This window comes from Serratia sp. CY82433 (assembly GCF_052166535.1).
Taxonomy (GTDB): domain Bacteria; phylum Pseudomonadota; class Gammaproteobacteria; order Enterobacterales; family Enterobacteriaceae; genus Serratia; species Serratia sarumanii.
Map to the genome: position 1 here is coordinate 397,859 of NZ_JBJNOR010000002.1, position 111,026 is coordinate 508,884.

A 111,026-nucleotide genomic window follows, 5' to 3' on the forward strand; every position below is an offset into this window, starting at 1 on the left:
GCACTTCATCAAGGATGAAAACGGCAAGCCGCAGGTGCCGTTCAAGACCGTCTACATGACCGGCCTGATCCGCGACGACGAAGGCCAGAAGATGTCCAAGTCGAAAGGCAACGTGATCGATCCGCTGGATATGGTCGACGGCATCTCGCTGGAAGATCTGCTGGAAAAACGCACCGGCAACATGATGCAGCCGCAGCTGGCGGAGAAAATCCGCAAGCGCACCGAGAAGCAGTTCCCGAACGGCATCGAGCCGCACGGCACCGACGCCCTGCGCTTCACCCTGGCGGCGCTGGCCTCGACCGGCCGCGACATCAACTGGGACATGAAGCGCCTGGAAGGCTACCGCAACTTCTGTAACAAGCTGTGGAACGCCAGCCGCTTCGTGCTGATGAACACCGAAGCGCACGACTGCGGCTTCAACGGCGGCGAGAAAGTGCTGTCGCTGGCGGATCGCTGGATCCTGGCCGAATTCAACCGCACGGTGAAAGCCTACCGCGAAGCGCTGGACACCTACCGCTTCGATCTGGCGGCCAACATCCTGTACGAATTCACCTGGAACCAGTTCTGCGACTGGTATCTGGAGCTGACCAAGCCGGTGGTGAGCAACGGCAGCGAAGCGGAACAGCGCGGCACCCGCCACACGCTGATCACCGTGCTGGAAGCGCTGCTGCGCCTGGCGCACCCGATCATTCCGTTCATCACCGAAACCATCTGGCAGCGCGTGAAGCCGCTGACCGGCACGACCGCAGACACCATCATGCTGCAGCCGTTCCCGGCCTACGACGCCGCGCTGGAAGACGAGCAGGCGCTGAACGATCTGGAGTGGATCAAGCAAACCATCATCGCCGTGCGCAACATCCGCGCCGAGATGAACATCGCGCCAAGCAAAGCGCTCGACGTGCTGCTGCGCAACTGCAGCGCCGACGCCCAGCGCCGCGTGCAGGAGAACCAAAGCTTTATCGCCCGTCTGGCGCGCCTGGAATCCATCGCGCTGCTGCCGGCCGGTGAGAAAGGCCCGGTCTCCGTCACCAAGCTGGTGGACGGCGCCGAGCTGCTGATCCCGATGGCCGGTTTCATCGACAAGGACGCCGAGATCGCGCGTCTGGCGAAAGAGATGGGCAAGCTGGATGCGGAAATCGCCGCGATCGAAGGCAAGCTGGCGAACGAAGGCTTCGTGGCGCGCGCGCCGGAAGCGGTGGTCGCCAAAGAACGCGATCGTCTGGCGGCCTGCAAAGAAGGCAAAGTGAAGCTGCAGGAACAGCAGGCGACCATCGCCGCGCTGTAATCCACCGGCTCACGCCAACGCCTGAAAAACAGCGGGTCTTCCCCGCTGTTTTTTTATCGCCGTTGCATCCGGGCCGGGTTAGGTGTTATTACAAGATATTACTGCTGCAGGGACGCCGCCGGGAAATCATCCCCGGCGCGTTTCGTGCTGCGATAAAAACGAAAAACGAACGTGGTCTCTTTCAATGGCGAGTGTAAACATGACAACAGCAACCCCGGCGCGCCTGCTGGTGCGCCCCATCACGGCGGAAGACAATCCCGCCATTGCTCACGTCATTCGCGAAGTCTCCGCCGAGCACGGCCTGACGGCGGATAAAGGCTATACCGTCTCCGATCCCAATCTGGACGCCCTGTATCAGCTCTACAGCCTGCCGCGCAGCGCTTACTGGGTGATCGAGGTAGACGGCCAGGTCGCCGGCGGCGGCGGCATCGCGCCGCTGCAGGGCGGCGCAGACGATATATGCGAATTGCAGAAGATGTATTTCCTGCCGGTGTTGCGCGGCAAGGGATTGGCGAAACGCCTGGCGCTGCAGGCGCTGGATTTCGCCCGCCGGCACGGCTTCCGCTGTTGTTACCTCGAGACCACCGCCAGCCTGACGCAGGCCGTTGCGCTGTACGAACATCTGGGCTTCGAACACATCGACCACGCGATGGGCGCTACCGGCCACGTCGATTGCGAAGTCACCATGCTGAAAACGCTGTAATCGCCCCCGCCTTCCCATCAGGGCGCAGCTTGCTGCGCCTTTTTTATTAATATCGCAATCAATCAGTAAAACTCGCTATAACGCCGTATTTCAAGCAGATAAACTGACGTTAAAAACCACGATGTAAATTTAATGTGAAGTTCGTTAATAAATTAACGATCGCAAATTGACCGCTTTTTCCCCCGCGTTACTCTGCCAGTATCCCAATCGCGCACGGAGAGCTGTCATGTCGGAAAATACCTTTGATTACATCATCGTCGGCGCCGGTTCCGCCGGCTGCGTGCTGGCGGCGCAACTGATCCGCCGCACCCAGGCGCGGGTGCTGCTGCTGGAAGCCGGCGGCGACGACAATAACCTGTTCATCAAGATGCCGGCCGGCGTGGCCAAGATCATCGCCAAAAAGAGCTGGCCCTACGAGACGGAGCCGGAACCGCACGCCAACAACCGCCGCATGCAGATCGCGCAGGGCAAGGTGCTGGGCGGCAGCAGTTCGGTCAACGGCATGATCTACCTGCGCGGCCAGCCGCAGGACTACGACGACTGGGCCGAGCGCTATGGCTGCGCCGGCTGGAGCTACCGGGAGGTGCTGCCCTATTTCAAACGCGCCGAGGGCAACGAAAGCCTGTCGGACGACTACCACGGCGCTGACGGGCTGCTGCCGGTCAGCGAAAACCGCTACCGCCACCCGCTCAGCATGGCGTTTATCCGCGCCGGCCAGGAGCTGAACCTGCCCTATCGCAACGACTTCAACGGCGACAGCCAGCACGGCGTCGGTTTCTACCAAACCACCACCCACAACGGCGAACGCGCCAGCACCGCCCGCACCTACCTGAAGGCGGTGCGCGACGAACGGCGGCTGGTGGTGAAACTGAACGCGCTGGCGCACCGGCTGACCTTCGAGGGCAACGTCGCCACCGGCGTGGTCTACAGCCAGAACGGCGGCGCGGAAGTGACCGCGCGCGCCACCAAAGAGGTGATCGTCAGCGCCGGCGCGGTCGGTTCGCCGAAGCTGCTGATGCTGTCCGGCATCGGCCCGCGCGACCACCTGCAGCAGCTGGGCATCGAGGTGCGGGCGGATCTGCCGGTGGGTAAAAACTTCCACGACCATCTGCACATGTCGATCAACGTCAGCACCCGCGAGCCGATCAGCCTGTTCGGCGCCGATCGCGGCCTGCAGGCGCTGAGCCACGGCGCGCAGTGGCTGGCGTTTCGCAGCGGCGTGCTCTCGTCCAACGTGCTGGAAGGCGCCGCCTTCACCGACAGCCAGGGCGACGGCCGGCCGGACGTGCAGATCCACTTCCTGCCGCTGCTGGACAGCTGGGACGACGTGCCCGGCGAACCGCTGCCGAACATTCACGGCTTCACGCTCAAGGTCGGCTACCTGCAGCCGAAGGCGCGCGGCGAAGTGCTGCTGCGCAGCAGCAACCCGCACGATCCGGTCAAGCTGCACGCCAACTACCTCGGCCACCCGGACGATCTGGCCGGCAGCGTGCGCGCGGTGAAGTTCGGCCTGGGCTTCCTGCAAACCGCGGCGCTGAAGCCGCTGATCAAGGATCTGCTGATGCCGCAGCCGGAGTGGACGCGTGATGAGGCGCAGCTGGAAGAGTTCGTGCGCAACTTCTGCAAGACGGTATATCACCCGGTAGGCAGCTGCCGCATGGGGCCGTCGCCGCAGGACGCGGTGACCGATCCGCAACTGCGGGTGCACGGATTTGAGCAGTTGCGGGTGATCGACTGCTCGGTGATGCCGCAGCTCACCAGCGGCAACACCAATGCGCCGACCATCATGCTGGCGGAAAAGGCGGTGGATCTGTTGCTGGGCGCGCCGCAGTAAGGGCGCGCCTCAACGTCAGGCGGCGGCGGGCACGCCGCTGTGGAAACGCAGCTCGCTGTCCGGCGACAGGATCAGTTCAGCTTCGAGGCGGCCGAAATGCGCCACCCGTTCGCTGATGTCGCCGCCGGCGATCTGTTCCGCCAGCGTCAGGTAGTCCTGATAATGGCGCGCTTCGGAGCGCAGCAGCGAGACGTAAAAGCGGTTCAGCTCGTCGTCCAGGTGCGGCGCCAGTTTGGCGAAGCGTTCGCAGGATCGCGCTTCGATGTAAGCGCCGCAGATCAGTTTGTCGATCAGCGTCGCCGGATCGTGAGTGCGGATCTCGCGGATCATCCCCTTGGCGTAGCGGCTGGCGGTGATCTTGCGATACGGGATCCCGCGCGCCTGCATGATCTCCAGCACCTGCGAGAAGTGATGCAGCTCTTCCTTGATCAACAGCACCATGCGATCCGCCAGATCCTGGCCGTAGGCCGAGCCGTTTTTCGGCAGGATCTTGCGGGTGAACTGGCCCTGGCGAAACAGCGTGTCCGGCGCGCCCTGCGCTTCGTGCAGAAACGCCTCGTAAGGGCGCAGCAGCGCCAACAGCGCGTCGCCGCTCTCTTTGTCCGCCACGTAGCGGCGGATCAGCCACATGCCGGTCTGCGCGGCTTTCAGCTCGCATACCAGGTGGTCAGTCAGCAACAGCTGCAGGTTTTCCGGACGGCGCGCGGCGTCGATCCAGGCGTCGGGCGTTTCACAGTGCAGGAAGCTTAAAATCGGGGCTAACAGGGATTGGTATGTCATGGCGTTTATCAGGGGCCGGCGAGAACCGGCCCACAGGCATTAATCGGAAAGGGATTAGTGGCGTTTACCGTCGTCGTCTTCGTCGATGTAGTCGCCGTCTTCGTCATCCTCACCGTCTTCACCGTTCGGATCTTCGAAGTAGGTGCCCCAGCCGTCGTAATTGACGCCGCAGCGTTCCGCCAGCGCCACCAGCTGTTCTACCTGAGCGTCGATCAGCTCTGCGTTCAGGCCGACTTCGCTGATCACGTCGCAGCACATCACCATCGAACCGTCTTCCACTTCCAGCTCTTCGGCGTCGGTCACTTCGTAGCCCAGCTTGAAGGCTTCAACGGCGGCCTGCTCCAGAACCTCAAATTTCTCGGCGGACAGATGGTGCTCGATGGTGTAGAGCGCGTTCGGATCGCTGCCGTCTTCCAGCAGTTCTTCGATGATCAGGCGGGTCTCTTCACGTTGTTCTTCCAGCAATTCGCGGTTTGCCATGCCTATATCCTCAAGTCAAATGGCCTTCATTCCTTCTATTTTCACACACCGCCGACGTTGCTTCCACGATAAACGTGAAAGATTTCCTCGCCGGGGTTGAATTTGAATATTCATACATATAAAGTGAATTTTAATTCAATTAAGCAATCAGGGAATCGGACTATGAGCACCGGCAATGCGTTCTACCAACGTCACTTTCTGAGGTTAATGGATTTCACCCCCGCCGAGCTGCAGGCGCTGCTGAAACTGGCGGCCGATCTGAAGCAGGCCAAGAAGCAGGGGCAGGAACAACGCCGGCTGCAGGGCAAAAACATTGCGCTCATCTTCGAAAAAGACTCGACCCGCACGCGATGCTCTTTCGAAGTTGCCGCATTCGATCAGGGCGCGCAGGTCACTTACCTCGGCCCGAGCGGCAGCCAGATAGGCCATAAGGAGTCGATGAAAGACACCGCCCGGGTGCTGGGCCGCCTGTACGACGGTATTCAGTATCGCGGCTACGGCCAGGCGCTGGTGGAAACCCTGGCGCAGCACGCCGGCGTGCCGGTGTGGAACGGCCTGACCGACGAGTTCCACCCTACCCAATTACTGGCGGATCTGCTCACCGTGCAGGAGCACCTGCCGGGCAAGGCGCTGAGTGAAGTGAAGCTGGCGTACGTCGGCGACGCGCGCAACAACATGGGCAACACGCTGCTGGAAGCCGCCGCGCTGGCGGGCATGGATCTGCGGCTGGTGGCGCCGAAGGCCTGCTGGCCGCAGCCGGAGCTGGTGGCCGAGTGCCAGGCGCTGGCGCAGCAAACCGGCGCGAAACTCACCCTGACCGAAGACATCGCCGAAGGGGTGCAAGACGCCGACTTCCTCTACACCGACGTGTGGGTGTCGATGGGCGAGCCGAAAGAGACCTGGCAGGAACGTATCGCGCTGCTGCGGCCGTATCAGGTCAACATGGCGATGCTGAAGCTGACCGGCAACCCGAACGTGAAGTTCCTGCACTGCCTGCCGGCGTTCCACGACGATCAAACCACGCTCGGCAAGCAGATGGCGCAGCAGTACGATCTGCACGGCGGCATGGAAGTGACCGACGAAGTGTTCGAGTCGGCGCACAGCGTGGTGTTCGATCAGGCGGAAAACCGGCTGCACACCATCAAGGCGGTGCTGGTCGCCACCCTGAGCGAAACCCTCTGACCGCCCTCCCCTCCGCCCTGGCGCCCCCGGCCAGGGCGGCTAATATATTCCAGGAATATCAAATAGCGGATTGACCTTTGCTCACCGCCGGCAAAGGCTCTACCGTGACAGGCCGACGGCGCCCGCGCCGTAAAAACCAACGATAACAAACCGTTCTCAGCGTCGCCCTGCGGCGCCTTCAGGGGATACACACCGATGAAAGCCAAACTCTTGCCGCTGTTCCTGCTCGCCGCCCTGCCCGCCGCCGCGTTAGCCGCCACGCCGCCGAATACGCTGGTGGTGGTGCAATCGCTGGATGACATCGTCAGCCTCGATCCGGCGGAAGCCAACGAACTCTCCAGCATCCAGACGGTGCCCAGCCTGTATCAGCGGCTGGTGCAGGCGGATCGCGACGATCCGGCCAAGGTAGCGCCGGTGCTGGCGGAAAGCTGGCAGAGCGATGCGGCGGCCAAAACGCTGACGGTGAAACTGCGGCCGCAGGCGGCGTTCGCCTCCGGCAACCCGCTGACCGCCGACGACGTGATCTTTTCCTACAGCCGCGCGGTCAAGATGAACAAGTCGCCGGCGTTCATCCTCAACGTGCTCGGCTGGCAGCCGGACAACATCGACGCGCAGTTGAAGAAGATCGACGAACATACCGTGCAGCTGCGCTGGACGGCGGACGTCAGCCCGGCGGTGGCGCTGAATATTCTTTCGACGCCGATCGCCTCGATCGTCGACAGCAAGGCGGCGCTGGCCAACGTCAAAGACGGCGACTTCGGCAACGCCTGGCTGAAAATGCACTCCGCCGGCAGCGGCCCGTTCAAGATGCGCGTCTATCAGCCGCATCAGGCGATCGTGCTGGACGCCAACCCCACCACGCCGGGCGACAAGCCGCAGCTGAAAAACATCATCATTAAAAACGTGCCGGATCCGGCCACCCGCCGCCTGCTGATCCAGCAGGGCGACGCCGATATCGCCCGCGAACTGGGCGCCGATCAGACCGACACGCTGAAAAACCAGCCGGGCGTCAAGGTGCTGGAGATCCCGTCCGCCGAACAAAACTACCTGGTGTTCAACACCGGCAACGGCGCCAATCCGCTGCTGAACAACCCGGCCTTCTGGGAAGCGGCGCGCTATCTGGTGGATTATCAGGGCATCACGAAGGATCTGCTGAAGGGCCAATACTTCGTGCACCAGAGCTTCCTGCCGGTCGGGCTGCCGGGCGCGCTGGAGACCAACCCGTTCAGCTACGATCCGGCCAAGGCGAAAGCCATCCTGGCCAAGGCAGGCATCACCCACGCCGCCTTTACGCTGGACGTGGAGAACAAGCCACCGTTCATCACCATCGCGCAGGCGCTGCAGGGCAGCTTCGCCGCCGCCGGCGTGAAGGTCGAGCTGCTGCCGGCTGCGGGCAGCCAGGTTTACTCCCGCGTGCGCGCCAGGCAGCATCAGGCGGCGATCCGCCTGTGGATCCCGGATTATTTCGACGCCCACTCCAACGCCAGCGCCTTCGCCTACAACGACGGCAAAAGCAGCACGGTGGCCGGGCTGAACGGCTGGCAGATCCCGCAGTTGAACCAGCAGACGCTGGCGGCGCTGGCCGAAGCCGATCCGGCCAAGCGCCGCGCGCTGTATACCGCCATGCAGCAGGAACTGCAGCGCAGTTCGCCGTACGTGTTTATCGATCAGGCCAAAACCGAAGTGGTGCTGCGCGACAACGTCAAAGGCTACCAGCAGGGGCTGAACGCCGACATGGTCTACTACGATCGCGTCAGCAAATAGCCGGCGGGCGCCCATCGCCGGCCAATCGATTGCGGGGCGGCAAAAAACGGCGTTTTAACGCTTGCAGTGGCGAAAAGCGCGAGTATAATGCGCCACAATTTGCCAGGAGAAAGCATGAAAAACGACGTTTGTTTTGTTAGCCGCAATCGACAAAACCGACTGCCTATCGGCGGCCAGCTGCCGTTGTTTCTCCTGTTGCTAAACCGATCGTTTCAAGCCCCTCATTGAGGGGCTTTTTTTTGCCTTGAGAATATCCCAAAGTCCCGCGCCACGGGCACGCGTCGAGGAGGAGTGAAAAATGGCCAACCCGCTGTATCACAAACACATCATCTCTATTAACGATCTCAGCCGCGAGGATCTGGAGCTGGTGCTGCGCACCGCCGCCGGTCTGAAAGCCAACCCGCAGCCGGAACTGTTGAAACACAAGGTGATCGCCAGCTGCTTCTTCGAAGCCTCGACCCGTACCCGCCTGTCGTTCGAAACCTCGATGCACCGCCTCGGCGCCTCGGTAGTCGGTTTCGCCGACGGCAGCAACACCTCGCTCGGCAAGAAAGGCGAAACCCTGGCCGACACCATCTCGGTGATCAGCACCTACGTGGACGCCATCGTGATGCGCCATCCGCAGGAAGGCGCGGCGCGCATGGCCGCTGAATTCTCCGGCAATGTGCCGGTGCTCAACGCCGGCGACGGCGCCAACCAGCACCCGACCCAGACCCTGCTGGATCTGTTCACCATCCAGGAAACCCAAGAGCGCCTGAGCAACCTCAGCATCGCCATGGTCGGCGACCTGAAGTACGGCCGCACCGTGCATTCGCTCACCCAGGCGCTGGCCAAGTTCGAAGGCAACCGCTTCTACTTCATCGCCCCGGACGCGCTGGCGATGCCGGCCTATATCCTGAAAATGCTGGAAGAGAAAGGCATCGAGTACAGCCTGCACAGCAGCATTGAAGAAGTGGTGCCGGAGCTGGATATTCTCTACATGACCCGGGTCCAGAAAGAGCGCCTCGATCCTTCCGAGTACGCCAACGTGAAAGCGCAGTTCGTGCTGCGCGCCGCGGATCTGGCCGGCGCGCGCGCCAACCTCAAGGTGCTGCACCCGCTGCCGCGCATCGACGAGATCGCCACCGACGTGGATAAAACGCCGCATGCCTACTACTTCCAACAGGCGGGCAACGGCATCTTCGCCCGCCAGGCGCTGCTGGCGCTGGTGCTCAACGCAGATTTGGCTCTTTAAGGGGGAACCGCCATGACTCACGACAACAAACTGCAGGTCGAAGCGATCAAATGCGGCACGGTGATCGACCACATTCCGGCGCAGATCGGTTTCAAACTGCTGACGCTGTTCAAGCTGACCGCCACCGACCAGCGCATCACCATCGGCCTGAACCTGCCCTCCAACGCGCTGGGCCGCAAGGATCTGATCAAGATCGAGAATACCTTCCTGACCGAGCAGCAGGCCAACCAGCTGGCGATGTACGCGCCGAAGGCCACGGTAAACCGCATCGACAACTACGAAGTGGTGCGCAAGCTGACCCTCAGCCTGCCGGATCACATCGACGGGGTGCTGACCTGCCCGAACAGCAACTGCATCAGCCGCAGCGAGCCGGTGGCGTCGAGCTTCAGCGTGAAGCCGCGCGACGGCGAAGTGCACCTGAAGTGCCGCTATTGCGAGAAAGAGTTCGAGCATCAGGTGGTGTTGCAGGCCGACTGAATTCTGCCCTTTTAACGGGAGCGGCGCTGTTAATCTGCGCGCCACTCCCTATAATGGGTGCCTGAAAATAACTCTACCCACGTTGCTACCCACCGAATTTCAAGCTGCGGCCGACCGCGCAGCGGCGTGAAAGACAACGGGTCTATCAGGAGAAAACATGTCACGTAATATCAGCACTGAACTCGCCCCGGCAGCCATTGGTCCTTACGTGCAGGGCGTTGATCTGGGCAGCATGATCATCACTTCCGGCCAGATCCCGGTCGATCCGAAAACCGGCGCCGTCGCCGACGACGTGGCCGCTCAGGCGCGCCAGTCGCTGGAAAACGTCAAAGCGATCGTCGAAGCCGCCGGCCTGATCGTTGCCGACATCGTGAAAACCACCGTGTTCGTGAAAGATCTGAACGACTTCGCCACCGTTAACGCCGCGTACGAAGCCTTCTTCACCGAGCACAGCGCGCCGTTCCCGGCCCGCTCCTGCGTGGAAGTGGCGCGTCTGCCGAAAGACGTGAAGATCGAAATCGAAGCCATCGCCGTGCGTCGTTAATCGACACGCACGCGAATGACGGTCAGCTTCGGCTGGCCGTTTTTATTGGTAAGAATTTTATTAATCCAATTAATTTATAGCGATAGCGTAATACCGCTCACATTTACAATCCCACAATAAAAACACGCCTATAATTATTTCTCACCCGGCCGGGTCATTGCTGTTTCATTTCGTTCACTCCGTGAATAATGACAGGAGATAACCATGGCACCTAGCGTATTGGATTATTTTATCCAACAAGCTTCCCGTTATCCGGAAAAAACCGCCGTCGTCGGCGATAATAAACATCTGACCTACCGTCAATTGGATGAAGCCAGCAGCGCACTGTGCACGCGCCTGAAACAGGAAGGGGTTCGGCCCGGCGATGCCGTGCCGCTGGTCGCGCAGCGCACGGTGGAATTGCCGATCGGCATGATGGCGATCGCCAAGGCCGGAGCCTGTTATATTCCCATTGACGCCCGCTATCCCGAACGGCGCATTCGCAATATTATCGAACAAAGTGGCTCGCCGATAATCCTCTTCAGCAACCATGACGCTCGTGTAAATATCGACAACCTCCCGCGCAAAGTCCTTTCCATTGATAATATTTCCCTGACTAAAGTTTCCATAACTGTATTTTCCCCTCCGCCCTCCGATGCGCTTGCCTATATTATTTTCACCTCCGGCACCACCGGCGCGCCCAAAGGCGTCATGATCGAACACCGTTCGCTGTTAAACCTGCTCCTCTGGCATAACCAACGTTTCGCGATGGATGAACACAGCCGTTCCACGCTGATTGCCGGCGTCGGTTTTGACGTGGCGCAATGGGAAATCTGGGTGCCGCTGATCTGCGGTGGCACCCTGTATCTGCCGCACGAGGAGACCCGCCTGCAGCCGGACGCATTGCTGGCCTTCTTCGCCCGGCATCGCCTCACCCACGCCTTTGTCCCTACGGTATTGGTGCCGGAGGTCATCGGCGCGCCGCAGCCCGCCGGGCTGGCGCTGAAATACCTGTTCACCGCCGGTGAAAAGCTGAATCCGCTCGAGCTGCGCGGCATCGACTATGCAGTGGTGGATTACTACGGCCCGACGGAGGCCACCATCTTCGCCACCTGCAACCGCGTGCGCTGCGCGACGCAAAACCCGCTGTCCACGATTGGCCGGCCCATCGCCGATACGCAGGTATTCATCCTCGACGAGCGCCTGCGGCCGGTAACCGACGGCGAATCTGGCGAGCTCTGCATCAGCGGCCTCTGCCTGGCGCGCGGCTACCTGAACGCCCCGCAGCTGACCGCCGAGCGTTTTGTCACTTCGCCGCACGTCGGCGGCCAGCGCTTGTACCGCAGCGGCGATCGGGCGCGCCGCTTGCCTGACGGCCGCATTCAGTACCTGGGGCGCCTCGACGCCCAGGTCAAAATCCGCGGCAATCGCGTGGAACTCGGTGAAATCGGCAGCCTGATGACGCAGGTCTCCGGCGTAAAAACCGCCATCGCCCTCGTCAATCAAACGGACAATCCGAGCGACAAGCGGATCCTGGCGTTTTTGACCGGTGAAGATCCCGGCGGCGATCTCATTGCACGGGTTAAACGGCAGCTTCAGGATCAGCTGCCCGCCTACTCTCTGCCCGCCGAGTACCGGCATCTGGATCGGTTGCCGATCAACGCCAACGGTAAAATCGACCAGGCGGCGCTGTTGGCCCTGGCGCCCGAGGCTCAGCCGGCCCCTGCTGAACCGCTCGACGGCCACCAGCGGATCGTCGCCGATCTGTGGCGCAGGCTGCTGAAAATCGATCATATCCGCGCCGACGATGATTTCTTCGCGCTGGGCGGGCATTCGCTGCTGGCGGCAAACCTGGCAAACCAACTGGGTAAAGCGTTCGCGGTCAAAACCTATGTGCGTGATATCTATGCATACCCGAACCTGAAGACGCTGGCGCAGGCGATGGCGCAACGCCAGGGACAAGAACAAACGTCTGAACCTCAAGACGGCGAGCCGGCACGCGCCTTGCTGGATGACGTGTATTTGCCGTCGGATCTCGTCATCGATCCGACGTTCGATACGCGGCAAATCAGCGCGCCGCGCGCCATTTTGCTGACCGGCGCCACCGGCTTCGTCGGCGCGCACCTGTTGGCCGATCTGCTGCGCACCACCGACGCCGAGCTGTACTGTCTGGTGCGCGACGGAGCCAAACTGCCGCCGAGACAGCGGCTGGAGGCGGTGCTGCAGCGCTACCGGATCGCGTTGAGCGCCGGGCAGCGCGCACGCCTCCATATCCTGCCCGGCGACGTGGCGGAACACCATTTCTCGCTGGCCCCGGCGGCTTACCGGGTGTTAAGTCAGGATATCGATCTGATTTACCATTCGGCCAGCGCGGTGAATTTTATCCAGCCTTACGCCTACATGAAGCGCGACAACGTACAGGGCCTGCGGGAAATCATTCGTTTCGCAGCGCATAGCCGCACCAAGCCGCTGATGCTGCTGTCGACCATCTCCGTTTACAGCTGGGGGCATCTGCACACCGGTAAGCGGGTGATGCGGGAAAGCGACGATATCGATCAAAACCTGCCGGCGGTCAGCCGCGATATCGGCTACGTGCGCAGCAAATGGGTGATGGAGAAGATCGCCGATCTGGCGGCGAAGCAAGGCCTGCCGCTGATGACCTTCCGCCTGGGCTACGCCACCTGCCACAGCCGCACCGGCGTCAACGCCGATTACCAATGGTGGGGGCGGCTGGTGAGAACCTGCATCAGCAGCGGCACGGTGCCGGATTTACGGGATCTGCGCGAAGGGTTGACCACCGTGGATTACATGACCCGGGCCATCGCCCACGTCTCTCGCAACCCGCAGGCGCTGGGGCAGAAATTCAACCTGATCCATCAAGGTGACAATAATCTGACGCTGCGTGAGTTTTTCAGCCTGCTGGAGCGCGAGTTCGGTTATCGCTTTCATCCTCTGCCCTTCGCAAAGTGGCGAGCCCAATGGGAAAACGACAGCGACGCGCCGCTGTACCCGCTGCTCAGCCTGTTCAAGGATCCTATGGTGGACGAGCTATCGACGGTGGAGCTCTATCAAGACACCTATCGGTGGGACTGCCGCAACCTGCAACGCTTCCTGCAGGGCAGCGGCATCGATGAGCCGCGCTTCACCCGCCAGCTGCTGCTGAATTACCTGCAGCACGCCATCGGGTATGCGCCGCTGTCGCTTCGGGCGTAACAAAACCGGGGCTCAGCTGGCCGAGCCCCGTCACCCTCACTCCATTTTAAGCCCCCGCAGCAGCGCCTCCAGCGGGTACACCGCCGCAATCACCACCTCGTCGCGCGTCTGCGCCGCCGCATCCAGCTGGCGCTGCGCTTGTTCGGCCTCGGCCCGGCTCAGCGGTTTGGCCTGCTGATGGCGATCCAGCAGCGTTAAGCCCAGCGTGGCCAAAGCATCGACGTCCTGCGCCACCGGCGCCAGATCGCGCAGCGTGCGGTTGCCCGCGATCGCCGTCTGCAATGCCGCGCCGTTCGCCTGCCAGCGCTGCAGCCGTTCGCGCAGCGCCTGCGCCGCCGCCTTATCGCGCTTATCCTTCAACAAGGCCGCGACCTGTGCCTGCATGTCGCGCACCGCGCCGCTCTCCGGCGGTAGCGCATCGGCAAAGCGGTTCAGCGGTTCGAACTGGTGATAGTTGCTGGCCTGGAACTTCAGGTGCTGGCGGGTGTAATACTGTGCCGGCTCCACCGCCTCGGCCAGGATCTGCAGCGGCACGATCTGCACGCTGTTGCTCAATCGGGTGAATTCGCGCGCCGTTTCCACATGCTGCTGCAGGCCGACCGACACCACCGACCAGGCGTCGATCGCCGCCAGCCGCCGGTACATGTTGTTTTCGTCGGTGACGTCCTGCGCCGACCACAGCCGCTCCGCCACCGCGAAGGCGCGCGGCCACAGCTTGAGATCGAGAAGCGGCGCGCGCACGTTTTCCGCCCACAGCGCCGCTTCACCGCCGAGAATGTTGGCCTGCCCCTTCTCGTCCGGCACCACCGGCATCTTGCCCGCCGGCACCGCCGCCAGCTTGTCGCCGCGGGTGGGGTAACGCACGTTGCCGACCAACGTATAGCCGCTGAGCTTGTCCTGCTGCAGCGTGAACACCGGCCGCGTGTCACCCATCCAGGTATCGACGCGGAACGTCACCTGCTGCGGCGTGCGCCAGACGATGTCGTGCACCGCGCGGCGCGATTTGCCGTTGAAATCGATAAAGCCGCGCCAGCCCTGCTTGCCCTCGATCAGCGTGAAGCTGCCCTCCACCGCGCTGCCCTTCAGACGCGGCATGCTGAAACGCCAGCTTTGCGCCTGCTCGCCGGGCTGCACCGCCGTCTCGACCCCCAGCGGCTGCGGCAGAATTTCATTGCGGTAGTGATAGGCGGTGCTTTGCGGCTGATCGAGGTAGAAACCGGTGGAAAGAATGCCCTGATAGCCGTCCTGCGCGCTGGCGCCCAGCGAGTCTTGCCCCTGCCAGGACTGAATGACGATCGAGCGCGGCAGCGACGGATGATAGATCTCGTCCCAGCCGACCATCTGCCGCTGGTGCTTCTCGAGGATCTTTTCCAGCTTCTGGTTGAAGTAGGCCTGCAGCGCATGGGTATCCGCCAGCCCGTTCTTCTGCATAAACGCCTGAATCGACGGCGACGCCCGCCACTGGCTGGCGTCCACCTCATCGCCGCCGATGTGCAGATAAGGATCGGGGAAGATCGCCGCCAGCTCGCCGACGATCGTGTCGACAAACTGATACACCTCGTCGCGGGTCGGATCGAGCGTCGGCTTATGCACGCCCCACTCGCGCTCCATCCGATACGGCCCCGGCGCGCTCATCAGGTCGGGATAGGCCACCGCAATGCTGGAGGCATGCCCCGGCATGTCGATCTCCGGCACCACGCGAATGCCGCGCGCCGTGGCGTAAGCCACCACCTGCCGCATCTGCTCGCGGGTGTAGAACTGGCCGTCGCTGGCCTGCTGTTGCAGCTTGGGATAATGATCGGAGGCAAAGCGCCAGCCCTGATCGTCGGTCAGGTGCCAGTGGAACACGTTAAGCTTGGCCGCCGCCATGCCGTCGAGCTGGCGCAGAATGTCCGGCAGCGGCAGGAAATGACGCGCCGAATCCAGCAGCACGCCGCGCCACGGAAAACGCGGCACGTCGCGGATATCCACCAGCGGCAGGAAGGTATTTTGCCCGTCGGTCTGCAGCAGCTGCAGTAGGGTCTCCATGCCGCGCAGCGCGCCGAAACGCGTGTTGGCGGTCAGCGTGGCGCCCTGCGGCGTGACCGCCAGCCGGTAACTCTCATCGCTGCCCGGCAGCGGCTGCGCCGCCACCCGGTCCTTGATCACCACCTTGATCGCCGCGCCGTTCGCTTCTTCCATCGGCGCCAGCGTCCAGCCGGTCTGCAGTTCGATGCGCTGGCGCCAGCGCGGCAGCGCGTCGCCCAGATCGTCGCCCTGCAGCGTCAGAGACAAACGGTGATCCAGCACCAGCTTGCCCGCCGGTTGCGTCACTTCCACCTGCTGCGGCCAGGGCATCAGCGGCAGATCGCCGGCCGGCTGCGCCAGCGCGCCGCAAGAAAACCATAACGATGAAGCCAGTAGCGTATAACGGAAAGGTCTGTGCATCGGAAATTCCTCAGAGGAAAAAAACAAAATATCCCCAATGAATTTCAAACCACCGCCAGGCGATAAACAACAACGCGGTGGCTTGAAAGGCGCAGGGGAAAACAGCCAACGCTGTAGATAAAGACTCAGCCCAGAACAGATGTCCAACCGTTGCGGTGAAAAAGCGGACGGGATCACAGTTGCCCCCTCCCGGCCGGAGGGGGCGAGCGGGTTATTGCCAGCCGTAGCGGCGCACGAACCAGCCTTTCACGCACTGGGTCAGCACCATGTAACCGACGAGGATCAGCACCAGCCACGGGAAGTAGCCGAGCGGCAGCGCCTGCAGCTGCAGGAAGCCGGCCAGCGGCGAGAACACCAGGCCGATGCCGGTGGCGATCACCGCCAGCGTCATGATGCACAGCGGCCAGGACGGGCGGCTCTGGATAAACGGAATTTTGCGCGTGCGGATCATGTGGACGATCAGCGTTTGCGACAGCAGCCCTTCCACGAACCAGCCGGACTGGAACAGCGTCTGCATTTCCGGCGTATTGGCCTTGAATACCCACCACATCAGGCTGAAGGTCAGCACGTCGAAGATCGAGCTGATCGGCCCGAAGAACACCATAAACCGCCCCAGATCGGCGGAGTTCCAGCGCTGCGGCTGGGTGATCTGATCGTCGTCGACGTTATCGAACGGGATGGCGATCTGCGAGATGTCGTACATCAGGTTCTGAATCAGCAGGTGCAGCGGCAGCATCGGCAGAAACGGCAGGAAGGCGCTGGCGATCAGCACGCTGAACACGTTACCGAAGTTGGAGCTGGCGGTCATCTTGATGTATTTCAGCATGTTGGCGAAGGTACGGCGCCCTTCGATCACCCCCTGCTCCAGCACCATCAGGCTTTTTTCCAGCAGGATAATGTCCGCCGCCTCCTTGGCGATGTCCACCGCTGAATCGACGGAGATGCCGATATCGGCCGCGCGCAGCGCCGGCGCATCGTTGATGCCGTCGCCCATAAAGCCCACCACGTGCCCCTGGCGGCGCAGCAGTTTGACGATGCGCTCCTTGTGCAGCGGCGTCAGCTTGGCGAACACCGTGGTGCGCGCCGCCGCCTGCGCCAGCTGCTCGTCGTCCATCTGTTCGATCTCGCTGCCGCGCAGCAGACTATCGGCCTCCAGCCCGACGTCCCGGCACACTTTGGCGGCCACCAGCTCGTTGTCGCCGGTGAGGATTTTCACCGTGACGCCGTTCTGTTTCAGCGCCGCCAGCGCCGGCGCGGTGCTCTCCTTCGGCGGATCGAGGAAGGCGACGTAGCCCTCGAGGATCAGATCCGACTCATCCGCCACGCCGTATTCATGGGTTTGCGCCGGCAGGATCTTGTTGGCCACTGCCACCACCCGCAGCCCCTGCTGGTTGAGATCGTCGGTGATGCGGCGAATGCGCGCCAGCAGCGCCTCGCTCAGTGGGATCACCTCGTCTTCGTGGCGCACGTGGCTGCAAATCGCCAGCATCTCTTCCAGCGCGCCCTTGCACACCAGCTCGTGATACTCGTTGTCCTTGGCCACCACCACCGACATGCGGCGGCGCACGAAATCGAACGGGATCTCATCTACCTTGCGGTAGTTTTGCAACGCCGCCGGCTGCCGATTCTGCTCCGCGCAGCTCAGCACCGCCACGTCGAGCAGGTTTTTCAGCCCGGTCTGGTAGAAGCTGTTCAGCCAGGCGTAGCGCAGCACCCGCTCGCTGCCGGCGCCGAACGCATCGGTGTGGCGTTCCAGCACGATCTTGTCCTGGGTCAGGGTGCCGGTCTTGTCGGTGCACAGAATATCCATGGCGCCGAAGTTCTGGATGGCGTCCAGGCGTTTGACGATCACCTTCTGGCGCGACAGCTTCACCGCCCCTTTGGCCAGCGTTGAGGTGACGATCATCGGCAGCATTTCCGGCGTCAGCCCGACCGCCACCGACAGCGCGAACAACGCCGCTTCCCACCAGTCGCCCTTGGTGTAGCCGTTGATCAGCAGCACGATCGGCGTCATCACCAGCATAAAGCGGATCAGCAGCCAGCTGACCTTGCTGATGCCGCTCTGGAAGGCGTTCGGCTGCTGCTCCTGGCTGGTGACGCGCTGCGCCAGCTGGCCGAAATAGGTGCCGCCGCCGGTGCCGATCACCATCGCCAGCGCGGTGCCGCTGACCACGTTGGTGCCCATGAAGCACAGGTTCTGGCAGTCGAGCGGATCGGCCGCCAGCGCCTGCGGCGCCGCGGATTTTTCCACCGGCAGCGATTCACCGGTCAGCGCCGCCTGGCTGATGAACAGATCCTTGGCCGACAGCAGGCGCAGATCCGCCGGGATCATGTCCCCGGCCGCCAGCTTGACGATATCGCCCGGCACCAATTGCGCGATCGGCAGCTCCACGTGTTCGCTCTTGCCGGTGAGCGCATCGCTGCGGATCACCGTGGCGGTGTTGCTCACCATCGCTTTCAGCGCATCGGCCGCCCGGTTGGAGCGCGCCTCCTGGATGAAGTTCAGCAGCGTGGAGATCAGCACCATCAGCGCGATCACCAGCGCGCCGGTGAGATCCTCTGTGGCGTACGAGATCATGCCGAGCGCGGTCAGCAGCAGGTTGAACGGGTTGCGGTAGCAGTGCCAGAGGTGTTGCCACCAGGCCTCTTTCTGCTGATCGTCGATGACGTTCTCGCCGCAGCGCCGGCGCACCTGCTCCGCCTCATGGGCGGTGATGCCTTCCGGGTGGCTGTGGAAACGCTCAAACAGCTGCATCGTCTCTGCGGCGGCGCATTCCAGCCGCTGTTGCGCCAGGCCGGCCGGCATATCGTGCGCAGCGCCGCCGACGCCGTCCAGCAGGCTGTCGCGGCGCACCAAGCGGCGCGGAAGGCCGCGGGCGAACAGGCCCAGCAGCTGACGGGGGAGTTTTTTCAGTTTCATGGTTCGCACCTCGTCGCCCGGTGCCTCACGGCAGCGGGTAAACGGGGATCGTCATCGGCCGGGCGGATGGCGGGTGCGCCAAAAAGCCTCTGCCAACGCAGATCCTTATTCTTTTTTCAGCAGCAGGAGCGAACGACGAAGCGCGCGCCACCGGTTACCGTGATGTACTTCACCGGTAAAACAGCAGCGCCAGGCGGAAAGGTTTTACCGGTGAACCGAGTGAGTGTCTAAAGCGGTCGGGTCGGGGTCCATATGGGGAATCACCTCCGGTAAAGGGAAAAACAGAGCGGCAGGAGCGGCCGTTCAGCGCAGTGCAACAATCCCGTATTGCCTCAAGATCCGCGTGGGAAAATGAGCTATGCTGACGGGCATTGTCTTACAGGCCATTATGTTACGCCTGTCCACCTCAACGAAAAGTAAACCATGCAAAACCGGCTGACCATCAAGGACATCGCACGCCTGAGCGGCGTAGGCAAATCCACCGTCTCACGGGTGCTGAACAACGAAGGCAGCGTGAGCCCGCAGACCCGCGAACGGGTGGAAGCGGTGATCCGTCAGCAAGGGTTTACCCCCTCCAAGTCGGCGCGCGCCATGCGCGGCCAGAGCGACAAAGTGGTGGGCATCATCGTTTCCCGTCTCGATTCGCCGTCGGAAAACCAGGCGGTGCGCACCATGCTGCCGCTGCTGTATCAGCAGGGTTTCGATCCTATCGTGATGGAGAGCCAGTTCGAAACCCGCCTGGTGCAGGAACACCTGCACGTGCTGCGCCAGCGCAACGTCGACGGCGTGATCCTGTTCGGCTTTACCGGGCTGACCGCGGCGATGCTCAAACCGTGGCAGGAAAAAATGGTGGTGATGGTGCGCGAATACGACGGCTTTTCGTCCGTCTGCTACGACGACGCCGGCGCGGTGAACCTGCTGATGGATCGCCTGTATCGGCAAGGGCACCGGCACATCGGCTATCTGGGGGTGCAGCTCAGCGACGCCACCACCGGCCAGCGCCGCTACCAGGCCTATCTCGACGCCTGCGAGCGCCTCAAGCTCACGCCGCGCGCCACGCTGGGCGAGCTGAGCTACCAGAGCGGTTTCCAACACGCCGCCGAGGTGATCGACCCGCACACCAGCGCGCTGATCTGCGCCTCCGACAGCATCGCCCTGGGGGCGATCAAATACCTGCAGCAGCAGCCGACGCACGCCATCCAGGTGTGCGCCATCGGCAACACCCCGCTGCTCAGCTTCCTGTTCCCCGACACCCTGTCGGTGGAGTTCGGCTACGGCAGCGCCGGCCTGCTGGCGGCGCAACAGCTGCTGGCGCAGCTCAACGGTGAACAGGGGATCCGCCGCCTGGTGGTGCCCAGCAAACTTTCCTGATTAAAAGACGACCATTTTTTGTCATTTTGTGATCCTCGCCCCAAACCGGGAACGTTCCCATTCCATAAAAAAATCCGAGTGACTAAGCTTTGATCATTACTCAGCCAACACCTCTGCAGGTATCCCATAATGAGCAAAGTAAAACAGCAGGATATTGATCGCCTGATTGTTTTGGTCGGCGGCCGCGAAAACATCGCCACCGTCAGCCATTGCATTACCCGGTTGCGTTTCGTCCTCAACGACCCCAGCAAGGCCAGCCCCAAGGAAATCGAAGAGCTGCCGATGGTCAAAGGCTGCTTCACCAACGCCGGGCAGTTCCAGGTGGTGATCGGCACCGACGTCGGCGACTACTATCAGGCGCTGATCGCCAGCACCGGCGTCAACGAGGCCGACAAAGAACAGGCCAAGGTGGCCGCGCGTCAGAACATGACCTGGACCGAGCGCACCATCTCCCACTTCGCCGAGATCTTCTTCCCGCTGCTGCCGGCGCTGATCAGCGGCGGTCTGATCCTCGGCTTCCGCAACGTGATCGGCGATATCCCGATGTCCGGCGGCCAAACGCTGGCGCAGATGCACCCGGCGTGGAAAACCATTTACGACTTCCTGTGGCTGCTCGGTGAAGCGATCTTCATGTTCCTGCCGGTGGCCATCTGCTGGTCGACGGTGAAAAAGATGGGCGGCACGCCGGTGCTCGGCATCGTGCTGGGCGTCACCCTGGTGTCGCCGCAGCTGATGAACTCCTACCTGCTCGGCCAGCAAACGCCGGAAGTGTGGAACTTCGGCTGGTTCGTGATCCAGAAAGTCGGCTATCAGGCGCAGGTGATCCCGTCGATCCTGGCGGGCATGGCGCTGGGCTGGATCGAAACCCGGCTGAAAAAGATCGTCCCCGACTACCTCTATCTGGTGGTGGTGCCGGTGGTTTCGCTGCTGCTGGCGGTGTTCCTGGCGCACGCGCTGATCGGGCCGTTCGGCCGCATGATCGGCGACGGGGTTGCCTGGGCGGTGAAAGCGGTGATGACCGGCAGCTTCGCCCCGGTGGGCGCCGCGCTGTTCGGCTTCCTGTATGCGCCGCTGGTGATCACCGGCGTGCACCAGACCACGCTGGCCATCGACATGCAGATGATCCAGAGCATGGGCGGCACCCCGGTGTGGCCGCTGATTGCGCTGTCCAACATCGCGCAGGCCTCGGCGGTGCTCGGCATCATCATCATCAGCCGCAAGGCCAACGAGCGTGAAATCTCGGTACCGGCGGCGATCTCCGCCTATCTCGGCGTGACCGAACCGGCGATGTACGGCATCAACCTCAAATACCGTTTCCCGATGCTGTGCGCGATGATCGGCTCCGCGATCGCGGGCCTGATCTGCGGCCTGGACGGCGTGATGGCCAACGGCATCGGCGTCGGCGGCCTGCCGGGCATCCTGTCTATCAAGCCGCAGTTCTGGCTGATTTACTCGCTGGCGATTCTGGTGGCGATCGTCATCCCGCTGGTGCTGACCATCATGGTCTACAAACGCAAGGCCGCCCGCGGCGAGCTGCCGGTTTAATTGACGCAAAATACGCAACATGAATGTAGGGGCTGGAAATACCCTATAGCTTTCGAGCTGCAGCTAGGCGGCAAGGGTGCAAATCCCCAGGAGCTTACTCAAGTAAGTGACTGGGGTGCAGCGCCAGCAGCCAACAACGCTGCAGTTTGAAAGATGAAGGGTACGGGCCCGTTGTCACGATTCAAAGGTATACAGCTATGAGCAACCCAACCCCCTGGTGGCAGAACGGCGTCATCTACCAAATTTATCCGAAGAGTTTTCAAGACAGCACCGGCAACGGCTACGGCGATTTGGCCGGCGTGACCCGGCGGCTGGACTATCTGCAGGAGCTGGGCGTCGACGCCATCTGGCTGACGCCGGTCTATGTATCGCCGCAGGTGGACAACGGCTATGACGTGGCGGACTACTGCGCCATCGATCCGGCTTACGGCACCATGGCGGACTTCGAGCAGCTGGTCGCCGCCGCCCACCGGCGCGGCATCCGCATCGTGATGGACATGGTGTTCAACCACACCTCGACCGAGCATCCGTGGTTCAAGGCCGCGCAGGATCGCCACAGCCCGTATCGCCAGTTCTACGTCTGGCGCGACGGCGAAGGGGATACGCCGCCGAACAACTGGCGCTCCAAGTTCGGCGGCAACGCCTGGCAGTGGCACGCCGACAGCGGCCAGTACTATCTGCACTTGTTCGCCGTCGAGCAGGCGGATCTCAACTGGGAACACCCGCCGGTGCGCGAAGAGCTGAAGAAAGTGTGTCAGTTCTGGGCGGACAAAGGCGTCGACGGCCTGCGCCTCGACGTGATCAACCTGGTGTCCAAGCAGCAGGACTTCCCGTCCGACAGCCAGGGCGACGGCCGCCGCTTCTACACCGACGGCCCGCGCATTCACGAGTTCCTGCAGGAAATGAGCCGCGACGTGTTTCAGCCGCGCGGCCTGATGACGGTGGGCGAGATGTCTTCCACCACGCTTGAGCATTGCCAGCAGTACGCGGCGCAGAGCGGCGAAGAGCTGTCGATGACCTTCAACTTCCACCACCTGAAGGTAGACTACGCCGGCGGTGAAAAATGGACGCGGGCGGCGCCGGATTATGTGGAGTTAAAGCAGATCTTCCGCCACTGGCAGCAGGGGATGCATAACCGCGCCTGGAACGCGCTGTTCTGGTGCAACCACGATCAGCCGCGCATCGTATCGCGCTTCGGCGATGAAGGCGCACTGCGGGTGCCGGCCGCCAAAATGCTGGCGATGGTGCTGCACGGCATGCAGGGCACGCCTTATATCTATCAGGGTGAAGAGATCGGCATGACCAACCCCGGCTTCCGCGCCATCGAGCAGTACCGCGACGTGGAAAGCCTGAACATGTATGCCGAACTGAGCGCCCAGGGCCGCGGCGACGCCGAACTGCTGGCGATCCTGGCGGACAAATCGCGCGACAACGGCCGCACGCCGATGCAGTGGAGCGCCGCGCCGCACGCCGGTTTCACCACCGGCACGCCGTGGATCGGCTGCGCCGAGAACTACCCGCAGATCAACGCCGACGCGGCGCTGGCCGACCTCGACTCGGTGTTTTACGCCTACCGCCAGCTGATCACCCTGCGCAAGCAGTATCCGCTGCTGACCCACGGCGACTATCAGGATCTGGCGCCGGATCACCCGGCGCTATGGTGCTATCAGCGCAGCTGGAACGGCCAGCGCCTGCTGGTGGTAGCCAACCTGAGCCGCGAGCCGCTGGCCTGGGCGGCGGAAGGCGTGGAAGCCTCCGCTCAGTGGCGCCCGCTGATGAGCAACTACAGCGACTCGGCGGACCAGCCGCAGGCGCTGACGCTGCGGCCGTTCGAAGCGGTGTGGTGGCTGCTCGAAGACTGACCCCGCAGGGCGCAGCGATGAACTGCGCCCTACAATGTCCCCATCAGCGCCACCACCCCGGCGGCCTCTTGCGCCAACTGCTCATCGCTCATGTCGCTCACGCCCTGCACCAGATGCGGCGGCAGATAATCCATGCCGGTCAGGTTAGCCAGCGCGTGGAACGGCAGCAGCAGATCCTGCACCGGATAGCGGTTGTAGCCTGCCGGCGTGTAGGCCTGCGCGTTGCCACCGGTGCTCACCACCAGCTGCAGCGGCTTGCCGTGCAGTTTGGTGCCCTCGCTGCCGTAGGCGAAACCATAGGTTAATACCGCGTCCTGCCATTCGCGCAGGATCGCCGGCGAGCTGTACCAGAAAAACGGGAACATCATTACCACCGCATCGTGGCTTGCCAGCAGTGCCTGTTCGCGCGCTACGTCGATGCGGTAATCCGGGTAAGCGCGGATCAGCTCGTGCACGGTCACGTTAGGCAGCGGGCGCACGGCCTCGATCAGCGCCTGGTTGATGCGCGACTCGTCGGGGGTGCGGTGGGCGGTTAACACTAAAATGCGTGACATAAATGATTCCTTGAACGTAAAGAAGATGAGGCATTTTTCCATTTCTGCCGCTTCGGGTGTAGGCTGTTCAAGGTCACTTCAATTTCAACCGAAAGTATCAACCACTATGTCGCTGCCCTTTGACGTGCACCGCCTGCTGCCGGCCTTCCTCGCCGCCGCGCAGGCGCAAAATTTCTCCGCCGCCGCCCGCCAGCTGGGCGTCACGCCGGCGGCGGTCAGCAAAAATATCCGCGCGCTGGAAGAGAAGCTGGCGCTGCGGCTGTTTCAGCGCAACACCCACAACGTGCTGCTGACCGACGAGGGCAAAGCGCTGCTGGCGCAGGTGGCGCCGCTGTGGCAGGCGTTGGCGGCGACGCTGGAAAGCGCCGGCGGCGAGCGGCAGGCGCCGGCCGGGGTGGTGCGCGTCACGATGATCCCCGGCTTTGGCCGCCAGATGCTGATGCCGGTGATCCCGCAATTTCTGGCGCGCTACCCGCAGATCGATCTCGATCTGTCGCTGGACGCCCGGGTGGTGAATCTGGTGGGCGAAGGCTTCGACGTCGGCATCGGCAGCCGGGTCGATCCCGACAGCCGGCTGGTGGCGCGCCCGCTCTACCCGATGCATATGGTGCTGGCAGCGTCGCCCGACTATCTGGCGCGGCGCGGTGAACCGCAAACGCCGCACGACCTGCTGCGGCACGACTGCCTGCTGCACCGCAACCCCAGCAACGGCCGCCACGTCAAATGGCAGCTGCGCCATCAGGGTGAAACGCTGGCGCTGGATCTGAACGGCCGATTGGTGGTGAGCCGCCCGGAGATGCTGCTGGATGCGGCGCTGGCCGGGCTGGGCATCGTCAACCTGGCGCGCTGGTACCTCGAAAAGCACTTTGAGCAGGGCACGCTGCGGCCGGTGCTGGCGGAGTGCTGGCCGCGCCCGGTGCAGCTGTGGCTCTATTACGCCTCGGCGGATCTACCGCCGCGGGTGCGCGTCTGGGTCGACTTTCTGCTGGAACATTTTCGCGATCGGCCAGTGAGCGATTGACGACTGTTCAGCTTGCGCACGCTCTTCCGATTTCCTTGTTCTACATCAAAAGAATCTCGCCAATATCTATATATAGTGCATTAAGAATTGCGAACACCTATATATAGTAGTTATCCACAAAATCATCCACACGCCGCCACAGCCCTTGCGCGCTGCGGCTTTGCCCTGTGGATAAGCGAAATTTGACGGTTGCTCGCCACGCCAGGCGGGTATGAACGCTCCCTCGGGGAACAAGGAGTACAACGTGAAACCAGTAGTGATTAAGCGGGACGGTTGCCAGGTACCTTTTGACGAAGCGCGCATCGCGCAGGCCATCGAGCGCGCCGCGCTGGCGGTGGGCGTGGTCGACGCCGACTACTGCGCCACCGTCGCCCGCGTGGTCGCTCAGCGCATGGAGCAGCAGCCGCGCGTCGATATCCACGAGATCCAGCAGGCGGTGGAAAACCAGTTGATGGCCGGCGAGTACAAACAGCTGGCGCGCGCCTATATCGAATACCGCCACGATCGCGACGTGGCGCGCGAGCTGCGCGGCCGCCTGAACCAGGAAATTCGCGGCCTGGTCGAGCAGAGTAACCGCGCGCTGCTGAACGAAAACGCCAACAAGGACAGCAAGGTGATCCCCACCCAGCGCGACCTGCTGGCGGGCATCGTCGCCAAACACTACGCCAAGCAGCACATCCTGCCACGCGACGTGGTGCTGGCCCATGAACGCGGCGAAATTCACTACCACGATCTCGACTACTCGCCGTTCTTCCCGATGTTCAACTGCATGCTGATCGATCTGAAAGGCATGCTGACCAACGGCTTCAAGATGGGTAACGCCGAGATCGAGCCGCCGAAGTCGATCTCCACCGCCACCGCCGTGACCGCGCAGATCATTGCCCAGGTCGCCAGCCATATCTATGGCGGCACCACCATCAACCGCATCGATGAAATCCTGGCGCCGTTCGTCGACGAGAGCTTCCGCAAACACCTGCAGGTGGCGGAAGAGTGGCAGATCCCAGACGCCAAAGGCTATGCCATGGCGCGCACCGAGAAAGAGTGTTACGACGCCTTCCAGTCGCTGGAGTACGAGGTCAACACCCTGCACACCGCCAATGGCCAGACGCCGTTCGTCACCTTCGGCTTCGGCCTCGGCACCAGCTGGGAGTCGCGCCTGATCCAGCGCTCGATCCTGAAAAACCGCATCGCCGGGCTGGGCAAAAACCGCAAGACCGCCGTGTTCCCCAAACTGGTGTTCGCCATCCGCGACGGCCTCAACCACCAGTACGGCGATCCGAACTACGACATCAAACAGCTGGCGCTGGAGTGCGCCAGCAAGCGCATGTACCCGGATATCCTCAACTACGATCAGGTGGTGAAGGTGACCGGCTCGTTCAAAACGCCGATGGGCTGCCGCAGCTTCCTCGGCACCTACGAGCAGGACGGCGAGCTGGTGCACGACGGCCGCAACAACATCGGCGTCATCAGCCTCAATCTGCCGCGCATCGCGCTAGAGGCGATGGGCGATGAGTCGCGCTTCTGGGCGCTGCTGGATCAGCGCCTGCAGCTGGCGAAAAAGGCCCTGATGACGCGCATCGCCCGGCTGGAAGGCATCAAGGCGCGGGTGGCGCCAATCTTGTACATGGAAGGCGCCTGCGGCGTGCGGCTCAAGGCCGACGACAACATCGCCGATATCTTCAAGAACGGCCGCGCTTCAATTTCGCTGGGCTATATCGGCCTGCACGAGACCATCAACGCGCTGTTCGGCGGCGAAAATCACGTGTATGACGACGAGGCGCTGCGCGCCAAAGCGGTGGCGATCGTCGCACGGCTGCGCGCCGCCGTCGACGCCTGGAAAGACGAGACCGGCTACGGCTTCAGCCTCTACAGCACGCCGAGCGAGAACCTGTGCGATCGCTTCTGCCGGCTGGACACCGCCGATTTCGGCGTGGTGCCGGGCGTCACCGACAAGGGCTATTACACCAACAGCTTCCACCTCGACGTGGAGAAGAAGGTCAATCCGTACGACAAGCTGGACTTCGAAGCGCCCTACCCGCCGTTGGCCAGCGGCGGCTTCATCTGCTACGGCGAATACCCGAACCTGCAGCACAACCTGAAGGCGCTGGAAGACGTGTGGGACTACAGCTACAGCCGGGTGCCTTACTACGGCACCAACACGCCGATCGACGAGTGCTACGAATGCGGCTTCACCGGTGAATTCTCCTGCACCAGCAAAGGCTTCACCTGCCCGAAATGCGGCAACCACGACTCGGCCAAGGTCTCGGTCACCCGCCGGGTGTGCGGCTATCTCGGCAGCCCCGATGCCCGGCCGTTCAACGCCGGCAAACAGGAAGAGGTGAAACGCCGGGTGAAACACCTCGGCAACGGGCAGCTCGGCTGAGAAACGCCGTGCAACCTAGGCAGAAGCCTGTTCATCAGGCGTGATTGTCGCAGCCAGTTTGCCTTCGGCCAGCGCGCACCAACCGCAGCGTACACGCAGTACGTGAGGATTGGGAGCACTGCCCGGAGGCAAAATGGCCAGTAAAATAGCCTGATGGGAAGGCCTCACATGAATTATCACCAGTACTACCCGATTGACGTCGTCAACGGCCCCGGCACCCGCTGCACGCTGTTTGTCGCCGGCTGCGTGCACCAGTGCCCCGGCTGCTACAACAAAAGCACCTGGCGGCTCAACTCCGGCCAGCCGTTTACCCCGGCGTTGGAAGACCGCATCATCGCCGATCTGAACGATACGCGCGTGCCACGTCAGGGGCTGTCGCTCTCAGGCGGCGATCCGCTGCACCCGGCCAACATCTCGAGCATCTTGCAGTTGGTGAAACGGGTGCGCGCCGAGTGCCCCGGCAAGGATATCTGGCTATGGACCGGCTACCGGCTGGCGGAGCTGGACGCGCAGCAAATGCAGATAGTGGACAGAATCAATGTGCTGATCGACGGCAAGTTCGTGCAGGATTTGAAAGACCCGGTGCTGATCTGGCGCGGCAGCAGCAACCAGGTGGTGCATAGGTTGCGATGACAACGCTAATTTGGAAATTTCTCACGCTGGTGGGCAATCGAGAAAACCTTAATAACATCATCGACGATGATATACACCAGCAACAGGGAGGCCTTGTTAATGAGCAGCTTACGTGCCTTCCCATACCAAGGCTTACCTAACTCAGGATGATCCAGCAGGCGCTTTACCGCTTTATCTATCTCGTTATCAGCCTGCACTGCCGCCTGTGGATTGAAAATATAAAGAAACTCAAAAATACGTTCCCTGTCCCGTAGCGCTGCATTATCCCATTCGATACGCATAACGATCCCTATTTTCGGTCGTATTTCGCTCTAATTTTTGCCTTAAAGGCATCCATGCTTTCTTCTACTTCTTGTTGGCTAAGGTAAACAGCATTACCCTCATGCAGACGGGAAAAAGCTGCATCTACCTTATCTTTCAACCAGTTTTCGTGTTCCTCTGCGGCCCGTTGCTCATCAGCCATTTGCTCCGCCAAGCGGCGACAGGCTTCACTTAATGTCGTTCCTTTAGCCTCGGCGGCCTTTTGCGCCAAACGCTTGGTTTCATTTTCGATGCGAAACTGGATGCGACTTTCCATCTTTGCTCCTCCTGCAATCGCACGATGGCGACACTAAATCTTGAACAGACACGTTAGCACATTTGTGACAACAACATCGAGATGAAAGGTCGTTTTTTGAACATTTTACACCAACCCCATCCCCACCACGCCGGTCACCGCGCCGCACAGCGCCACCAGCGCCGCCGTTAGGCACAGCGCGCGGGCGGAGAAGGCTTTGTTGAGCATCAGCAGCGAAGGCAGGCTGACCGCCGGCAGGGTCATCAGTAGCGCCAGCGCCGGGCCGGCGCCCATGCCCGCCAGCATCATGGTCTGCACGATCGGGATTTCCGCCGCGGTGGGGATAACGAACAGGCAGCCGACGATCGCCAGACCGATGATCCACAGCAGGCTATTGTCGACGGCGCCGTCGGCGTGCGGGAACAGCCAGACCCGCGCCGCCCCCAGCGCCAGCACCGCCAGCACGTAGATCGGGATGGTCGACCAAAACAGCGCCCACAGCGCTTTGCCCCAGCGGGCGAGGAACGGCCGTTCTTCGCTCTGCGCCGTCATCAGCGGCGGCTGCGGCGCGGCAGGCTGTGGATCGTTGGCGGTCACGCGCTGCACCAGCCAGGCGATGCCCAGCACCATCACCACGCCCGCCACCAGGCGGATGGCGGCGAACGGCCAACCGAGCACAAATCCCATAAACACCAGCGTCGCCGAGTTCAATACCGGGTTGGCGAGCCAAAAGGCCAGCGCGGCGCCGCTGGATACCGACTGGCGGCGCATGCCGGCGGCAACCGGTGCGGCGCAACAGGTGCACATCATGCCCGGCAGCGCGATCAGCGCCCCCAGCACGGTGCCGGAAAAACGCCGGTGGCCGAGCATACGCGCCAGCCAGTCGCGCGGGATCAGCACCTGCACCAGCGAACCTAACAGCACCCCGAGCAGCGCCGCCTTCCATACCGCGGTGAAGTAGACCAACGCATACTGCCAGGCCGCCAGCCAGGGGCTCGCGGCGCCGTCGGCCAGGATCGATTTGCCGATCGAGTGGCTGTCCGCCGCCACAAAGGCCTTGCCGTAGTAAGGCTGCCATTTGATGTAGTAGAGGCCGACGGCCACCACCAGCAGAAACAGGATCGGTTTCCACAGCGGCCAGGCGCGTGGGGCGGGTTCAGGGGCGTTCAGAGATTGCGGCATGGTCGCGGCCAGAGTCAGTCAACAGTGGCGCCAGCATAGCGCGCCGCCGCCGCCCGTGCACGCCCGGGCTGTCCAAAATAGTTCATCTGTTCGCCACCGACGCGTAACGCGATTGTCATCTGCGCCCGGCACCATGATGCCAACTTGAAAACCACAGGGTAGACGCACGATGAAACGCACCGCTTTCGCCTTCATCGCACAGCCATCGGTATGACGAGGTTTTTATTATGATGGAGTTATCTAGACATCCGACCACTTACCCCACCCGCTATCAGCAGATCGCCGCGCAGCTGGAACAGGAGCTGCGCACGCAATACCGCTGCGGCGACTACCTGCCTTCGGAACAGCAGCTGGCCGAACGTTACCAGGTCAATCGCCACACCCTGCGCCGCGCGGTGGATCAGCTGGTAGAGCGCGGCTGGCTGCAGCGCCGCCACGGCGTCGGCATTCTGGTGCTGATGCGGCCTTACGACTACCCGCTGCACGCCAATACCCGCTTCAGCCAGAACCTGTTCGAGCAGGGTAGCCACCCCACCAGTGAGCGCTTACTCGCCGTCTTGCGCCCGTGCAATGGGCATATCGCCAGCGCGCTCTCGCGTGAAGAAGGCGAAATGGTGATCCACCTGCGCACCCTGCGCCGGGTCAACGGCGTGCCGATGAGCGTGATCGACCACTATCTGCCCGATCTGGACTGGTGGCCGGCGCTGCAGCAGTTCCACAGCGGTTCGCTGCACCAGTTTATCGAACAGCACCTCCAGCAGGCGCTGACCCGCCGCCAGACGCGCATCAGCGCGCGCCGCGCGCAGGCCAAAGAGAGCCGGCTGCTGGAGATCGCCACCCACGCGCCGCTGCTGTGCGTGCGCACCCTTAACGTCCGCAGCGGCGGCGAAGACGTGGCGGAATACTCCGTCAGCCTGGCCCGCGCCGACATGATTGAACTGACGATGGAGCACTGAATGCAAGCCTTAGAGTCGAGACAACGCTGGATGTTGGTGCTGGCGCACAGCCGGCCCGAGCAGCTGCGCAGCCACTGGCAGGCGCTAAACCTCAGCCCGGGTTACCGCAGCATCCGCGCGCCAGAGATCGGCCTGGCCCAGCTGCAGGGGCGCATGGGCGCCACCGGCCGCCGCTTCGTGCTCGGGGACATGACGGTCACCCGCGCGGTGGTGCAGCTGGACAACGGCGGCTACGGCTACAGCTATATCGCCGGGCGCGACAAGGCGCATGCCGAGCTGTGCGCGCTGGCCGATGCGCTGCTGCAACAGCCGGAACACGGCGAACGCCTGCAACAACAGCTGATCGCCCCGCTGGCTGCGCTGCAGCACGAGCAGCGCCAGCTGCGCGCCCGGGCGATCGCCGCCAGCCGGGTGGACTTCTTTACGCTGGTGCGAGGGGATTAAGCCATGAGTTTATTGACCGGTTTTGAGCAACCGATAGACCAATCGCAGCACGCTTTCCGTTTGATTCTTAAAGCCTTGAGCGAACCGGGCCACCGGGTGACGCTGCCGAACGGCCCGGCCTGGGCGCCGCTGAACGCCGCCAGCACCGCCGCGCTGCTGACGCTGGCCGATCAGGAAACGCCGCTGCAACTGTGCGCTGCGCTTAAAAGTGAGCAAGTGCTAACAAACATTCGTTTTCACAGCGGTGCGCCGCTGGCCGCCACGGCGCAGGAGGTCTGTTTTGCCCTGTTCGATGAGCAGCTGCAGGCCGCCGATCTGCAGGCGTTGCCGCACGGCACGGAAATCTCGCCGGAATTCGGCGCCACGGTGGTGGTGCAGCTTGCTGAGCTGGAGAACGGCGCCGCGCTGCGCCTGACCGGCCCCGGCATCGAGAGCCAACGCCTGATTGCGCCGCGCCTGCCGCTGGCGCTGCTGGATTACCTGGTCAACCGCCCGCAGCGCTTCCCGCTGGGGCTGGATATTTTGCTGACCTGCGGCGATCGCCTGCTGGCGATCCCGCGGACCACCCGCGTGGAGGTGTGCTGATGTACGTAGCGGTAAAAGGGGGCGAAAAAGCCATTGAGGCCGCCCATCAGCTGCAGGAACAGCTGCGGCGCGGCGACGACGCGCTGCCGGCTCTCGGCGCGGAACAAATCGAACAGCAGCTGGGGCTGGCGGTGGATCGGGTGATGACCGAAGGCGGTATCTACGATCGCGAGCTGGCGGCGCTGGCCATCAAACAGGCCAGCGGCGATCTGGTGGAGGCGATCTTCCTGCTGCGCGCCTACCGCACCACCCTGCCGCGCCTCGCGGTCAGCGAGCCGCTGGCCAGCGAAAACATGCGGCTGGAGCGGCGCATCTCGGCGGTTTACAAGGACTTGCCCGGCGGGCAGGTGCTGGGGCCGACCTACGACTACACCCACCGGCTGCTGGACTTCGCGCTGCTGGCGGAAGGCGAGGCGCCGCGCGCGCCGCAGGCCGACGAACCGCTGCCGGACAACTGTAGCCACGTATTCGATCTGCTGTGCCGCCAGCAGCTGGCGCGGGAGGAACAGGACGACGGCAGCGCGCCGGACGACATCACCCGCAATCCGCCGGTTTACCCCTGCTCGCGCTCGGCGCGCCTGCAGCAGCTGGTGCGCGGCGACGAAGGTTTTCTGCTGGCGCTCGGCTACGCCACCCAGCGCGGCTACGGCCGCAACCACCCGTTCGCCGGCGAGATCCGCACCGGCCACGTTTCGGTGGAGATCGTGCCTGAAGAGCTCGGTTTCGCCATCGATATCGGCGAAATCCTGCTGACCGAGTGCGAAATGATCAACGGCTTCGTCGATCCAAAGGACCACCCGCCGCACTTCACCCGCGGTTACGGGCTGGTGTTCGGCCGCGCCGAACGCAAGGCGATGGCGATGGCGCTGGTAGATCGCGCATTGCAAAGCCCCGACTACGGCGAAGGCGTCGCCGGCCCGGCGCAGGACGAAGAGTTCGTGCTGGCCCACGCCGACAACGTCGAGGCCGCCGGCTTCGTCTCCCATCTCAAGCTGCCGCACTACGTCGACTTCCAGGCCGAACTGGAGCTGCTCAAGCGGCTGCGACAGGAATACAGCGAGCGTCAGGAGGCCCGCGATGAGTGAAGTATTGACCGGCTATAACCTCGGCTATCTGGACGAGCAGACCAAGCGCATGATCCGCCGCGCCATCCTCAAAGCGGTGGCGATCCCCGGCTATCAGGTGCCGTTCGGCGGCCGCGAGATGCCGATGCCCTACGGCTGGGGCACCGGCGGCATTCAGCTCACCGCCAGCGTTATCGGCCGCGCCGACGTGCTGAAGGTGATCGACCAGGGCGCCGACGACACCACCAACGCGGTGTCGATCCGCCGCTTCTTCCAGCGCGTCGCCGGGGTGGAAACCACCGAACGCACGCCGGAGGCCACGCTGATCCAAACCCGTCACCGCATTCCGGAAACGGCGCTGCGCGAAGACCAGATCCTGATCTATCAGGTGCCGATCCCGGAGCCGCTGCGCTTTATCGAACCGCGCGAAACCGAGACCCGCAAGATGCACGCGCTGGAGGAGTACGGCGTGATGCAGGTGAAGCTGTATGAAGACATCGCGCGCTACGGCCATATCGCCACCACGTACGCCTACCCGGTGAAGGTTAACGATCGCTACGTGATGGATCCTTCGCCGATCCCGAAATTCGACAACCCGAAAATGCACATGATGCCGGCGCTGCAGCTGTTCGGCGCCGGGCGCGAGAAACGCATCTACGCCCTGCCGCCGTTCACCAAGGTGGAGAGCCTGGACTTCGACGACCACCCGTTCAGCGTGCAGCAGTGGGACGAACCCTGCGCGCTGTGCGGTTCGCGCCACAGCTACCTGGACGAGGTGGTGCTCGACGATCGGGGCAACCGCATGTTCGTCTGTTCGGACACCGACTACTGCCGGCAGCAGTTGGCGCAATCTTCGCAAGAGGCGCAGCACTGATGACTTCCACCCCTTTGAGCACCACTCCGCTGCTGTCGGTGAACCGGCTCACCCACCTGTACGCCCCCGGCAAGGGCTTCAGCGACGTGTCGTTCGACATCTACCCCGGTGAAGTGCTGGGCATCGTCGGCGAATCCGGCTCCGGCAAAACCACGCTGCTGAAGTCGATCTCGGCGCGGCTGGCGCCGCAGCGCGGGCAGATCCTTTACCGCCCGCAGGCGGGCCAGGAACAGGAGCTGTACGCCATGGCGGAGAGCGATCGCCGCCGCCTGCTGCGCACCGACTGGGGCGTGGTGCACCAGCACCCGCTCGACGGGCTGCGACCGCAGGTCTCCGCCGGCGGCAACATCGGCGAGCGGCTGATGGCCATCGGCCAGCGCCACTATGGCGACATTCGCCGCCAGGCCGGTCAGTGGCTGGAAGACGTCGAAATCCCGCTGTCGCGCCTCGACGATCTGCCGACCACCTTCTCCGGCGGCATGCAGCAGCGGCTGCAGATCGCCCGCAACCTGGTCACCCACCCCAAGCTGGTGTTTATGGATGAGCCGACCGGCGGGCTGGACGTGTCGGTACAGGCGCGCCTGCTCGATCTGCTGCGCAACCTGGTGGTGGAAATGCAGCTGGCGGCGGTGATCGTTACCCACGATCTCGGCGTGGCGCGGCTGCTGGCCCACCGCCTGCTGGTGATGAAACAGGGCGAAGTGGTGGAGAGCGGCCTGACCGACCGGGTGCTGGACGACCCGCACCATCCTTATACCCAGCTGCTGGTTTCTTCGGTGCTGTCGTAACCCAAGGCGATAACAGATGACTATGCAAATCCGAGTTGAACATCTCAGTAAAACCTTTGTGCTGCATCAGCAGTACGGCACCCGGCTGCCGGTGCTGCACGACGCCAACCTGACGGTCGGCAGCGGCGAATGCGTGGTGCTGCACGGCCACTCCGGCAGCGGCAAATCCACCCTGCTGCGCTCGCTGTATGCCAACTACCTGCCGGACAGCGGCCATATCTGGATCAACCACCAGGGCGACTGGCTGGACATGGTCAGCGCCGATGCGCGCCAAATTCTGGCGGTGCGCCGCCATACGCTGGGCTGGGTCAGCCAGTTCCTGCGGGTGATCCCGCGCATCAGCGCGCTGGAGGTGGTGATGCAGCCGCTGCTGGAACAGGGCGTCGAACGCGCCGAGTGCCGTGAACGCGCCGAGGCGCTGCTCGCTGCGCTCAACGTGCCGCAGCGCCTGTGGCCGCTGGCGCCGTCCACCTTCTCCGGCGGCGAGCAGCAACGGGTGAACATCGCGCGCGGCTTTATCGTCGATTACCCCATTCTGCTGCTGGACGAACCGACCGCCTCGCTCGACAGCCGCAACAGCGCGGCGGTGGTGCAGCTTATCGAACGCGCCAAGGCGCGCGGCGCGGCGATCGTCGGCATTTTTCACGATGAAGGCGTCCGCCGACAGGTCGCCGACCGGCTTTATGACATGCAGGCGCCGCAGGCGCTGGAGGCCCTCTGATGATCGTCAATAACGTTAAGCTGGTGCTGGATGACCAGGTGGTGCAAGGCTCGCTGGAGATGCAGGACGGCGTGATCCGCAGCTTCACCGACGGCCCGAGCCGGCTGCCGCAGGCACTGGACGGCGACGGCGGCTGGCTGCTGCCGGGGCTGATCGAGCTGCATACCGACAACCTGGACAAGTTCTTCACCCCGCGCCCGAACGTCGACTGGCCGGCCCATTCGGCGATGAGCAGCCACGACGCGCTGATGGTGGCCAACGGCATCACCACGGTGCTGGACGCGGTGGCGATCGGCGACGTGCGCGACGGCGGCCACCGGCTGGAAAACCTGCAGAAGATGATCGACGCGGTGATCCACAGCCAGCGCGCCGGGGTCAACCGCGCCGAGCACCGGCTGCACCTGCGCTGCGAGCTGCCGCACGAGAGCACGCTGCCGCTGTTCGAACAGCTGATGGACAAGCCGGGCGTGTCGCTGGTGTCGCTGATGGACCATTCGCCGGGCCAGCGCCAGTTCGCCTCGCGCGAAAAGTACCGCGAATATTATCAGGGCAAATACCACCTCAACGATCAACAGATGAGCGAGTACGAGGAGCAGCAGGTCGCCCTGTCCGCCCGCTGGGCCGCGCCGAACCGCGAGGCGATCGCCGCCCACTGCCGCGCACGCCGCATCTCGCTGGCCAGCCATGACGATGCCACCGCCGCGCACGTGGCCGAGTCCTGCGCGCTGGGCAGCGCCATTGCCGAGTTCCCCACCACCGAGGCGGCCGCCCGCGCCTCGCACCAGCAGGGCCTGCAGGTGCTGATGGGCGCGCCGAACATCGTGCGCGGCGGTTCTCACTCCGGCAACGTGGCGGCGCACCACCTGGCGGCGCTGGGGGTGCTGGATATTCTCTCTTCTGATTATTACCCGGCCAGCCTGCTGGACGCGGCGTTTCGCCTCGCGGCGGACGAACGCAACGCTTACGACCTGCCCCAGGCGGTGCGCATGATCACCCGCAACCCGGCGCGGGCGCTGGATCTGCAGGATCGCGGCACCCTCGCCGAAGGACTGCGGGCGGATCTGGTGCTGGCGCGGCCGCACGGCGAGCACGTTTACGTGCAGAACGTGTGGCGCCAGGGCAGGCAGGTGTTCTGATGGCGCGGCTCATCTACCTGATGGGGCCCTCCGGCGCAGGCAAGGACAGCCTGCTGGCTGCGCTGCGGGCCGACGCCGACCGCGCGCCGCTGGTGGCGCACCGTTACATCACCCGGCCGGCGGACGCCGGCTGCGAGAATCATATCGCGCTGAGCGAACCGGAATTTCTGCGCCGCCGCGCCAAGGGGCTGTTCGCGCTCGACTGGCAGGCCCACCAGCAGCGCTATGCGTTCGGGATCGAGGTGGATCTTTGGCTGCTGCAGGGGATCGACGTGGCGGTCAACGGTTCGCGCGCCCACCTGCCGCAGGCGCAGCAGCGCTATGGCGCGCAGCTGCTGCCGGTGTGCCTGCAGGTCAGCACCGGGATCCTGCGCCGGCGCCTGCAGGATCGCGGGCGAGAAAGCGCCGAACAGATCGAGCAGCGGCTGGCGCGGGCGGCAGAATATCAGCAGAGTCTGCCCGCCGGCTGCCGGCTGCTGCACAACGACGGCCCACTCGACGACACTTTGGCGGCGCTGCTGGCGCTGCTGCCTACCGCCACCCGACAAGCTCAGGACGCGACGCCATGAACGACTTTGCCCAGCCGAAAATCGGCGACAACGTGACCCTTAACCGCACCCGGCTCGGCCAATATGTGCATCTGGCCGACGATGCGATCCTGGAAGAGGTGGAGATGGGGGACTACTCCTACACCGCCGGGCACAACCAGATCTTTTACGCCACCATCGGCAAGTTCGTCTCCATCGCCTCCTATGCGCGCATCAATCCCGGCAACCACCCGACCTACCAGCGCATCGCGCAGCACCACTTTACCTACCGCGCCTCTGAATACGGGCTGGGGGAAGACGACGCGGCGTTCTTCGACTGGCGGCGCGAGCACCACGTCACCGTCGGCCACGACGTGTGGATCGGCCATAACGCCATCCTGATGCCGGGCGTCAGCGTCGGTAACGGCGCGGTGATCGGCAGCGCGGCGGTGGTCACCAAGGACGTGGAGCCTTACAGCATCGTCGCCGGCGTGGCGGCCAAGAAGATCGGCATGCGCTTTGACGACGCGCTGATAGAACGCATCGAACGCAGCCAGTGGTGGCACTGGGATCACGCCACGCTGCAGGCGCGGCTGGCGGATTTTCGCGACATCAACCGCTTTGCCCAGAAGTACCTTTAACGGAGGGGAGCGATGCAACTGACCTTTCTCGGCACCGGCGGCGCGCAGCAGGTGCCGGTGTTCGGCTGCGACTGCCCTATCTGCCAACGGGCGCGGCGCGAGCCGGCATTTCGGCGGCGAGCGTGCAGCGCCATGCTTAACTATCAGGGAGAAACGACCTTATTGGATGCGGGATTACCGGCTTTGGAGCGGCGATTTTCGGCGGGGCAAATTCAACGTTTTTTACTGACACATTACCACATGGATCACGTTCAGGGGTTATTTCCTTTGCGTTGGGGGTGCGGAAATTCTATTCCGGTGTATGGCCCGCCGGATGAACAGGGCTGCGACGATCTGTTCAAACACCCCGGCATTCTGGCGTTTCAGCCGCCGCTGGCGCCCTTTGCCACCGTCGAGCTGGGCGGCATGCGCATCACCCCGCTGCCGCTGCAACACTCCAAGCTGACCCACGGCTATCTGATCCAGGCGGCGGGCGCTGCGCTGGCCTACCTGACCGACACCGTCGGCCTGCCGCCGGCCACCGCCGACTATCTGCAAAACGTGGCGCTGGATCTGCTGGTGCTCGATTGCAGCCTGCCGCCACAGCCGCAGGCGCCGCGCAACCACAACGACCTGACCCGCGCGCAGGAGACGCAGCGGCTGCTGCAGCCCAAACGCACGCTGCTGACGCACATCAGCCATCATCTCGATCGGTGGCTGCTGGACAACGAACTGCCCGCCGGGCTGGAGCTGGCGTTCGATCACCTCAGCGTCAGCCTCGGTAGCAGTGCAGCCGATCCGACTCCAGCACCCTGACCCCTTCGCCCGGCGTGAACGCCTGCTGCAGCAGCGTTTGCGCCACGTCTTTGGCGGAGACGGCGCGCCATTTGCCGGGCAGCAGCCTGAACAGCGGCAGCGTGAGGCGCTCCATCAGGCGCGGCGCAGGGCGATCCCCCACCAGCATGGAAGGCCGCACCAGCGTCAGGCGCGGCCAGTGCTGTTCGCGCAGCGCCTGCTCCATCTCGCCTTTGGTGCGGTTATACAGGAAGGTGGAATCCGCGTTGGCGCCCAACGCGCTTACCACCAGACAGTGCTGCGCCCCCAAGCGGCGGCCGGTCAGCGCGCTCTCCACCACCAGTTGATAATCGACGTAGCGGAAGGCATCGGCGCTACCCGCCGCCCGGCGGGTGGTGCCCAGGCAGCAGAACACCAGATCGACCGGCTGCTGCAGGCTACTCAGCAGCTCGAACAGCGCATCGCCGACCGGGTTGGTCAGCTTGCCGTGCGGCGGCAGCGGCGTGCGCGTCGGCGCCACGATGGACGTTATCTGCGGATCGCTTTGCAACAGCTGCAACAACTCGCGCCCCACCAACCCGGTTGCGCCGACTAACAGTGCTCGCGCCATGCAATCTCCCGTTGTAATCAATACGTCAACTTAAAGTATAGACCGCGCCCAATGCAGCTTCTTGCCGAAGCCGAGGGTGTTGTCGGTCATCTTCACCTCGTGCAGATCCAGCCGCCAAACCGAGGCCTTCATCGCCCTGGCGATCGGGAAGCGCTTGCAGTAACGCGCGCGCGCCGCCTCGGCTTCTTCGCCGCTCAGCAGCACCGCCTCGGCGCGGTACTGCACGCCGCGGATCAGCGCGATGCTTTTCGGCTTCGGCGCGATGGTGCCAACCACCCGGCCGTTGTTCAGCATCAGCCCGCCGTGGCGGGTGTGCGGTTCGGTCATCAGCCACAGCGCCATCGCCGCGGCATCGAACACGTAAAAACAGTTGGCGCACCACATGTCGAGGCCGTCGCCGGCGCACAGCGTCAAGACGTGTTGTTTGCCGATGAAATCCGCAATCTGCTGCCGTTGTTCTGGGGTATTCAAGGTTACTCGCCTCCCTGTTCACTCACTTCATCTTACCCTGCGTTGTTGAGGCGAGTCACAAATAACGATAATCATCAAAAACCCAAATTGAATATAAAAACACAATAAATGCATTTTTATTAACTTAGGCCAGGAAAAGATTTATAACATAAAAAATACAAGACGGATTTATTTGATCGTTATGCAACCGCTTATTCGACCGGTTCTTTTATTCCCATCCTGACGACACGCAAATTTAGCGCACCCGCCCGGAGTCGATTAGCAATTCGTTTACAAGCCCGTTGGCCCACCTGAACGCTGTTTATGCAATTCATTGCATAACAGGTGAATAGTTATTTATAAACACCGGCATTTATGTGACTTTCATCACGATTTTTAGCCAACCTTGCGTTAAAATAGCGCCATCTTTTCACTCAGCAAGGTGGATTAGAAAATGGAAAACAATAACCGCAAAATGGCGCATATCAGGCGCACAACCCATATTATGATGATGGCTCATCGCAGCTGCTTTAGCTTCGCATTCTTCAACTACAGATAACCCTCTCCCCTCGCTCTTACGCCGTTGATAAGAGTGTCATTGCGTTTTTATTTATTCTCCGCACGCCGGTGATAATATCGCTTTCTCGCTAACCGGGAAGGACACGCAATTCATTCTTAATTTCGGCCAAGCGCATCCAAGCTAAATAAAACAACGAACACAGTTAATGCCTTTCGGCATCGCTGGGTTCTCGCACACCTTTATTTTCGTGAAGGCGTTAGCGGCAAATGGAATTATTTGCCGACGGACTGCCTTTGCCTGAAGAATGAGAAAAATGAAAAAATTAAAAATTGCCGCCAACACCCAAACCCTCGGCTGCTTTGAAACTGAACGCGACATCGTCGATGTGCATCACAGCGATTTCAATGACGTCGCCGCCATCGTGCTGTCGGTAGACGACGTCACGCACGGCATGGTGGCGCGCATTGAAGAGCACGGCCTGAACATTCCGCTGTTCGTCGCCGTCTGCTGCGAAGAAGAGTTGGATAACGCCGTATTGCCGGCGCTGCACGGCGTGTTTGAGCTGTGCGGCAAGAATACCCAGTTCTACGGCAAACAGCTGGAGGCCGCCGCCGCCAAATATGAGAGCGAGCTGCTGCCGCCGTTCTTCAACACGCTGACGCAATACGTAGAAATGGGCAACGCCACCTTCGCCTGCCCCGGCCACCAGGGCGGCGAGTTCTTCCGCAAACACCCGGCGGGCCGCCAGTTCTTCGACTTCTACGGCGAAACGCTTTTCCGCTCCGACATGTGCAACGCCGACGTCAAACTGGGCGATCTGTTGATCCACGAAGGCGCGCCTTGCGCCGCGCAGCAGCACGCCGCCAAGGTGTTCAACGCCGACAAGACTTACTTCGTGCTCAACGGCACCTCGGCCTCGAACAAGGTGGCGACCAACGCCCTGCTGACGCGCGGCGACCTGGTGCTGTTCGACCGCAACAACCATAAATCCAACCACCACGGCGCGTTGATCCAGGCCGGTGCCACGCCGGTGTATCTGGAGACCGCCCGCAACCCGTTCGGCTTTATCGGCGGCATCGACACGCACTGCTTCGACGAACGCTACCTGCGCCAACAGATCCGCGAAGTGGCGCCGGAACGCGCCAACGAAGCCCGCCCGTTCCGCCTGGCGATCATCCAACTCGGCACCTACGACGGCACCATCTACAACGCCCGCCAGGTGGTCGACAAGATTGGCCACCTGTGCGATTACATCCTGTTCGACTCCGCCTGGGTGGGCTATGAGCAGTTCATTCCGATGATGAAAGACTGCTCGCCGCTGCTGCTGGAGCTGAACGAAAACGATCCCGGCATCATCGTCACCCAGTCGGTGCACAAACAGCAGGCCGGTTTCTCGCAAACCTCGCAGATCCACAAAAAAGATAAGCACATCAAGGGCCAGAGCCGCTACTGCAACCACAAGCGCTTCAACAACGCCTTCATGCTGCACGCCTCTACCAGCCCGTTCTATCCGCTGTTCGCCGCGCTGGACGTCAACGCCAAGATGCACGAGGGCAAGAGCGGCCAGCGTCTGTGGCAGGAGTGCGTGCGCGTGGGGATCGAAGCGCGCAAAATGCTGCTGGACACCTGTACGATGATCAAACCGTTCGTGCCGGATCAGATCGACGGCAAGCCGTGGCAGGCCTATGACACCGCGGCGATGGCCAACGATCTGCGCTTCTTCAACTTCGTGCCCGGCGAGAAATGGCACGCCTTTGAGGGCTATGCCGAATCGCAGTACTTTGTCGATCCGTGCAAACTGCTGCTCACCACGCCGGGCATCGATACCGCCACCGGCAGCTACAGCGAGTTCGGCATCCCGGCGACCATTCTGGCCAACTACCTGCGTGAAAACGGCATCGTGCCGGAAAAATGCGATCTCAACTCGATCCTGTTCCTGCTGACGCCGGCGGAAGACATCGCCAAGATGCAGCATCTGGTGGCCCTGATCGCCCGCTTCGAGCAGCACATCGAGCAAAACTCCCTGCTCAGCGAGGTGCTGCCTGCGGTCTATAAAAACCACCAGCAGCGCTACAAAAACTACACCATCCGCCAGCTGTGCCAGGAAATGCACGACCTTTACGTCAGCTACGACGTTAAAGAACTGCAAAAAGAGATGTTCCGCAAAAGTTATTTCCCGCGCGTGGTGATGAATCCGCAGGACGCCAATACCGAGTTCGTGCGCGGCAATGTGGAATTGGTCTCGCTGGCTAAAGCCGAGGGCCGCATCGCCGCCGAAGGCGCCCTGCCTTACCCGCCGGGCGTGCTGTGCGTGGTGCCCGGTGAAATTTGGGGCGGCGCCGCGCAGCGTTATTTCCTGGCACTGGAAGAAGGCATCAATTTATTGCCGGGATTCGCGCCGGAATTGCAGGGCGTTTATATCCAACAGGATGAGGACGGCTGGAACCGCGCTTACGGCTACGTCATGAAAAATTAATCACCTTACGGGGCGGCGATGATTCTCGCCGCCCGGATCGCATCCTAAAAGAGAAAATGATCATGAGTAAGTCCAATAATAAAATGGGGGTCGTGCAATTAACGATCCTGACCGCCGTGAATATGATGGGTTCCGGCATAATTATGCTGCCAACCAAGCTGGCCGAAGTGGGCACGATTTCGATCGTTTCCTGGCTGGTGACCGCCGTCGGCTCGATGGCGCTGGCCTACGCCTTCGCCAAATGCGGTATGTTCAGCCGTAAATCCGGCGGCATGGGCGGCTACGCCGAATACGCCTTCGGCAAATCGGGCAACTTTATGGCGAACTACACCTACGGCGTTTCGCTGCTGATCGCCAACATCGCCATCGCCATTTCCGCCGTCGGCTACGGCACCGAGCTGTTCGACACCACCCTCAGCCCGCTCGGGATCTGTATCGCCACCATCGGCGTGCTGTGGCTGGCGACCGTCGCCAACTTCGGCGGCGCGCGCATCACCGGCAAAATCAGCGGCATCACCGTCTGGGGCGTAATCATTCCGGTGGTGGGCATCTCGGTCATCGGCTGGTACTGGTTCAGCGGCAGCGCCTACGTCGCCGCCTGGAACCCGCATCAGGTGCCGACCTTCGAAGCCATCGGCGCCTCCATCTCAATGACCCTGTGGGCGTTCCTGGGGCTGGAATCCGCCTGTGCCAATACCGACGTGGTGGAAAATCCGGAGCGCAACGTGCCGATCGCCGTACTGGGCGGCACCCTCAGCGCGGCGGTGATCTATATCATTTCAACCAACGTGATCGCCGGCATCGTGCCGAACATGGATCTGGCCAACTCTACCGCCCCGTTCGGGCTGGCGTTCTCCCACATGTTCAACCCGACGGTCGGCAAGATCATCATGGCGTTGATGGTCATGTCCTGCGTCGGCTCGCTGCTCGGCTGGCAGTTCACCATCGCTCAGGTGTTCAAATCCTCCGCCGACAGCGGCTTCTTCCCGAAAATCTTCTCCAAGCTGAGCAAGGCCGACGCGCCGGTTAAAGGCATGTTGACCATCGTCGTCATCCAGAGCGGCCTGTCGCTGATGACTATCAGCCCGTCGCTGAACAAGCAGTTCAACGTGCTGGTGAACCTGGCGGTGGTGACCAACATCATCCCTTACATCCTGTCGATGGCGGCGCTGGTCATTATTCAAAAAGTGGCGAAGGTGCCGGACAACAAGGCGCGCATCGCCAATATCATCGCCGGCATCGGCGCGCTGTACAGCTTCTACGCGCTCTACAGCTCCGGTGAGGAAGCGATGATGTGGGGCGCCATCGCCACCTTCCTCGGCTGGACGCTGTACGGCATCGTCTCGCCGCGCTTCGAGCTGGCGGGAAAAAAGGGGTAAAGCGGTAGGGCACCGGCGGCCGGGGATGGGATTGTGATGGCGAACATGCCATCATACGCCGACCCTGGCCACCAAAGCGGCGTACGATGACCGACACCTCCCCCACTCCCTGGCACCTCTACATGCTGCGTTTACCGAGCGGCATGCTGTATACCGGCATCACCACCGACGTGGCGCGCCGCCTGGCGCAGCATCAAGCCGGCAAAGGCGCCAAGGCGCTGCGCGGAAAAGGGGAGCTGACGCTGGCATTTCACTGCCAGGTGGGGGATCGCTCAACGGCGCTGAAGCTGGAATACCGCGTCAAACAGCTGAGCAAAATACAAAAAGAGCGGCTGGTGAATCACCCGCCGCTGTCGTTGGAGTATCTATTGCCGGTCGTTAAAAGCGATTAAACGGCGCCGAAAAAGCCACTTCGCCGCTGACGCCATTCAGGGCGTCTTCCGCCAGCGGATACACCTGGAACGCACTTTCCGTGTCCGGCCAGCGGCAGTTCAGGCCATAGGCGGCGGCCGGTTTAAAACCGAAGCGGCCGTAGTAGGCCGGATCGCCCAGCACCACCACCGCGGCGTAGCTGAATTCGTTCAACGAATCCAAACCTTCGTACACCAGCTTTTCAGCCAGCCCCTGGCGGCGCAGGCTTTCATCTACCGCCAGCGGCGCCAGCGCCACCCATTGGCGATCTTCGCCGGCCACGTCCACCGGGCTGAACGCGGCGTAACCCACCACCCCGCCTTCGTCGTCAGTGGCGACCACGCCCAGCGTCAGCAGGCCGTCTTCGCGCAGCTGCTGCACCAGATCGGCTTCGTCGTCGCGGCCAAAGGCGCGGCGCAGCAAGGCGTCTATGCCCGCCGCGTCTACCGGGATCTCTACGCGGATCAGCATGATACCGCCACACGGGAAGCCGACGCCGTGCCCTCCTGCAACCCTGCTTCGACAAAATCAGCCAACTGCAACAGCCCCATGCGCAGCGGCGCAGGCATGCTTTCCAGCTCGATGGCGTCCATCAAATTTTTCACATACAGGCCCAATTCGGTATCCCCTTCAATCTGCAGCCGACGCTGAAAGAACAGCGTATCCGGATCTTGCTTGCGCGCCGCGATCAGGATCAGATCGTTGGCGTCGCCGCTGAAACTGACGTCCGCTTCGGCGTGCTGGCTGACCACCAGTTTGTCGTTTTCTACCGTCATAAACCATTGTAGCGCCAGATCGCGAACTTCGATCTTCAGCCAGCGCGATTCGAGAAATTCCAGATCGCCATCCGCCAACGCCTGGCGGAACTGCCAGCTCAGCACCTGTTGCAGCAGTTGGCGCTGCAGGGCGAACGGCGTGAATTTCAGCGGGATGCGCAGCAGCGACGGCCCCTGGCGCACAAGGCGTGCTCGTAGTTGTTCCAACACGGTCATCCACTCCTTTCAATACGGACTTCCGCTATTTTGCCACACTGGCGCGCGGCTTCAGCGGTCTACATCAACAAATAGTGCATTTCACCGCCATGTTTATCAATACGCCATAAGCTGCCCCAAATCAAAACCTGTGTACGCCCCTTTGCCTAAAATGGCCTCCCCGATTCGCGTTTGCCGGCGGAACACCGCCGTCGGCAACCTTTAAAGACAGCGTGCGCCCGGCCGGGTGCACGGCTAAGCCAGGATAAATCTATGGAGCTGCTTTGTCCCGCCGGCAACCTGCCGGCCCTGAAGGCCGCGGTGGATAACGGCGCCGACGCCGTTTACATCGGCCTGAAAGACGATACCAACGCGCGCCACTTCGCCGGCCTCAACTTCACCGAGAAAAAGCTGCAGGAAGCGGTCGATTACGTGCATCGCCACGGCCGCAAGCTGCATATCGCCATCAACACCTTCGCCCATCCCGACGGCTACGCCCGCTGGCAGCGCGCGGTGGATATGGCGGCCCAGCTGGGCGCCGACGCGCTGATTCTGGCGGATCTGGCGATGCTGGAATACGCCGCCCAGCGCTACCCGCAGCTGGAGCGCCACGTTTCGGTGCAGGCCTCCGCCACCAACGAGGAGGCGATCCGTTTCTACCAGCGCAACTTCGAGGTGGGCCGGGTGGTGCTGCCGCGCGTGCTGTCGATGCATCAGGTGAAACAGCTGGCGCGCACCAGCCCGGTGCCGCTGGAAGTGTTCGCCTTCGGCAGCCTGTGCATCATGGCCGAGGGGCGCTGCTATCTCTCTTCCTACCTGACCGGCGAATCGCCGAACACCGTCGGCGCCTGTTCGCCGGCACGGTTCGTGCGCTGGCAGCAAACCCCGCAGGGCATGGAGTCGCGCCTGAACGACGTGCTGATCGACCGCTACCAGGATCATGAAAACGCCGGCTACCCGACGCTGTGCAAGGGCCGCTATCTGGTGGACGACGTGCGCTACCACGCGCTGGAAGAGCCCACCAGCCTCAATACGCTGGAGCTGCTGCCGGAGCTGCTGGCCGCCAACATCGCCTCGGTGAAGATCGAAGGCCGCCAGCGCAGCCCGGCTTACGTCAGCCAGGTGGCGCGCGTCTGGCGCCAGGCGATCGATCGCTGCCAGGCCGATCCGGCCGCCTACCGCGCCGACGCCGCCTGGATGGAGACGCTGGGCGCGATGTCCGAGGGCACCCAGACCACGCTGGGCGCCTATCACCGCAAATGGCAGTAGCCGGAGGAAACATGAAATACGCACTGGGGCCGGTGCTCTACTACTGGCCGAAAAACGACATCGCGGCGTTCTATCAGCAGGCGGCAGAGAGCAGCGCCGACATCATTTACCTCGGTGAGAGCGTCTGCACCAAGCGGCGCGAGATGAAGGTCGGCGATTGGCTGGCGCTGGCGCGCGAAATCGCCCGCAGCGGCAAGCAGGTGGTGATCTCTACGCTGGCGCTGCTGCAGGCGCCGTCCGAGCTGAATGAGCTGAAACGCTATGTGGAGAACGGCGAGTTCCTGTTTGAAGCCAACGATCTGGGCGCGGTGAACATGGCGGCGGAACGCGGCTTGCCGTTCGTCGCCGGCCACGCGCTGAACTGCTACAACGCCTATACCCTGCGCCTGCTGCGCCGCCAGGGCATGATGCGCTGGTGCATGCCGGTCGAGCTGTCGCGCGACTGGCTGGCCAACCTGCTGACGCAGTGCGACGAGCTGGGCTTCCGCCATGATTTCGAGGTGGAGGTGCTGAGCTACGGCCACCTGCCGCTGGCCTATTCGGCGCGCTGCTTCACCGCCCGCTCGGAGAACCGCGGCAAGGACGAATGCGAAACCTGCTGCATCAAGTATCCGCAGGGCCGCATGATGCGCTCGCAGGAACAGCAGCAGGTGTTCGTGCTCAACGGCATTCAGACCATGAGCGGCTACTGCTACAACCTCGGCAACGAGCTGCCGAGCATGCAGGGGCTGGTGGACATCGTACGGCTATCGCCGCAGGGCGCCGAGACGCTGGCGCAAATCGATGCCTTCCGCGCCAACGAACGCGGCGAAAAGCCCTTGGCTTTGACCGATCACGCCGACTGCAACGGCTACTGGCGCCGCGTGGCGGGGTTGGAGTTGGTGTCTTAGCGAGGACAGTGCCGGCGGCGCTCTGTCGCCGGCATTGTTTATTTATCAAGATGAATACGGTTATTTCCGCCGTGGAACCAATGGAATAAACTTACACACATCAGGCAGCAGCTTCTGATACCAAAATAAGTAAAAACCGCGATGACCGCATCTACCAAATGTTCTCCGTATGAAATAATACTTAGCGAGGAGAGCGAGACAAGTAACATGCTCAACGTTAGCGCCATCATATTACAAAGCGGGTCTAAAATACGTCTATTGGCCATAACCCACCCTCTATTGTTGAAACGGTAAAAGCGATGTTCTCATCACCATCGACACTGCCCATTAACGCTATTGGCGTTTTTATTGCCACCCAAGGCACCACCGTTATTCTTATATTCCCTGCGGGGCTGTTATCGGCGCAAGAGACCGCCCCCATCAAGCCACCGGCAACCGCCAATCAGTTTCATCTCATCAGAAGTAAGCTCTCTTATTGTTGACATATTTATATTATCCTTTAAATAACACGTTATAGATAAAACTAACGCCAACCATTAATTCCCTAAACCGGTCGACAATGACAATTACCAAAGTCAATATAAGAAATTAAATCAAAATAACAATAGACATCCCGCTAAATAAACAACCTTAAACATATCGATAATACGAAATAATAAAGGCGCCGAATATGGCGCCTTTATTGGTTCCCTACGCCCGCCGCTTCCTGAACATCCCGCGTAGCGCCACACTGTTGCGCAAGAAGCCGACGCCGAAGCCCAGCAGGGTGTAGACCACGCCGAGCACCAGCATCATCATCACGTCGCCCCACACTTCGTTCAGCGACAGCCCCATCTGGTTGACGCCGGCGATCGCCTTGGTGCCCCAGGTGGAGGGAATGCTGTAGGAGATGGCGCGCACCCAGGCCGGCATCGACTGCAGCGGCCAGATGGTGCCGGACAGGTAGAAGATCGGCGTGGTGATGAACGCCAGCGTCAGGTAGATCATCTCGACGCTGCGCAGGCACTCGGTCACCAGCTTGCCCAGCCCCAGCACCGCCAGCAGGAACGGGAAGGTCAGCAGCAGCAGTTCGGCGATGTTCGCCGTCTGCCGATAGCCCAATACCCACGGCCACAGCACGAACAGCACGATCGACAGGAACAGCCAGATCGGCAGCAGCGCCGTCAGCCCGCCGAGGTGCGCCGCCAGCGGCGCCTTGCCGCCGGGCATGCTCTTCATGGCGATGTTGACGCGGATACAGGCGATCAGCAGCGAGTGCTGCAACAGCATCACCAGCAGGCCGGGAAAGATGATCGCCGCGAAGCTGATGCCGGGGTTAAACACGTCCAGCGTTTGCCCCAGTATCGGCGTCAGCAGTATCTGCGCCTGCCGTTCGCTGAAGCCGCTGCGCAGCAGCAGCCCGTTGTTGTACTCCGTCAGCAGCTGCTGGTAGGCCGCCACCACGTCCTGTTGGATCTGGCCGTTGGCCAGGCGGTTGGTGGCGTCGCCGTACACCGGCACCACGATGTTCTGCCCGCTGAGGATCTTCTTCTCCAGATCCACCGGCATGATGATCACCGCAAACAGCTTGCGCCAGCTGAGATCGCGCTGCGCCTGCTCCAGGCTGTCGTAGGTTTCGATCGCTATCTTGGAGGTGGCGTCCAGTTGGCGGATCAGCTGCCGGCTGGCGGTGCTGTGATCCTGATCGACCACCCCCACCGGCAGATCCCACACCGTGCGGTTGGCGTACACCATGCTCATGATGCACAGCGACAGGATCAGCATCAGCCATACCGGCCGCTCCAGCATGCCGAGCAGCACCTTAACGAAGGTTTGCCAATAGAGCTTCATCCGGCGTTCCCCTCTTTTGCCAGCCGCGCCGGCAGGCGATTGCGCACCAGCAGCGCGGCCACCAGCGGGTAGACCGCCAGCAGCGCACACACGCTGAAAATGGCGCTGGCGTGCACCTGCCGCAGGAACACGTCGAACATCGCGTACAGCGCGTGGGTCAGCGGCTCGATGTTGGAAATGATGCGCGCCGGCAGCGGCATCGACAGCTCAGGCACCGCCATGCCGGAGAAAGTCATCGCGATACTGACCAAAATACCGATCAGGCTGTAGGCGGTGATGGTGCTGCCGGTAAAGGTGTACAGCAGCAGGCCGATGCTCTGCGCCGCCATCACGTAAAACAGGCCGATCATCAGCATAAACAGCGGGTTGCCGCTGACGCGGGCGTCAAAGATGCCCACCAGCGCCGCGATCTCCACCATCAGCAGGGTGGTGAAACACAGCGTGTACGGCGCCAGCTTGCCGAGCAGCGCCAGGCTGAACGGCTTGGCCTGCAGCAGCGACTTGCTGCGCGCCAGCACGTAGATCATGCAGGTCACCGCGAACAGCTGCAGCAAATGGATGGTGGCGGCGAACTGCTGGTAATAGATATAGCTGCCGCTGGCGTTGAACAGGCTGCCGTAAGAGAGCGTCACATCCGCCAGCGGTGGCAGCGATTTGCCCATCTCGGTGGCGATGATGCTGCGGGTGCTGGCGTTGATTTCATTCATCAGGCCGCCAAAGTCCTGGGTGGAGTACAGCCCGGCGCCGTAGAACAGCGCGTTGTAGTACATCACCACGCTAGGCTGTTTGCCCGACAGCGCGTTGGCCTCGAAGTCCGGCGGAATGTACAGCAACGCGTAATCCTGCGCGCTGCGCAGGCGGCTCAGCGACTCCGGCAGCCCGCCGCCGTAGGCCTCGACGTGGGCGTGCGACCCGGCGTCCAGCCGCCGGGTCAGCGACTTGGACAGCGGGCTGTGATCGCTGTCCACCACCGAGACCGGCAGATCGAGCAGCGTGCCTTCGGAGAAGTTGCTGCTGATCAGCCCAAACAGGATCAGCGGAAAGATCCAGCTCAGCCAGTGCACCACCGGGCTGCGAAAGGCGACGCGACACTCTTTGTCGAACGCGTGACTGAAGCAGCGCCAGCCGGCCCTTACTCTTTCCATTGCCATAAGGTGCTCATCCCCGGACGCAGGCCGTCCACCGGCTGTGACGGATACAGGCGCACTTCGAAGGTTTTCAGGTCGAAGTCGCCGGTGGCGCGGGTGGCGCGTTTGGTGGCGTAATCCCCCAGCGGCGCGATGTAGCGTACCTCGGTGTCGATCATTTTGTCCTTCAGCGCCGGCACCCGCAGCTTGACCTTGTCGCCTTTGCGCACGTGGGCCAGGATGTCTTCGCGCAGGTTAAACACGAAGTAGGCGTCCGGCACCCGGATCAGCGTCACCAGTGGGCTGCCGGCGTTCAGCAGCTCGCCCACTTCGGCCGGGATCGGCCCCACTTCGCCGTCCACCGGCGCTTTCACCTGCAGATCGTCGCTCTGCGCCTGGATCTGCAGCAGGTTCTCTTCCGCCGCCCGCAGCGCCGCCGCGTATTGTTGCCGCAGCTCGACGCGGTCGCCGTTGATGCCTTCGTCCAGGTTGGCCTTGGCCGCCTGCACCTGCTGGAAGGCGGTGTCGCGCGCCCGGCGCGAAGCGTCCAGCTCGGACTTCGAAATATAGCCCTTGCCGGCCACGCTCAGGTTGCGGTTGTAGTCGTTTTGCGCATTGCGGTACTGCGCTTCGGCCTGCGCCAGATTGGCGCGCAGGTTGCGGATGCTCTCTTCACGGGTGCCGTGCAACGACTGATCGAGCTGCGCCTTGGCCTCGTCGCGCGTGGCCTGCGCGGAACGCAGCTGCGCCATCAGTTCGGGGCTGTCGAGCTGGATAATCAGCTGGCCGCTTTTCACGTCGTCACCGCGTTCGATCAGGCGTTCAACCACCCGGCCTTTCGCCTTGGAAGCGACGATCACTTCGGGAGCGTCCACTTCACCCTGCAGTAACAGATCCTGATTATGCGCGCGGAACAGGATCGCCAATGCGATCGCCACCATCATCAGCAACAGGGTAAACAGCGTCTTTTTTTTCATTATGTCGGCTCCCGGAACGGTAAGCGGCGGGCGGGGATCATCATTTCCATGTATTAAATTGCTCCAAAAAACACCATTGCTCTCATGAGGATATCACAAGCACATATCTCCTCTTTTATAACTATAAATTGGATTATGCTTTTAACACTAAAAAGCATCATTTTCGGCTTTTTGGTATGCAGATTCCTGCAATCGCCCTTTAAGCGATCCACTCTCTGATGGACGATGTCATGACTGAAAACATTGCGGTACCGCTGTCGGTACTGGATTTATCGCCAATCCCGCAAGGGGCCAAAGCGCGCGACGCTTTCCACTGTTCGCTGGATTTGGCGCAGCACGCCGAACGCTGGGGCTACCGGCGCTACTGGCTGGCCGAGCACCACAACATGACCGGCATCGGCAGCGCCGCCACCTCGGTGCTGCTGGGCTATCTGGCCGCCGGCACCCAGAGCATTCGCCTCGGCTCCGGCGGCGTGATGCTGCCGAACCATGCGCCGCTGGTGATCGCCGAGCAGTTCGGCACGCTGGAGTCGCTCTATCCCGGCCGCATCGATCTGGGGCTGGGCCGCGCGCCCGGCACCGATCAGCGCACCATGATGGCGCTGCGCCGCCACCTGTCCGGCGATGTGGATACCTTCCCGCGCGACGTGCAGGAGCTGCAAAACTACTTCTGCGACGCGCAGCCCGGCCAACCGGTGCAGGCAGTGCCGGGCCAGGGGCTGCACGTGCCGCTCTGGCTGCTCGGCTCCAGCCTCTACAGCGCGCAGTTGGCGGCGCAGCTTGGCCTGCCGTTCGCCTTCGCCTCGCACTTCGCCCCGGATATGCTGTTCCAGGCGCTGCAGCTGTACCGCGAAAACTTCAAACCGTCCAAACAGCTGGCGCAACCGCACGCCATGGTGTGCGTCAACGTGATCGCCGCCGACAGCGATAGCGATGCGCGCTTCCTGTTCAGCTCGATGCAGCAGCAATTCATCAACCTGCGCCGCGGATCGCCCGGCCCGCTGCCACCGCCGGTGGATAACATCCACGCGCTGTGGACCGCCGGTGAGCAATACGGCGTCGAGCAGGCGCTGCGGATGTCGATCGTCGGCGATGAAAAAACCGTGCGCCACGGGCTGCAAACGCTGCTGCGTGAAACCGATGCCGACGAGATCATGGTCAACGGCCAGATCTTCGATCACCAGGCGCGGCTGCGTTCGTTCGAGATTGTTGCCGGAGTGAAAGGCGACGTCGTGAAGGGATAAAAAGCGAAAAGGCGGTGGGGAACCCCACCGCCTCGGCGTTAACGCTGGATCAGATAGCGGATGGTCGGCCCGTCCTGCTGGATATCCAGCACCTTGTAGCCGTGGTTGCGCGCATCGAGCGGGATGTTGTTGATCGACTGCGGGCAATCGCTGATCACCTCCAGGATTTCCCCCGGCTTCAGCTGCGGCATCGCCTCCAGCGTCGCCACCGCCGGGTACGGGCAAGGCTCGCCCAGCATGTCCAGCCGGTAGTCCGGCACTATCGTCGTCTCTTTCATGGCAGGCTCCTCAAATTCACCACCTGCGCCTCAGGCCGGGCGCGGAAAAAGCGTTTCTCCCACCACAGCATGGCGGCGAAGGCCAGCGCCAGCAGCAGGTAGGTCACCAGCAGGCCGCCGATCGGGCCGAAGGTGTCGAGCAGGTTGATCTTGTCGTAGTCGGTCGCCAGCGCCGGCGCCAGATCGTCCCAGTAATAGGCCAGCAGCGTGGCGCCGATGATGTTGCCCAGCCCCACCCACCAGTAGTGCACCTGCCCTTCCACCGCGCGGTACATCCAGCCGGTCTCGCAACCGCCGGCCAGCACGATGCCGAAGCCGAACAGCAGGCCGCCCAGCACCGCATTCGGGCCGGCCCACATGATTTTCGGCGCCACGCCGAGCTGCACATAGCTGAAGATGCCGATGGCGCTCACCGCCATGCCGATGATGATGGCTTTCGCCATGTGGGTGCGGCCAGTGATCCACAGATCGCGGAACGCCGAGGTGAAGCAGATCTGCGCGCGTTCGATCAGCAGACCGAAGCCGATACCGAACAGCATGGCGATGCCGAGCTTAGGCGCATCGAACAGCGTCCACAGCGACCAGGCCACCGCCAGGCCGAAGACCGCCATGCCCAGCCGGAAGCGGCGGCGCGCCTGCTCAGGCTTCTGCGTCAGCGGCGCGGCGGCCTTCACCTTTTGCAATTTGACCGGAATGCGGAACATCGGCAGCAGCGTGAATTTGGCGCCGAAGTACGAACCTGCGGCGGTCGCCAGCGCGAAGAACCAGGCGTGCAGCGAAAACTGCGGAATGCCGGTGAAGAATGCCGCCAGGTTGCAACCCATCGCCAGGCGCGCGCCGAAGCCGGCGATAATGCCGCCCAGCAGCGCCTGCACGATGCGAATGCGGTGCTGCGGCTGGCGCAGCTTGATGTTGTTGGCCCACAGCGCGGCGGCGATGCAGCCGGCGAACATGCCGATGATCATGCGCCCGTCGATGCGCTCCAGCGGCGTGCCCTGCAGGCCGATAACCTTGAAATAGCCCCACTGCTCGGGGTGCAGGCCGAACCACTGCAGCACATGGCCGCCCCAGCGGGTGAACTCGCCGGTCACCGCCCAGAAGGTGCCGGTCATGCCGAAATAGTAGGTAGAAAGGATCCCGGCGGCGATCACCGCCGGCAGCGGCGCCCAAAAGCGCACCAGGTATTGAGATTTGAACTGCTGCCAACTCATGGCATCTCCCGTGCATATCATCCGTAAGAAAAAACCTTATGAATGATACGCCATTCAGGGACGTTTGACGGCAACTTTCAGGCATAAAAAAACCAGCCCGCAGACTGGTTTTTCAGAGCATTTCACCGCGAGCGATGAATCAGCGATTACGCGTCGCCGAAACGACGACGTGGTGCTGCCGGTGCGCCGTCATCACGGCGTGGCGCCGGTTTGCCGTCACGGTTGTAGTTACCGCCACGACGCTCGCCGCCGTTGCCGCCTTCACGACGTTCGCCGAAGGAACGACGTGGGCCGCCTTCGCGACGTTCGCCGTTGAACGGACGCCCGTTGCCGCGACGCTCGCCGCCGTTGCCACCGTCACGACGCTCGCGGCGTTCGAACGGCTGTGCATCGCCCAGCAGCTGCATGTTCATCGGCTTGTTCAGGATGCGGGTGCGAGTGAAGTGATTCAGGATCTCGCCCGGCATGCCTTTTGGCAGCTCGATGGTGGAGTGGGACGCGAACAGCTTGATGTTACCGATGTAACGGCTGCTGATGTCGCCTTCGTTAGCGATAGCGCCAACGATGTGACGGACTTCTACGCCATCGTCACGGCCCACTTCGATGCGGTACAGCTGCATTTCGCCAACGTCACGACGTTCGCGACGCGGACGATCGCCGTCACGGCTGTCGCGGCGATCGCCACGGTCACCGCGACGATCGTCACGGTCGTTGAACTCGCGGCGCTGACGCGGCTTGAAGACCGGATCCGGCGGCAGGATCAGAGGACGTTCGCCCTGTGCCATTTTCAGCAGCGCTGCGGCCAGGGTTTCCATATCCAGCTCTTCTTCCGGCTGCAGTTTGGTCAGCAGTGCGCGGTACAGATCCAGATCGCTGCTTTCCAGCTGCTGCTGAACTTTTGCGGCGAACTTGGCCAGACGGCGCTCGCCCAGCAGTTCCGCGTTCGGCAGTTCCACTTCCGGGATGGTCAGCTTCATGGTGCGTTCGATGTTGCGCAGCAGGCGGCGTTCGCGGTTTTCCACGAACAGCAGCGCGCGGCCGGCACGGCCCGCACGACCGGTACGGCCGATACGGTGAACGTAAGACTCGGAGTCCATCGGGATGTCGTAGTTGACAACCAGGCTGATGCGCTCAACGTCCAGGCCGCGGGCCGCAACGTCGGTCGCGATCAGGATATCCAGACGACCATCTTTCAGGCGCTCCAGGGTCTGCTCACGCAGCGCCTGGTTCATGTCGCCGTTCAGCGCGGCGCTGCTGTAACCGCTGCGCTCCAGCGCTTCGGCCACTTCCAGGGTCGCGTTCTTGGTACGGACGAAGATGATCGCTGCGTCAAAGTCTTCGGCTTCCAGGAAACGCACCAGCGCTTCGTTTTTACGCATGCCGTACACCGACCAGTAGCTCTGGCTGATGTCCGGACGGGTGGTCACGCTGGACTGGATGCGCACTTCCTGCGGCTCTTTCATAAAGCGGCGGGTGATGCGACGGATCGCTTCCGGCATGGTGGCGGAGAACAGCGCGGTCTGATGTTCAGCCGGGATCTCAGCCATGATGGTTTCTACGTCTTCGATAAAGCCCATGCGCAGCATTTCGTCGGCTTCATCCAGCACCAGACCGCTCAGGTTAGAGAGGTTCAGGGTGCCGCGTTTCAGGTGGTCCAGCAGGCGGCCTGGGGTACCCACAACGATTTGCGGGCCCTGGCGCAGAGCGCGCAGCTGCACGTCGTAACGCTGGCCGCCGTATAGGGCTACCACGTTGACGCCGTTCATGTGTTTGGAGAAATCGGTCATCGCTTCGGCAACCTGAACCGCCAGTTCGCGGGTCGGTGCCAGCACCAGGATCTGAGGTGCTTTCAGGTCTGCCTGCAGGTTGTGCAGCAGTGGCAGCGAGAACGCTGCAGTTTTACCACTACCGGTCTGTGCCATGCCCAGCACGTCGCGGCCGTTCAACAGGTGAGGAATACACTCAGCCTGGATCGGAGATGGTTTTTCATAGCCCAGATCGTTCAGGGCGGAAATGATTGGAGCAGACAGCCCCAGATCAGCAAAAGAGGTTTCAAACTCAGTCGTCATGTACACGTGCCTCATTAATAATGGCAGCCAGTCTACATAACTCGTCGAGAAAATTTTCAGTCATTTTCATTGAAAAGTGTGAACCGGCTCAAATTAGATTATAAAACGAACAAAAAAGCCCTCGCCCGTGAAGGCGATAACTTTGGTTAAAAACCAATGTTCATCAGGCTGATAGGTGTTCGTCAGCTATTGCTGGTCCGATTCCGATAGGTCGTCTTGCTCTTGGCCCAAAAGCGCCAATTCCAACAATGCATAGCGGTGCTCAACGAAGTTGTGAACGTTGTTAGCCACCGTCAGTTTGAACAGCGCCGAAGCGGTGTCCTTGTCCCCCAGACTCAGGTAGTGTTTACCCAAATAGAAGTCAGTTTCACTGAGATGCTCAGCGAGCGAAGTGTTATCCGTTGCATCTGCCTTGAGGCGTTCCATCAGCGTTTTTTCGCTGATCTTGCCCAGGTAGAATTCGACAATATTCCATCCCCATTGCCCTCTGTCCGCTTTGTCATAGCGCTGCTGAAGCGCTACCTCGGCCTTCTTGGGATCGATTTCTCGCTCCACCAGATACAGCCATAACGAACGGAAGGGATCGTTTGGGTCGTCTTGATAAAACGCCTGCAGATCATCCTGCGCCAACGGGAAGCGGCCGCCATAATACAGTGCGATGCCCCGGTTTAAACGCGCGTAATTGTAAGTTGGATCAAGCTCTAGTACAGAATCAAACGCTTCATAGGCAGCATCAAAATTGCCTGCCTGCGTTAAGTAAATGCCCAGGTAGTTGAAAACTTCCGGCATGTCGGGACGTATCGCCAGCGCCTGCGAGAAATCATTGCGCGCTAATGCACGTAACCCGAGGCTATCATACAGCACACCGCGCTCATATAAAAGCTGTGCGCGTTCGTCATCCGTCAGTGCCCGGCTGGCAAGAATTTGTTCCATGCGCGCCAGGATCACTTCCTGCTGCAACGTTGGCTGCAACGGGATTGCCAAAACTTCGTCTTTACGCCAATCATGGTTGCTGCATCCTGCCAGCATGAGTGCTGTCGCAACGTAACACCAGCGCAAGAAAGGCTTCATTTCCCACTCCCGAAGACAAACATTGGATGAACGTCCTGTCCTCCGTTTGCTAAAACGCGGGCATCCTACCCGCGCGATACGAACAGCTCCCAACCCCGTGGCGGGGAGCTGTAAAACTATCTATACAGTTATTCTGCTTCAGGCGCAGGTGAACCCGCTTCCGGCGCCATCGCTTCTTTGATGCTCAGACGCACGCGGCCCTGACGGTCAACTTCCAGTACCTTAACCGGCACTTCCTGACCCATCTGCAGATAGTCGGTCACTTTCTCGACGCGCTTGTCGGCGATCTGAGAAATGTGTACCAGACCTTCTTTACCACCGCCGATAGCGACGAATGCGCCGAAATCAACGATACGGGTCACTTTACCCTGGTAGATACGGCCCACTTCGATCTCTGCCGTGATCTCTTCGATACGACGGATAGCGAATTTCGCCTTCTCCCCGTCGGTCGCAGCGATTTTAACTGTACCATCATCTTCGATTTCGATGGTAGTGCCAGTCTCTTCGGTCAGCGCGCGGATAACGGAACCGCCCTTACCGATCACGTCTTTAATCTTATCCGGGTTGATGCGGATAGTATGAATACGCGGTGCGAATTCGGAGATATCGCCGCGCGGGGTGCTGATAGCCTGTTCCATCACGCCCAGGATGTGCAGACGCGCGCCCTTGGCCTGGTTCAGAGCCACCTGCATGATTTCGCGGGTGATGCCTTCGATTTTGATGTCCATCTGCAGCGCGGTGATACCGTCGCGGCTACCGGCCACTTTGAAGTCCATGTCGCCCAGGTGATCTTCGTCACCCAGAATGTCGGACAGAACCACAAAGTTGTCGGCTTCTTTCACCAGGCCCATCGCGATACCCGCAACGGCAGCCTTGATTGGCACACCGGCGTCCATCAGCGCCAGAGACGCGCCGCACACGGAAGCCATGGAAGAAGAACCGTTGGATTCGGTGATTTCAGACACCACGCGAACGGTGTACGGGAAATCTTCTGGTTTAGGCATCATAGCCAATACGCCGCGTTTCGCCAGGCGACCGTGACCGATTTCACGACGCTTAGGTGAGCCGACCATGCCGGTTTCGCCCACGGAGTACGGAGGGAAGTTGTAGTGGAACAGGAAGCTGTCGGTCTTCTCGCCCATCAGCTCGTCCAGGTTCTGTGCGTCGCGCGCGGTGCCCAGGGTCGCGGTAACCAGCGCCTGAGTTTCGCCACGGGTGAACAGCGCGGAACCGTGGGTGCGCGGCAATACGCCGGTGCGCACGTCCAGGCCACGGATCATGTCTTTTTCACGGCCGTCGATACGCGGCTCGCCACGCAGTACGCGGCTACGCACCACGTTTTTCTCCAGGTTGCCCAGGATGTCCTGGATTTCGCCGGCGTCCAGCGTTTCGTCCTGCGCCAGCAGGGTTTCAACAACGCTGTCTTTGATCGCGTCAACCTGAGCGTAACGCTCTTGTTTTTCGGTGATGTGGTAAGCATCGCCCAGGCGAGCTTCGGCCAGTTCAGCCACGCGCGCTTGCAGCGCTTCGTTGACCGCAGGCGCCTGCCAATCCCACTTCGGTTTGCCGGCTTCGGCAACCAGCGCGTTGATGTTTTCGATAACCACTTGCTGCTGGTCGTGGCCGAACACCACGGCGCCCAGCATCTGATCTTCGCTCAGCACGTCCGCTTCGGATTCCACCATCAGCACCGCGCCGGCGGTACCGGCAACCACCAGATCCAGACGGCTTTCTTTCAGCTCATCGGTCGTCGGGTTCAGTACGTACTGATCGTTGATGTAACCCACGCGCGCGGCGCCGATTGGGCCGTTGAACGGAATACCGGACAGGCTCAGGGCTGCGGAAGCACCGATCATCGCAACGATGTCCGGGTTCACCTGCGGGTTAACGGAAACCACGGTCGCGATCACCTGAACTTCGTTCAGGAAGTTGTCCGGGAACAGTGGACGGATCGGACGGTCGATCAGACGAGAAGTCAGGGTCTCGCCTTCGCTCGGACGGCCTTCGCGACGGAAGAAGCTGCCCGGGATGCGGCCGGCGGCGTAGGTACGCTCTTGGTAGTTAACGGTCAGCGGGAAGAAGCTCTGGCCCGGCTTGGCTTTTTTCTGGCCAACGACGGTAACGAATACGGCGGTGTCATCCATGCTCACCATAACGGCGGCGGTGGCCTGACGCGCCATCATACCGGTTTCGATGGTGACGGTATGCTGGCCATACTGGAATTTGCGAATGATCGGTGTCAGCAAAATTATATCCTTGATTAGCGGCGCGCAATCGCATTGACGACTCGACACGCCTGTGACTCGATTTGCCTTCTCACTACATCCTCGCGACTAATGACAATCCTTATCTCAGGCGGGAGATAAAGCCTCTCATTAGCCGCGCGAACCTCTGTAACGGAAGAACCTGTTTGGAAACATCAGTAATACATTAACCTGATTTGCTTATGCTTCCTAGAAGAAAGGGGCCAAAATAGGCCCCTTTCCACTGAAACTTGCTAGATTAGCGACGCAGACCCAGACGCTCGATCAGGCTGGTGTAACGTGCTACATCTTTACGCTTCAGGTAGTCCAGCAGCTTACGACGCTGAGAAACCATACGCAGCAGACCACGACGGCTGTGGTGATCTTTTTTGTGCTCGGAGAAGTGGCCTTGCAGATGGTTGATCTGCGCAGTCAGCAGGGCAACCTGAACTTCGGTAGAACCGCTGTCGTTAGTACCACGACCGAAATCAGCTACGATTTGAGCTTTAGCTTCAACACTTAGAGACATTGTAATACTCCAGATTATAGATAATAAAAACAGGCGCCGATCTCTAATTCAGCAACCCAATGCATAAGCTGCGCCATTCTACTCTTAGCGCAGTGCGATCGCAAGGCGACGCAGAGCCCCGCCGTCAGTCGAAATGCTCGACCACCAGGCGGCGCGGCGCCACGCGACCGTCCTCGGCGATGTCACCAACGCCGATGAATTTTCGCTCTTCACCCTCGGTGATGCGCACCAGGCCGGAAGCCGGCGCACCGGCCACTTGCACCGGTTGCCCCTGCTTGACGTAGCCCGCCACCACCGGCAGCAAATTCACTTCCGGATAGTTCTCAACCGGGCTGTCCATCGGCATCAGCAGCGGATCGAGCAGCTCGCCGGGAGCGATCGCTTGTTCCTGCGCTTGCTCCAGTAGGGCGTTCAGCTGTTCCAGCGTCACCATGCGCGCGATCGGATAAGTCGCCACCTGCAGGCGGCGCAGATAGATCACGTGCGCGCCGCAGCCCAGCAGCTCGCCGAGATCGTCGGTGATGGTGCGGATGTAGGTGCCTTTCGAGCAGTGGATCTCCAGCTCCAGCTCATCCCCTTCCCAACGGATAAACTGCAGCTCGTACACCGTTATGCTGCGCGCTTCGCGCGGCACTTCAATGCCCTGGCGCGCATACTCGTAGAGTTTCTTGCCCTGGTATTTCAGCGCCGAATACATCGACGGCACCTGCTGGATATCGCCGCGGAAGGTGTCCAGCGCCGCGTCGAGCTGCGCCTGGGTGAAGTTCACCGGGCGCTCCTGCACGATCTGGCCGTCGGCGTCGGAGGTATCGGTACGCTGCCCCAGCTTGGCGATCACCCGATAGCGCTTGTCGGAATCGAGCAGATATTGCGAAAACTTGGTCGCTTCACCCAGGCAGATAGGCAGCATGCCGGTCGCCAGCGGATCGAGCGCGCCGGTATGGCCCGCCCGGTTGGCGTTGTACAGGCGTTTTACTTTTTGCAGCGCATCGTTGGACGACAAACCCTGCGGCTTGTCCAGCAACAGCACGCCGTGGATATCACGGCCGCGGCGACGAGGGCGACTCATTAATCCTCCTTGTCATCGCCTGAGGCGGAACGGCGCTCGGCGTCGTTCTTCACCACGTTGGTCACCAGGTTGGACATGCGCATGCCTTCCACCAGGGAGTTGTCGTAAGCGAAGGTCAGCTCCGGCACCACGCGCAGGCGCATCGCTTTGCCCAGCAGGGTGCGGATATAACCGGAAGCGTCCTGCAACGCTTTAATGCCGTTGGTGACCAGATCCGGATCGTGGTTCTCGGTCAGTACGTTCAGAAAGGTGACGTAAACCTTGGCATACGCCAGGTCACGGGACACTTCTACGCCGGAAACGGTCGCCATGCCGACGCGCGGATCTTTCACTTCACGCTGCAGAATGATCGCAATCTCTTTCTGCATCTCTTGCGCCACGCGTTGGCCGCGGCTGAATTCTTTTGCCATTTTGGATTCTCCAGACAAATCGGGGGGCACAAAGGCCCCCCGTAAACAGATATAAGCAGATGTGCAATCGTTAAGCGATGGTGCGTTGAATCTCAATGATTTCGAACACTTCGATCATGTCGCCGACGCGCACGTCGTTATAGTTCTTAACGCCGATACCACATTCCATGCCGTTACGGACTTCGTTAACGTCATCTTTGAAGCGACGCAGGGATTCCAGCTCGCCTTCATAGATAACCACGTTGTCGCGCAGTACGCGGATTGGGTTGTGACGCTTGATGGTCCCTTCGGTAACCATACAGCCGGCGATAGCGCCGAACTTAGGCGATTTGAACACGTCACGCACTTCGGCCAGGCCGATGATCTGCTGCTTGTATTCCGGCGCCAGCATACCGCTCATCGCCTGCTTCACTTCGTCGATCAGGTTATAGATCACGGAGTAGTAACGCAGATCCAGGCTTTCCGCTTCGATCACGCGGCGCGCAGAAGCGTCGGCACGCACGTTGAAGCCCAGGATGATGGCGTTGGAAGCCGCAGCCAGCGTCGCGTCGGTTTCGGTGATGCCACCTACGCCGGAACCGACAATCTTCACCTTCACTTCGTCGGTGGAGAGTTTCAGCAGCGAGTCGCTGATCGCTTCGCAAGAACCCTGTACGTCGGACTTCAGTACGATGTTCAGCTCGGACACTTCGCCGTCGGTCATGTTGGCGAACATGTTTTCCAGCTTGGACTTCTGCTGACGCGCCAGTTTGACTTCGCGGAACTTGCCCTGACGGTACAGCGCCACTTCACGCGCTTTCTTCTCGTCACGCACCACGGTCGCTTCGTCACCCGCTGCAGGCACGCTGGACAGACCCAGGATTTCCACAGGGATAGACGGACCGGCGGAGGTCACGTCACGACCCAATTCGTCGCGCATCGCACGCACACGGCCGTATTCGAAGCCGCACAGAACGATATCGCCCTTGTTCAGCGTACCTTCCTGAACCAGCACGGTAGCCACAGGGCCACGGCCTTTATCCAGGAAGGACTCGATCACCACGCCGCTCGCCATGCCTCTGCGAACTGCTTTCAGTTCCAGAACTTCGGCCTGCAGCAGGATAGCCTGCAGCAGCTCGTCGATACCGGTACCGGCTTTCGCGGACACGTGGACGAACTGCGCTTCGCCGCCCCACTCTTCCGGCATAACGCCGTACTGAGACAGCTCCTGCTTAACGCGGTCCGGATCGGCTTCCGGCTTGTCGATTTTGTTCACCGCAACCACCAACGGCACCTGCGCCGCTTTCGCGTGCTGGATAGCTTCGATGGTCTGTGGCATCACGCCGTCGTCGGCCGCCACCACCAGAACCACGATGTCAGTCGCCTGAGCACCGCGAGCACGCATCGAGGTAAACGCGGCGTGGCCCGGGGTATCCAGGAAGGTGATCATGCCGTTCTCGGTTTCTACGTGGTAGGCACCGATGTGCTGGGTAATGCCGCCGGCTTCGCCCGCCGCCACTTTGGTGGAGCGGATGTAGTCCAGCAGAGAGGTTTTACCGTGGTCAACGTGGCCCATGATGGTCACGACCGGCGCGCGCGGCTCGGCCGCAGCGCCCGTATCACGGTCGCTCATCAGCGCTTCTTCCAGCTCGTTTTCACGGCGCAGGATAACTTTGTGGCCCATCTCTTCGGCAACCAGCTGTGCGGTTTCCTGGTCGATAACCTGGTTGATGGTGGCCATGGCGCCCAGCTTCATCATCACTTTGATGACCTGAGAACCTTTTACCGCCATCTTGTTGGCCAGCTCGGCCACGGTGATGGTTTCGCCGATCACCACGTCACGGTTAACCACCTGCGCCGGCTTGTTGAAGCCCTGCTGCAGAGCGCTAGGCTTGCGTTTGCCTTTACCGCCACGGGTAACGGCACGCGCTTCTTCGCGATCCGCTTTGGATTCGGACAGCTTGTTGCCTTTCTTCTGCTTGGTGGCTTTGCCGCCGCGGGTGCGGCTGCGACGATCGCCTTCAACTTTGGCGTCGTTTTCGTCTTCCGCGGCACGGGCGTGCTGAGAGGTGGTCACGTGATAGTCGGCGCTTTCAACCGCGGCGCTTGCCGCGTCTGCCTGGGCCCACTTCTCGCCGTTCTCTTCGGCCATGCGACGGGCTTCTTCCGCCACGCGCTTGGCTTCCTCTTCAACCTTGCGGCGCACTTCCTCTTCCGCTTTGCGTTTCAGTTCAGCGGCTTCGGCTTCACGGCGTGCTTTTTCCGCCTGAGCTGGCTTGGTCATTTCGTCGGTATGTTGATTGGTCACTTTTTCTTTTTCCGCTGAATTACGCTTAGCAATCTCCGCGGCCTCACGTTTGGCTTGCTCTTCGGCTGCGCGCTTCGCTTCCGCTTCGCGTTTTGCGAGCTCTTCCGCTTCGCGCCGTGCCTGCTCTTCCGCTTCACGCTGTGCCTGCTCTGCCGCTTCAGCCAACTGGGCTTCCTGCGTATCGCGATTTACATAAGTGCGTTTCTTGCGGACCTCAATTTGCACCGATTTACTTTTACCGCCGGTGCTCGGGATATTCAAGGTGCTGCGCGTTTTGCGCTGCAAAGTGAGTTTACCCGGCGCGCTGCCGTGTTCACGGTTCAGGTGCGCCAGCAATGTTTCTTTTTCTTGCTGGGTAACAGAGTCCGACTCGGACTTGTTGATCCCTGCATCAGCAAACTGCTGTACCAGGCGATCAACCGGAGTCTGAATCTCTGCTGCCAGCGATTTTACGGTTACATCTGTCGTCATGCTGTTCCTTCCTGCTACAGTTATTACGCGTTGTCGCCAAACCAACAGATATTGCGTGCAGCCATGATCAGCTCGCCGGCTTGCTCGTCGCTAAGCCCTTCAATATCAGCCAGATCGTCAACACCCTGCTCGGCAAGATCTTCCAGCGTACAAACCCCACGCGCGGCCAGTTTAAAGGCCATGCTGCGCTCAAGACCCGGCAGGTTGAGCAAATCGTCGGCCGGTTTGTTGTCGCCCAGGCTTTCTTCTTGTGCCAGGGCCAGCGTGGTCAATGCAGCTTTGGCGCGTTCGCGCAATGCTTCAACCGTATCTTCATCCAGACCGTCGATTTCCAACAGCTCTTTGATCGGCACGTAGGCCAGCTCTTCCAGCGTGGAGAAGCCTTCTTCAACCAGTACGGTGGCGAAATCTTCGTCGATATCAAGATACTTGGTGAAGGTATCAATAGCGGCATGAGCCTCGGCCTGGTGCTTGGCCTGCAGGTCGTCCGCCGTCATCACGTTCAGTTCCCAACGATCGTCGCCGCGGTGTTGTTTCAGCAGCTGGGAAGCCAAACGCACGTTTTGGCCGTTACGGCCGATCGCCTGCGCCAGGTTGCTGGCTTCAACGGCGATATCCATGGTGCAGTTATCTTCGTCTACCACGATCGACGCGACGTCGGCCGGCGCCATGGCGTTGATGACGAATTGCGCTGGGTTATCATCCCACAGAATGATGTCGATGCGTTCGCCGCCGAGCTCGCTCGACACGGCCTGAACGCGCGCACCGCGCATACCTACGCAGGCGCCGACCGGGTCGATGCGCTTGTCGTTGGTTTTCACTGCAATTTTCGCGCGGGAGCCAGGATCGCGGGCTGCCGCTTTAATTTCAATCACTTCTTCGCCGATTTCCGGCACTTCGATGCGGAACAGTTCTTTCAGCATTTCCGAGCTGGAACGGCTGACGAACAGTTGCGCGCCGCGTGCTTCAGGACGCACGGCGTACAGTACGCCGCGAATGCGGTCGCCCGGACGGAAGTTTTCGCGCGGCAGCATGTCTTCACGGCCAATCACCGCTTCGGCGTTGTTGCCCAGATCCAGCGCGATGCTGTCACGGTTCACTTTCTTCACCACGCCGGTGACGATCTCACCTTCGTGTTCACGGAAAGCGTCAACCACCATCGCACGCTCGGCTTCGCGCACTTTCTGCACGATAACCTGCTTGGCGGTTTGGGTGGTGATACGGTCGAAGGTCACGGATTCGATCTGATCTTCGACGTAGCCGCCGAGCTCGATGCTCGGATCCTCAAACTGAGCGGCTTCCAGCGTGATTTCACGCGTTGGCTGCGTCACTTCGTCTACGGCGACCCAACGGCGGAAGGTATCGAAATCGCCGGTTCTGCGGTCAATGCTGACGCGCACGTCGATTTCCTGCTCGTATTTTTTCTTGGTTGCGGTGGCTAATGCAGTTTCCAGCGCTTCGAAAATCTTCTCGCGCGGAAGGGATTTTTCATTGGAAACTGCTTCAACAACAGCCAGAATCTCTTTGTTCATCCTAGTTGCCTCTTCCAAACTTTAAAAGTGGGGTACCAGGTTCGCTTTCTGGATGTTGCTCAGCGCGAACACTTCATCTTTCCCTTCCACAGTAACCGTGATCATCTCGCCTTCGACAGACTTGATAATACCCTGCCACTTGCGACGGTTCTGTACCGCCATGCGCAGGACCAGGCTGACTTCTTCACCGAGGAAACGCGTATAGTGCTCTGCGGTGAACATCGGGCGATCAAGGCCAGGAGAGGAGACTTCCAAGTTGTAAGCGACCGTGATTGGATCTTCGACGTCCAATACAGCGCTGACCTGGTGGCTGACATCAGCGCAATCATCAACATTGATGCCGTTATCACTATCAATATAGATGCGGAGCGTCGATTGGCGCGCACGAATGAATTCGATGCCTACAAGCTCAAAGCCCAACGCTTCTACGGGTGCCGAAAGCATCTCTGTTAACTGTTGCTCTAATGTGGACAAGCCCACCCCCAAGACATAAAAAAAGGGCTAAATAGCCCAGTGATTCTGTTGCCAAATAACAAAAAACCCCGAAAAATCGGGGCTTTATGCAACTGGACCCTGTTTGCCGCTAGGCGGCCTCGGTACAACTTTCGAGCAAGTGTCATTTTCAAATGTTGATCGAGAAAAGCGGATTTCAATCGAAAAGTGTATTTGAAAATAAACACTTAAAGGAAAGTGGTTGCGGGGGCCGGATTTGAACCGACGACCTTCGGGTTATGAGCCCGACGAGCTACCAGGCTGCTCCACCCCGCGTCCGAAAACGTGGCAAATACTACGCCGATAATCGCAAAATTGCAAGTTATCTCTGGGATTTGGTACCGAGGATGGGACTCGAACCCACAAGCCCGTTAGGGCACTACCACCTCAAGGTAGCGTGTCTACCAATTCCACCACCTCGGTACTGATTCTTACTGCTAACGGCCGTTGTTCTTTCGAGTTCACAACCACCGTTTACAAACTTTTTCGGCTTACTGCGGGATATCGCTGCTCGGCTTGGCAGGTGCTGCCGGCGCGGTTGTCTGCTCAGTTTTCACTGGCTGACCCAGGTTTTCCCACTCGCTGCCTTTCTTGCTTTGGTTGCTGCTGAGGTTGCCCAGAATCAGGCTGATGACGAAGAACAGCGTCGCCAGCACAGCAGTCATGCGGGTCATAAAGTTACCGGAACCACTCGAACCGAACAATGTGCCTGATGCACCTGCTCCGAAAGAGGCTCCCATATCAGCGCCTTTACCTTGCTGCAACATAATCAGAGCAACCAGCCCGATTGAAATCAGCAGGAAAATTACCAGAAGAGCTTCGTACATAGTAGTACCCGTATCCTTGCGGCCTCACCGCATGCCAAATGCTTCACACTCATCAAGCAGGCGTTTTTATAAACTGCCTACTGAAGCGGGTGTGAATACTAACCAAAGCCGCCAACCCGCGCAAGGGCAATTTGCAGCCGCCGGCGCGTTTGCGGAAAAAAACGCCAACAATCGCCTATTCGGGCTCAGCTGTGCCGAGCCCGATGGCTAACTGTCTGTTTTAACCGGCGGATTTCACCGCGTTGGCGATGCGATGCGCCAGCGCGGTCACCTGCTGCTCGTCCTCGCCTTCCACCATTACGCGGATCAGCGGCTCGGTGCCCGATTTGCGCAGCAGCACCCGGCCGCGGCCGGCCAACTCGGTCTCTACCTGCTCGGTGACCTTGCGCACCGCGTCGGACTCCAGCGGATTGTGATCGCCGGCGAAGCGCACGTTGACCAGGATTTGCGGCAGCAGCTTCATGCCGCTGCACAGGTCGTGCAGGCTCATGTGGTTGCGCACCATGGCAGTCAGCACCTGCAGCCCGGCCACGATGCCGTCGCCGGTGGTGGTTTTGTCCAGCAGGATCACATGGCCGGAGTTTTCCGCACCGATGCGCCAACCCAGTTCCTGCAGTTTTTCCAGCACGTAGCGGTCGCCCACTTTGGCGCGAGCGAATGGAATGCCCAGCTGTTTCAGCGCCAGCTCCAGCCCCATATTGCTCATCAGGGTGCCGACCGCGCCGCCGCGCAGCTGGCCCTGACGCAGGCCTTCGCGGGCGATGATGTACAGGATCTGATCGCCGTCCACCTTGTTGCCCAGGTGATCCACCATCATCACGCGGTCGCCGTCGCCGTCGAACGCCAGGCCCACGTGCGCTTTTTCCTGCAGCACGCGCTCCTGCAGCTGACGCACGTCGGTAGCGCCGCACTTCTCGTTGATGTTCATGCCGTCCGGCTCAACGCCGATGGCGATCACCGTGGCGCCCAGCTCGCGCAGCACGCTCGGCGCGATGTGGTAGGTCGCCCCGTTGGCGCAGTCGACCACGATTTTCAGCCCCTTCAGGCTCAGCTCGCTCGGGAAGGTGCCTTTGCAGAATTCGATATAGCGGCCGGCGGCATCGATGATGCGGCTGGCTTTACCCAGCTCGGCGGACTCCACGCAGGTCAGCGGCTTTTCCATCTCGGCTTCGATAGCTTCTTCGACGTTGTCCGGCAGCTTGGCGCCGTCGATCGAGAAGAACTTGATGCCGTTGTCATAGAACGGGTTATGAGAAGCGGAAATGACGATGCCCGCTTCTGCGCGGAAGGTGCGCGTCAGATAGGCCACCGCCGGGGTGGGCATCGGCCCGGTGAAGGAGGCGGACAGCCCTGCGGCCGCCAGGCCGGCTTCCAGCGCGGACTCCAGCATATAGCCGGAGATGCGCGTATCCTTACCGATGATGATCTTGCGCGAACCGTGGCGCGCCAGCACTTTACCGGCCGCCCAGCCGAGCTTCAGCACGAAGTCCGGCGTGATGGGGCTGTCCCCGACCTTGCCACGGATGCCGTCGGTGCCAAAATATTTGCGCTCGCTCATGTCTCTACTGTCCCTTAGCTGAAAGTGTTGCCTCGACGACACGCATCGCCTCGACGGTTTCTTTAACGTCATGCACTCTGACAATCTGCGCGCCCTGCATCGCCGCGATCACCGCGCAGGCCACGCTGCCGATCACCCGTTGATCCGGCGGCACGTTCAGCAGTTGCCCAATCATCGATTTACGCGACATACCGACCAATAGCGGCAAACCGAAACGATGAAACTCCGACAACCGCGCCAGAAGCTGATAGTTGTGCGCCAAATTTTTACCGAAACCGAAGCCTGGGTCGAGCAGCAATTTCTGATTTGTTATCCCCGCCTCGTTACAGCGCCGGATATGGTGCTCGAAAAACGCCTGAACGTCGGCGATCAGATCGTCGTAGTGCGGCGCCTGCTGCATGGTGCGCGGCTGCCCTTGCATATGCATCAGACAGACCGGCAGCCCGCTTTCCGCCGCCGCCGCCAGGGCACCCGGCTCCTGAAGTGAGCGAATGTCGTTGATCAGGTGTGCGCCGGCGTGCGCTGATTCGCGGATCACGCCCGCTTTCGAGGTATCGACAGAGATAAAGACTTCAAAACGCTGCGCCAGCGCTTCCACCACCGGCACGACCCGTTCCAATTCTTCCTCTTCACTCACCTCTGCCGCCCCCGGCCTTGTCGACTCGCCGCCGATATCGATCATCGTGGCGCCGGCCGAAATCAGCGCATGCGCGTGCAGCAGCGCCTGGTTCAGGGTGTTGTGGCGGCCGCCGTCGGAAAACGAATCCGGCGTCACGTTGAGGATGCCCATCACCTGCGGATGGGAGAGATTGAGCGTCATGTCGCGCACGGTTAACTGCATGGTTGGTCCACCTTACTGTTGCCTGGTTCACTGCCCGCCGGGCAAAAAAAAACCCCGGCATGCCGGGGTTTGATGTTATTACACAGCCGCAGTTACTTGTCGAGCTGTTCGGACATGGTGTTGCCCGGCGTTGGGGTGCGAGGTTCATCTACCGGCGTCGGGGCTTTCGGGGTGCCGCCGTTGTCGGAGCTGTTGCCTTTGTTCGCATCGTCCCAACCCGCAGGCGGACGCACGTCTTTGCGGTTCATCAGATCGTCGATCTGCGGCGCATCGATGGTTTCGTACTTCATCAGCGCATCCTTCATCGAGTGCAGGATGTCCATGTTTTCCATCAGCAGCGAGCGAGCACGCGTGTAGTTACGCTCGATCAGCGACTTCACTTCCTGGTCGATGATGCGCGCGGTTTCATCCGACATGTGCTTCGCCTTGGCCACGGAACGGCCCAGGAACACTTCGCCCTCTTCTTCCGCATACAGCAGCGGCCCCAGCTTCTCGGAGAAGCCCCACTGGGTCACCATGTTGCGGGCGATGGAGGTCGCCACTTTGATGTCGTTCGACGCACCGGTAGAGACTTTCTCCGGCCCGTAGATGATCTCTTCCGCCAGACGGCCGCCGTACAGGGTGGAGATTTGGCTCTCCAGCTTCTGACGGCTGGCGCTGATCGCATCCCCTTCCGGCAGGAAGAAGGTCACGCCGAGCGCACGGCCGCGAGGAATGATCGTCACCTTGTGCACCGGATCGTGTTCAGGAACCAGGCGGCCAATGATGGCATGGCCCGCTTCGTGATACGCGGTCGACTCTTTCTGCGCTTCGGTCATCACCATGGAGCGGCGTTCCGCACCCATCATGATCTTGTCTTTGGCTTTCTCGAACTCCACCATCGACACCACGCGCTTGTTGCCGCGGGCGGCGAACAGCGCCGCTTCGTTGACCAGGTTAGCCAGATCGGCACCGGAGAAGCCCGGCGTACCGCGCGCAATGACGGAGGCGTCGATGTCGGCCGCCAACGGCACGCGGCGCATGTGCACCTTCAGGATCTGCTCACGGCCACGCACATCCGGCAGCCCGACCACGACCTGACGGTCGAAACGGCCCGGGCGCAGCAGCGCAGGGTCAAGCACGTCCGGACGGTTGGTGGCCGCGATGACGATGATGCCTTCGTTGCCTTCGAAACCGTCCATCTCAACCAGCATCTGGTTCAGGGTCTGTTCGCGCTCATCGTGACCGCCACCCAGGCCGGCGCCACGCTGGCGACCGACGGCGTCGATTTCATCGATGAAGATGATGCACGGCGCGGCTTTCTTCGCTTGCTCGAACATGTCGCGCACGCGGGATGCACCCACACCGACGAACATTTCGACGAAGTCGGAACCGGAAATGGTGAAGAACGGCACCTTCGCTTCGCCGGCGATCGCTTTCGCCAACAGCGTTTTACCGGTCCCCGGTGGGCCAACCATCAGCACGCCTTTCGGGATCTTGCCGCCCAATTTCTGGAAACGGCTCGGCTCGCGCAGGTATTCCACCAGTTCGCTCACCTCTTCTTTCGCTTCGTCACAACCGGCGACATCGGCGAAAGTGGTCTTGATCTGGTCTTCCGTCAGCATGCGGGCCTTGCTCTTGCCGAAGGACATCGCGCCCTTGCCGCCGCCGCCCTGCATTTGCCGCATAAAGAAGATCCAGACCCCGATCAGCAACAGCATCGGGAACCAGGAGATAAAGATAGAAGCCAGCAGGCTCGGCTCTTCAGGCGGCTCGCCGACAACTTTCACATTCTTCGTTAACAACGTATCCAGCAACTTAGGATCGTTGACAGGGATGTAGGTCGTGTATTTGTTACTGTCTTTCTTGGTAACGTTAATTTCACGTCCGTTGATTCGCGCTTCGCGAACCTGGTCCTGGGTCAGTTCGGACATGAAGGTAGAGTAATCCACCCTACGGCCATTCGACTCGCTGGGCCCAAAGCTCTGGAATACAGACATCAACACTACCGCGATGACTAACCAGAGAATTAGGTTTTTCGCCATGTCACTCAAGGGATTAACCTCATCTTACAACTGTGTTAACAAACAGCGTTAGGGTACTACAGTTTGCGCCCTGTCGCTACAATGTACACTTCGCGCGAACGGGCGCGGGAAGCGTCTGGCTTACGAATCTTAACCTTCGTAAACAGGGAGCGAATTTCCCGTAGGTACTCGTCAAAGCCATCTCCCTGGAACACCTTCACCAGGAAACTTCCGCCTGGTGCGAGGACATCCCGACACATATCCAGCGCCAACTCCACCAGATACATCGACCTTGGAATATCGACCGCCGGGGTGCCACTCATATTCGGGGCCATATCGGACATGACCACCTGAACCTTACTCTCGCCTACTCGTTCCAACAGCGCCTTCAGCACCAGTTCATCACGAAAATCGCCCTGAAGGAAATCGACGCCAACGATAGGATCCATTGGCAAAATATCACAGGCGATGATGCGCCCGGTACCGCCGATTTGGGTGACCACATACTGCGACCAGCCGCCCGGCGCGGCGCCGAGATCCACCACGGTCATGCCCGGTTTGAACAGTTTGTCGCTCTGCTGTATTTCATCAAGTTTAAACCAGGCGCGGGAACGCAGTCCCTTTTTCTGCGCCTGCTGTACATATTTATCGCTAAAGTGTTCTTGTAACCAGCGACTGGAGCTAGCCGAACGCTTTTTATTAGCCATCTCGTTTTCCAACTATCATAAAAAGAGTCTTATGTCAGGGTCGCTGCTCACGTAGACTCACACCGGTGAAGACCGATTTGGTGATATACATGAGATGGCGGTAGAATGTACCGTTTTCAATCCCAACTTAAGCAAAAAAGACAATGAATCTGAATAATAAACAAAAACAGCACCTGAAAGGCCTGGCGCATCCGTTAAAACCGGTGGTGATGCTGGGCAATAACGGTCTTACCGAAGGGGTGCTGGCTGAAATTGAACAGGCTCTGGAGCATCACGAGCTGATCAAGGTAAAAATCGCCGCTGAAGATCGCGAAACCAAAACCCTGATCGCCGATGCTATCGTGCGTGAAACGGGCGCCTGCAATGTGCAAGTTATCGGCAGTACGCTTATTCTTTACCGCCCGTCGAAAGAGCGCAAGATCAGTCTACCGCGTTAATAACCATCAGGTTAACGAAAAGGTGCCATGCGCCTGACCAAGATAAAAGGCCGCTTGCGGCCTTTTTCCTATCTTTACAAAACGTTGGCGCATTAATGACCAACGGCCTCGATCAGAGATACTCAACCTTCAGGATCTCATACTCGACGTCGCCGCCAGGGGTTTTGATCACCACCACATCGTCTTGCTCTTTGCCGATCAGGCCGCGCGCCATCGGCGAGTTTACCGAAATCAGATTTTTCTTGAAATCGGCCTCATCGTCGCCAACGATGCGGTAAGTCACTTCTTCTTCACTGTCCAGATTCATCACCGATACGGTGGCGCCGAAGATCACTCGGCCGGTGTTCGGCATCTTGGTGATATCGATCACCTGAGCATTGGACAGCTTGGCTTCGATTTCCTGAATGCGGCCCTCGCAGAAACCCTGCTGTTCGCGGGCGGCGTGGTACTCGGCATTCTCTTTCAAATCGCCGTGCTCGCGCGCCTCAGCGATGTCCGCAATGATTTTCGGGCGGCGCACGCTTTTCAGATATTCGAGCTCTTCGCGCAGTTTTTCAGCGCCAAACAAGGTCATCGGAATTTGGTTCATCGTATAAATACCTCTAAATCTTTCCTGTTCAAATAACCGTCATCCTGACGTATTCGTATGAAAACACGGTTGGCATACCGCCACCCGCCTCCAGGCGACAAACAAAAGAAACCTGACTCGGAACGGAGCCCAAGCCAAGATCGGTTTTGCATTTTGATACGCATTTTAGCCTAGAGTTCCTTGAGGGTCATCGTTTACTTTTTCCCTGATTGCACCGTAGTATGACGGCACGTTATCCAGCTGTTATCCCGAGATTATGCGTTTTTCACGAATTGTCAGTGCATTGGCTTGCGCATTTGTTCTGAATGCGAATGCGGCCCCGGTTGAAGAGTACACACAATATCTGCCTGATGGGGCCAACCTTGCCCTGGTCGTTCAGAAAATCGGTGCCGGCGCGCCGACGATCGATTATCACTCTCAGCAGATGGCGCTGCCGGCCAGTACCCAAAAAGTGCTGACGGCGCTGGCGGCATTGCTGCAACTCGGGCCCGATTACCGTTTCACCACCACGCTGGAGAGCCAGGGCGATATCCGCGACGGCGTGCTGCGCGGCAACCTGATCGCCCGCTTCAGCGGCGATCCGACCTTCAAACGCCAGAGCCTGCGCAATATGGTGGCCGTCCTGAAGAAACAGGGCGTGCGCCAAATCAGCGGCGACGTGCTGGTCGATACCTCGGTCTTCGCCAGCCATGACAAGGCGCCCGGCTGGCCGTGGAACGATCTGACGCAGTGCTTCAGCGCGCCGCCGGCCGCCGCCATCGTCGATCGCAACTGTTTCTCGGTCTCGCTGTACAGCGCGCCGAATCCGGGCGACATGGCGTTTATCCGCGTCGCCTCCTATTATCCGGTCAATATGTTTAGCCAGGTGCGCACCCTGGCGCGCGGCTCCGCTGACGCGCAGTACTGCGAACTGGACGTGGTGCCGGGCGAGCTGAACCGCTTTACCCTGACCGGCTGCCTGACGCAGCGCAGCGAACCGCTGCCGTTGGCCTTCGCCATCCAGGATGGCGCCAGCTACGCGGGCGCCATCCTGAAAGACGAACTGATCCAGGCCGGCATCCAGATCGACGGGCACTTGAAACGCCAGACGCGTCCCGGCATCACCGGCACGGTGATCGCGCAAACCCAGTCGGCGCCGCTGCACGATCTGTTGAAGATCATGCTGAAAAAATCGGACAACATGATCGCCGATACCGTCTTCCGCACCATCGGCCACGAACGCTTCGGCGTGCCGGGCACCTGGCGAGCGGGTGCCGATGCGGTACGCCAGGTGCTGCGCCAGAAGGCCGGCATCGATCTGGGCAACACCATCATCGCCGACGGCTCCGGCCTGTCGCGCCACAACCTGCTGGCGCCGGCGACCATGATGCAGGCGCTGCAGTACATCGCGCAGCACGACAACGAGCTGAACTTCATCTCGATGCTGCCGCTGTCCGGCTATGACGGTACCCTGCGCTATCGCGGCGGCCTGCACGAAGCCGGCGTCGACGGCAAAGTGTCGGCCAAGACCGGCGCGCTGCAGGGCGTGTACAACCTGGCGGGCTTCATCACCACCGCCAGCGGCCAGCGCATGGCCTTCGTGCAGTATCTCTCCGGCTACGCCGTGCCGCCGGAGGATCAGAAACAGCGCCGCGCGCCGCTGGTGCGTTTCGAAAGCCGCCTGTATCGGGATATTTACCAAAACAACTGAGGATCATCATGAAGCTGCTGGTCGTTGAGGATGATGAACTGTTGCAACAGGGGCTGGCGCTGGCGCTGACCGGCGAAGGTTACGTCTGCGACTGCGCCGCCACGGCGGCGGAGGCCAACAGCCTGCTCATCACCAGCCAATACAGCATGGTGATCCTGGATCTCGGCCTGCCGGACACCGACGGCGCCGCGCTGCTGCGGCAGTGGCGCCGCCAACAGATCGATCTGCCGGTGCTGATCCTGACCGCCCGCGACGCGCTGGAAGACCGCGTCGACGGGCTGGACGCCGGCGCCGACGACTACCTGGTCAAACCCTTCGCGCTGGTCGAGCTGCAGGCGCGCGTACGCGCCCTCCTGCGGCGCTACCAGGGGCACAGCGACAATCTGATGCAGGTGGACGATCTGCAGCTGAACCTCTCCAGCCAGCAGGTTTACCTGCAGCAGCAGCCGGTGGAGGTCACGCCGAAAGAGTTCGCCATTCTGGCGCGTCTTATCATGCGTGCCGGGCAGACGGTCAACCGTGAACTCCTGCAGCAGGATCTCTATACCTGGCAAGACGATTTAGGTTCCAACACGCTGGAAGTACACATTCACAACCTGCGCCGCAAACTGGGCAAGGATCGCATCCGCACCGTGCGCGGCATCGGCTACCGCCTGGAACCCTCCTCATGATCAGCATGCGCCGCCGCCTGCTGCTGATGCTGGCGCTGATCCTGCTGGTCACGCAACTCATCAGCGCCTTCTGGCTGTGGCACGAAAGCCAGGAACAGATCGGCTTCCTGGTGGACGAAACCCTGTCCGCCAAAGTGCGTACCGAACGCGTCGATAGCGAGATCGCCGAGGCCATCGCGTCGCTGTTGGCGCCTTCGCTGATCATGATGATCGTCACGCTGCTGGCGTCGTTTTGGGCCATCAGCTGGATCATCCGCCCGCTCAACCAATTGCAGAAACGGCTGGAAAAGCGCTCTGCCGATAACCTGACGCCGCTGCCGATCGCCAGCGACAGCCAGGAAATGGTGGCGGTCACCAATGCACTCAATCAGCTGTTCTCACGATTGGACAACACCATTCAACAGGAACGCCTGTTCACCGCCGACGCCGCCCACGAGCTGCGCACGCCGCTGGCCGGCATCCGCCTGCATCTGGAACTGATGGAGAAACAGGGCGTCAAGGGCAGCCAGGCGCTGATCGCCCGCATCGATCAGCTGATGCACACCGTCGAGCAGTTGCTGATGCTGTCGCGCGCCGGGCAAGACTTCGCCCGCGGCCATTATCAGCATGTCGATTGGGTGGCCGATGTGATCCAGCCGCTGCGTGAAGAGCTCGACGAAATGGCCGCCCAACGCGCGCAGACGCTGGACTGGCACTTGCCGGCTGCTGCCACAGTAAACGGCGATCCGGTGCTGCTGCGGCTGCTGCTGCGCAACCTGGTCGAAAACGCCCACCGTTACGGCCCTGAAGGCGGCGCGATACAGGTGAGGTTAACGCCGCAAGGCAACGGCTATCTGCTGCAAGTCATCGACGATGGTCCGGGGATCAAGGAAGAGATGGTCGGGGAGCTGACGCAGGCGTTTCGCCGCATGGATCAACGCTACGGCGGCAGTGGGCTGGGCCTGAATATCGTGATCCGCATCGTGCAGTTGCACCAGGGGCGTTTGACGCTGGAAAACCGCCGCGATGCGCGCGGCCTGAACGCCCAGTGCTGGCTGCCGGAAAAGGCGCTTAAATAACAAGGGCCCAGCGTTGCTGAGCCCCTTATCACCGAATTACTTCTGGTAAATGATTTCGACGCCTTCGTCGTCGTCTTCGTCCCAGTCGTCATCCCAGTCATCTTCCGCTTCGGCTTCCACTTCCGCGATTTGCTCGCGGTGGTAGTCATCCCACATGAATTCGACTTTTTCCGGTGCGCTTTCTTCGATCGCCATCGCTTTCGGCTGGGTGTTGATGAAGTTCATCACGTCCCAGCACAGCGCGTTGACGCCTTCGCGGTTGGCGGCGGAGATCATGTAGTACTTCCCTTCCCAGCCCATGCCTTCCACAATCGCCTTGGCGCGTTCGGCGGCTTCTTCCTCACCAATCACATCAATTTTGTTGAACACCAGCCAGCGAGGCTTCTGCGCCAGATTTTCGCTGTATTGGTTCAACTCGTTGATGATGACTTTGGCGTTCTCCACCGGATCGGATTCGTCGATCGGCGCGATGTCCACCAGGTGCAGCAGCACGCGGCAACGCTCCAGGTGTTTCAGGAAGCGAATGCCCAGGCCCGCGCCTTCGGAGGCGCCCTCGATCAGCCCCGGAATGTCGGCGACCACAAAGCTCTGCTCGTGGTCCATACGCACCACGCCCAGGCTCGGCACCAGCGTAGTGAACGGATAATCGGCCACCTTCGGCTTGGCGGCGGACACCGCGCGGATGAAGGTCGATTTGCCGGCGTTCGGCAGCCCCAGCATGCCTACATCGGCCAGCAGCAACAGCTCCAGCAACAGGTCGCGCGCTTCGCCAGCGGTACCCAGCGTCTTCTGACGCGGTGCACGGTTGACCGAAGATTTGAAACGGGTGTTGCCCAGGCCGTGCCAGCCGCCTTTGGCGACCATCAGCTTCTGCTCGTGGCGGGTCATGTCGCCGAGGATCTCGCCGGTGCCCTGATCCTTCACGCGCGTGCCGACCGGCACCTTGATGATGACGTCTTTACCGCGTTTACCGGTACAGTCGCGGCTCTGGCCATTCTGGCCGCGCTCGGCGCGGAAAGACTTCTCAAAGCGATAGTCGATAAGAGTGTTGAGGTTCTCGTCCGCCAGCAGGTAGACGTCGCCGCCGTCGCCGCCGTCGCCGCCGTCAGGCCCACCGTTGGGGATATATTTTTCGCGGCGGAAGCTGACGCATCCGTTGCCGCCGTCGCCTGCAACGACCAGAATCGCTGCTTCATCTACAAACTTCATTTACCGTCTCCGTAAATCATTCACCGGGCTGCTTCAAAGGAGCAACCAGGGGGGGTTCTGCCCGTCGCGGCCACCACCGGTGACCAATTGCGGAAAACATGGCGCCCGCCACAACCACAAACGCACCGACATAGCCGACAATGTTCAGCGTCGGCGCGGCGAATGCCTGGGGCCAGGCCAACGCCAATAAATCTGAAAACAGCAGGGTAAACAGCGGGGTCAGCGTCACCAACGCGCTTACCTGCGCCGCCTGCCAACGCGCCATCGCCTCTGCCAGCGCGCCGTAGCCGATCAGCGTATTGGCGCCGCAAAACAGCAAACACGCCAATTGCCAGCCGCTCAGTTGGAAAATCACCTCGGGTTTGGCCAGAGGGAACAACGCCATCGCACATAAAGTGTACAACATAACCAGGATCTGCGGCGAAGCCAGCCGGCGCAGCAACACCTTCTGCGCCACGCCGTAGCTCACCCAGACCATCGCCGCGCACACGCCCAGCATGACGCCCAGCGTGTAGTCCGTCAGCCGGGTGAAGATCTCTATCAGACTGACGTTGAAAAACAGCATCAGTCCGCAAATCAGCATCAGGGCGCCAATGACCTGGGTGACGCGCATGCGTTCTTTTAAAATCAGCACGCTGGCGAACATCATGCCCACCGGCGACAGCTGGCCAATCACCTGCGACGCCGTCGGGCTCAGGTATTGCAGCGAGGAACTGAAGAACACAAAGTTGCCCAGCAGCCCCGCCGTCGCGATCGCCAACAGCAGCAGCCAACGCGGCTGGCGGAACATCGTCAGCGGCGGCAGCTTGCCGCGCACCGCGAGGATCGCGCCCAAACCGATGGCGGCCATGGTAAAGCGATACCAGACAACGGTAAACGGCTCCATCACCACCAACACTTCTTTCATCGCAATCGGCAACGCGCCCCAGCAAACCGCCGTGGTTAACGCCAGAGAAATGCCAACGCCGACCTGCTGCTTCGTATCCATATCACCTTCGCCAACGCTGACGGGCCTGCCCTCAGGCAACCCATAAATGTAAAAAGCCCCGCAACGAATTGCGGGGCTTACATCTATTTCGTAAGGCTCGAAAAATTATTCAGCTTCGATGCTGATGAATTTACGATTGCTCGGGCCTTTAACTTCGAATTTGACTTTACCGTCTTTCAAAGCAAACAGAGTGTGGTCTTTGCCGCAACCCACGTTGGTACCAGCGTGGAATTTGGTGCCGCGCTGACGAACGATGATGCTGCCTGCCAGTACTGCTTCGCCGCCAAAGCGTTTTACGCCCAGACGTTTAGCTTCTGAATCGCGACCGTTACGAGTCGAGCCGCCAGCCTTTTTGTGTGCCATTAATCCGCTCTCCTAACTTAAGCGCTGATGCCGGTGATTTTAACGTCAGTGAACCACTGACGGTGGCCCTGCTGCTTACGGTGGTGTTTACGACGACGAAACTTAACAATTTTAATTTTCTCGCCACGACCGTGAGCAACGACTTCAGCTTTGATCTTGCCGCCATCGACGAAAGGAACGCCGATTTTGATATCTTCGCCATTAGCGATCATCAGAATCTGGTCAAACTCAACCGCTTCACCAGTTGCGATGTCCAGCTTTTCCAAGCGAACGGTCTGACCTTCGCTTACTCGGTGTTGTTTACCACCACTTTGGAAAACCGCGTACATATAAAACTCCGCTTTCCGCGTGCCCGACTGTGTTAGTTCAGAGCGCGCTATAAATATTCACAATAGGGCGCGAATTCTACGCAAAAAAGCAGCGCATGACAAGAGCAGAATAAGACCAGAACAAGAAAAAAGAAGAAAAAAAGCGCAGTTTCTTTCGTGGCGTTTATCTGAACCGTTTTTCAAGTACAATCATAGGGACAGTTACCGCCATGTACCGATGTGAGCAGCGATCTCAACGCGGTGAAGAGAAACACAGCTGAAAAAAATACAATGAACCTAGAGCAAATTACCGAGTTAACCGCGCAAGATATGGCGGCCGTGAACGCAACAATTCTCGAACAGCTGAATTCCGATGTCACGCTCATCAATCAGCTTGGCTATTACATTATCAGCGGTGGCGGTAAGCGCATCCGGCCGATGATCGCCGTCCTGGCGGCGCGGGCATTGGGCTATGAAGGCAGCAAGCACGTCACCGTGGCCGCCCTGATCGAATTCATCCATACCGCCACGCTGCTGCATGACGACGTCGTTGACGAATCGGACATGCGCCGCGGCAAAGCCACCGCCAACGCGGCGTTCGGCAACGCCGCCAGCGTGCTGGTCGGCGACTTTATCTACACCCGCGCCTTCCAGATGATGACCAGCCTGGAATCCCTGCGCGTGCTGGCGCTGATGTCGGAAGCGGTCAACGTCATCGCCGAAGGTGAAGTGCTGCAGTTGATGAACGTGCACGATCCCGACATCAGCGAAGAAAGCTATATGCGGGTGATCTACAGCAAAACCGCCCGTCTGTTCGAGGCGGCGGCGCAATCGTCGGCGATCCTGTCCGGCGCCAGCGCTGAGCAAGAACGGGCGCTGCAAGACTATGGCCGCTACCTCGGCACCGCTTTCCAGCTGATCGACGATCTGCTCGACTACAGCGCCGACGGCAGCACCCTGGGCAAAAACACCGGCGACGATCTGAACGAAGGGAAACCGACCCTGCCGCTGCTGCACGCGATGCACAACGGCGACGACGCCCAGCGTGACATGATCCGCGGCGCGATTGAGCAAGGCAACGGCCGTCACCTGTTGGAGCCGGTGCTGCAGGCGATGCAGCAATGCGGTTCGCTGGAATACACCCGCAAACGCGCCGAGGAAGAGGCCGACAAGGCGATCGCCGCGCTGCAGGCATTGCCGGCATCGGAGCACCGCACGGCGCTGGAGGGCCTGGCCCATCTGGCGGTGCAACGTGATTTTTAAGAAATTAATATTTCTTAAAAACCATCAGGCCCGCATACGCGGGCCTGCCTAGCTAGGTATTGCTCTCTTCGTCGATACGCGCCAGCAGGCCGCCGATCCCTTCCCGCATCAGGAAAGCCACCATTTTCTCGCGCTCGCTTTCCGTCAAATGGTAGTAATACTCGATCCAGACCGCCAACGGATCCTGACGCTCTACGTCATATGCCGCCCCGTCTTCCTTCAGCACCAGCAGGTTACGCACGTCTGAAGGCAGGCTGTCGATATGGTACTCCAACGCTTTTCCCTGCACGCCTTTACGCCTGCGGCTGATCCAGCCTTCGCGCCGGGCCATCAGATTGATTCCCTGTGGTGAGGAAGGTAATCCTGCGATGCCTGTCAGTTCCTTGGCGGCAAACCACTCTTTTTTCATAGCCATCATCTCTGGGCAATAGTGGGCAACGTCATTTTTTGGAAATTACTTGGGTATTTTTTAGGAAATTTAATGGTATTCTGGTTTCCGAATAAGCGTTTCACGTTGTTCATGCGCTTAACCTTGACCCGTTAGTTATACCACTAACGCAACTTTGGCTAATCAGAAAAGGAATGTAAACATGAATTCAAGGAACCCAGATTGGCATCCGGCAGATATCATCGCGGCGCTACGCAAGCAGGGCACCACGCTGGCGGCAGTGTCGCGCAAGGCCGGATTAAGCTCATCGACGCTGGCCAACGCGCTGTCGCGCCCGTGGCCGAAGGGGGAATGGCTGATCGCCGAAGCGATAGGCGTCCACCCCTCGGAGATCTGGCCAAGCCGCTATTACGATCCGCACAGCGATTGCCTGCTGGATCGCAAGGCGCGCATCAAATCGTGAACGCGGAGCAAAAAAAACCGCCGGAACAGCGTCCGGCGGCGTTTATCGGCTGACTATCGGCGTCGATCAGTTATTGATGAACTTCTCGCCCAGTTCGATATCTTTGTGCAGCACGTCCAGCATCTCGTTCAGCGCTTTCTGCTCGAAGGCGCTCAGGGTGCCGATATCCTTGCGCTCTTCAACGCCGTTCTTGCCCAGCACCAGCGGCTGTGCGAAGAAGCGAGCGTATTTGCCGTCGCCTTCAACGTAAGCGCATTCCACAACGCCTTTCTCGCCCTGCAGCGCACGCACCAGAGACAGACCGAAACGGGCGGCCGCCTGGCCCATGGACAGCGTTGCAGACCCGCCGCCGGCTTTGGCTTCCACCACTTCGGTGCCGGCGTTCTGAATGCGCTTGGTCAGATCCGCCACTTCCTGATCGGTGAAGCTCACGCCTGGGATCTGCGACAGCAGAGGCAGGATGGTCACGCCAGAGTGGCCGCCGATGACCGGCACGTTCAGCTCTTCCGGCTGCTTGCCTTTCAGCTCGGCCACGAAGGTGTTGGAACGGATGATATCCAGCGAAGTCACGCCGAACAGTTTGTTCTTGTCGTAAACGCCGGCTTTTTTCAGCACTTCCGCCGCGATGGCGACCGTGGTGTTAACCGGGTTGGTGATGATGCCGATGCAGGCTTTCGGGCAGGTTTTCGCCACTTGTTCAATCAGGTTACGCACGATGCCGGCGTTAACGTTGAACAGGTCAGAGCGATCCATGCCTGGCTTACGGGCCACGCCGGCGGAAATCAGCACCACGTCCGCACCTTGCAGAGCCGGGGTCGCGTCTTCGCCGCTGAAGCCTTTGATTTTAACTGCGGTTGGGATGTGGCTTAAGTCGACGGCAACGCCTGGGGTAACGGGGGCAATGTCGTAGAGAGAGAGTTCAGAACCTGAAGGAAGCTGGGTTTTGAGTAGAAGGGCGAGGGCCTGGCCGATACCGCCAGCAGCACCGAGAACTGCAACTTTCATCCTATACTCCTTTATTATCTTAAATATATAAAGCGCCGTGAATGTGTTGGTTACGGACCTTAAGTCATTACACCTTTCAAAACAATAAATTAGCCAATTCTTGCTTGCAGGTGTAATAAAACGGCCGCTGTCGCGCCCATTTTAGATTAAATCGCTTACGCATGAAGGGCATAGCGCACACTAATCAAAAATAGTGCGAGGTTATTCACGAGCAAGTTAACCGGCCGTTACATTACACCCTTACGCAACATCAGAACAACATCATTTTAATAACATTTTATTTACCACTGCGGGCCGATTTTCCGTCGCCAAAAGGGCATATTCATCGCGGCCGGATTTTGTTAAAATGCCGCCCTTTCCTCGCCGCCCGGTCATGCTTATTTTCTTTGGGTCGGCCTTTGTTGCATAAAAATTCATCTATATGCATAATCATGACTTCCACTATCAACATTCCACGGTGCAAAATGCGTAATCCCGCAAAACAGGAAGATCTGATCAAGACGTTCAAAGCGTTATTGAAAGAAGAAAAATTCAGTTCTCAAGGCGAGATCGTTTTGGCGCTGCAAGAAGAAGGCTTCGAAAACATTAACCAATCCAAAGTATCGCGCATGCTGACCAAGTTCGGCGCGGTACGTACGCGCAATGCCAAAATGGAAATGGTGTATTGCCTTCCTGCCGAACTCGGCGTGCCGACCACCACCAGCCCATTGAAGAATCTGGTGCTGGACGTCGACCATAACGACGCCGTCGTGGTGATCCACACCAGCCCGGGCGCCGCGCAGCTGATCGCCCGCCTGCTCGACTCATTGGGGAAATCCCAGGGCATCCTCGGCACGATTGCCGGCGACGACACGATTTTCGTCACCCCGTCCAACGGCTTTACCGCTCAGAAACTGCATGAGGCTATTCTGGGCGTGTTCGAGCAAGAGCTGTGAAACCTGGCGCTAACAAAGTGCGGCTTTAGCCCGCACTTTGTTAGCGCTTCTTTAACTCTCACGTTACCTTTCCCGCCTTCAACCGCGTTTAACACTGCTTTTTTATCCCTCAGCAACACATTTCCATGACATCTACATGTAACCAGCAGTACCCACTGTGATCTTCCGCACTTTTGGTCAAAAGCACTTACCTTATTGAAATTACATAAATTTAACATCAAAAGATCGTTTTGTGAGCGTTTTTTATTCCTTACAGTTATAAAAAATAAGGATCATAAGGTTAAAGTTTCACTAGCAACTGTTAGCTAACTATTAATTTTTCGCGTTACTAGCTGTATACTCATTTTCGTGAACTGAATCACAGTTCGTTGGAACTGATAAAAGAATACGATGAGGTGAGATGATGAAAATTAAAGCTACCGTTGCAACCCTGAGCGTTCTGTCCATGCTTTCCTTTGGTGCATTCGCAGCACAATCTATTGATGCAACTCAGGCCGCAAAACTGCAGCCGGCCGGTGTAATCACCGTGAGCGGCGTCGCCGCTGCGCCTTCCGACATCCGCCAGGCGCTGTCCGACAAAGCCGACGCCAAAGGGGCGACCGCTTACCGCGTAATCGAAGCCCGCAATGACGGCAGCTTCCACGCAACCGCTGAAATCTACAAATAAGTACCGGCATTACCCGGCAACGGGCAATACATCTCTGGAATCAAACGCTGCCATAACGGCCTTCAAGAATAAAAATCGCTGCCAAGCCCTTCCAGGCTGTTATGACCAAGGATCGCTATCATGAACATGAAAACTACTCTCGCTGCATTCGGCCTGCTGTCTGTCATCTCCTTCGGCGCCTCCGCCGCCCAGCTGGTGACTAACGATCAGACCGCCAATCTGCAATCTATCGGCACCATCACCGTCAGCGGCATCGACGGCGCGCCGACCGACATTCGCCAGGCGTTGTCGGAGAAAGCCGACGCGAAAGGCGCGACCGCCTACCGCGTGATCGAAGCGCGTAACGAAGGCAACTACCACGCCACCGCCGAGATTTACAAATAACAACTCTGGGAACGGCTTTGCAGAGCTGATTACCCTCGTCACTGCCACTGCCGAGTTCTGACGCAAACGCCGATTTCCCAGAGACCCTCTCGTCGTCCTATCCGACGAACCCCGTTGCCCTCGCTCGCGAGGGCTTTTTTATGGGCGTAAAAAAGGCCGCGAATGCGACCCTTGATGTGGCTGATGCGGCTGAGCGATCAGTAGGTGACTTTCGGTTCCTGCTTTTTCGCCAGCGCGTCCAGCAGACGGTCGTGAATGCCGCCGAAACCGCCGTTGCTCATCACCAGAATGTGATCGCCCGGCTGTGCGGTTTTCACCACCATGTCCACCAGCGTGTCGAGATCCGCGCTCCAGTGCGCCGGCTGCACGCAGGCATCCGCCACTTCCGCCACCTGCCACGGAATGTGGTGCGGCTGGAACAGGAACACCTCGTCGGCGCGGCCGAGCGAAGGCGCCAGATCGTTTTTGCTGATGCCCATTTTCATGGTGTTGGATCGCGGTTCCAGCACCGCCAGAATGCGCGCCGTGCCGCCGACCTTGCCGCGCAGCGCGGCCAGAGTGGCCAGGATCGCCGTCGGGTGGTGCGCGAAGTCGTCGTAGACCGTGACGCCGTTGGCTTCGCCACGCAGCTCCAGGCGGCGGCGGGCGTTGATGAAATCGCCCAACGCGCGGCAGGCGTCCGCCGGCTGCACGCCGACGTGGCGGGTGGCGGCGATGGCCATCAGGCCGTTATGCATGTTGTGCTCGCCCACCAGCGCCCAGTTCACTTCGCCGACCTGTTCGCCGTCGAGGAACACCGCGTAATGGCTGGCGTCCGGCGTCAGCTTCTGTGCGCGCCAGGTGCCCTCTTCCCCCACCAGCTCCTGCTCGCTCCAGCAGCCCATCGCCATCACCTGCTTCAGGTGGCTATCGTTGTCCGGCAGGATGATCTTGCCTTTGCCCGGCACCAGACGCACCAGGTGGTGGAACTGTTTCTGGATGGCTTTCAGATCGTCGAAGATATCGGCGTGGTCGAACTCCAGGTTATTCATGATCAGCGTGCGCGGGCTGTAATGCACGAACTTGGAGCGCTTGTCGAAGAACGCGCAGTCATATTCGTCGGCCTCGATCACGAAGAACGGGCTGCCGCCAAGGCGCGCCGATACGTCGAAGTTGCCCGGCACGCCGCCGATGACGAAGCCGGGCTGGTAGCCGCAGGCCTCGAGGATCCAGGTCGCCATGCCGGCGGTGGTGGTTTTGCCGTGGGTGCCGGCGACCGCCAGTACCCAGCGATCGCGCAACACGGCATCGTGCAGCCACTGCGGGCCGGAAACGTAAGGGATGCCACGTTCCAGCACCGCCTCCACGCACGGGTTGCCGCGCGTCATGGCGTTGCCGATGATCACCAGATCCGGCGCCGGATCCAGCTGGGCCGGATCATAACCCTGAATAAGATCGATCCCCTGGTTCTCCAGCAGCGTGCTCATCGGCGGATAGACGTTGGCGTCCGAACCGGTGACGTCATGCCCCAGTGAGCGCGCCAGCATCGCCAACCCGCCCATAAAGGTGCCACAGATCCCAAGAATGTGAATGCGCATAGGTTTCTCATGTGAGTGCATCGAATGTCGGCATATTCTAACGCTCAGAATCGTCCAGAAGAAATGGATTTGCCTATGAATAGCGCGCATCTTTGGGCTACACTGCACGCGAAAACGTTGGCGGTTTGTTAACAGGCCGCTATCCATCCGTAGATTCAGGGATTGTGTCATGAAAACGTTAGGCGAATTTATCGTCGAGAAACAGCACGACTTCTCTCACGCCACCGGCGAGCTGACCGCGTTACTTTCTGCAATTAAACTGGGCGCCAAAATCATCCACCGCGACATCAACAAGGCCGGCCTGGTTGATATTCTGGGCACCAGCGGGGTGTCCAACGTACAGGGCGAAGTTCAGATGAAACTGGACCTGTACGCGAACGAAAAACTGAAAGCGGCGTTGAAAGCGCGTGGTGAAGTTGCGGGTATCGCTTCCGAAGAAGAAGATGAAATCGTGATATTCGACGGCGAGCGAGCTGAAAATGCCAAGTATGTCGTTTTGATGGATCCGTTGGACGGTTCGTCCAACATCGATGTCAACGTCTCGGTCGGTACGATTTTCTCTATCTACCGTCGCATCACGCCGGTCGGCACGCCGGTGACCGAAGAAGACTTCCTGCAGCCGGGCAGCGCCCAGGTCGCAGCGGGTTATGTGGTTTACGGTTCGTCCACCATGCTGGTGTACACCACCGGTTACGGCGTCCACGCCTTCACCTACGACCCGTCTCTGGGCGTATTCTGCCTCTCCCACGAGAAAGTGCGCTTCCCGGCGAGCGGCAACATGTATTCCATCAACGAAGGCAACTACATCAAGTTCCCTCTCGGCGTGAAGAAATACATCAAATACTGCCAGGAGCAGGATGAAGCGACGCAGCGCCCTTACACCTCGCGCTACATCGGTTCTCTGGTGGCGGACTTCCACCGCAACCTGCTGAAAGGCGGCATCTACATCTACCCAAGCACCGCCAGCCACCCGCAAGGCAAGCTGCGCCTGCTGTACGAATGCAACCCGATGGCGTTTCTGGCCGAACAGGCCGGCGGTAAGGCCAGCGACGGCAAAAACCGCATTCTGGACATCACGCCGGTGAAACTGCACCAGCGCGCGCCATTCTTCGTCGGCACCAAGTCGATGGTAGAAGACGCGGAACGCTTCATCGCCGAAAACCCGGACGAGTAACGCGTTCTTTGCAAGGGTTCGGCGCCGCGCCGAACCCTTATCGCCTTACAGCTTGAACGCCGCCATGCTCTGCGCCAGCAGCTGAGCCTGATCTTCCAGCGAGCGCGTCGCCGCCGCCGACTCTTCCACCAGTGCCGCATTCTGCTGCGCCACCTGATCCATCTGCGCCACCGCCAGGTTCACCTGTTCGATACCGCTGCTTTGTTCGCGCGTCGCCGCCGAGATCTCACGCATCAACGCCGTCACCCGGCCCACTTCGCCGGTAATGCCGCTCATGGTCTGCGCGGCCGACTCCACCATCTGCTCGCCTTCCTGCACCCGGTTCTGCGACGCTTCGATCAACCCTTTGATCTCTTTCGCCGACTGGGCGCTGCGCTGCGCCAGATTGCGCACTTCACCGGCCACCACCGCAAAACCTCGGCCCTGTTCGCCGGCCCGCGCCGCTTCCACCGCCGCGTTCAGCGCCAGGATATTGGTCTGGAAGGCGATGCCGTCCATCACGCTGATGATGTCGGCGATGCGGCGCGAGCTGTCGGTGATCGCCTGCATCTTGCTCATCACCTGGCTGACCACCTCGCTGCCCTGGTTGGCGATATCGGACACGCTCAGCGCCAGTTGGTTGGCCTGTTCGCAGTTCTCGGCGTTCATTTTCACCGTCGAGGTCAGCTGTTCCATGCTGGCGGCGGTTTCTTCCAGCGAAGCGGCCGATTCTTCGGTGCGCTGCGCCAGATGCAGGTTGCCGGCCGCCAGTTCGCGTGAACCGGTGTCGATCTGGCTGCTGGCGTCGCGCACTTTGCTGACCGAACTGGCCAACGCCTGCTGCATGCGCTGCATCGCCCGCACCAGGCGGCCCATCTCGGTATCGCCCTCGCCGCGGATCTCGTGGGTCAGATCGCCGCCGGCGATGTGTTCCAGCTGCGCGATGGACTCGTCCAGCGGGCGCAGAATGATCACCCGCAGCGCGAACCAGGCCAGCACCGCCAGCAGCACGCTGAGCAGGCCCGCTACCACGATCAGCGAGATCTTGGTGCTGGCGTTGCTTTCCGCGTCATACACCTGCTGCGCGCCGAGCTTCATGGCGAAGCTGCGGAAATCGCTGAGATCCTTTTCGAACGCGATGCTCAACGCGGAGATGCGCGTTTCCTGAATATGATAATACTCATCGATCTTTCCAGCCTTGATGGCGGCAGCCATCGGCTTCACGCCCTGATCCAGATAGGCGCGGTAGCTGTTTTGCAGGCGGTTGGAGAGTTCGCGGCCGCGCTCGGTCACGGTGCCGACGCCGACAAAGCGCGCCATTTCCTTGTTCGACTGCTCGAGGTAACCGTAGATGCGGCCCACGGTGGCGTCGGAGACATCAGTCTGGCCGATCTCCCGTTGGCGCACCGCCAGCGAGGCGGCGGTTCTGGCGCGCAGCGTCAGGTTGGAGCTGTTGGCCAGCGAGCCCAGCTCTTCGCCGAGGATCTGGTTTAAGGTATGGATCGACCGCGATCCTTCGTTAATCGCGTTGACGCCAATAACGCTGACCATGATCAGCAGCATGGTCATCAGGCTCAGCAGGGCGATCAGCCCAGCCTTCACCGTAATCTTTTTTAGCATGAGTTCTTCCCGGCTTCAGAATAGTGAGATCAGACGTAGTAGGGGTGGCAAAACGCGGAGCCAGCTTTGCTGGCTCATTATTGTTTGTTGAAGTTATCGGCAGGCGGAGGCAAAACTTCATGCCGCGGCGGGATTAATCTGGAAATTCTCCGTGCGCCAGCGCACTGGGTTTTCGACGATGAAAAGGGCAGGAAATCGCAAAAGAGTCCGCTATAATAGCCGCCACTCCATTTCTGGTTTGATGATTAAAGGAAACCGACATGAGCTTGAATCTGGTCCCTGCTGGCAAAGACCTGCCGGAAGACATCTACGTAGTAATCGAAATCCCGGCCAACGCCGATCCAATCAAATACGAAATCGACAAAGAAACCGGCGCGCTGTTCGTTGACCGTTTCATGTCCACCGCGATGTTCTACCCGTGCAACTACGGCTACATCAACCACACCCTGTCTCTGGACGGCGACCCGGTTGACGTGCTGGTCCCAACCCCATACCCGCTGCAGCCGGGCTCCGTGATCCGCTGCCGTCCGGTTGGCGTGCTGAAGATGACCGACGAAGCCGGTGAAGACGCCAAGCTGGTTGCGGTACCGCACAGCAAGCTGACCAAAGAGTACGATCACGTGAAAGACGTGAACGACCTGCCAGAACTGCTGAAAGCCCAGATCGCTCACTTCTTCGAGCACTACAAAGATCTGGAAAAAGGCAAATGGGTGAAAGTGGAAGGCTGGGCAGACGCTGCCGCGGCTAAAGCGGAAATCATCGCCTCCTTCGAACGCGCCGCCAAGAAGTAATGCCTGCCGCCGTCCGATGAAAAAACACCGCTCATTGAGCGGTGTTTTTTTTTTCTTACTGTTCGTCGAGACGCTTCAGCCAGTCACCGCTGGTAATTCGCGGGTAACCGTCCACGCTGTGTTTGTACAGGTAGATCCACGCACTCCCATAAGGCGTCTGAATCAGCTCGCGCTTATAGTCCTTGGTGTTGCTTTTCAGTTCGTCCAGCTCTGCCAGAATCGATGAGTTAATACGATACACCTCGCAATGTATCGTGCCCTCTCCAGGGATCGCCGCCGGGTAATGGCCCAGATTATAAATCTGATAGCCTTCGAGCTCGTGCTCGCCGAGCCATTGGGCGTTGGTCATCCAATGGCTGTTTCCCTGTTTGCGCCGTAAACTGCCGTAGACAATTATTCGCATCGCTAAAACTCAAACTGATAGAGCAAATCTAATGCCTGGTCGAGACCAGACACCGCTTCAAGATACAACTTAGGCATCAGGCGATAACGCAACGTCAGCGTGGCCAAGGAGTCGAAGATGCCCACCCCATATTTTACTTGTAAGCCTGGGAGAACATAGCCGCTCACGACAACCTGGGAACTGTCGCCAACCCCCTGAGTGTCCAGAGCCAAATTACTTACGCCGAATGCCTCGCCGATTTTACCCACAAGTTGACCACTTTGTGCAACCCCCATGCCGATTAACATCGAGGTCATGGCGTTGCCGTCGGCGCCGGAGCTGCTCAAGCCCTGGCCGCGCAGCAGATAAGACAGGGCTTCCTGTTGCGATTTGGCCGGATCGGAGAACACTTCCAGCTTCGGCGCATCCGCCAGGCCGGTCACGCGTACGCCGGCGGTCACATCGTCCTCGGTGGATTCCGGGTTGCGGATCGCCTCGATATTCAGCAGCGGCTGATCCGGTGGGCCGGAGAACATCAGCTGCCCTTTACGCACGATCAAATCCTGACCATAAGCATGGAAGCGGCCGGAAGGGATGTCAATCTGGCCGTTGAGGCCCAGCCCTTTCTTGTCCTGCACCACCTTCAGGTCGCCCTTCAGACGGGCTTTCAGACCAAAAGCGTCCAGCCGCACGTCATTGCCGACGTGGATCATCAGATTGCTGTTGATCGGGATCGAGGCGGTCTTCGGTTGAATCGGCTTCAGTTGGTCGTCCAGCATCACCTCGTCGGAAGAGACGCCCACCGCGCTTTCCGGCAGCTCCTGCACCGTGATGCGCGCCCAGGGAATGTCGACCTTGCCGTTGAGCGAGAACAGCTGCGGCGTGGCTTCGAACACCAGATCCGGCGACACGTCGATGCGGATCATCGGCGGCACCGTCACCCGCAGCTTATCGCCCTTGGCGGCAATGCGCGCACGCCAGGCGTTGATGTCACGCCAGTCGGCGTCGCCCGCCAGATTCAGCTGGCCGCGCGTGGTGCTGAGCAGCCCTTCCAGCGTCGAGGTCATGCCGTTGAAATTCACCGCCAGCCGCGCGTCGGTCATATCGAACGGCATCCAGTGCCCCTGCACCTTCGCCCGATCCAACGCCAGGCGCCCGAACACCAGCGGCTTCTGCGCGCTGCCGCCCAGGCGCAGGTTGGCGTTCAGCATGCCCGCCGCGCTTTCGCCCTTCATCAGCGCCGGGTTGATCAGCGCCAGTGAGATGTTGGTGATATTGACGTTGCCGCTGATGGTGCGCCGCACCTGCGGATCCGCCACCTGGATATTGCCGTCGAACTGGCCGTTGTTGGTCAGCTTGATCCGCCAGTCGGCCAGCGCGCGACCGTTGTTCAGGCCGGCGTTGAGGGTCAGCGTGTCGAAGGCGATCGGCAGCGCGTTGCCCTGCACCTGCTGCACCACTTTGACGCCGTTGCCGGCCAGCGTGACTTTCGCCTCCGGCAGCGCGCCGCCCGGTTTCCAGCTGACGTCGGCCCGGCCGGTGAACACCCCGCTCAGGGCGGTTTCCGGGCCAAGGAACGGCTTGATCATCGCCAGATCGAACCGGTTGAGCACCACGCTGGCCTGGCCGCTCTGGCCGGCTTCAATGGTCTTGGGCACGCACAGCTCGGCGTTCGGGTTCTGCCAACAGTGCGGCCCGACGCTGATTTTCTGCTCGGTGTTCAGGTAGTCCAGCGCGATGGCGCGCGTCAGGCGCCATTCCCCGACCGGCGTATCGAAGCGAGTGTTGTTCAGATTGCCGCGCCAGCGCTGCTGCTGGCGATCGAAACTGCCCTGCAGCGCCAACTGGCCGGAGACCGGTTTGCCGTCGATCTTCAGCTGCAGCTGGTGCTGCTTCTCGCTGCCCTTGGCGTCGAGGGTCAGCAGGCTGACCTCCAGCGCATCCTGCTTCAGCTGCTCGACGCGTACCGCCAACTGCCCCTGAATCTGATCCGTGGAGCGCACGTCGCCGTCTATTTTCACGCGGTTGATGCGCAGCGCCTGCCACTGCAGGCCGGATGCGGTCAAATCAGCCAGCAGCTGCGGCGCCTGCAGATTGCCGCGCAGCTTCAGCAGCCCTTTGGCGGTGCCGCCCAGGCCCGGCAGCGCGCCGTCCAGACGCGGCGCGTCGATGTTGGCGTCCAGGTTCCAGCTCTTCTCGTCCAGCTGCCCTTTGACGTTCAGTTGGTTACGCCCCAGCGCCAGATCGATGCCGGGGATTTTCCACTGCCCGGCGGCGTTGCCGCTCAGCGTACCGCGCGCCGTGACCTTGTTCTGCTTCACGTTGCCGTCCAACTGCAGCACCGGCACCTGCAGCTGCCAGCTGCCGCCGTGCAGGCTACCGCGCGTGGTGATCTTGCCGTCGAGTTTCGCCGGCCATTCCGGCCACTGCTTGGCGGTATTGATGCCGCTCAGCGTCAATTGCGAGTTCCAGCTGATGGCCTTGCTCCAGTCCACCAGCGCGGTGAGATCGGTATTGCCCTGCAGCGCCGCCAGCCGCAGGCGCTCCAGCTTGAACTGCTCGACGTTGCCTTTGCCGTCCAGCGTCAGCACCGCCGGCGGCAGATCCTGGCCTTTCAGATTGGCGCGCGTCGACAGCGCGTAGTCGGTCGCCTTGCCGTTAAAGCGCAGGCGGAAATCGTTGACCTGATACTGCGCCTCGCCGCTCAGCGGCCATTTCAGCTGCTTGCTCTGCAACGTCAGCGCCAGCGGCAGGCCGGCTTCGGCCAGCCGGGTTTGCACATCGAGCTGGGCGCCGACCGGGCCGGACAGGTTCAGCGCCACCTTCAGCTCGTCACGCAGCCCGCCGCCGACGTTCAGCTTCACCTTCTCGCCCTTCAGCGGTTCGATGTTCAGCGCGCTGTTGGCGGTCAGGGACACCGGCCAGTCGCCGGTCAGCGTTGCCTGCCCCTGCAGCGACAGCGTGCCCTGCGGCGACTTCACGTCGAAGTTGTCCAGCTGGATATGTTGATCCTGCGTGCTGGCCTGCAGCAGCAGGCTCGTGATCAGCACGTCGGTATCGCCGGTCAAGCGCAGTTGCTCGCCGCTAATCTCTTTGACGGTGATATCCAGCGGCAGGCGGATGTCCGGCAGATCCGGCAACAGCGGTTTGGCGAACAGTTCCTTCAGCGTTTCGCCCAGCGGCTTCTCTTCCGGCTGAGGCACCGGCTTCGCCGCGTCGGTAACCTGCTCGCCGACCTTTTTCGCCACCTCGACCGCCGGCTGCACCGCTTCCGGCAGCGGGTTTTGCGGGGTTTTCGGCAAGGCGATCAGCAGCGAGCCGATCTTGGTCGGCATCAGCGTCAGCGCGCGCTCTTGCCACTGCGCACCGGTGCGGAACTCGGCCAGCGAGATGGCGGTGTCGTCGACGGTGACCTTGACGTTGTTCAACGCCAACAGGCGCAGCGTGATCGGGTAAGGCGTGCTGAGATTGGTGGTCGGCTCACTGCTCTCCTCCACCGGCGCGGAAGGCGCCATCTCTTTGGTGTTCACCGCCACGTCCACATCCTGGGCGGTCAAGGCGTTGACGCACAGCGAGCTGCGCTTAAAGCAGGAGAGATCGAGCGACAGATGGAACTGCCCGGCGTTGACCGTCACGCCCGGCATCTGATACTTCACGCCCTTCAGCGTCAGATCGCGCCAGCCGCCGCTGACGCCGGCGATCTCCAGCCCCGGCACCCAGCGCGCCGCGCCGTTGATGACCATATGCAAACCGGTGGTGGTGCCTATCAGGAAGGCCAGACCGCCGATCAGCAACAGCAGAACGACCAGAAATCCGAGACAAATCTTTTTAACCAGGCTCATAGTTCAGGCCCCAAACCGATGTAGAACTGCATCCCGTGGGTGTCCTTGTCTCCCACAGGCGCGGCTATATCCAGCTTCACCGGCCCCACCGGCGACTGCCAGCGCACGCCTACGCCGGCGCCGGTCTTGAAGTTGCTCTTCTTGATATCGTTCACCGCTTCACCGGAGTCGACGAACATCGCCCCCCACCATTTGCCGGTCACGTTGTATTGGTACTCCAGCGAGCCGGTCAGCATCTTGGAGGCGCCGGTCAGCTTGCCGTCGTCACCGCGCGGCGAGATGTCTTTGTACTTGTAGCCGCGAATGCTGCGGTCACCGCCGGCGAAGAAGCGCAGATCCGGCGGCACCTTGTCGAAGTCGTTGGTTTCTATCCAGCCCACCTGCCCGCGCGCCACAAAACGATGCTTGTCGGCCAGGGTGCGGATCCAGACGTTCTGCGCCTGCATCAGCGCAAAGTCCACGCCGGAGCCCCAGGAGGTGTCGGACACGTCGATAGAGTAGCGCTGGCTGTCGCCCCAGGTCGGCATCAGACCGCCGCGCGAACGGGTGCGGCTGAAGCTGACGCCAGGATACAGCAGCATGGTGGTGTTGCTGACGTTACCCTGGGTAAAGTTATCCCAGCGCCAGGTCAGGTTGATCGCCCGCTGCCAGCCGCTGGAAAGATCCCAGTTGCGCGAGGCCACCACTTTGGAGGTGACGGACTTGGTGTCGTTAAGATCGACGTTCTTGAGGCCGCCCTGCAGCAGGTAATACTGCTCCAGCGGGTTCTTCAGCAACGGGATTTTGTAGGTCAGATCCAGCTGCTGCTCCGGCGCCGACACGCTGGCGCTGGTTTCCAGACTATGCCCGCGATCGTTGAGCCAGGGCTTTTTCCAGGTGCCTTTCACCCGCGGGCCGACGTCGGTGGAGTAGCCGATACCGGTTTCGACGGTGTTGCGCGTGCGCGGCGTCACCAGCGCGTCCAACGGCAAAATCTTGTTCTCTTTGGCATCGTTGAAATCAGGGGATACCACCACCGAGTTGAACCAGTTGGTGGCGGACAAACGGCGGTTCAGCTCGGCCAAATCCTCCGAACTGTAGTAATCCCCCTGATGAAAGGGCACCAGATTTTGCAGATAGTCTTCGCGGATTTGCGAACCGGTGAATTTCACCTTGCCGAAGCGGTAACGTTCGCCGCTGTTGAAATCGATATCCCAAAACGCCTTGTGCAGATCTTCGGCCACACCGAGCTGGCTTTTGGTCATGTCGGCGTCGAAGTAGCCTTTGCGCAGCGCCAAGCCGGTGAGCGAGCCTTTGAAACTGTCATACTTGCCGTGGTTGAGGATCTCGCCGATGGTCGGCCGCCCCTTCTTCACCAGCGCCAGGTAGTCCTCATCGGTCTTCGCGCCGCCTTCCAGCACGATGTTGGCGCCAGCGATACGCACCGGTTCGCCCGGATTGACCTTGGCGTGCAGCACCGGGCGCGACATCCCCGGCCGATCGTCCAGCGTAAACTCGATGGTCGGCTGGTAATAGCCGAGCGCGCGCAGCCCCTGGCGCACCGCCTCATCCACCCGCGCGCGGAAGCGCCCGTCGGTGCCGACCTCTTCAGGCGTGATCGACGACAGCCGCACCCGGACGTTTTTTTCCAACTCTCCGCTTAACCCCTCCACCTGCAAGCGCACGTTGGCCGCATAGGCCGCAGGTGCCGCAAGCAACACAGATATCAAGCACATGACCGGGTACTTTGGCACGTGTTCTCCTTATTGATTTTACTTTCCTGTTATGGTGTTCGCTCCGGGGCCAGGGCAGACTCCGCGCTATCATGACGGCAGCCCTCTTCAACCTTGTTCCGGACGCCGCCCGCCGCGCTTGCCACCACCGCGCAACAGGCGAATTCTTCACTTTTGGCGCTCAAAATACTGCGTTAAGCTTATACATAAACTCAACTTGCCACTTATTGTGGGCAAAGACGCGGTGAGATACAACCGAACCGCCCCCATGTAGGGTCAATTCTTACTGTGACAACAGGAGTCAACCGTGGTGCCATTTTTTGATAAATCACAAACCGTCGATAAGGCAAGCGCGCTGCCTGGCCGCACCACGCCAATGCCTGTCGCAACGCTCAACGTGGTCACCGAACACTCGATGACCCAGGTGCCGGCAGGCATGGAGGTGGCGATCTTCGCCATGGGCTGTTTCTGGGGCGTTGAGCGCCTGTTCTGGCAGCAGCCGGGCGTCTACAGCACCGCCGCCGGCTACAGCGGCGGCTACACGCCGAACCCGACCTACCGCGAAGTGTGCAGCGGCCAGACCGGCCACGCCGAAGTGGTGCGCGTGGTGTTCGATCCGCAGGTCGTCAGCTACAAACAGCTGCTGCAGGTGTTCTGGGAAAATCACGATCCGGCGCAGGGCATGCGCCAGGGCGGCGACGTCGGCACCCAGTACCGCTCGGCGATTTATACGCTGAGCCCGGAGCAGCAGGCCGAGGCGGAAAGCAGCCTGCAGCGCTTCCAGCAGGCGATGGAGGCGGCAGGCGACAAGCGCGTCATCACTACCGAGATCGCGCCGGCGCTGCCGTTCTATTACGCGGAAGACGATCATCAGCAGTACCTGTTCAAGAATCCGGAAGGCTACTGCGGGCTGGGCGGCATCGGCGTTTGCCTGCCGCCGCAGGGCTGATCCGATGCCGGCCGGCGGCACTTTTTTAACCGCTGGCGGCCCCTGTGGGGCAACTGCTATACTGTGCGGGCCGCTTCTGCGGCCCGATAGCTTCCCTTCTGGTTGTTATCGCTGCTTTTTTTACTATGTACTACCCTTCCTCAAGAGCGCCGGCATCCCGTCGGCACGTATGGATAGATTATGTTAAACAGTATTTTACTGATTCTTTTTCTGATCGCGGTGAGTGCGTTCTTCTCACTGTCGGAAATCTCTCTGGCCGCCTCGCGCAAGATCAAACTGAAGCTGATGGCGGACGAAGGCAACGTCAACGCCGCCAGAGTGCTTAAACTGCAAGAAACCCCAGGCATCTTCTTCACCGTGGTGCAGATCGGCCTGAACGCCGTGGCCATCCTCGGCGGTATCGTCGGCGACGCGGCTTTCTCTCCCACCTTCAAGGTGTTGTTCGATCGTTTCCTGTCGCCCGAACTGGCGGAACAGGTCAGCTTCATCTGCTCCTTCGTGCTGGTGACCAGCCTGTTTATCCTGTTCGCCGATTTGACCCCGAAGCGCATCGGTATGATTGCACCAGAGACGGTCGCCGTCCGGATCATCAACCCGATGCGTTTCTCCATCATGATCTTCCGCCCGCTGGTGTGGTTCTTCAACGGCATGGCCAACCTGATCTTCCGTATGTTCAAGCTGCCGATGGTGCGTAAGGACGACATCACCTCCGACGACATCTACGCGGTGGTGGAAGCCGGCGCCCTGGCGGGCGTGCTGCGCAAGCAGGAACATGAGCTGATTGAAAACGTGTTCGAACTGGAATCGCGCACCGTGCCGTCTTCGATGACCTCGCGCGAAAGCGTGGTGTACTTCGACCTGCGCGAAAGCGAAGAGAGCATCAAGGAGAAGGTCTCGACCCATCCGCACTCCAAGTTCCTGGTGTGCGACGGCCATATCGATCAAGTGGTCGGCTACGTCGACTCCAAAGACCTGCTGAACCGCGTGCTGGGCAACCAGAGCCTGGTGCTGAGCAGCGGCGTGCAGATCCGCTCGGCGCTGATCGTGCCGGATACGCTGACGCTGTCCGAAGCGCTGGAAAGCTTCAAGACCGCCGGCGAAGACTTCGCGGTGATCCTCAATGAATATGCGTTGGTGGTGGGCATCATCACCCTCAACGACGTGATGACCACGCTGATGGGCGATTTGGTCGGCCAGGGCCAGGAAGAGCAGATCGTGGCGCGCGACGAAAGCTCATGGCTGATTGAGGGCGGCACGCCGATCGACGACGTGATGCGCGTGCTGGATATCGACGAGTTCCCGCAGGCGGGCAACTACGAGACCATCGGCGGCTTTATGATGTATATGCTGCGCAAGATCCCGAAACGCACCGACTTCGTCAAATACGCCGGCTACAAGTTCGAAGTGGTGGATATCGACAGCTACAAGATAGACCAGTTGCTGGTCACCCGGCTGAGCGACAAACCGGCGGCGGTGCTGCCGAAAGCGCCGGAAGACACCCCGTAGCTTGACGGCGATAAGACAAAAACATCAGCGGCCCCATCGGGGCCGCATTTTTTTACCGCTGTCAGCGAGGTGTTCACCCCATCTCGGCCTGCAGCAACAGCACCTGACGGTTCACTTCAGACATCACGCTGAAATGGCGCTTGTCGCGAATCTTCGGCGGCAGGATTTTCCCCTCGTCGAATTCAAATGCGCCCACGTCCTTGATATACAGCCTTCCGCGAAACAGGGTCTTAACGTACTTCGCCACTTTCAAAGGGTTATAACGCTGGAAGATTCTCATTCTTTTACGCTCCTCCCGTTGATCCATGCGCTCAGCGAGCCGCCAAAAGTGGCAGCCTCGAAATTCAGAACGCAACTTGATTGCATGTAGTAGACCCAGTAAAGACCAGATCGTTCACTTCTGCCCGGTGATCTGCACTGGATTTACACTTTTTGACAGAATTGTATATGATAATTTATAACGTTTTCAGGATATCCCTTCAAAATCTGATGATTAGCGAACCAAGGGAAAATCTGCGATCCGGTTAACAGGACAGACCTCTTATCACATCCTATGCTTTAGGCTGTCGAAGTGCTGTCGCACAAATTCCCCCCATTACAAGGAGAAAGCATGAAAACAAGTCGCATGCTGATGGTATCCCTGCTGCTCGCCCCGCTTTTCGCTTCCGCGCACAACTTCCAGCTCCAGCAGCGCGTGGCGCCGGTCGGCGTCAGCGACAAAGGAGAGCTCAATTACGCTGAAGGTAATTTTAGCTACCAGAACTGGAACAGCGCGCAGCTCAGTGGAAAAGTGCGAGTGATACAACATATTGCCGGCCGCAGCTCCGCCAAAGACATGAACGACCCACTGATTGAAGCGATCAAGAAGGCGAAGCTACCACACGATCGTTACCAAACGACGACAATCGTCAACACCGACGATGCCCTGATGGGCACCGCGATATTCGTGCGCAGCAGCATTGAAGACAGCAAGAAGGAGTTCCCGTGGTCGCAGTTTATCGTCGACAGCGACGGTAACGTGCGCAAGGCCTGGGATCTGCAGCCGAAAGGCTCCGCCATCGTGGTGCTGGATAAGCAAGGGCGCATTCAGTTTGCCAAAGACGGCGCGCTGACGCCGGAAGAGGTGCAGCAGGTGATGTCCAAGCTGCACCAGCTGTTGGCGAACTAACTCAGAACAGCGACACCCGGAAGCCGGGGTTGAGGAAGGATTCACGCGGGGTATAGAGCAACGGCTTGCCCTGCCAATCGTGAATTTGCGCCCCGGCGGCCACCGCCACCGCATGCCCTGCGGCGGTATCCCAAATGTTGGTCGGCCCGAAGCGCGGATAGAGCTGCGCCTTGCCTTCCGCCACCAGGCAGAACTTCAGCGAGGAGCCGACGGACACTGTCTGGTGCTCGCCCAGCTGCTGCAGATAATCTTTCAGCTCGTCGTCGATATGCGAGCGGCTCACCACCACCAGCGGCGGATGCGCGTTGCTGACGCCGATCGCCTGCCGCACGCCCTTCTCTTCTTTCCAGGCCTTGCCGCGCTCCGCCAGATACAATACGTCTATCGCCGGCGCGTACACTACGCCCATCACCGCCTGCCCCTCTTCAATCAGAGCGATATTGACCGTGAACTCACCGTTGCGGTGCAAGAACTCTTTGGTGCCGTCCAGCGGATCGACCAGCCAGTAACGCGTCCAGCTGCGGCGCTCTTCCCACGCCGGCGGATCTTCTTCCGACAGCAGCGGCACCTCGGGCGTCAGCGCCGCCAGGCCGCGCTTGATGATGTGATGCGCCGCCAGATCGGCCGCCGTCACCGGTGAATCATCTTTTTTCTGTGCGACATCAAGCGGTTGTTCACCGTCGTACACCGCCATGATCGCCGCCCCCGCCTCGCGGGACAGTTGGCAAATTCGCTCTAACATCATGCACCTCAACTCTGCATCTCCGTGGGAAATTTCCCTCTGTCTCTGCTAGCAGACTAGTTTTTTTTACGCCGAATATCCATCTCAACCGGCTAACTCCCGGGAATTCCTCAGATCTTGTTGGGCACAACTGTGAACTTCCCCGCGTTACCTGCCGCCGTTTTCTGCCACACTTCACAGTTTACTGTGGCAAGCAATGTTAATTACATTTCCCTCTGCGATAACACTCGAATAATGGAATGGAGAGCCCCCAAATGATGAAGCATCCACTGACGCTGTCCGCGCTTGCGCTGCTGGTGTGCGCCTCGGCGCAGGCGGCGACCGTCGATCTGCGCGTGCTGGAAACCACCGATCTGCACAGCAACATGATGGACTTCGATTACTACAAGGACACGCCGACCGACAAGTTCGGCCTGGTGCGCACCGCCAGCCTGATCCAGCAGGCGCGCCAACAGGCTACCAACGCGGTGTTGGTGGACAATGGCGACATCATTCAGGGCAGCCCGCTCGGCGACTACATGGCGGCCAAGGGGTTGAAGCCGGGCGACGTGCACCCGGTCTATAAGGCGATGAACACGCTGGACTACGTGGTCGGCAACATCGGCAACCATGAATTCAACTACGGGCTGGACTACCTGAAGAACGCCATCGCCGGCGCCAAATTCCCGTACATCAACGCCAACGTCATCGACGCCAAAACGCAAAAACCGCTGTTCACGCCCTACATCATCGTCGATACGCCGGTGAAGGACCGCGACGGCAAGGCGCATACGCTGCGCATCGGCTACATCGGCTTCGTGCCGCCGCAGATCCTGGTGTGGGATAAAGCTAACCTGCAGGGCAAAGTGACGGTGGACGACATCACCGCCACCGCCAAGCGCTACGTGCCGGAAATGCGTAAACAGGGCGCCGATCTGGTGGTGGCGATCCCGCATTCCGGGCTGTCCAGCGAGCCTTACAAGGCAATGGCGGAAAACTCGGTCTATTACCTCAGCCAGGTGCCGGGCATCGACGCCATCATGTTCGGCCACGCCCATGCGGTGTTCCCGAGCAAGGACTTCGCCAATATCAAAGGCGCGGATATCGATAAAGGCCTGCTGAACGGCGTACCGGCGGTGATGCCGGGCCAATGGGGCGATCATCTCGGCGTGGTCGACCTGCAGCTCAACAACGATGGCGGCAGCTGGAAAGTGACCGCCGCCAAAGCGGAAGCGCGGCCGATCTACGACAAAGAGAACAAGAAATCGCTGGCGGCGGAAGATACCGCGCTGGTGAAAGTGTTGGCGGACGATCACAAGGGCACGCGCGAGTTCGTCAGCCAGCCGATCGGCAAATCCGACGGCAACATGTACAGCTACCTGGCGCTGGTGCAGGACGATCCGACGGTGCAGATCGTCAACAATGCGCAGAAGGCCTACGTTGAACATTACATTCAGGGCGATCCGGATCTGGCCGATCTGCCGGTGCTGTCGGCGGCGGCGCCGTTCAAGGTCGGCGGCCGCAAGAACGATCCGGCCAGCTTCGTCGAAGTGGAAAAGGGCCAGCTCACCTTCCGCAACGCCGCCGATCTCTATCTCTACCCCAATACCCTGGTAGTAGTGAAGGCCAGCGGCAAAGAGGTGAAAGAGTGGCTGGAGTGCTCCGCCGGCCAGTTCAACCAGATAGACGTCAACAGCGCCAAGCCGCAGGGCTTGATCAACTGGGACGGATTCCGCACCTATAACTTCGACGTGATCGACGGCGTCAACTACCAGATCGACGTCAGCCAGCCGGCACGCTACGACGGCGAATGCCAGCTGATCAACGACAAGGCGGAGCGCATCAAGCAGCTAACCTTCAACGGCAAGCCGATCGATCCGAACGCCACCTTCCTGGTCGCCACCAACAACTACCGCGCCTACGGCGGCAAGTTTGCCGGCACCGGCGACAAACACATCGCCTTCGCTTCGCCGGATGAGAACCGTTCGGTGCTGGCGGCCTACATCAGCGCCGAAACCCAACGGCACGGCGCGGTGCATCCGCAGGCGGACAACAACTGGCGTTTGGCGACCTTCAGCAGCCAGCAGCCGCTGGATATCCGCTTCGAGACTTCGCCGTCGGACAAAGCGACGGCGTTTATCAAGGAGCACGCTCAATATCCGATGACCGCCGAGGGCAATGACCGTATCGGCTTCACGGTCTATCGCATCGATTTAAGCGAGAAATAATCACCCGGCCGGGGCAATCCCCCCGGCCAGCTTCGCTATTTTCCCACTGGCGCGCCCTTTAAATTGCATTTAAAATGCATGTTATTAGATTCCTTCGTTTAAAGAGGCACTTCCATGGATTACCGCAACCAATCCCTTGGCGCGCTCGCCATCGCCATTCCCCGGGCATCCCGGCTGTTTCGCCAGCATCAGCTGGATTTCTGCTGCGGCGGCCGGCAGTCGCTGGCGCGCGCCGCCGAGCGTAAAGGGCTGGACATCGACCAGTTGGAGAACGCGCTGGCCGCACTCGCCGCCACGCCGGAACAAAGCCGGGACTGGCGCACAGCGCCGCTCGGTGAGGTGATCGATTACATTCTGCCGCGCTTTCATCAGCGGCACCGCGAGCAATTGGCCGAACTGGTGCTGATGGCGGAAAAAGTCGAACGCGTGCACGGCGACAAACCCAGCTGCCCGCGCGGGTTGGCGAAGCAGCTGAACCTGATCCGTCTGGATCTGGAGAATCACATGATGAAAGAGGAGCAGATCCTGTTCCCGCTGATCAAACAGGGCATGGGGCCGCAGGCCGCCGGACCGATCTCGGTGATGGAGCATGAACATGACGAGGCGGGTGAGCAGCTGGAAGTGGTGAAGTTCCTCACCGATAACGTGACGCCGCCGGAGGGCGCCTGCACCACCTGGCGAGCGCTGTACACCGGCATCGATGAGTTTATCGGCGATCTGATGGAGCACATCAGCCTGGAAAACAATTTGCTGTTCCCGCGCGCGCTGCGCGGCGCATAAAATAAGGGCGCCACGAAGGCGCCCGGAGCAATCCTCGGTGGGATTACAGGATTTCCAGCAGCTCGACGTCGAACACCAGCGCGCTGAACGGCGGGATGGACGCGCCTGCACCACGCTCGCCGTAGGCCAGGTTATGCGGGATATACAGCTGCCATTTGGAGCCGACCGGCATCAGGGTCAGCGCTTCGATCCAGCCTGGGATCACGCCGCTGACCGGGAATTCTGCCGGCTGGCCGCGCTCGACCGAGCTGTCGAACACGTCGCCGTTGATCAGACGACCGGTGTAGTGCACGCGCACACGGTCCTGACGGGACGGGATCGGGCCGTTGCCCTGCTCCAGGACGGAGAACTGCAGGCCGGACTCGGTCAGCGTCACGTCGTCGCGCTTGGCGTTGTCGTCCAGGAATTTCTGGCCTTCAACGGCCATCGCCTGCTGGCGCTCGCGGCGCACCGCGTCCGCACGCTCGTGGATTTCACGCAGCGCACGGTGCACCACGTCTACCGGAACCGCCGGGGCATTCCCTTCCAGCGCGTCACGCAGGCCCGCCAGCAAAGCTTCCGGTTGCAAACCTTCCAGCCCGGACTCTTGCAGCTGCTGGCCGACCTGTAAACCAATCCCGTAACTTGCTTGCGCTTCAACGCTGTCAAAAGAAGGGGTTGTCATGGGGTTTTCCTTAAGTCTGTAAAAAGTCGAAAGCGCAGCATAACAGCGCGTCAATGCCGGGTAAAATCTTGTGTGGAGAATGATGACTTTTGTCGTAGAAAAAGAAACAATAACCTTCTGTTAACGCCCGCAGCCGCAAACCCCGGCCCTGCCGCTCAGCCGCCTTTCACTTCAATCAGTTAGCGGACTATACTGAAAGCAGGATATCGGGCAGGCGACGCGTTTGCCGCGCCGCGCTCATTATTTCGCCGTCGAAGAGAGGTCACCATGGGCAGAATCGCGCCCAGGAGAAGGAAAACCACCCGCATCTACCAGCCGCTGCTGCGCACCTGGCTGAACGTCAGCCAGCGCCTGAAACCGGGCGCCGCACCCACGTCTGAAGGCGCGGAACCGCCATCGGAGCCACCGCCGGCCAACGACAGAATGCAGCTGGTCAAAGCGCTGCTGGCTAAAGTCTGGCATCTTCCGGACGGTTTCCATTGGATGGAGCCGCTGCCCTACTTTCACCGCCGCTGGGTGCTGATTTTCGGCGCTATCCTGCTGCTGGCCCTGCTGTGGCCCTACTCGCCCGAAAGACAGCCGTTCCCGGTATCCCAGCAGGAAACCAGCGTGCCGCTGCAGGCCGAGCGGCAAAACGGCGGCGGCGCCACTCCAGCCAACGAACCGACGCCGGCGGGCAACTGGCAGCGTTACCAAATTCAGCCCGGCCAGACCCTGGCGCAGCTGTTTCGCGACAACAATCTGCCGGTGAATGAAGTGTTCGCCATGGCGCAGGTGGAAGGCGGCGACAAGCCGCTGAGCAACATGAAAGCCGGCCAGGAAGTGCGCATCGAACGCGGTGCCAACGGCATGATTAACGCGCTGTCGGTCACCACAGTGGACAATAGCCAGGCGCTGTTCCGCCGCCAGGCCGACGGCAGCTACCGCCGGGAACGCTAATCCCTACAGCTGCGCCAGCAAAAACTCGCGCAGCACCACGCCCTGGTTGTGCTCGGTATCTTTGCTGCCATACAGCAGCGTCAGCGCTTGCCCCTGCCGTAACAGCGCCACCAGTGGCTGCCAGGCGTCGTTGGCCGCCAGCTGTTGGCGGTAACGCGCCTCGAAGACCGCCCACTGGTCGGTATGCTGATGGAACCACTTGCGCAGTTCGTCATCCGGCGCCACCTGTTTCAGCCACTGCACGCCCGTCAGCCGCTCCTTGCTGATGCCGCGCGGCCATAGCCTGTCTATCAGATAACAGTGTTCCGGCGCCGGCGCGCTGAAATCGTAAACCCGCTGTAGCGTAATCTTTGCCATCGCACGCTCTCCTTTTTATCCCGTCTTCAAGCGTAGCGCGTTTTGCCGGGCGCAGAAAAGCAAAACGCCAGCGCGAGGCTGGCGTTTTAACCGGGTTAACAGCAGCGTAAATTACGCTTCTGCAACCACAACTACATTCAGCTGTGCGAACACGTCGCTGTGTACCTGGAAGTGCACTTCGTGCTCGCCAGTGGTACGCAGAACGCCGTTCGGCAGACGAACTTCGCTCTTGGCAACTTCAACGCCTGCCGCAGTCACTGCGTCAGCGATGTCGCGGGTGCCGATAGAGCCGAACAGTTTACCTTCGTCGCCAGATTTGGAAGCGATGGTGACTGAACCCAGTTCGTTGATCTTGGTTGCGCGAGCTTCAGCAGCAGCCAGAACGTCAGCCAGTTTGGCTTCCAGTTCAGCACGGCGTGCTTCGAAGAACTCAACGTTTTTCTTGGTAGCAGGAACAGCTTTGCCCTGTGGTACCAGGAAGTTACGAGCGTAGCCCGCTTTAACGTTAACTTGATCACCCAGGCTGCCCAGGTTTGCTACTTTATCAAGCAGAATAACTTGCATTACCTTATCCTCTCAAAGTCGTTAATGGACAGTGGCCGATTACTGATGACGATCAGTGTACGGCAACAAAGACAGGTAGCGCGCGCGCTTGATAGCACGGGCCAGCTGGCGCTGATATTTTGCACGAGTACCGGTGATACGGCTCGGTACAATTTTACCACTTTCGGTGATGTAGTTTTTCAGCGTAGCGATGTCTTTATAGTCAATCTCTTGAACGCCTTCCGCGGTGAAACGGCAGAACTTGCGACGACGGAAATAACGTGCCATTTGGCTAGTCTCCAGAATCTATCAATTCAATCTGCTCGGCATGCAGAACCAATTTGCTCAGCCCGTTGCGCCCTTGATGGCAGCTTACAAAGCCTTGCACGGTAATCTGACTGCCGACCGTTAATCTTTGAGTTAGTGCTTGTGACTGTTGTCCGCTGACAACCACGGGCATTCGGCACCATGCTTGTCTGCTGAATCCGGCTTCCATCTGCTGCGAACGGTGCTCTAGCACAAATTGGCAGTGCGGTATCCCGGAAGGACTCACTTTTCGAACCGGCGCCTTGCACACAGTGCCCGACAAAACCAGACGATTAGCCGTCACGGCGGCAATTACTCTTCAGAATCCCCAGCATCTGCATCATCTGCGGTTTCGTTAGCGAAGTCTTCGCGGCGATCGCCACGACGTTCGTCTTTCGCTTTAACCATCGGAGATGCTTCAGTTACCGCGTGCTTAACGCGCATAACCATGCTGCGGATAACGGCGTCGTTGAAGCGGAAGTTAGTTTCCAGCTCATCGATCGCTTCCTGCGGCGCTTCAACGTTCAGCAGAACGTAGTGAGCCTTGTGCAGTTTGTTGATCGGATAAGCCAGCTGACGGCGGCCCCAGTCTTCCAGACGGTGAATCTGACCTTGCGCGTTAGTGATGGTAGCACTGTAACGCTCGATCATGCCCGGAACCTGTTCGCTTTGGTCAGGATGGACCATAAAAACGATTTCGTAATGACGCATCGAATTGCTCCTTACGGATTATTCAGCCTCCTGTCAGGGTCAACCGCGGCCCATGGAAGCAAGGAACGTGTTTAGTGTGCGGCTGAAAAATGACGCGTAATCATACTGACGCAGGGAGGGAAACTCAAGGACTGCGTGGGTTTTATTCGCGTTAATGCGAGGCGTTATGGGAAATAGCACGATTTGCTCGTGGGAGAACCTATGTACGCCGATCCATCGGTTTCAAAAATCTTTCAATGAAATCAGCGCTGAGTCACAAATCTATTTCACTTTTTTTGAAAGAGGCCATCAAAAGACCCCGCTTTTTAATCCGCCGCAACGGACTAAAATTAACCATATCCGCCGCAGACAGCGCGACGAAAAAGATTCCAGGTTATTCAATGCAGATAAATGACTTTTTGCCGCAGCGACACTCGCTGTCAGGCCGTAACGGCAAAAAGTAAGAGAGGCACTATGAAACGCATCATTCTCGCAACGGCGCTGGCCGCCCTGTTCTCCGCCAACGTAATGGCCGCCACGGAGATCACGTCGCACCAGGCCGATCAACGCCAGAGCGTCGGCTTCGTCACCCTGAACCAGAACGTGGTTTCGCCGGATGACGCCAGCAGCCAGGTCAGTAAAATCGCCGATCAACGCGGCGCGACCTCTTATCGCATCATCGCCCTGCACGAACCTGGCGACAACAGCACGATGCACGTCAGCGCCGAGCTGTATCGCTAAAGAGACAAGCCACGCCAGGGAAATCCCCAGGGCTTCATCAGAAAGCCCGTTCAGTCCGCACCGGAGCGCCGCTCGTTGGGCGCTCCGCTTTCCTCATCACAGCTTGAGCAGCGCCGGCATGCTGAACGCCTTGCCCGGATTGTGCAATTGCAGCGCCGTCCGCAGATAGTTCGTTCGCGTTTGCAGCAGCTCTGCGCTTTCCGCCAGCGTCGCCCGCTGTTCGAACGAGAGCGCACCGGCTGCCGCGGGGTGAGTGGGCGCCGCTTTCGCCGCGGAGGCGAACAGCGCCGTCACGTTTTGCATCGTCTGCGCGGTGATGCGCGACAGCGGATTCGCCTTGTTTTGCCGCGCCTTGCCGTCGGCGGCCCCCAACATCTCGCTGAAGGCCGCTGAGTTAAGCTCGGCGCGTGCTTTCATCGTTCCCATTAAACCGGCCGCACTGCCGATGTTTTTTATCATGCCCTTTGCTCCTTGCTGCCCTGAAAGAATTCACGCTGGCATTCTCCCCTTTATTCGGCCAAACGATGGCCGAAACAGCAGGCACAGAGCGGTGCAATTCCCTGCATCGCACCCGGCGGAGCATTACAGCTCGCGGCGGAAGAAGTCGGCCGTGGCGGACAGCGCCAGCGGCGTGATGCGGTGCTTCACCCCCGGTTCGACGAGCGACGTCAGACGGCTGCCCGCACCTTGTTGGTGCAGTTCAGCCGCCAAACGCAGGCTGTCCGCCGCCGGCACCACGTCGTCCGTCTCGCCGTGCCACAGCAGCAGCGGCCGCCCGGCGATCGTCTCCAAACGCCCCTCCAGCTCATATTCCGCCAGCACGGCGGTGCGCGCCGCAAACGCCGCCGGCGAGAGCGCCTCGCCCTCTGCGCCCAACGGCGGATACAGCGTTTGCGCCAGCGAACGGTAATAGCCGGAACCCATCAGGCTGGCGGCCGCCCGGACCCACGGGAAGCGCGCGAAGGCGCCAAGCGCGGTCATGCCCCCCATTGAGGCGCCGGCCATGCCAATACGCCCGTCGGCAATCAGGCCAAGCCGCTCGAAGTGCGCCTTGATCTGCGGCAGCTCGTCGATATTGCTGCGCAGGATCTCCCAAAACGTGGCCAGACGCCGCGCCTCATCGCCGTCGAACCGCTCGCCGTGCCGATCGGCATCCGGCAATACCACCCGAAAACCGACTCGCGCCAGCGCATAGGCGAAGTAGGCGTACACCTCTTTCGACGAGGTATAGCCGTGACAGAAGAACACCGTCGGCAACGGCCAATGATACTGCCCCGCCGGCACCGCATGGATCACCGCGATATCGCCCGCCCGCTCGTCATGAATTTCGATCATCCGTTCATCCTCAACGCACCTGTTGGCATTCATCATGACAAACTTGCGCCAGCCAGCGTTAGCTCAATCTGTTCCAGCTTATATTGCGTTACACTGAAGCCATCTACCGGCTCTTCCGAGGTCATCATGACGCTTGTCCGTACACTCATCATCCTGACGCTGGCCGCACAGCTTTCCGCCTGCGGCATCATGACCACCACGCCGAAACCGCCGCCGCCGCCCACCGCACAGGCGCAGGAGATCGTCCGCGCGCAGACCGCCGAGCTGGTGAAGATAGGTACCGTCACCGCCGTAGTGCGCGGCAGCCCGATGGACGTGGAAGCGGAGATCCAGCGCAAGGCCACCGCCGCCGGCGCCCGGTATTACGTGATCATCATGAACAGCGAAACCGTCGTGCCGGGCCAATGGTATTCCCAGGCGATCCTGTATCGGTAAGGCGGGGATTTTTTAAGCAGATTTACACTGGCTTTGCACAGGCTGAAGTAGGGTGTTGCACACTGGCGGACAGCATGCCGCATGTTGCGGGTGCGATTCAGGATCTGACGAAGGGGAACGCCATGAAACGCTCCACCGCACTCACCTCCCTCCTGCTTTCAGTAGGGCTGCTCAGCACCGGCGCACAGTCCGCCGAACTGGCGCCCGCCGATCGCGTGACGCCGCTCAGTGAAATCGCCGAGATCACCTTTAACGATCTGCCCGGTTCACCGCAGGAGGCTGAGCAGGCCATCGCCCGCACCGCCGGCCAGCACGGCGCCAGCTATTACCGCATCCTGCGGATGGAAGAACAGGCGCACCCGCTTGGCTGGCGCGCCTCGGCCATCTTATACCTTTAATAGCTCATGCAAGCCGCATTCAACACGCCGCCGCTGACGGAGACGCCCCCCAGGAAAATCCCGGCGGCCAGGTGGTTCGCTTCGATCTTGTCGCTGATGCGCGGCATGTAGATCTTCACGGCCGCGAACAACAACAGTTGCACCACCAGCGCCACCACGCCCCACAGCAGGTAATCCAGCAGGCTGATCGAGTTGATCGCCGCGCTGGCCAACGGGATCACATACCCCAGGCAAGCGCCGATGAAAGCAAAGGCGGCGGATTGGTTATCGGCCTTGATCAACGCCCATTCGTCGTGCGGGGTGATGCGGGTATAGACGAACAGAAACACCAAAACCATGGCGAAACCGCTGAAGAAGTAAGAGGCGAACGCCGCCAACGCGCTGAGAATATCCATGTGCATTTTCCTGTCAGAGTGAGACTGAATTAAAAAGGTTTTCGCCGCCGTGCGCCACCCTTTTCCCTAACCGCCGATGGCGCGGTTCAGCAGCAGTTCGCACACCTCGGCCGACAGCAGGCTCTCGCCGCGGTGATCCAGCGTCAGATGGCACCAGGCGTCGGCTACCTGCGGGCTGGCGTGCTGCAGCAGCTGCGCGGCGCAGCACAGATCGAACAGTTGCTGGGTCAGCAGCCGCCCCATCTCCTCACTCGGTTGCCGGGCGCGCTGCTGCCACTGCCGCCAGGCATGATCGAACAACCGATTCTGGCCGCGCACCGGCTGCAGTTCGAACTGCAGCATCTCGAGCGCACCCGGCAGTTTGTGCAGGCTGCGCAATACGTCCAGACACATGATGTTGCCGGAACCTTCCCAGATGCTGTTGACCGGCATCTCGCGATACAGGCGCGGCAGCTCGCTCTCTTCGCAGTAGCCGATGCCGCCCAGCACCTCCATCGCCTCGGCGATGAACGGCATGCCCTGGCGGCAGATGCTGTATTTGGCCGCCGGGGTCAGCAGACGGCTGTAGATCAGCTCGCCCTCATTGCTGCGGCTCTCCCAGGCGCGGGCCAGCCGGAACAGCAACGCGGTATGCCCTTCCAGCCGCAGCGCCATGCGCGCCAGAACCTGGCGCATCAGCGGCTGTTCGATCAAGAGCTTGCCGAACGCCTGCCGCTGCAGCGCATGATACAGCGCCACCGACAGCCCGCGGCGCATCAGGCCGTGGCTGCCGAGTGAGCAGTCGAAACGGGTCAGGCCGCCCATCTTCAGGATATGCCGCACGCCGTCGCCCTCCTCCCCCAGCAGCCAGGCGGTGGCGTCCTGAAATTCCACTTCGCTGCTGGCGTTGGAACGGTTGCCCAGCTTGTCTTTCAACCGCTCCAGGCGAATGGCGTTGCGGCTGCCGTCCGGCAAAATGCGCGGCAGGAAGAAGCAGGACAACCCGCCTTCGGCCTGCGCCAACACCAGGTGCGCATCGCTCTGCGGCACCGAGAAGAACCACTTATGCCCCACCAGCCGGTAGGCTTCACCCGGCCCGCGCGCGCCGAGCGGCGCGGCGGTGGTGGTATTGCTCAGCACATCGGAGCCGCCCTGTTTCTCCGTCATGCCCATGCCGATCAGCAGGCCGCGCTTTTGCCCGCCAGG

At 60.5% G+C, this 111,026-nt stretch carries 110 protein-coding genes and 2 tRNA genes (2 of these 112 running past the window's edge); 54 read left to right on the top strand and 58 right to left on the bottom strand.

Features of this window, described 5'->3' with window-relative positions:
* The 3 genes from ACJ8PI_RS15420 to ACJ8PI_RS15430 form a co-directional block, all read left to right on the top strand.
* Positions 1-1,285 carry the final stretch of a valine--tRNA ligase gene (locus ACJ8PI_RS15420; RefSeq protein ID WP_033648627.1) on the top strand. The gene continues 1,592 nt to the left of window position 1, outside the view, so the window shows 1,285 of its 2,877 coding nt (coding positions 1,593-2,877); its start codon lies off the left edge, out of view; the stop codon is at positions 1,283-1,285.
* A 199-nt stretch (positions 1,286-1,484) separates the two neighbouring features.
* Positions 1,485-1,988, top strand: coding sequence for a GNAT family N-acetyltransferase (locus ACJ8PI_RS15425; protein WP_042783576.1), 504 nt, complete (start codon positions 1,485-1,487; stop codon positions 1,986-1,988).
* A gap of 226 nt (positions 1,989-2,214) precedes the next feature.
* Positions 2,215-3,822 carry a GMC family oxidoreductase gene (locus ACJ8PI_RS15430; RefSeq protein ID WP_164134798.1) on the top strand — a complete coding sequence of 536 codons (1,608 nt, stop codon included), beginning with the start codon at positions 2,215-2,217 and terminating at the stop codon, positions 3,820-3,822.
* 15 nt (positions 3,823-3,837) lie between these two features.
* Here the strand turns inward: ACJ8PI_RS15430 and miaE are convergent, their stop codons facing one another.
* The gene (gene miaE, locus ACJ8PI_RS15435; RefSeq protein WP_015376459.1) at positions 3,838-4,602 is read right to left on the bottom strand and encodes a tRNA isopentenyl-2-thiomethyl-A-37 hydroxylase MiaE; all 765 of its coding nucleotides are present in this window, start codon (positions 4,600-4,602) and stop codon (positions 3,838-3,840) included.
* A gap of 54 nt (positions 4,603-4,656) precedes the next feature.
* Entirely contained in the window at positions 4,657-5,082 is a 426-nt protein-coding gene (gene rraB / locus ACJ8PI_RS15440) for a ribonuclease E inhibitor RraB (protein ID WP_164134799.1), read from the bottom strand.
* A 162-nt stretch (positions 5,083-5,244) separates the two neighbouring features.
* Between rraB and argF the strand changes: the two genes are divergently transcribed.
* The 6 genes from argF (at position 5,245) to ACJ8PI_RS15470 (ending at position 13,475) form a co-directional block, all read left to right on the top strand.
* Positions 5,245-6,264, top strand: coding sequence for an ornithine carbamoyltransferase (gene argF, locus ACJ8PI_RS15445; protein ID WP_060423000.1), 1,020 nt, complete (start codon positions 5,245-5,247; stop codon positions 6,262-6,264).
* A gap of 195 nt (positions 6,265-6,459) precedes the next feature.
* Complete coding sequence (locus ACJ8PI_RS15450; RefSeq protein ID WP_060427295.1) at positions 6,460-8,028, top strand: ABC transporter substrate-binding protein; 1,569 nt, start codon at positions 6,460-6,462, stop codon at positions 8,026-8,028.
* A 298-nt stretch (positions 8,029-8,326) separates the two neighbouring features.
* Positions 8,327-9,262, top strand: coding sequence for an aspartate carbamoyltransferase (gene pyrB / locus ACJ8PI_RS15455; RefSeq protein ID WP_039567700.1), 936 nt, complete (start codon positions 8,327-8,329; stop codon positions 9,260-9,262).
* Between the two features lie 12 nt (positions 9,263-9,274).
* Positions 9,275-9,739: an aspartate carbamoyltransferase regulatory subunit gene (pyrI, locus tag ACJ8PI_RS15460; RefSeq protein ID WP_033636863.1), complete on the top strand. Its 465-nt coding sequence runs from the start codon at positions 9,275-9,277 to the stop codon at positions 9,737-9,739.
* A 157-nt stretch (positions 9,740-9,896) separates the two neighbouring features.
* The gene (gene ridA, locus ACJ8PI_RS15465; protein ID WP_004933379.1) at positions 9,897-10,283 is read left to right on the top strand and encodes a 2-iminobutanoate/2-iminopropanoate deaminase; all 387 of its coding nucleotides are present in this window, start codon (positions 9,897-9,899) and stop codon (positions 10,281-10,283) included.
* Between the two features lie 204 nt (positions 10,284-10,487).
* Positions 10,488-13,475, top strand: a complete 2,988-nt coding sequence (locus ACJ8PI_RS15470) for a non-ribosomal peptide synthetase (protein ID WP_164134800.1) — start codon at positions 10,488-10,490, stop codon at positions 13,473-13,475.
* A gap of 36 nt (positions 13,476-13,511) precedes the next feature.
* Here ACJ8PI_RS15470 and ACJ8PI_RS15475 read toward each other — a convergent pair whose 3' ends face one another.
* Together ACJ8PI_RS15475 and mgtA are read right to left on the bottom strand one after the other, a co-directional pair.
* Positions 13,512-15,902 carry a beta-N-acetylhexosaminidase gene (locus tag ACJ8PI_RS15475; protein WP_164134801.1) on the bottom strand — a complete coding sequence of 797 codons (2,391 nt, stop codon included), beginning with the start codon at positions 15,900-15,902 and terminating at the stop codon, positions 13,512-13,514.
* A 211-nt stretch (positions 15,903-16,113) separates the two neighbouring features.
* Positions 16,114-18,822 carry a magnesium-translocating P-type ATPase gene (gene mgtA / locus ACJ8PI_RS15480; RefSeq protein ID WP_047569575.1) on the bottom strand — a complete coding sequence of 903 codons (2,709 nt, stop codon included), beginning with the start codon at positions 18,820-18,822 and terminating at the stop codon, positions 16,114-16,116.
* Positions 18,823-19,245: 423 nt separating this feature from the next.
* Between mgtA and treR the strand changes: the two genes are divergently transcribed.
* The 3 genes from treR (at position 19,246) to treC (ending at position 23,600) form a co-directional block, all read left to right on the top strand.
* Positions 19,246-20,193 (top strand): trehalose operon repressor TreR, encoded by a 948-nt coding sequence (treR, locus tag ACJ8PI_RS15485; RefSeq protein ID WP_033652784.1) that lies wholly within the window; start codon positions 19,246-19,248, stop codon positions 20,191-20,193.
* Positions 20,194-20,322: 129 nt separating this feature from the next.
* Positions 20,323-21,738, top strand: coding sequence for a PTS trehalose transporter subunit IIBC (treB, locus tag ACJ8PI_RS15490; protein WP_033636857.1), 1,416 nt, complete (start codon positions 20,323-20,325; stop codon positions 21,736-21,738).
* Between the two features lie 197 nt (positions 21,739-21,935).
* Entirely contained in the window at positions 21,936-23,600 is a 1,665-nt protein-coding gene (treC, locus tag ACJ8PI_RS15495) for an alpha,alpha-phosphotrehalase (protein ID WP_164134802.1), read from the top strand.
* A gap of 29 nt (positions 23,601-23,629) precedes the next feature.
* Here treC and ACJ8PI_RS15500 read toward each other — a convergent pair whose 3' ends face one another.
* On the bottom strand, positions 23,630-24,154 hold the full coding sequence (locus tag ACJ8PI_RS15500) for an NAD(P)H-dependent oxidoreductase (RefSeq protein ID WP_060436830.1): 525 nt from the start codon (positions 24,152-24,154) through the stop codon (positions 23,630-23,632).
* Between the two features lie 106 nt (positions 24,155-24,260).
* Between ACJ8PI_RS15500 and ACJ8PI_RS15505 the strand changes: the two genes are divergently transcribed.
* The 3 genes from ACJ8PI_RS15505 (at position 24,261) to nrdG (ending at position 28,191) form a co-directional block, all read left to right on the top strand.
* Positions 24,261-25,175, top strand: a complete 915-nt coding sequence (locus ACJ8PI_RS15505; RefSeq protein WP_164134803.1) for a LysR family transcriptional regulator — start codon at positions 24,261-24,263, stop codon at positions 25,173-25,175.
* Positions 25,176-25,419: 244 nt separating this feature from the next.
* Complete coding sequence (nrdD, locus tag ACJ8PI_RS15510; protein WP_004933403.1) at positions 25,420-27,558, top strand: anaerobic ribonucleoside-triphosphate reductase; 2,139 nt, start codon at positions 25,420-25,422, stop codon at positions 27,556-27,558.
* A 168-nt stretch (positions 27,559-27,726) separates the two neighbouring features.
* Positions 27,727-28,191, top strand: coding sequence for an anaerobic ribonucleoside-triphosphate reductase-activating protein (nrdG, locus tag ACJ8PI_RS15515; RefSeq protein ID WP_164134804.1), 465 nt, complete (start codon positions 27,727-27,729; stop codon positions 28,189-28,191).
* A gap of 5 nt (positions 28,192-28,196) precedes the next feature.
* Here the strand turns inward: nrdG and ACJ8PI_RS15520 are convergent, their stop codons facing one another.
* From ACJ8PI_RS15520 to ACJ8PI_RS15530, 3 genes are all read right to left on the bottom strand, one after another.
* Positions 28,197-28,472: a type II toxin-antitoxin system RelE/ParE family toxin gene (locus tag ACJ8PI_RS15520; RefSeq protein WP_038879053.1), complete on the bottom strand. Its 276-nt coding sequence runs from the start codon at positions 28,470-28,472 to the stop codon at positions 28,197-28,199.
* Positions 28,473-28,480: 8 nt separating this feature from the next.
* On the bottom strand, positions 28,481-28,768 hold the full coding sequence (locus ACJ8PI_RS15525) for a type II toxin-antitoxin system RelB/DinJ family antitoxin (RefSeq protein WP_039567725.1): 288 nt from the start codon (positions 28,766-28,768) through the stop codon (positions 28,481-28,483).
* Positions 28,769-28,873: 105 nt separating this feature from the next.
* Positions 28,874-29,929, bottom strand: a complete 1,056-nt coding sequence (locus ACJ8PI_RS15530) for a permease (RefSeq protein WP_164134805.1) — start codon at positions 29,927-29,929, stop codon at positions 28,874-28,876.
* 227 nt (positions 29,930-30,156) lie between these two features.
* Between ACJ8PI_RS15530 and phnF the strand changes: the two genes are divergently transcribed.
* The 11 genes from phnF to phnP are packed head-to-tail and all read left to right on the top strand — an operon-like array spanning position 30,157 to position 38,460.
* A complete protein-coding gene (gene phnF / locus ACJ8PI_RS15535) occupies positions 30,157-30,885 on the top strand; it encodes a phosphonate metabolism transcriptional regulator PhnF (protein ID WP_060428779.1) in 729 nt (242 codons plus the stop codon).
* Positions 30,886-31,329 carry a phosphonate C-P lyase system protein PhnG gene (phnG, locus tag ACJ8PI_RS15540; protein WP_164134806.1) on the top strand — a complete coding sequence of 148 codons (444 nt, stop codon included), beginning with the start codon at positions 30,886-30,888 and terminating at the stop codon, positions 31,327-31,329. It begins immediately after the preceding gene.
* A gap of 3 nt (positions 31,330-31,332) precedes the next feature.
* A complete protein-coding gene (gene phnH / locus ACJ8PI_RS15545; RefSeq protein WP_164134807.1) occupies positions 31,333-31,914 on the top strand; it encodes a phosphonate C-P lyase system protein PhnH in 582 nt (193 codons plus the stop codon).
* Positions 31,914-32,999: a carbon-phosphorus lyase complex subunit PhnI gene (locus tag ACJ8PI_RS15550; protein WP_164134808.1), complete on the top strand. Its 1,086-nt coding sequence runs from the start codon at positions 31,914-31,916 to the stop codon at positions 32,997-32,999. The genes phnH and ACJ8PI_RS15550 overlap by 1 nt, the downstream gene beginning before the upstream one ends.
* Complete coding sequence (locus ACJ8PI_RS15555; protein WP_004933420.1) at positions 32,992-33,852, top strand: alpha-D-ribose 1-methylphosphonate 5-phosphate C-P-lyase PhnJ; 861 nt, start codon at positions 32,992-32,994, stop codon at positions 33,850-33,852. Before ACJ8PI_RS15550 ends, ACJ8PI_RS15555 begins: the two co-directional genes overlap by 8 nt.
* Positions 33,852-34,640: a phosphonate C-P lyase system protein PhnK gene (gene phnK, locus ACJ8PI_RS15560; protein ID WP_164134809.1), complete on the top strand. Its 789-nt coding sequence runs from the start codon at positions 33,852-33,854 to the stop codon at positions 34,638-34,640. Before ACJ8PI_RS15555 ends, phnK begins: the two co-directional genes overlap by 1 nt.
* A 16-nt stretch (positions 34,641-34,656) precedes the next feature.
* Positions 34,657-35,361 carry a phosphonate C-P lyase system protein PhnL gene (gene phnL, locus ACJ8PI_RS15565; protein ID WP_049232449.1) on the top strand — a complete coding sequence of 235 codons (705 nt, stop codon included), beginning with the start codon at positions 34,657-34,659 and terminating at the stop codon, positions 35,359-35,361.
* The gene (gene phnM, locus ACJ8PI_RS15570) at positions 35,361-36,497 is read left to right on the top strand and encodes an alpha-D-ribose 1-methylphosphonate 5-triphosphate diphosphatase (protein WP_047729229.1); all 1,137 of its coding nucleotides are present in this window, start codon (positions 35,361-35,363) and stop codon (positions 36,495-36,497) included. The genes phnL and phnM overlap by 1 nt, the downstream gene beginning before the upstream one ends.
* Complete coding sequence (gene phnN, locus ACJ8PI_RS15575) at positions 36,497-37,066, top strand: ribose 1,5-bisphosphokinase (RefSeq protein WP_164134810.1); 570 nt, start codon at positions 36,497-36,499, stop codon at positions 37,064-37,066. Before phnM ends, phnN begins: the two co-directional genes overlap by 1 nt.
* On the top strand, positions 37,063-37,665 hold the full coding sequence (locus tag ACJ8PI_RS15580; protein WP_015376431.1) for a DapH/DapD/GlmU-related protein: 603 nt from the start codon (positions 37,063-37,065) through the stop codon (positions 37,663-37,665). The genes phnN and ACJ8PI_RS15580 overlap by 4 nt, the downstream gene beginning before the upstream one ends.
* Before the next feature lie 12 nt (positions 37,666-37,677).
* Complete coding sequence (gene phnP, locus ACJ8PI_RS15585) at positions 37,678-38,460, top strand: phosphonate metabolism protein PhnP (protein WP_033631638.1); 783 nt, start codon at positions 37,678-37,680, stop codon at positions 38,458-38,460.
* Here the strand turns inward: phnP and ACJ8PI_RS15590 are convergent.
* Complete coding sequence (locus ACJ8PI_RS15590; RefSeq protein ID WP_164134811.1) at positions 38,417-39,049, bottom strand: NAD(P)H-binding protein; 633 nt, start codon at positions 39,047-39,049, stop codon at positions 38,417-38,419. The two genes, phnP and ACJ8PI_RS15590, sit on opposite strands and share 44 nt — an antisense overlap.
* A 30-nt stretch (positions 39,050-39,079) precedes the next feature.
* Positions 39,080-39,520: a YhbP family protein gene (locus ACJ8PI_RS15595; RefSeq protein WP_033648653.1), complete on the bottom strand. Its 441-nt coding sequence runs from the start codon at positions 39,518-39,520 to the stop codon at positions 39,080-39,082.
* 433 nt (positions 39,521-39,953) lie between these two features.
* Here ACJ8PI_RS15595 and speFL point away from each other — a divergent pair, with 433 nt between their 5' ends.
* From speFL to ACJ8PI_RS15615, 4 genes are all read left to right on the top strand, one after another.
* Positions 39,954-40,058 (top strand): leader peptide SpeFL, encoded by a 105-nt coding sequence (gene speFL / locus ACJ8PI_RS15600; protein ID WP_004933443.1) that lies wholly within the window; start codon positions 39,954-39,956, stop codon positions 40,056-40,058.
* Positions 40,059-40,332: 274 nt separating this feature from the next.
* Positions 40,333-42,495: an ornithine decarboxylase SpeF gene (speF, locus tag ACJ8PI_RS15605; protein ID WP_164134812.1), complete on the top strand. Its 2,163-nt coding sequence runs from the start codon at positions 40,333-40,335 to the stop codon at positions 42,493-42,495.
* A gap of 62 nt (positions 42,496-42,557) precedes the next feature.
* Positions 42,558-43,874 carry a putrescine-ornithine antiporter gene (gene potE, locus ACJ8PI_RS15610; RefSeq protein ID WP_025305085.1) on the top strand — a complete coding sequence of 439 codons (1,317 nt, stop codon included), beginning with the start codon at positions 42,558-42,560 and terminating at the stop codon, positions 43,872-43,874.
* 86 nt (positions 43,875-43,960) lie between these two features.
* Complete coding sequence (locus tag ACJ8PI_RS15615) at positions 43,961-44,266, top strand: GIY-YIG nuclease family protein (RefSeq protein ID WP_139291246.1); 306 nt, start codon at positions 43,961-43,963, stop codon at positions 44,264-44,266.
* Here ACJ8PI_RS15615 and ACJ8PI_RS15620 read toward each other — a convergent pair.
* Positions 44,253-44,756, bottom strand: coding sequence for a GNAT family N-acetyltransferase (locus ACJ8PI_RS15620; protein WP_033648656.1), 504 nt, complete (start codon positions 44,754-44,756; stop codon positions 44,253-44,255). The two genes, ACJ8PI_RS15615 and ACJ8PI_RS15620, sit on opposite strands and share 14 nt — an antisense overlap.
* The gene (gene ubiT, locus ACJ8PI_RS15625; RefSeq protein WP_039567957.1) at positions 44,750-45,271 is read right to left on the bottom strand and encodes a ubiquinone anaerobic biosynthesis accessory factor UbiT; all 522 of its coding nucleotides are present in this window, start codon (positions 45,269-45,271) and stop codon (positions 44,750-44,752) included. Before ubiT ends, ACJ8PI_RS15620 begins: the two co-directional genes overlap by 7 nt.
* Positions 45,272-45,529: 258 nt before the next feature.
* Between ubiT and ubiU the strand changes: the two genes are divergently transcribed.
* Together ubiU and ACJ8PI_RS15635 are read left to right on the top strand one after the other, a co-directional pair.
* Positions 45,530-46,525: a ubiquinone anaerobic biosynthesis protein UbiU gene (gene ubiU / locus ACJ8PI_RS15630; protein WP_015376422.1), complete on the top strand. Its 996-nt coding sequence runs from the start codon at positions 45,530-45,532 to the stop codon at positions 46,523-46,525.
* Positions 46,526-46,536: 11 nt separating this feature from the next.
* Positions 46,537-47,415, top strand: coding sequence for a U32 family peptidase (locus tag ACJ8PI_RS15635; RefSeq protein ID WP_060430738.1), 879 nt, complete (start codon positions 46,537-46,539; stop codon positions 47,413-47,415).
* A 690-nt stretch (positions 47,416-48,105) separates the two neighbouring features.
* On the opposite strand, the gene ACJ8PI_RS15640 is transcribed toward ACJ8PI_RS15635, so the two are convergent.
* From ACJ8PI_RS15640 to ACJ8PI_RS15650, 3 genes are read right to left on the bottom strand one after another with little or no spacing between them, the layout of a single operon-like run.
* A complete protein-coding gene (locus tag ACJ8PI_RS15640; RefSeq protein ID WP_033648660.1) occupies positions 48,106-49,245 on the bottom strand; it encodes an ABC transporter permease in 1,140 nt (379 codons plus the stop codon).
* Positions 49,242-50,396, bottom strand: coding sequence for an ABC transporter permease (locus ACJ8PI_RS15645; protein ID WP_033636832.1), 1,155 nt, complete (start codon positions 50,394-50,396; stop codon positions 49,242-49,244). Before ACJ8PI_RS15645 ends, ACJ8PI_RS15640 begins: the two co-directional genes overlap by 4 nt.
* Positions 50,378-51,349, bottom strand: a complete 972-nt coding sequence (locus ACJ8PI_RS15650) for an HlyD family secretion protein (RefSeq protein ID WP_047569616.1) — start codon at positions 51,347-51,349, stop codon at positions 50,378-50,380. The genes ACJ8PI_RS15645 and ACJ8PI_RS15650 overlap by 19 nt, the downstream gene beginning before the upstream one ends.
* 230 nt (positions 51,350-51,579) lie before the next feature.
* Here ACJ8PI_RS15650 and ACJ8PI_RS15655 point away from each other — a divergent pair, with 230 nt between their 5' ends.
* Positions 51,580-52,593 (top strand): luciferase-like monooxygenase, encoded by a 1,014-nt coding sequence (locus tag ACJ8PI_RS15655; protein ID WP_049235557.1) that lies wholly within the window; start codon positions 51,580-51,582, stop codon positions 52,591-52,593.
* Between the two features lie 38 nt (positions 52,594-52,631).
* Here ACJ8PI_RS15655 and yedF read toward each other — a convergent pair whose 3' ends face one another.
* The 19 genes from yedF to rlmE form a co-directional block, all read right to left on the bottom strand.
* Positions 52,632-52,871: a sulfurtransferase-like selenium metabolism protein YedF gene (gene yedF / locus ACJ8PI_RS15660; RefSeq protein WP_004933486.1), complete on the bottom strand. Its 240-nt coding sequence runs from the start codon at positions 52,869-52,871 to the stop codon at positions 52,632-52,634.
* A complete protein-coding gene (gene yedE, locus ACJ8PI_RS15665; protein WP_033648664.1) occupies positions 52,868-54,082 on the bottom strand; it encodes a selenium metabolism membrane protein YedE/FdhT in 1,215 nt (404 codons plus the stop codon). The genes yedF and yedE overlap by 4 nt, the downstream gene beginning before the upstream one ends.
* 146 nt (positions 54,083-54,228) lie before the next feature.
* Entirely contained in the window at positions 54,229-56,151 is a 1,923-nt protein-coding gene (locus tag ACJ8PI_RS15670; protein WP_004933492.1) for a DEAD/DEAH family ATP-dependent RNA helicase, read from the bottom strand.
* Entirely contained in the window at positions 56,141-56,221 is an 81-nt protein-coding gene (gene yrbN, locus ACJ8PI_RS15675) for a protein YrbN (RefSeq protein WP_099032700.1), read from the bottom strand. The genes ACJ8PI_RS15670 and yrbN overlap by 11 nt, the downstream gene beginning before the upstream one ends.
* Before the next feature lie 116 nt (positions 56,222-56,337).
* Positions 56,338-57,222, bottom strand: coding sequence for a lipoprotein NlpI (gene nlpI, locus ACJ8PI_RS15680; protein ID WP_033636826.1), 885 nt, complete (start codon positions 57,220-57,222; stop codon positions 56,338-56,340).
* A 128-nt stretch (positions 57,223-57,350) separates the two neighbouring features.
* Positions 57,351-59,468 carry a polyribonucleotide nucleotidyltransferase gene (gene pnp / locus ACJ8PI_RS15685; RefSeq protein WP_033636825.1) on the bottom strand — a complete coding sequence of 706 codons (2,118 nt, stop codon included), beginning with the start codon at positions 59,466-59,468 and terminating at the stop codon, positions 57,351-57,353.
* A 256-nt stretch (positions 59,469-59,724) separates the two neighbouring features.
* Positions 59,725-59,994 carry a 30S ribosomal protein S15 gene (rpsO, locus tag ACJ8PI_RS15690; RefSeq protein ID WP_004933502.1) on the bottom strand — a complete coding sequence of 90 codons (270 nt, stop codon included), beginning with the start codon at positions 59,992-59,994 and terminating at the stop codon, positions 59,725-59,727.
* A 124-nt stretch (positions 59,995-60,118) separates the two neighbouring features.
* Positions 60,119-61,063 (bottom strand): tRNA pseudouridine(55) synthase TruB, encoded by a 945-nt coding sequence (gene truB, locus ACJ8PI_RS15695; protein WP_033636823.1) that lies wholly within the window; start codon positions 61,061-61,063, stop codon positions 60,119-60,121.
* On the bottom strand, positions 61,063-61,473 hold the full coding sequence (rbfA, locus tag ACJ8PI_RS15700; protein ID WP_004933508.1) for a 30S ribosome-binding factor RbfA: 411 nt from the start codon (positions 61,471-61,473) through the stop codon (positions 61,063-61,065). The genes truB and rbfA overlap by 1 nt, the downstream gene beginning before the upstream one ends.
* A gap of 70 nt (positions 61,474-61,543) precedes the next feature.
* Positions 61,544-64,231 (bottom strand): translation initiation factor IF-2, encoded by a 2,688-nt coding sequence (gene infB, locus ACJ8PI_RS15705; RefSeq protein WP_164134813.1) that lies wholly within the window; start codon positions 64,229-64,231, stop codon positions 61,544-61,546.
* Positions 64,232-64,254: 23 nt separating this feature from the next.
* On the bottom strand, positions 64,255-65,763 hold the full coding sequence (nusA, locus tag ACJ8PI_RS15710) for a transcription termination factor NusA (RefSeq protein WP_019453340.1): 1,509 nt from the start codon (positions 65,761-65,763) through the stop codon (positions 64,255-64,257).
* Between the two features lie 21 nt (positions 65,764-65,784).
* On the bottom strand, positions 65,785-66,237 hold the full coding sequence (rimP, locus tag ACJ8PI_RS15715; RefSeq protein ID WP_028127574.1) for a ribosome maturation factor RimP: 453 nt from the start codon (positions 66,235-66,237) through the stop codon (positions 65,785-65,787).
* A 217-nt stretch (positions 66,238-66,454) separates the two neighbouring features.
* Positions 66,455-66,531: transfer RNA gene (locus ACJ8PI_RS15720), tRNA-Met, on the bottom strand.
* Positions 66,532-66,591: 60 nt separating this feature from the next.
* Positions 66,592-66,678 (bottom strand) — tRNA-Leu (locus ACJ8PI_RS15725).
* Between the two features lie 68 nt (positions 66,679-66,746).
* On the bottom strand, positions 66,747-67,082 hold the full coding sequence (secG, locus tag ACJ8PI_RS15730; RefSeq protein WP_004933519.1) for a preprotein translocase subunit SecG: 336 nt from the start codon (positions 67,080-67,082) through the stop codon (positions 66,747-66,749).
* 220 nt (positions 67,083-67,302) lie between these two features.
* Positions 67,303-68,640, bottom strand: coding sequence for a phosphoglucosamine mutase (gene glmM, locus ACJ8PI_RS15735; protein ID WP_049212707.1), 1,338 nt, complete (start codon positions 68,638-68,640; stop codon positions 67,303-67,305).
* Positions 68,641-68,644: 4 nt separating this feature from the next.
* Positions 68,645-69,481: a dihydropteroate synthase gene (gene folP, locus ACJ8PI_RS15740; protein WP_033648673.1), complete on the bottom strand. Its 837-nt coding sequence runs from the start codon at positions 69,479-69,481 to the stop codon at positions 68,645-68,647.
* Positions 69,482-69,573: 92 nt separating this feature from the next.
* Positions 69,574-71,505 (bottom strand): ATP-dependent zinc metalloprotease FtsH, encoded by a 1,932-nt coding sequence (gene ftsH, locus ACJ8PI_RS15745; RefSeq protein WP_004933529.1) that lies wholly within the window; start codon positions 71,503-71,505, stop codon positions 69,574-69,576.
* Positions 71,506-71,561: 56 nt separating this feature from the next.
* Positions 71,562-72,191, bottom strand: a complete 630-nt coding sequence (gene rlmE, locus ACJ8PI_RS15750) for a 23S rRNA (uridine(2552)-2'-O)-methyltransferase RlmE (RefSeq protein WP_004933533.1) — start codon at positions 72,189-72,191, stop codon at positions 71,562-71,564.
* A gap of 143 nt (positions 72,192-72,334) precedes the next feature.
* Here rlmE and yhbY point away from each other — a divergent pair, with 143 nt between their 5' ends.
* On the top strand, positions 72,335-72,628 hold the full coding sequence (gene yhbY, locus ACJ8PI_RS15755; protein ID WP_004933536.1) for a ribosome assembly RNA-binding protein YhbY: 294 nt from the start codon (positions 72,335-72,337) through the stop codon (positions 72,626-72,628).
* A 112-nt stretch (positions 72,629-72,740) separates the two neighbouring features.
* Here the strand turns inward: yhbY and greA are convergent, their stop codons facing one another.
* On the bottom strand, positions 72,741-73,217 hold the full coding sequence (gene greA / locus ACJ8PI_RS15760) for a transcription elongation factor GreA (RefSeq protein WP_004933539.1): 477 nt from the start codon (positions 73,215-73,217) through the stop codon (positions 72,741-72,743).
* 256 nt (positions 73,218-73,473) lie between these two features.
* Here greA and dacB point away from each other — a divergent pair, with 256 nt between their 5' ends.
* From dacB to pmrB, 3 genes are read left to right on the top strand one after another with little or no spacing between them, the layout of a single operon-like run.
* On the top strand, positions 73,474-74,907 hold the full coding sequence (gene dacB / locus ACJ8PI_RS15765) for a serine-type D-Ala-D-Ala carboxypeptidase (protein ID WP_033648675.1): 1,434 nt from the start codon (positions 73,474-73,476) through the stop codon (positions 74,905-74,907).
* Between the two features lie 8 nt (positions 74,908-74,915).
* Complete coding sequence (gene pmrA / locus ACJ8PI_RS15770) at positions 74,916-75,578, top strand: two-component system response regulator PmrA (RefSeq protein WP_033648677.1); 663 nt, start codon at positions 74,916-74,918, stop codon at positions 75,576-75,578.
* Positions 75,575-76,636 carry a two-component system sensor histidine kinase PmrB gene (gene pmrB / locus ACJ8PI_RS15775; protein WP_164134885.1) on the top strand — a complete coding sequence of 354 codons (1,062 nt, stop codon included), beginning with the start codon at positions 75,575-75,577 and terminating at the stop codon, positions 76,634-76,636. The genes pmrA and pmrB overlap by 4 nt, the downstream gene beginning before the upstream one ends.
* Before the next feature lie 36 nt (positions 76,637-76,672).
* Here pmrB and cgtA read toward each other — a convergent pair whose 3' ends face one another.
* The 4 genes from cgtA to rplU form a co-directional block, all read right to left on the bottom strand.
* Positions 76,673-77,845: an Obg family GTPase CgtA gene (gene cgtA / locus ACJ8PI_RS15780; protein ID WP_004933553.1), complete on the bottom strand. Its 1,173-nt coding sequence runs from the start codon at positions 77,843-77,845 to the stop codon at positions 76,673-76,675.
* 16 nt (positions 77,846-77,861) lie between these two features.
* Positions 77,862-78,833, bottom strand: a complete 972-nt coding sequence (locus ACJ8PI_RS15785) for a DMT family transporter (RefSeq protein WP_033636816.1) — start codon at positions 78,831-78,833, stop codon at positions 77,862-77,864.
* 105 nt (positions 78,834-78,938) lie between these two features.
* The gene (rpmA, locus tag ACJ8PI_RS15790) at positions 78,939-79,196 is read right to left on the bottom strand and encodes a 50S ribosomal protein L27 (protein WP_004933559.1); all 258 of its coding nucleotides are present in this window, start codon (positions 79,194-79,196) and stop codon (positions 78,939-78,941) included.
* A gap of 17 nt (positions 79,197-79,213) precedes the next feature.
* Entirely contained in the window at positions 79,214-79,525 is a 312-nt protein-coding gene (rplU, locus tag ACJ8PI_RS15795) for a 50S ribosomal protein L21 (RefSeq protein WP_004933561.1), read from the bottom strand.
* 270 nt (positions 79,526-79,795) lie between these two features.
* On the opposite strand from rplU, the gene ispB reads away from it, so the two are divergent.
* A complete protein-coding gene (ispB, locus tag ACJ8PI_RS15800) occupies positions 79,796-80,767 on the top strand; it encodes an octaprenyl diphosphate synthase (RefSeq protein WP_033636815.1) in 972 nt (323 codons plus the stop codon).
* Positions 80,768-80,819: 52 nt separating this feature from the next.
* Here the strand turns inward: ispB and ACJ8PI_RS15805 are convergent, their stop codons facing one another.
* Positions 80,820-81,176, bottom strand: coding sequence for a DNA-binding protein (locus ACJ8PI_RS15805; protein ID WP_033655297.1), 357 nt, complete (start codon positions 81,174-81,176; stop codon positions 80,820-80,822).
* Between the two features lie 181 nt (positions 81,177-81,357).
* Between ACJ8PI_RS15805 and ACJ8PI_RS15810 the strand changes: the two genes are divergently transcribed.
* Positions 81,358-81,618 (top strand): helix-turn-helix domain-containing protein, encoded by a 261-nt coding sequence (locus ACJ8PI_RS15810; protein ID WP_033636812.1) that lies wholly within the window; start codon positions 81,358-81,360, stop codon positions 81,616-81,618.
* Positions 81,619-81,684: 66 nt separating this feature from the next.
* On the opposite strand, the gene mdh is transcribed toward ACJ8PI_RS15810, so the two are convergent.
* On the bottom strand, positions 81,685-82,623 hold the full coding sequence (gene mdh / locus ACJ8PI_RS15815; protein ID WP_033636811.1) for a malate dehydrogenase: 939 nt from the start codon (positions 82,621-82,623) through the stop codon (positions 81,685-81,687).
* Between the two features lie 464 nt (positions 82,624-83,087).
* Between mdh and argR the strand changes: the two genes are divergently transcribed.
* The 3 genes from argR to yhcN (ACJ8PI_RS15830) all read left to right on the top strand — a co-directional run bounded on the left by argR (position 83,088) and on the right by yhcN (ACJ8PI_RS15830) (position 84,609).
* Positions 83,088-83,558 carry a transcriptional regulator ArgR gene (argR, locus tag ACJ8PI_RS15820; protein WP_004933572.1) on the top strand — a complete coding sequence of 157 codons (471 nt, stop codon included), beginning with the start codon at positions 83,088-83,090 and terminating at the stop codon, positions 83,556-83,558.
* Positions 83,559-83,961: 403 nt separating this feature from the next.
* Positions 83,962-84,225: a peroxide/acid stress response protein YhcN gene (gene yhcN, locus ACJ8PI_RS15825; protein ID WP_033638655.1), complete on the top strand. Its 264-nt coding sequence runs from the start codon at positions 83,962-83,964 to the stop codon at positions 84,223-84,225.
* A 120-nt stretch (positions 84,226-84,345) separates the two neighbouring features.
* Entirely contained in the window at positions 84,346-84,609 is a 264-nt protein-coding gene (gene yhcN / locus ACJ8PI_RS15830; protein ID WP_033638654.1) for a peroxide/acid stress response protein YhcN, read from the top strand.
* Positions 84,610-84,806: 197 nt separating this feature from the next.
* On the opposite strand, the gene mpl is transcribed toward yhcN (ACJ8PI_RS15830), so the two are convergent.
* A complete protein-coding gene (gene mpl / locus ACJ8PI_RS15835; RefSeq protein WP_033636810.1) occupies positions 84,807-86,186 on the bottom strand; it encodes a UDP-N-acetylmuramate:L-alanyl-gamma-D-glutamyl-meso-diaminopimelate ligase in 1,380 nt (459 codons plus the stop codon).
* 169 nt (positions 86,187-86,355) lie between these two features.
* On the opposite strand from mpl, the gene fbp reads away from it, so the two are divergent.
* The gene (fbp, locus tag ACJ8PI_RS15840) at positions 86,356-87,360 is read left to right on the top strand and encodes a class 1 fructose-bisphosphatase (protein ID WP_004933587.1); all 1,005 of its coding nucleotides are present in this window, start codon (positions 86,356-86,358) and stop codon (positions 87,358-87,360) included.
* Between the two features lie 45 nt (positions 87,361-87,405).
* Here the strand turns inward: fbp and ACJ8PI_RS15845 are convergent, their stop codons facing one another.
* Positions 87,406-88,959: a methyl-accepting chemotaxis protein gene (locus ACJ8PI_RS15845; RefSeq protein WP_033636809.1), complete on the bottom strand. Its 1,554-nt coding sequence runs from the start codon at positions 88,957-88,959 to the stop codon at positions 87,406-87,408.
* A gap of 260 nt (positions 88,960-89,219) precedes the next feature.
* Here ACJ8PI_RS15845 and ppa point away from each other — a divergent pair, with 260 nt between their 5' ends.
* Positions 89,220-89,750, top strand: a complete 531-nt coding sequence (gene ppa / locus ACJ8PI_RS15850) for an inorganic diphosphatase (RefSeq protein ID WP_004933594.1) — start codon at positions 89,220-89,222, stop codon at positions 89,748-89,750.
* A 55-nt stretch (positions 89,751-89,805) separates the two neighbouring features.
* Here the strand turns inward: ppa and ACJ8PI_RS15855 are convergent, their stop codons facing one another.
* From ACJ8PI_RS15855 to tamA, 3 genes are read right to left on the bottom strand one after another with little or no spacing between them, the layout of a single operon-like run.
* Entirely contained in the window at positions 89,806-90,153 is a 348-nt protein-coding gene (locus tag ACJ8PI_RS15855; RefSeq protein ID WP_033648686.1) for a gamma-glutamylcyclotransferase family protein, read from the bottom strand.
* A gap of 2 nt (positions 90,154-90,155) precedes the next feature.
* Positions 90,156-93,974 carry an autotransporter assembly complex protein TamB gene (tamB, locus tag ACJ8PI_RS15860; RefSeq protein WP_164134884.1) on the bottom strand — a complete coding sequence of 1,273 codons (3,819 nt, stop codon included), beginning with the start codon at positions 93,972-93,974 and terminating at the stop codon, positions 90,156-90,158.
* A complete protein-coding gene (gene tamA / locus ACJ8PI_RS15865; protein WP_194243329.1) occupies positions 93,971-95,689 on the bottom strand; it encodes an autotransporter assembly complex protein TamA in 1,719 nt (572 codons plus the stop codon). Before tamA ends, tamB begins: the two co-directional genes overlap by 4 nt.
* 304 nt (positions 95,690-95,993) lie before the next feature.
* Here tamA and msrA point away from each other — a divergent pair, with 304 nt between their 5' ends.
* Both msrA and ACJ8PI_RS15875 read left to right on the top strand, forming a co-directional pair.
* Positions 95,994-96,635 carry a peptide-methionine (S)-S-oxide reductase MsrA gene (gene msrA / locus ACJ8PI_RS15870; protein ID WP_033648689.1) on the top strand — a complete coding sequence of 214 codons (642 nt, stop codon included), beginning with the start codon at positions 95,994-95,996 and terminating at the stop codon, positions 96,633-96,635.
* Between the two features lie 180 nt (positions 96,636-96,815).
* On the top strand, positions 96,816-98,141 hold the full coding sequence (locus tag ACJ8PI_RS15875) for a hemolysin family protein (protein WP_033636802.1): 1,326 nt from the start codon (positions 96,816-96,818) through the stop codon (positions 98,139-98,141).
* A gap of 73 nt (positions 98,142-98,214) precedes the next feature.
* Here the strand turns inward: ACJ8PI_RS15875 and ACJ8PI_RS15880 are convergent, their stop codons facing one another.
* Positions 98,215-98,421, bottom strand: coding sequence for a DUF1107 domain-containing protein (locus tag ACJ8PI_RS15880; protein ID WP_033636801.1), 207 nt, complete (start codon positions 98,419-98,421; stop codon positions 98,215-98,217).
* Positions 98,422-98,751: 330 nt separating this feature from the next.
* Here ACJ8PI_RS15880 and ACJ8PI_RS15885 point away from each other — a divergent pair, with 330 nt between their 5' ends.
* Positions 98,752-99,309, top strand: coding sequence for a YtfJ family protein (locus tag ACJ8PI_RS15885; protein ID WP_164134883.1), 558 nt, complete (start codon positions 98,752-98,754; stop codon positions 99,307-99,309).
* 1 nt (position 99,310) lies between these two features.
* On the opposite strand, the gene cysQ is transcribed toward ACJ8PI_RS15885, so the two are convergent.
* On the bottom strand, positions 99,311-100,051 hold the full coding sequence (cysQ, locus tag ACJ8PI_RS15890) for a 3'(2'),5'-bisphosphate nucleotidase CysQ (RefSeq protein WP_033638653.1): 741 nt from the start codon (positions 100,049-100,051) through the stop codon (positions 99,311-99,313).
* 254 nt (positions 100,052-100,305) lie between these two features.
* Here cysQ and ACJ8PI_RS15895 point away from each other — a divergent pair, with 254 nt between their 5' ends.
* Positions 100,306-102,258 (top strand): bifunctional 2',3'-cyclic-nucleotide 2'-phosphodiesterase/3'-nucleotidase, encoded by a 1,953-nt coding sequence (locus ACJ8PI_RS15895; RefSeq protein ID WP_164134882.1) that lies wholly within the window; start codon positions 100,306-100,308, stop codon positions 102,256-102,258.
* A 114-nt stretch (positions 102,259-102,372) separates the two neighbouring features.
* Positions 102,373-103,038, top strand: coding sequence for an iron-sulfur cluster repair protein YtfE (gene ytfE / locus ACJ8PI_RS15900; RefSeq protein ID WP_033648691.1), 666 nt, complete (start codon positions 102,373-102,375; stop codon positions 103,036-103,038).
* Positions 103,039-103,081: 43 nt separating this feature from the next.
* On the opposite strand, the gene fklB is transcribed toward ytfE, so the two are convergent.
* The gene (gene fklB / locus ACJ8PI_RS15905) at positions 103,082-103,702 is read right to left on the bottom strand and encodes an FKBP-type peptidyl-prolyl cis-trans isomerase (RefSeq protein ID WP_004933618.1); all 621 of its coding nucleotides are present in this window, start codon (positions 103,700-103,702) and stop codon (positions 103,082-103,084) included.
* 267 nt (positions 103,703-103,969) lie between these two features.
* Between fklB and ACJ8PI_RS15910 the strand changes: the two genes are divergently transcribed.
* Positions 103,970-104,641, top strand: coding sequence for an OapA family protein (locus ACJ8PI_RS15910; RefSeq protein WP_060436738.1), 672 nt, complete (start codon positions 103,970-103,972; stop codon positions 104,639-104,641).
* Between the two features lie 3 nt (positions 104,642-104,644).
* Here the strand turns inward: ACJ8PI_RS15910 and ACJ8PI_RS15915 are convergent, their stop codons facing one another.
* From ACJ8PI_RS15915 to rpsF, 5 genes are all read right to left on the bottom strand, one after another.
* Positions 104,645-104,998 (bottom strand): DUF488 domain-containing protein, encoded by a 354-nt coding sequence (locus tag ACJ8PI_RS15915; protein WP_049195403.1) that lies wholly within the window; start codon positions 104,996-104,998, stop codon positions 104,645-104,647.
* Positions 104,999-105,109: 111 nt separating this feature from the next.
* Positions 105,110-105,562 carry a 50S ribosomal protein L9 gene (rplI, locus tag ACJ8PI_RS15920; protein WP_004933629.1) on the bottom strand — a complete coding sequence of 151 codons (453 nt, stop codon included), beginning with the start codon at positions 105,560-105,562 and terminating at the stop codon, positions 105,110-105,112.
* Between the two features lie 39 nt (positions 105,563-105,601).
* Entirely contained in the window at positions 105,602-105,829 is a 228-nt protein-coding gene (gene rpsR / locus ACJ8PI_RS15925; RefSeq protein ID WP_000135199.1) for a 30S ribosomal protein S18, read from the bottom strand.
* Positions 105,830-105,833: 4 nt separating this feature from the next.
* Entirely contained in the window at positions 105,834-106,151 is a 318-nt protein-coding gene (gene priB / locus ACJ8PI_RS15930) for a primosomal replication protein N (protein ID WP_049233092.1), read from the bottom strand.
* An 8-nt stretch (positions 106,152-106,159) separates the two neighbouring features.
* Positions 106,160-106,558, bottom strand: coding sequence for a 30S ribosomal protein S6 (gene rpsF / locus ACJ8PI_RS15935; protein ID WP_004933634.1), 399 nt, complete (start codon positions 106,556-106,558; stop codon positions 106,160-106,162).
* Between the two features lie 236 nt (positions 106,559-106,794).
* Here rpsF and ACJ8PI_RS15940 point away from each other — a divergent pair, with 236 nt between their 5' ends.
* On the top strand, positions 106,795-107,001 hold the full coding sequence (locus tag ACJ8PI_RS15940; protein ID WP_125863085.1) for a hypothetical protein: 207 nt from the start codon (positions 106,795-106,797) through the stop codon (positions 106,999-107,001).
* 10 nt (positions 107,002-107,011) lie between these two features.
* Entirely contained in the window at positions 107,012-107,278 is a 267-nt protein-coding gene (locus ACJ8PI_RS15945; protein ID WP_033636793.1) for a DUF1471 domain-containing protein, read from the top strand.
* 96 nt (positions 107,279-107,374) lie between these two features.
* Here the strand turns inward: ACJ8PI_RS15945 and ACJ8PI_RS15950 are convergent, their stop codons facing one another.
* Together ACJ8PI_RS15950 and yjfP are read right to left on the bottom strand one after the other, a co-directional pair.
* Entirely contained in the window at positions 107,375-107,737 is a 363-nt protein-coding gene (locus ACJ8PI_RS15950) for a hypothetical protein (protein ID WP_126191948.1), read from the bottom strand.
* 123 nt (positions 107,738-107,860) lie between these two features.
* Entirely contained in the window at positions 107,861-108,613 is a 753-nt protein-coding gene (yjfP, locus tag ACJ8PI_RS15955; protein WP_049212699.1) for an esterase, read from the bottom strand.
* Between the two features lie 126 nt (positions 108,614-108,739).
* Here yjfP and bsmA point away from each other — a divergent pair, with 126 nt between their 5' ends.
* Positions 108,740-109,048: a biofilm peroxide resistance protein BsmA gene (bsmA, locus tag ACJ8PI_RS15960; protein WP_033648696.1), complete on the top strand. Its 309-nt coding sequence runs from the start codon at positions 108,740-108,742 to the stop codon at positions 109,046-109,048.
* A 122-nt stretch (positions 109,049-109,170) separates the two neighbouring features.
* Positions 109,171-109,446: a DUF1471 domain-containing protein gene (locus ACJ8PI_RS15965; protein ID WP_033638652.1), complete on the top strand. Its 276-nt coding sequence runs from the start codon at positions 109,171-109,173 to the stop codon at positions 109,444-109,446.
* Here the strand turns inward: ACJ8PI_RS15965 and ACJ8PI_RS15970 are convergent.
* Both ACJ8PI_RS15970 and ACJ8PI_RS15975 read right to left on the bottom strand, forming a co-directional pair.
* Complete coding sequence (locus tag ACJ8PI_RS15970) at positions 109,443-109,841, bottom strand: DUF350 domain-containing protein (RefSeq protein WP_033636787.1); 399 nt, start codon at positions 109,839-109,841, stop codon at positions 109,443-109,445. The genes ACJ8PI_RS15965 and ACJ8PI_RS15970 overlap by 4 nt on opposite strands.
* Positions 109,842-109,907: 66 nt before the next feature.
* Positions 109,908-111,026, bottom strand: partial view of an isovaleryl-CoA dehydrogenase gene (locus ACJ8PI_RS15975; RefSeq protein WP_033654894.1) — the 3' portion only. It continues 510 nt past the right edge of the window; the window shows 1,119 of its 1,629 coding nt (coding positions 511-1,629); its start codon lies off the right edge, out of view; it ends in the stop codon at positions 109,908-109,910.

Excerpts from the sequence above, each read along its gene's own strand:
- phnM (WP_047729229.1), top strand. The coding sequence starts at position 35,361 with ATGATCGTCAATAACGTTAAGCTGGTGCTGGATGACCAGGTGGTGCAA.
- ACJ8PI_RS15620 (WP_033648656.1), bottom strand. The coding sequence starts at position 44,756 with ATGCTGATCCGCGTAGAGATCCCGGTAGACGCGGCGGGCATAGACGCC.
- infB (WP_164134813.1), bottom strand. The coding sequence starts at position 64,231 with ATGACGACAGATGTAACCGTAAAATCGCTGGCAGCAGAGATTCAGACT.
- nlpI (WP_033636826.1), bottom strand. The coding sequence starts at position 57,222 with ATGAAGCCTTTCTTGCGCTGGTGTTACGTTGCGACAGCACTCATGCTG.
- yhbY (WP_004933536.1), top strand. The coding sequence starts at position 72,335 with ATGAATCTGAATAATAAACAAAAACAGCACCTGAAAGGCCTGGCGCAT.
- ACJ8PI_RS15845 (WP_033636809.1), bottom strand. The coding sequence starts at position 88,959 with ATGCTAAAAAAGATTACGGTGAAGGCTGGGCTGATCGCCCTGCTGAGC.
- nrdG (WP_164134804.1), top strand. The coding sequence starts at position 27,727 with ATGAATTATCACCAGTACTACCCGATTGACGTCGTCAACGGCCCCGGC.
- treC (WP_164134802.1), top strand. The coding sequence starts at position 21,936 with ATGAGCAACCCAACCCCCTGGTGGCAGAACGGCGTCATCTACCAAATT.
- ubiU (WP_015376422.1), top strand. The coding sequence starts at position 45,530 with ATGGAGCTGCTTTGTCCCGCCGGCAACCTGCCGGCCCTGAAGGCCGCG.
- yhcN (WP_033638654.1), top strand. The coding sequence starts at position 84,346 with ATGAACATGAAAACTACTCTCGCTGCATTCGGCCTGCTGTCTGTCATC.
- ACJ8PI_RS15965 (WP_033638652.1), top strand. The coding sequence starts at position 109,171 with ATGAAACGCTCCACCGCACTCACCTCCCTCCTGCTTTCAGTAGGGCTG.
- ACJ8PI_RS15940 (WP_125863085.1), top strand. The coding sequence starts at position 106,795 with ATGAAATCAGCGCTGAGTCACAAATCTATTTCACTTTTTTTGAAAGAG.
- ACJ8PI_RS15550 (WP_164134808.1), top strand. The coding sequence starts at position 31,914 with ATGTACGTAGCGGTAAAAGGGGGCGAAAAAGCCATTGAGGCCGCCCAT.
- folP (WP_033648673.1), bottom strand. The coding sequence starts at position 69,481 with ATGCAGTTAACCGTGCGCGACATGACGCTCAATCTCTCCCATCCGCAG.
- treB (WP_033636857.1), top strand. The coding sequence starts at position 20,323 with ATGAGCAAAGTAAAACAGCAGGATATTGATCGCCTGATTGTTTTGGTC.
- pmrB (WP_164134885.1), top strand. The coding sequence starts at position 75,575 with ATGATCAGCATGCGCCGCCGCCTGCTGCTGATGCTGGCGCTGATCCTG.
- phnP (WP_033631638.1), top strand. The coding sequence starts at position 37,678 with ATGCAACTGACCTTTCTCGGCACCGGCGGCGCGCAGCAGGTGCCGGTG.
- greA (WP_004933539.1), bottom strand. The coding sequence starts at position 73,217 with ATGAACCAAATTCCGATGACCTTGTTTGGCGCTGAAAAACTGCGCGAA.
- nusA (WP_019453340.1), bottom strand. The coding sequence starts at position 65,763 with ATGAACAAAGAGATTCTGGCTGTTGTTGAAGCAGTTTCCAATGAAAAA.
- ACJ8PI_RS15640 (WP_033648660.1), bottom strand. The coding sequence starts at position 49,245 with ATGAAGCTCTATTGGCAAACCTTCGTTAAGGTGCTGCTCGGCATGCTG.
- rpsF (WP_004933634.1), bottom strand. The coding sequence starts at position 106,558 with ATGCGTCATTACGAAATCGTTTTTATGGTCCATCCTGACCAAAGCGAA.
- ACJ8PI_RS15810 (WP_033636812.1), top strand. The coding sequence starts at position 81,358 with ATGAATTCAAGGAACCCAGATTGGCATCCGGCAGATATCATCGCGGCG.
- ACJ8PI_RS15805 (WP_033655297.1), bottom strand. The coding sequence starts at position 81,176 with ATGAAAAAAGAGTGGTTTGCCGCCAAGGAACTGACAGGCATCGCAGGA.
- speFL (WP_004933443.1), top strand. The coding sequence starts at position 39,954 with ATGGAAAACAATAACCGCAAAATGGCGCATATCAGGCGCACAACCCAT.
- ACJ8PI_RS15635 (WP_060430738.1), top strand. The coding sequence starts at position 46,537 with ATGAAATACGCACTGGGGCCGGTGCTCTACTACTGGCCGAAAAACGAC.
- argR (WP_004933572.1), top strand. The coding sequence starts at position 83,088 with ATGCGTAATCCCGCAAAACAGGAAGATCTGATCAAGACGTTCAAAGCG.
- ACJ8PI_RS15520 (WP_038879053.1), bottom strand. The coding sequence starts at position 28,472 with ATGCGTATCGAATGGGATAATGCAGCGCTACGGGACAGGGAACGTATT.
- cysQ (WP_033638653.1), bottom strand. The coding sequence starts at position 100,051 with ATGTTAGAGCGAATTTGCCAACTGTCCCGCGAGGCGGGGGCGGCGATC.
- ACJ8PI_RS15580 (WP_015376431.1), top strand. The coding sequence starts at position 37,063 with ATGAACGACTTTGCCCAGCCGAAAATCGGCGACAACGTGACCCTTAAC.
- cgtA (WP_004933553.1), bottom strand. The coding sequence starts at position 77,845 with ATGAAGTTTGTAGATGAAGCAGCGATTCTGGTCGTTGCAGGCGACGGC.
- bsmA (WP_033648696.1), top strand. The coding sequence starts at position 108,740 with ATGACGCTTGTCCGTACACTCATCATCCTGACGCTGGCCGCACAGCTT.
- ACJ8PI_RS15525 (WP_039567725.1), bottom strand. The coding sequence starts at position 28,768 with ATGGAAAGTCGCATCCAGTTTCGCATCGAAAATGAAACCAAGCGTTTG.
- speF (WP_164134812.1), top strand. The coding sequence starts at position 40,333 with ATGAAAAAATTAAAAATTGCCGCCAACACCCAAACCCTCGGCTGCTTT.
- ACJ8PI_RS15470 (WP_164134800.1), top strand. The coding sequence starts at position 10,488 with ATGGCACCTAGCGTATTGGATTATTTTATCCAACAAGCTTCCCGTTAT.
- ACJ8PI_RS15530 (WP_164134805.1), bottom strand. The coding sequence starts at position 29,929 with ATGCCGCAATCTCTGAACGCCCCTGAACCCGCCCCACGCGCCTGGCCG.
- ACJ8PI_RS15915 (WP_049195403.1), bottom strand. The coding sequence starts at position 104,998 with ATGGCAAAGATTACGCTACAGCGGGTTTACGATTTCAGCGCGCCGGCG.
- phnN (WP_164134810.1), top strand. The coding sequence starts at position 36,497 with ATGGCGCGGCTCATCTACCTGATGGGGCCCTCCGGCGCAGGCAAGGAC.
- ACJ8PI_RS15650 (WP_047569616.1), bottom strand. The coding sequence starts at position 51,349 with ATGAAAAAAAAGACGCTGTTTACCCTGTTGCTGATGATGGTGGCGATC.
- phnK (WP_164134809.1), top strand. The coding sequence starts at position 33,852 with ATGACTTCCACCCCTTTGAGCACCACTCCGCTGCTGTCGGTGAACCGG.
- ACJ8PI_RS15880 (WP_033636801.1), bottom strand. The coding sequence starts at position 98,421 with ATGAGAATCTTCCAGCGTTATAACCCTTTGAAAGTGGCGAAGTACGTT.
- miaE (WP_015376459.1), bottom strand. The coding sequence starts at position 4,602 with ATGACATACCAATCCCTGTTAGCCCCGATTTTAAGCTTCCTGCACTGT.
- phnH (WP_164134807.1), top strand. The coding sequence starts at position 31,333 with ATGAGTTTATTGACCGGTTTTGAGCAACCGATAGACCAATCGCAGCAC.
- ACJ8PI_RS15950 (WP_126191948.1), bottom strand. The coding sequence starts at position 107,737 with ATGATAAAAAACATCGGCAGTGCGGCCGGTTTAATGGGAACGATGAAA.
- phnL (WP_049232449.1), top strand. The coding sequence starts at position 34,657 with ATGACTATGCAAATCCGAGTTGAACATCTCAGTAAAACCTTTGTGCTG.
- ACJ8PI_RS15910 (WP_060436738.1), top strand. The coding sequence starts at position 103,970 with ATGGGCAGAATCGCGCCCAGGAGAAGGAAAACCACCCGCATCTACCAG.
- yrbN (WP_099032700.1), bottom strand. The coding sequence starts at position 56,221 with ATGAAAATGACTGAAAATTTTCTCGACGAGTTATGTAGACTGGCTGCC.
- ispB (WP_033636815.1), top strand. The coding sequence starts at position 79,796 with ATGAACCTAGAGCAAATTACCGAGTTAACCGCGCAAGATATGGCGGCC.
- ridA (WP_004933379.1), top strand. The coding sequence starts at position 9,897 with ATGTCACGTAATATCAGCACTGAACTCGCCCCGGCAGCCATTGGTCCT.
- ACJ8PI_RS15450 (WP_060427295.1), top strand. The coding sequence starts at position 6,460 with ATGAAAGCCAAACTCTTGCCGCTGTTCCTGCTCGCCGCCCTGCCCGCC.
- pyrI (WP_033636863.1), top strand. The coding sequence starts at position 9,275 with ATGACTCACGACAACAAACTGCAGGTCGAAGCGATCAAATGCGGCACG.
- ACJ8PI_RS15670 (WP_004933492.1), bottom strand. The coding sequence starts at position 56,151 with ATGACGACTGAGTTTGAAACCTCTTTTGCTGATCTGGGGCTGTCTGCT.
- yedE (WP_033648664.1), bottom strand. The coding sequence starts at position 54,082 with ATGAGTTGGCAGCAGTTCAAATCTCAATACCTGGTGCGCTTTTGGGCG.
- phnF (WP_060428779.1), top strand. The coding sequence starts at position 30,157 with ATGATGGAGTTATCTAGACATCCGACCACTTACCCCACCCGCTATCAG.
- mpl (WP_033636810.1), bottom strand. The coding sequence starts at position 86,186 with ATGCGCATTCACATTCTTGGGATCTGTGGCACCTTTATGGGCGGGTTG.
- fbp (WP_004933587.1), top strand. The coding sequence starts at position 86,356 with ATGAAAACGTTAGGCGAATTTATCGTCGAGAAACAGCACGACTTCTCT.
- fklB (WP_004933618.1), bottom strand. The coding sequence starts at position 103,702 with ATGACAACCCCTTCTTTTGACAGCGTTGAAGCGCAAGCAAGTTACGGG.
- treR (WP_033652784.1), top strand. The coding sequence starts at position 19,246 with ATGCAAAACCGGCTGACCATCAAGGACATCGCACGCCTGAGCGGCGTA.
- ACJ8PI_RS15430 (WP_164134798.1), top strand. The coding sequence starts at position 2,215 with ATGTCGGAAAATACCTTTGATTACATCATCGTCGGCGCCGGTTCCGCC.
- rplU (WP_004933561.1), bottom strand. The coding sequence starts at position 79,525 with ATGTACGCGGTTTTCCAAAGTGGTGGTAAACAACACCGAGTAAGCGAA.
- ACJ8PI_RS15555 (WP_004933420.1), top strand. The coding sequence starts at position 32,992 with ATGAGTGAAGTATTGACCGGCTATAACCTCGGCTATCTGGACGAGCAG.
- ACJ8PI_RS15875 (WP_033636802.1), top strand. The coding sequence starts at position 96,816 with ATGTTAAACAGTATTTTACTGATTCTTTTTCTGATCGCGGTGAGTGCG.
- rlmE (WP_004933533.1), bottom strand. The coding sequence starts at position 72,191 with ATGGCTAATAAAAAGCGTTCGGCTAGCTCCAGTCGCTGGTTACAAGAA.
- ACJ8PI_RS15945 (WP_033636793.1), top strand. The coding sequence starts at position 107,012 with ATGAAACGCATCATTCTCGCAACGGCGCTGGCCGCCCTGTTCTCCGCC.
- tamB (WP_164134884.1), bottom strand. The coding sequence starts at position 93,974 with ATGAGCCTGGTTAAAAAGATTTGTCTCGGATTTCTGGTCGTTCTGCTG.
- pmrA (WP_033648677.1), top strand. The coding sequence starts at position 74,916 with ATGAAGCTGCTGGTCGTTGAGGATGATGAACTGTTGCAACAGGGGCTG.
- ACJ8PI_RS15655 (WP_049235557.1), top strand. The coding sequence starts at position 51,580 with ATGACTGAAAACATTGCGGTACCGCTGTCGGTACTGGATTTATCGCCA.
- yhcN (WP_033638655.1), top strand. The coding sequence starts at position 83,962 with ATGAAAATTAAAGCTACCGTTGCAACCCTGAGCGTTCTGTCCATGCTT.
- rpmA (WP_004933559.1), bottom strand. The coding sequence starts at position 79,196 with ATGGCACACAAAAAGGCTGGCGGCTCGACTCGTAACGGTCGCGATTCA.
- yjfP (WP_049212699.1), bottom strand. The coding sequence starts at position 108,613 with ATGATCGAAATTCATGACGAGCGGGCGGGCGATATCGCGGTGATCCAT.
- secG (WP_004933519.1), bottom strand. The coding sequence starts at position 67,082 with ATGTACGAAGCTCTTCTGGTAATTTTCCTGCTGATTTCAATCGGGCTG.
- phnG (WP_164134806.1), top strand. The coding sequence starts at position 30,886 with ATGCAAGCCTTAGAGTCGAGACAACGCTGGATGTTGGTGCTGGCGCAC.
- ACJ8PI_RS15505 (WP_164134803.1), top strand. The coding sequence starts at position 24,261 with ATGTCGCTGCCCTTTGACGTGCACCGCCTGCTGCCGGCCTTCCTCGCC.
- ACJ8PI_RS15785 (WP_033636816.1), bottom strand. The coding sequence starts at position 78,833 with ATGGATACGAAGCAGCAGGTCGGCGTTGGCATTTCTCTGGCGTTAACC.
- rpsO (WP_004933502.1), bottom strand. The coding sequence starts at position 59,994 with ATGTCTCTAAGTGTTGAAGCTAAAGCTCAAATCGTAGCTGATTTCGGT.
- rbfA (WP_004933508.1), bottom strand. The coding sequence starts at position 61,473 with ATGGCAAAAGAATTCAGCCGCGGCCAACGCGTGGCGCAAGAGATGCAG.
- ACJ8PI_RS15590 (WP_164134811.1), bottom strand. The coding sequence starts at position 39,049 with ATGGCGCGAGCACTGTTAGTCGGCGCAACCGGGTTGGTGGGGCGCGAG.
- truB (WP_033636823.1), bottom strand. The coding sequence starts at position 61,063 with ATGAGTCGCCCTCGTCGCCGCGGCCGTGATATCCACGGCGTGCTGTTG.
- ppa (WP_004933594.1), top strand. The coding sequence starts at position 89,220 with ATGAGCTTGAATCTGGTCCCTGCTGGCAAAGACCTGCCGGAAGACATC.
- tamA (WP_194243329.1), bottom strand. The coding sequence starts at position 95,689 with ATGTGCTTGATATCTGTGTTGCTTGCGGCACCTGCGGCCTATGCGGCC.
- yedF (WP_004933486.1), bottom strand. The coding sequence starts at position 52,871 with ATGAAAGAGACGACGATAGTGCCGGACTACCGGCTGGACATGCTGGGC.
- rraB (WP_164134799.1), bottom strand. The coding sequence starts at position 5,082 with ATGGCAAACCGCGAATTGCTGGAAGAACAACGTGAAGAGACCCGCCTG.
- ytfE (WP_033648691.1), top strand. The coding sequence starts at position 102,373 with ATGGATTACCGCAACCAATCCCTTGGCGCGCTCGCCATCGCCATTCCC.
- ACJ8PI_RS15855 (WP_033648686.1), bottom strand. The coding sequence starts at position 90,153 with ATGCGAATAATTGTCTACGGCAGTTTACGGCGCAAACAGGGAAACAGC.
- argF (WP_060423000.1), top strand. The coding sequence starts at position 5,245 with ATGAGCACCGGCAATGCGTTCTACCAACGTCACTTTCTGAGGTTAATG.
- ACJ8PI_RS15895 (WP_164134882.1), top strand. The coding sequence starts at position 100,306 with ATGATGAAGCATCCACTGACGCTGTCCGCGCTTGCGCTGCTGGTGTGC.
- rpsR (WP_000135199.1), bottom strand. The coding sequence starts at position 105,829 with ATGGCACGTTATTTCCGTCGTCGCAAGTTCTGCCGTTTCACCGCGGAA.
- ftsH (WP_004933529.1), bottom strand. The coding sequence starts at position 71,505 with ATGGCGAAAAACCTAATTCTCTGGTTAGTCATCGCGGTAGTGTTGATG.
- mgtA (WP_047569575.1), bottom strand. The coding sequence starts at position 18,822 with ATGAAACTGAAAAAACTCCCCCGTCAGCTGCTGGGCCTGTTCGCCCGC.
- ACJ8PI_RS15615 (WP_139291246.1), top strand. The coding sequence starts at position 43,961 with ATGACCGACACCTCCCCCACTCCCTGGCACCTCTACATGCTGCGTTTA.
- ACJ8PI_RS15425 (WP_042783576.1), top strand. The coding sequence starts at position 1,485 with ATGACAACAGCAACCCCGGCGCGCCTGCTGGTGCGCCCCATCACGGCG.
- potE (WP_025305085.1), top strand. The coding sequence starts at position 42,558 with ATGAGTAAGTCCAATAATAAAATGGGGGTCGTGCAATTAACGATCCTG.
- ACJ8PI_RS15500 (WP_060436830.1), bottom strand. The coding sequence starts at position 24,154 with ATGTCACGCATTTTAGTGTTAACCGCCCACCGCACCCCCGACGAGTCG.
- ACJ8PI_RS15645 (WP_033636832.1), bottom strand. The coding sequence starts at position 50,396 with ATGGCAATGGAAAGAGTAAGGGCCGGCTGGCGCTGCTTCAGTCACGCG.
- ACJ8PI_RS15970 (WP_033636787.1), bottom strand. The coding sequence starts at position 109,841 with ATGGATATTCTCAGCGCGTTGGCGGCGTTCGCCTCTTACTTCTTCAGC.
- ACJ8PI_RS15475 (WP_164134801.1), bottom strand. The coding sequence starts at position 15,902 with ATGCACAGACCTTTCCGTTATACGCTACTGGCTTCATCGTTATGGTTT.
- mdh (WP_033636811.1), bottom strand. The coding sequence starts at position 82,623 with ATGAAAGTTGCAGTTCTCGGTGCTGCTGGCGGTATCGGCCAGGCCCTC.
- ACJ8PI_RS15885 (WP_164134883.1), top strand. The coding sequence starts at position 98,752 with ATGAAAACAAGTCGCATGCTGATGGTATCCCTGCTGCTCGCCCCGCTT.
- rplI (WP_004933629.1), bottom strand. The coding sequence starts at position 105,562 with ATGCAAGTTATTCTGCTTGATAAAGTAGCAAACCTGGGCAGCCTGGGT.
- glmM (WP_049212707.1), bottom strand. The coding sequence starts at position 68,640 with ATGAGCGAGCGCAAATATTTTGGCACCGACGGCATCCGTGGCAAGGTC.
- pyrB (WP_039567700.1), top strand. The coding sequence starts at position 8,327 with ATGGCCAACCCGCTGTATCACAAACACATCATCTCTATTAACGATCTC.
- dacB (WP_033648675.1), top strand. The coding sequence starts at position 73,474 with ATGCGTTTTTCACGAATTGTCAGTGCATTGGCTTGCGCATTTGTTCTG.